The 115,034-nt window shown below is 58.2% G+C and carries 104 protein-coding genes, 2 tRNA genes and 1 rRNA gene (1 of these 107 running past the window's edge); 37 read left to right on the plus strand and 70 right to left on the minus strand.

From position 1 onward, the window contains the following. The 7 genes from HW452_RS11830 to HW452_RS11860 form a co-directional block, all read right to left on the minus strand. A 16S ribosomal RNA gene (locus HW452_RS11830) occupies positions 1–84 on the minus strand; the annotation flags it as partial. Between the two features lie 276 nt (positions 85–360). Next, on the minus strand, positions 361–1,359 hold the full coding sequence (locus HW452_RS11835) for an adenosine deaminase (RefSeq protein ID WP_224106313.1): 999 nt from the start codon (positions 1,357–1,359) through the stop codon (positions 361–363). A gap of 31 nt (positions 1,360–1,390) precedes the next feature. Then, entirely contained in the window at positions 1,391–3,112 is a 1,722-nt protein-coding gene (cydC, locus tag HW452_RS11840) for a thiol reductant ABC exporter subunit CydC (RefSeq protein ID WP_224106314.1), read from the minus strand. Then, positions 3,102–4,766: a thiol reductant ABC exporter subunit CydD gene (gene cydD / locus HW452_RS11845; protein WP_224106315.1), complete on the minus strand. Its 1,665-nt coding sequence runs from the start codon at positions 4,764–4,766 to the stop codon at positions 3,102–3,104. The genes cydC and cydD overlap by 11 nt, the downstream gene beginning before the upstream one ends. Positions 4,767–4,781: 15 nt before the next feature. After that, on the minus strand, positions 4,782–5,783 hold the full coding sequence (gene cydB / locus HW452_RS11850; protein WP_224106316.1) for a cytochrome d ubiquinol oxidase subunit II: 1,002 nt from the start codon (positions 5,781–5,783) through the stop codon (positions 4,782–4,784). Between the two features lie 3 nt (positions 5,784–5,786). Next, the gene (locus tag HW452_RS11855; RefSeq protein WP_224106317.1) at positions 5,787–7,202 is read right to left on the minus strand and encodes a cytochrome ubiquinol oxidase subunit I; all 1,416 of its coding nucleotides are present in this window, start codon (positions 7,200–7,202) and stop codon (positions 5,787–5,789) included. 201 nt (positions 7,203–7,403) lie between these two features. After that, positions 7,404–8,378 (minus strand): calcium/sodium antiporter, encoded by a 975-nt coding sequence (locus HW452_RS11860; RefSeq protein WP_224106318.1) that lies wholly within the window; start codon positions 8,376–8,378, stop codon positions 7,404–7,406. Between the two features lie 196 nt (positions 8,379–8,574). On the opposite strand from HW452_RS11860, the gene HW452_RS11865 reads away from it, so the two are divergent. From HW452_RS11865 to HW452_RS11900, 8 genes are all read left to right on the plus strand, one after another. Beyond that, positions 8,575–9,915, plus strand: a complete 1,341-nt coding sequence (locus tag HW452_RS11865) for a paraquat-inducible protein A (protein ID WP_224106319.1) — start codon at positions 8,575–8,577, stop codon at positions 9,913–9,915. Then, entirely contained in the window at positions 9,915–11,591 is a 1,677-nt protein-coding gene (gene pqiB, locus HW452_RS11870) for an intermembrane transport protein PqiB (protein ID WP_224106320.1), read from the plus strand. Before HW452_RS11865 ends, pqiB begins: the two co-directional genes overlap by 1 nt. A gap of 10 nt (positions 11,592–11,601) precedes the next feature. Further along, positions 11,602–12,201, plus strand: a complete 600-nt coding sequence (locus HW452_RS11875) for a PqiC family protein (protein WP_224106321.1) — start codon at positions 11,602–11,604, stop codon at positions 12,199–12,201. A 307-nt stretch (positions 12,202–12,508) separates the two neighbouring features. After that, the gene (locus HW452_RS11880; protein ID WP_224106322.1) at positions 12,509–13,765 is read left to right on the plus strand and encodes a DEAD/DEAH box helicase; all 1,257 of its coding nucleotides are present in this window, start codon (positions 12,509–12,511) and stop codon (positions 13,763–13,765) included. Between the two features lie 80 nt (positions 13,766–13,845). Further along, positions 13,846–14,349 carry a hypothetical protein gene (locus HW452_RS11885; protein WP_224106323.1) on the plus strand — a complete coding sequence of 168 codons (504 nt, stop codon included), beginning with the start codon at positions 13,846–13,848 and terminating at the stop codon, positions 14,347–14,349. A gap of 6 nt (positions 14,350–14,355) precedes the next feature. Continuing rightward, positions 14,356–15,552, plus strand: a complete 1,197-nt coding sequence (locus HW452_RS11890; protein ID WP_224106324.1) for an MFS transporter — start codon at positions 14,356–14,358, stop codon at positions 15,550–15,552. 35 nt (positions 15,553–15,587) lie between these two features. Then, positions 15,588–16,658: an asparaginase gene (locus tag HW452_RS11895; protein WP_224106325.1), complete on the plus strand. Its 1,071-nt coding sequence runs from the start codon at positions 15,588–15,590 to the stop codon at positions 16,656–16,658. A gap of 65 nt (positions 16,659–16,723) precedes the next feature. Beyond that, positions 16,724–16,963, plus strand: a complete 240-nt coding sequence (locus HW452_RS11900; protein WP_224106326.1) for a DUF2789 domain-containing protein — start codon at positions 16,724–16,726, stop codon at positions 16,961–16,963. A 5-nt stretch (positions 16,964–16,968) separates the two neighbouring features. On the opposite strand, the gene HW452_RS11905 is transcribed toward HW452_RS11900, so the two are convergent. Both HW452_RS11905 and HW452_RS11910 read right to left on the minus strand, forming a co-directional pair. Then, positions 16,969–17,631, minus strand: coding sequence for a VTT domain-containing protein (locus HW452_RS11905; RefSeq protein WP_224106327.1), 663 nt, complete (start codon positions 17,629–17,631; stop codon positions 16,969–16,971). Further along, complete coding sequence (locus HW452_RS11910) at positions 17,624–18,040, minus strand: SRPBCC family protein (RefSeq protein ID WP_224106328.1); 417 nt, start codon at positions 18,038–18,040, stop codon at positions 17,624–17,626. The genes HW452_RS11905 and HW452_RS11910 overlap by 8 nt, the downstream gene beginning before the upstream one ends. Before the next feature lie 195 nt (positions 18,041–18,235). Between HW452_RS11910 and queC the strand changes: the two genes are divergently transcribed. From queC to HW452_RS11930, 4 genes are read left to right on the plus strand one after another with little or no spacing between them, the layout of a single operon-like run. Continuing rightward, positions 18,236–18,943 (plus strand): 7-cyano-7-deazaguanine synthase QueC, encoded by a 708-nt coding sequence (gene queC / locus HW452_RS11915; RefSeq protein ID WP_224106329.1) that lies wholly within the window; start codon positions 18,236–18,238, stop codon positions 18,941–18,943. Then, the gene (gene queE, locus HW452_RS11920; protein WP_224106330.1) at positions 18,943–19,587 is read left to right on the plus strand and encodes a 7-carboxy-7-deazaguanine synthase; all 645 of its coding nucleotides are present in this window, start codon (positions 18,943–18,945) and stop codon (positions 19,585–19,587) included. Before queC ends, queE begins: the two co-directional genes overlap by 1 nt. Beyond that, the gene (locus HW452_RS11925; RefSeq protein ID WP_224106331.1) at positions 19,587–20,420 is read left to right on the plus strand and encodes a 6-carboxytetrahydropterin synthase; all 834 of its coding nucleotides are present in this window, start codon (positions 19,587–19,589) and stop codon (positions 20,418–20,420) included. Before queE ends, HW452_RS11925 begins: the two co-directional genes overlap by 1 nt. Then, the gene (locus tag HW452_RS11930) at positions 20,417–20,701 is read left to right on the plus strand and encodes a YkgJ family cysteine cluster protein (RefSeq protein ID WP_224106332.1); all 285 of its coding nucleotides are present in this window, start codon (positions 20,417–20,419) and stop codon (positions 20,699–20,701) included. The genes HW452_RS11925 and HW452_RS11930 overlap by 4 nt, the downstream gene beginning before the upstream one ends. 22 nt (positions 20,702–20,723) lie before the next feature. Here HW452_RS11930 and HW452_RS11935 read toward each other — a convergent pair whose 3' ends face one another. Then, complete coding sequence (locus tag HW452_RS11935) at positions 20,724–24,623, minus strand: AAA family ATPase (RefSeq protein WP_224106333.1); 3,900 nt, start codon at positions 24,621–24,623, stop codon at positions 20,724–20,726. Between the two features lie 29 nt (positions 24,624–24,652). Continuing rightward, positions 24,653–25,309 carry a tRNA-(ms[2]io[6]A)-hydroxylase gene (locus tag HW452_RS11940; RefSeq protein WP_224106334.1) on the minus strand — a complete coding sequence of 219 codons (657 nt, stop codon included), beginning with the start codon at positions 25,307–25,309 and terminating at the stop codon, positions 24,653–24,655. Between the two features lie 592 nt (positions 25,310–25,901). On the opposite strand from HW452_RS11940, the gene acnB reads away from it, so the two are divergent. Both acnB and HW452_RS11950 read left to right on the plus strand, forming a co-directional pair. Beyond that, positions 25,902–28,505, plus strand: coding sequence for a bifunctional aconitate hydratase 2/2-methylisocitrate dehydratase (gene acnB, locus HW452_RS11945; RefSeq protein ID WP_224106335.1), 2,604 nt, complete (start codon positions 25,902–25,904; stop codon positions 28,503–28,505). A 184-nt stretch (positions 28,506–28,689) separates the two neighbouring features. Continuing rightward, on the plus strand, positions 28,690–30,576 hold the full coding sequence (locus tag HW452_RS11950; protein ID WP_224106336.1) for a glycerophosphodiester phosphodiesterase family protein: 1,887 nt from the start codon (positions 28,690–28,692) through the stop codon (positions 30,574–30,576). Positions 30,577–30,654: 78 nt separating this feature from the next. On the opposite strand, the gene ggt is transcribed toward HW452_RS11950, so the two are convergent. Further along, complete coding sequence (gene ggt, locus HW452_RS11955) at positions 30,655–32,445, minus strand: gamma-glutamyltransferase (protein ID WP_224106337.1); 1,791 nt, start codon at positions 32,443–32,445, stop codon at positions 30,655–30,657. A 119-nt stretch (positions 32,446–32,564) separates the two neighbouring features. After that, entirely contained in the window at positions 32,565–34,940 is a 2,376-nt protein-coding gene (gene ppsA, locus HW452_RS11960; protein WP_224106338.1) for a phosphoenolpyruvate synthase, read from the minus strand. A gap of 255 nt (positions 34,941–35,195) precedes the next feature. Here ppsA and ppsR point away from each other — a divergent pair, with 255 nt between their 5' ends. Next, positions 35,196–36,029 carry a posphoenolpyruvate synthetase regulatory kinase/phosphorylase PpsR gene (gene ppsR / locus HW452_RS11965; protein WP_224106339.1) on the plus strand — a complete coding sequence of 278 codons (834 nt, stop codon included), beginning with the start codon at positions 35,196–35,198 and terminating at the stop codon, positions 36,027–36,029. A 9-nt stretch (positions 36,030–36,038) separates the two neighbouring features. Here the strand turns inward: ppsR and HW452_RS11970 are convergent, their stop codons facing one another. The 4 genes from HW452_RS11970 to HW452_RS11985 all read right to left on the minus strand — a co-directional run bounded on the left by HW452_RS11970 (position 36,039) and on the right by HW452_RS11985 (position 38,935). Then, the gene (locus tag HW452_RS11970) at positions 36,039–36,617 is read right to left on the minus strand and encodes a hypoxanthine-guanine phosphoribosyltransferase (RefSeq protein ID WP_224106340.1); all 579 of its coding nucleotides are present in this window, start codon (positions 36,615–36,617) and stop codon (positions 36,039–36,041) included. 49 nt (positions 36,618–36,666) lie between these two features. Further along, positions 36,667–37,680, minus strand: a complete 1,014-nt coding sequence (gene nagZ, locus HW452_RS11975; RefSeq protein ID WP_224106341.1) for a beta-N-acetylhexosaminidase — start codon at positions 37,678–37,680, stop codon at positions 36,667–36,669. Positions 37,681–37,752: 72 nt separating this feature from the next. Further along, complete coding sequence (locus tag HW452_RS11980; RefSeq protein WP_224106342.1) at positions 37,753–38,280, minus strand: L,D-transpeptidase; 528 nt, start codon at positions 38,278–38,280, stop codon at positions 37,753–37,755. Next, entirely contained in the window at positions 38,258–38,935 is a 678-nt protein-coding gene (locus HW452_RS11985) for a TetR/AcrR family transcriptional regulator (RefSeq protein ID WP_224106343.1), read from the minus strand. Before HW452_RS11985 ends, HW452_RS11980 begins: the two co-directional genes overlap by 23 nt. Positions 38,936–39,199: 264 nt before the next feature. Between HW452_RS11985 and lexA the strand changes: the two genes are divergently transcribed. Further along, positions 39,200–39,874 carry a transcriptional repressor LexA gene (gene lexA / locus HW452_RS11990; RefSeq protein ID WP_224106344.1) on the plus strand — a complete coding sequence of 225 codons (675 nt, stop codon included), beginning with the start codon at positions 39,200–39,202 and terminating at the stop codon, positions 39,872–39,874. A gap of 109 nt (positions 39,875–39,983) precedes the next feature. Here the strand turns inward: lexA and purU are convergent, their stop codons facing one another. Next, complete coding sequence (gene purU, locus HW452_RS11995) at positions 39,984–40,838, minus strand: formyltetrahydrofolate deformylase (protein WP_224106345.1); 855 nt, start codon at positions 40,836–40,838, stop codon at positions 39,984–39,986. A gap of 272 nt (positions 40,839–41,110) precedes the next feature. Between purU and HW452_RS12000 the strand changes: the two genes are divergently transcribed. Continuing rightward, positions 41,111–42,691, plus strand: coding sequence for a ribonuclease J (locus HW452_RS12000; protein WP_224106346.1), 1,581 nt, complete (start codon positions 41,111–41,113; stop codon positions 42,689–42,691). A 52-nt stretch (positions 42,692–42,743) separates the two neighbouring features. Here HW452_RS12000 and moaE read toward each other — a convergent pair whose 3' ends face one another. The 10 genes from moaE to HW452_RS12050 form a co-directional block, all read right to left on the minus strand. Then, positions 42,744–43,199: a molybdopterin synthase catalytic subunit MoaE gene (gene moaE, locus HW452_RS12005; RefSeq protein ID WP_224106347.1), complete on the minus strand. Its 456-nt coding sequence runs from the start codon at positions 43,197–43,199 to the stop codon at positions 42,744–42,746. A gap of 3 nt (positions 43,200–43,202) precedes the next feature. Further along, positions 43,203–44,003 carry a cyclic pyranopterin monophosphate synthase MoaC gene (gene moaC / locus HW452_RS12010; protein ID WP_224106348.1) on the minus strand — a complete coding sequence of 267 codons (801 nt, stop codon included), beginning with the start codon at positions 44,001–44,003 and terminating at the stop codon, positions 43,203–43,205. 4 nt (positions 44,004–44,007) lie between these two features. Next, complete coding sequence (mobB, locus tag HW452_RS12015; RefSeq protein ID WP_224106349.1) at positions 44,008–44,568, minus strand: molybdopterin-guanine dinucleotide biosynthesis protein B; 561 nt, start codon at positions 44,566–44,568, stop codon at positions 44,008–44,010. A gap of 49 nt (positions 44,569–44,617) precedes the next feature. After that, positions 44,618–45,850, minus strand: a complete 1,233-nt coding sequence (locus HW452_RS12020; protein WP_224106350.1) for a uracil-xanthine permease family protein — start codon at positions 45,848–45,850, stop codon at positions 44,618–44,620. A 91-nt stretch (positions 45,851–45,941) separates the two neighbouring features. Next, positions 45,942–46,571: a uracil phosphoribosyltransferase gene (upp, locus tag HW452_RS12025; protein ID WP_106375307.1), complete on the minus strand. Its 630-nt coding sequence runs from the start codon at positions 46,569–46,571 to the stop codon at positions 45,942–45,944. A gap of 99 nt (positions 46,572–46,670) precedes the next feature. After that, complete coding sequence (gene ung, locus HW452_RS12030) at positions 46,671–47,354, minus strand: uracil-DNA glycosylase (RefSeq protein ID WP_224106351.1); 684 nt, start codon at positions 47,352–47,354, stop codon at positions 46,671–46,673. Then, positions 47,347–47,835 (minus strand): xanthine phosphoribosyltransferase, encoded by a 489-nt coding sequence (gene gpt, locus HW452_RS12035; RefSeq protein WP_224106352.1) that lies wholly within the window; start codon positions 47,833–47,835, stop codon positions 47,347–47,349. Before gpt ends, ung begins: the two co-directional genes overlap by 8 nt. Positions 47,836–47,843: 8 nt before the next feature. Then, entirely contained in the window at positions 47,844–48,389 is a 546-nt protein-coding gene (locus tag HW452_RS12040; RefSeq protein ID WP_224106353.1) for an adenine phosphoribosyltransferase, read from the minus strand. A 51-nt stretch (positions 48,390–48,440) separates the two neighbouring features. After that, complete coding sequence (locus HW452_RS12045; RefSeq protein WP_224106354.1) at positions 48,441–49,739, minus strand: NCS2 family permease; 1,299 nt, start codon at positions 49,737–49,739, stop codon at positions 48,441–48,443. 197 nt (positions 49,740–49,936) lie between these two features. Beyond that, entirely contained in the window at positions 49,937–50,563 is a 627-nt protein-coding gene (locus HW452_RS12050; protein ID WP_224106355.1) for a riboflavin synthase subunit alpha, read from the minus strand. A gap of 457 nt (positions 50,564–51,020) precedes the next feature. Here HW452_RS12050 and HW452_RS12055 point away from each other — a divergent pair, with 457 nt between their 5' ends. The 4 genes from HW452_RS12055 to HW452_RS12070 all read left to right on the plus strand — a co-directional run bounded on the left by HW452_RS12055 (position 51,021) and on the right by HW452_RS12070 (position 54,138). Beyond that, positions 51,021–52,064, plus strand: coding sequence for a methionine ABC transporter ATP-binding protein (locus HW452_RS12055; protein ID WP_224106356.1), 1,044 nt, complete (start codon positions 51,021–51,023; stop codon positions 52,062–52,064). Then, positions 52,045–52,698, plus strand: a complete 654-nt coding sequence (locus HW452_RS12060; protein WP_224106357.1) for a methionine ABC transporter permease — start codon at positions 52,045–52,047, stop codon at positions 52,696–52,698. Before HW452_RS12055 ends, HW452_RS12060 begins: the two co-directional genes overlap by 20 nt. A gap of 103 nt (positions 52,699–52,801) precedes the next feature. Further along, the gene (locus tag HW452_RS12065) at positions 52,802–53,593 is read left to right on the plus strand and encodes a MetQ/NlpA family ABC transporter substrate-binding protein (protein WP_224106358.1); all 792 of its coding nucleotides are present in this window, start codon (positions 52,802–52,804) and stop codon (positions 53,591–53,593) included. A gap of 74 nt (positions 53,594–53,667) precedes the next feature. Continuing rightward, positions 53,668–54,138, plus strand: coding sequence for a GAF domain-containing protein (locus tag HW452_RS12070; protein ID WP_224106359.1), 471 nt, complete (start codon positions 53,668–53,670; stop codon positions 54,136–54,138). A 4-nt stretch (positions 54,139–54,142) separates the two neighbouring features. Here HW452_RS12070 and HW452_RS12075 read toward each other — a convergent pair whose 3' ends face one another. The 3 genes from HW452_RS12075 to HW452_RS12085 form a co-directional block, all read right to left on the minus strand. After that, positions 54,143–54,421 carry a hypothetical protein gene (locus HW452_RS12075; RefSeq protein WP_224106360.1) on the minus strand — a complete coding sequence of 93 codons (279 nt, stop codon included), beginning with the start codon at positions 54,419–54,421 and terminating at the stop codon, positions 54,143–54,145. A gap of 335 nt (positions 54,422–54,756) precedes the next feature. Further along, positions 54,757–54,833: transfer RNA gene (locus tag HW452_RS12080), tRNA-Val, on the minus strand. Between the two features lie 16 nt (positions 54,834–54,849). Continuing rightward, positions 54,850–54,926: transfer RNA gene (locus HW452_RS12085), tRNA-Val, on the minus strand. Positions 54,927–55,102: 176 nt separating this feature from the next. Here HW452_RS12085 and HW452_RS12090 point away from each other — a divergent pair. Further along, a complete protein-coding gene (locus HW452_RS12090) occupies positions 55,103–56,176 on the plus strand; it encodes an endonuclease/exonuclease/phosphatase family protein (RefSeq protein WP_224106361.1) in 1,074 nt (357 codons plus the stop codon). Between the two features lie 5 nt (positions 56,177–56,181). Here HW452_RS12090 and HW452_RS12095 read toward each other — a convergent pair whose 3' ends face one another. From HW452_RS12095 to HW452_RS12105, 3 genes are all read right to left on the minus strand, one after another. Next, positions 56,182–57,558, minus strand: coding sequence for a class II fumarate hydratase (locus HW452_RS12095; RefSeq protein ID WP_224106362.1), 1,377 nt, complete (start codon positions 57,556–57,558; stop codon positions 56,182–56,184). 382 nt (positions 57,559–57,940) lie between these two features. Beyond that, positions 57,941–58,645 carry a DnaA regulatory inactivator Hda gene (gene hda, locus HW452_RS12100; protein ID WP_224106363.1) on the minus strand — a complete coding sequence of 235 codons (705 nt, stop codon included), beginning with the start codon at positions 58,643–58,645 and terminating at the stop codon, positions 57,941–57,943. Beyond that, positions 58,642–59,754 carry an AI-2E family transporter gene (locus HW452_RS12105; protein WP_224106364.1) on the minus strand — a complete coding sequence of 371 codons (1,113 nt, stop codon included), beginning with the start codon at positions 59,752–59,754 and terminating at the stop codon, positions 58,642–58,644. Before HW452_RS12105 ends, hda begins: the two co-directional genes overlap by 4 nt. Positions 59,755–59,952: 198 nt before the next feature. Here HW452_RS12105 and purM point away from each other — a divergent pair, with 198 nt between their 5' ends. Together purM and purN are read left to right on the plus strand one after the other, a co-directional pair. Further along, entirely contained in the window at positions 59,953–61,020 is a 1,068-nt protein-coding gene (purM, locus tag HW452_RS12110) for a phosphoribosylformylglycinamidine cyclo-ligase (RefSeq protein WP_224106365.1), read from the plus strand. After that, positions 61,017–61,757: a phosphoribosylglycinamide formyltransferase gene (gene purN, locus HW452_RS12115; protein ID WP_224106366.1), complete on the plus strand. Its 741-nt coding sequence runs from the start codon at positions 61,017–61,019 to the stop codon at positions 61,755–61,757. Before purM ends, purN begins: the two co-directional genes overlap by 4 nt. A gap of 83 nt (positions 61,758–61,840) precedes the next feature. On the opposite strand, the gene dcd is transcribed toward purN, so the two are convergent. From dcd to cobA, 4 genes are all read right to left on the minus strand, one after another. Continuing rightward, positions 61,841–62,407: a dCTP deaminase gene (gene dcd / locus HW452_RS12120; RefSeq protein WP_224106367.1), complete on the minus strand. Its 567-nt coding sequence runs from the start codon at positions 62,405–62,407 to the stop codon at positions 61,841–61,843. Between the two features lie 9 nt (positions 62,408–62,416). Then, a complete protein-coding gene (gene apbC, locus HW452_RS12125; protein ID WP_224106368.1) occupies positions 62,417–63,217 on the minus strand; it encodes an iron-sulfur cluster carrier protein ApbC in 801 nt (266 codons plus the stop codon). A 145-nt stretch (positions 63,218–63,362) separates the two neighbouring features. After that, the gene (locus HW452_RS12130; RefSeq protein ID WP_224106369.1) at positions 63,363–64,526 is read right to left on the minus strand and encodes a kinesin; all 1,164 of its coding nucleotides are present in this window, start codon (positions 64,524–64,526) and stop codon (positions 63,363–63,365) included. A gap of 141 nt (positions 64,527–64,667) precedes the next feature. Continuing rightward, complete coding sequence (cobA, locus tag HW452_RS12135) at positions 64,668–65,447, minus strand: uroporphyrinogen-III C-methyltransferase (RefSeq protein WP_224106370.1); 780 nt, start codon at positions 65,445–65,447, stop codon at positions 64,668–64,670. A gap of 295 nt (positions 65,448–65,742) precedes the next feature. Here cobA and HW452_RS12140 point away from each other — a divergent pair, with 295 nt between their 5' ends. The 3 genes from HW452_RS12140 to HW452_RS12150 all read left to right on the plus strand — a co-directional run bounded on the left by HW452_RS12140 (position 65,743) and on the right by HW452_RS12150 (position 69,815). After that, positions 65,743–66,639, plus strand: a complete 897-nt coding sequence (locus HW452_RS12140) for a GGDEF domain-containing protein (RefSeq protein ID WP_224106371.1) — start codon at positions 65,743–65,745, stop codon at positions 66,637–66,639. A gap of 259 nt (positions 66,640–66,898) precedes the next feature. Then, positions 66,899–68,089, plus strand: coding sequence for an aromatic amino acid transaminase (locus HW452_RS12145; protein ID WP_224106372.1), 1,191 nt, complete (start codon positions 66,899–66,901; stop codon positions 68,087–68,089). A 241-nt stretch (positions 68,090–68,330) separates the two neighbouring features. After that, on the plus strand, positions 68,331–69,815 hold the full coding sequence (locus HW452_RS12150; RefSeq protein WP_224106373.1) for an NCS2 family permease: 1,485 nt from the start codon (positions 68,331–68,333) through the stop codon (positions 69,813–69,815). A gap of 10 nt (positions 69,816–69,825) precedes the next feature. On the opposite strand, the gene HW452_RS12155 is transcribed toward HW452_RS12150, so the two are convergent. The 3 genes from HW452_RS12155 to HW452_RS12165 form a co-directional block, all read right to left on the minus strand. Further along, positions 69,826–71,112, minus strand: a complete 1,287-nt coding sequence (locus HW452_RS12155) for an MATE family efflux transporter (RefSeq protein ID WP_425348110.1) — start codon at positions 71,110–71,112, stop codon at positions 69,826–69,828. Between the two features lie 144 nt (positions 71,113–71,256). Beyond that, positions 71,257–71,841, minus strand: a complete 585-nt coding sequence (locus HW452_RS12160) for a YceI family protein (RefSeq protein WP_224106375.1) — start codon at positions 71,839–71,841, stop codon at positions 71,257–71,259. Between the two features lie 127 nt (positions 71,842–71,968). Then, the gene (locus HW452_RS12165; protein WP_224106376.1) at positions 71,969–72,526 is read right to left on the minus strand and encodes a cytochrome b; all 558 of its coding nucleotides are present in this window, start codon (positions 72,524–72,526) and stop codon (positions 71,969–71,971) included. A 355-nt stretch (positions 72,527–72,881) separates the two neighbouring features. Between HW452_RS12165 and HW452_RS12170 the strand changes: the two genes are divergently transcribed. After that, positions 72,882–73,160 carry a hypothetical protein gene (locus HW452_RS12170; RefSeq protein ID WP_224106377.1) on the plus strand — a complete coding sequence of 93 codons (279 nt, stop codon included), beginning with the start codon at positions 72,882–72,884 and terminating at the stop codon, positions 73,158–73,160. Positions 73,161–73,264: 104 nt separating this feature from the next. Here the strand turns inward: HW452_RS12170 and HW452_RS12175 are convergent, their stop codons facing one another. The 15 genes from HW452_RS12175 to leuC form a co-directional block, all read right to left on the minus strand. Beyond that, entirely contained in the window at positions 73,265–74,464 is a 1,200-nt protein-coding gene (locus HW452_RS12175) for an O-succinylhomoserine sulfhydrylase (protein WP_224106378.1), read from the minus strand. Positions 74,465–74,501: 37 nt separating this feature from the next. Beyond that, positions 74,502–76,022: an amidophosphoribosyltransferase gene (gene purF / locus HW452_RS12180; protein ID WP_224106379.1), complete on the minus strand. Its 1,521-nt coding sequence runs from the start codon at positions 76,020–76,022 to the stop codon at positions 74,502–74,504. A gap of 116 nt (positions 76,023–76,138) precedes the next feature. After that, entirely contained in the window at positions 76,139–76,711 is a 573-nt protein-coding gene (locus tag HW452_RS12185) for a CvpA family protein (RefSeq protein WP_224106380.1), read from the minus strand. A 3-nt stretch (positions 76,712–76,714) separates the two neighbouring features. Continuing rightward, positions 76,715–77,392 (minus strand): SPOR domain-containing protein, encoded by a 678-nt coding sequence (locus HW452_RS12190; protein WP_224106381.1) that lies wholly within the window; start codon positions 77,390–77,392, stop codon positions 76,715–76,717. Between the two features lie 50 nt (positions 77,393–77,442). Next, positions 77,443–78,723, minus strand: coding sequence for a bifunctional tetrahydrofolate synthase/dihydrofolate synthase (gene folC / locus HW452_RS12195; protein ID WP_263433640.1), 1,281 nt, complete (start codon positions 78,721–78,723; stop codon positions 77,443–77,445). Continuing rightward, on the minus strand, positions 78,716–79,723 hold the full coding sequence (accD, locus tag HW452_RS12200; protein WP_224106383.1) for an acetyl-CoA carboxylase, carboxyltransferase subunit beta: 1,008 nt from the start codon (positions 79,721–79,723) through the stop codon (positions 78,716–78,718). The genes folC and accD overlap by 8 nt, the downstream gene beginning before the upstream one ends. Before the next feature lie 92 nt (positions 79,724–79,815). Then, on the minus strand, positions 79,816–80,619 hold the full coding sequence (gene trpA, locus HW452_RS12205) for a tryptophan synthase subunit alpha (RefSeq protein ID WP_224106384.1): 804 nt from the start codon (positions 80,617–80,619) through the stop codon (positions 79,816–79,818). A 21-nt stretch (positions 80,620–80,640) separates the two neighbouring features. After that, entirely contained in the window at positions 80,641–81,900 is a 1,260-nt protein-coding gene (gene trpB, locus HW452_RS12210; RefSeq protein ID WP_425348111.1) for a tryptophan synthase subunit beta, read from the minus strand. A 76-nt stretch (positions 81,901–81,976) separates the two neighbouring features. Beyond that, entirely contained in the window at positions 81,977–82,618 is a 642-nt protein-coding gene (locus HW452_RS12215; protein WP_224106385.1) for a phosphoribosylanthranilate isomerase, read from the minus strand. Then, the gene (truA, locus tag HW452_RS12220) at positions 82,618–83,550 is read right to left on the minus strand and encodes a tRNA pseudouridine(38-40) synthase TruA (RefSeq protein WP_224106386.1); all 933 of its coding nucleotides are present in this window, start codon (positions 83,548–83,550) and stop codon (positions 82,618–82,620) included. The genes HW452_RS12215 and truA overlap by 1 nt, the downstream gene beginning before the upstream one ends. A 28-nt stretch (positions 83,551–83,578) precedes the next feature. Beyond that, positions 83,579–85,177, minus strand: coding sequence for a type IV pilus assembly protein FimV (locus HW452_RS12225; RefSeq protein WP_224106387.1), 1,599 nt, complete (start codon positions 85,175–85,177; stop codon positions 83,579–83,581). A gap of 244 nt (positions 85,178–85,421) precedes the next feature. Next, the gene (gene asd / locus HW452_RS12230; RefSeq protein WP_224106388.1) at positions 85,422–86,534 is read right to left on the minus strand and encodes an aspartate-semialdehyde dehydrogenase; all 1,113 of its coding nucleotides are present in this window, start codon (positions 86,532–86,534) and stop codon (positions 85,422–85,424) included. A gap of 137 nt (positions 86,535–86,671) precedes the next feature. Then, positions 86,672–87,751, minus strand: a complete 1,080-nt coding sequence (leuB, locus tag HW452_RS12235; RefSeq protein ID WP_224106389.1) for a 3-isopropylmalate dehydrogenase — start codon at positions 87,749–87,751, stop codon at positions 86,672–86,674. Positions 87,752–87,785: 34 nt separating this feature from the next. Continuing rightward, positions 87,786–88,433, minus strand: a complete 648-nt coding sequence (gene leuD / locus HW452_RS12240) for a 3-isopropylmalate dehydratase small subunit (RefSeq protein WP_224106390.1) — start codon at positions 88,431–88,433, stop codon at positions 87,786–87,788. Between the two features lie 3 nt (positions 88,434–88,436). Beyond that, the gene (gene leuC / locus HW452_RS12245; protein WP_224106391.1) at positions 88,437–89,888 is read right to left on the minus strand and encodes a 3-isopropylmalate dehydratase large subunit; all 1,452 of its coding nucleotides are present in this window, start codon (positions 89,886–89,888) and stop codon (positions 88,437–88,439) included. A 163-nt stretch (positions 89,889–90,051) separates the two neighbouring features. Between leuC and HW452_RS12250 the strand changes: the two genes are divergently transcribed. Next, entirely contained in the window at positions 90,052–90,927 is an 876-nt protein-coding gene (locus tag HW452_RS12250; RefSeq protein ID WP_224106392.1) for a LysR family transcriptional regulator, read from the plus strand. A gap of 6 nt (positions 90,928–90,933) precedes the next feature. Here HW452_RS12250 and HW452_RS12255 read toward each other — a convergent pair whose 3' ends face one another. Continuing rightward, complete coding sequence (locus HW452_RS12255; protein WP_224106393.1) at positions 90,934–91,281, minus strand: DUF488 domain-containing protein; 348 nt, start codon at positions 91,279–91,281, stop codon at positions 90,934–90,936. A gap of 137 nt (positions 91,282–91,418) precedes the next feature. After that, the gene (locus HW452_RS12260; RefSeq protein WP_224106394.1) at positions 91,419–91,841 is read right to left on the minus strand and encodes an SMI1/KNR4 family protein; all 423 of its coding nucleotides are present in this window, start codon (positions 91,839–91,841) and stop codon (positions 91,419–91,421) included. A 169-nt stretch (positions 91,842–92,010) separates the two neighbouring features. Between HW452_RS12260 and HW452_RS12265 the strand changes: the two genes are divergently transcribed. Then, the gene (locus tag HW452_RS12265; protein WP_224106395.1) at positions 92,011–93,324 is read left to right on the plus strand and encodes a hypothetical protein; all 1,314 of its coding nucleotides are present in this window, start codon (positions 92,011–92,013) and stop codon (positions 93,322–93,324) included. Here the strand turns inward: HW452_RS12265 and HW452_RS12270 are convergent. After that, the gene (locus HW452_RS12270) at positions 93,321–93,842 is read right to left on the minus strand and encodes a zinc ribbon-containing protein (RefSeq protein WP_224106396.1); all 522 of its coding nucleotides are present in this window, start codon (positions 93,840–93,842) and stop codon (positions 93,321–93,323) included. The two genes, HW452_RS12265 and HW452_RS12270, sit on opposite strands and share 4 nt — an antisense overlap. A 161-nt stretch (positions 93,843–94,003) precedes the next feature. On the opposite strand from HW452_RS12270, the gene leuS reads away from it, so the two are divergent. From leuS to HW452_RS12295, 5 genes are all read left to right on the plus strand, one after another. Next, positions 94,004–96,589: a leucine--tRNA ligase gene (gene leuS / locus HW452_RS12275; RefSeq protein ID WP_224106397.1), complete on the plus strand. Its 2,586-nt coding sequence runs from the start codon at positions 94,004–94,006 to the stop codon at positions 96,587–96,589. Beyond that, on the plus strand, positions 96,586–97,080 hold the full coding sequence (locus HW452_RS12280; protein WP_224106398.1) for a twin-arginine translocation signal domain-containing protein: 495 nt from the start codon (positions 96,586–96,588) through the stop codon (positions 97,078–97,080). The genes leuS and HW452_RS12280 overlap by 4 nt, the downstream gene beginning before the upstream one ends. Then, positions 97,077–98,144 (plus strand): DNA polymerase III subunit delta, encoded by a 1,068-nt coding sequence (gene holA, locus HW452_RS12285; RefSeq protein ID WP_224106399.1) that lies wholly within the window; start codon positions 97,077–97,079, stop codon positions 98,142–98,144. The genes HW452_RS12280 and holA overlap by 4 nt, the downstream gene beginning before the upstream one ends. Before the next feature lie 103 nt (positions 98,145–98,247). Continuing rightward, positions 98,248–98,649, plus strand: coding sequence for a PA2779 family protein (locus tag HW452_RS12290; RefSeq protein WP_224106400.1), 402 nt, complete (start codon positions 98,248–98,250; stop codon positions 98,647–98,649). 27 nt (positions 98,650–98,676) lie between these two features. Continuing rightward, a complete protein-coding gene (locus HW452_RS12295; protein WP_224106401.1) occupies positions 98,677–99,606 on the plus strand; it encodes a PA2778 family cysteine peptidase in 930 nt (309 codons plus the stop codon). 152 nt (positions 99,607–99,758) lie between these two features. On the opposite strand, the gene sthA is transcribed toward HW452_RS12295, so the two are convergent. The 9 genes from sthA to HW452_RS12340 all read right to left on the minus strand — a co-directional run bounded on the left by sthA (position 99,759) and on the right by HW452_RS12340 (position 109,537). Further along, positions 99,759–101,150: a Si-specific NAD(P)(+) transhydrogenase gene (gene sthA, locus HW452_RS12300; protein ID WP_224106402.1), complete on the minus strand. Its 1,392-nt coding sequence runs from the start codon at positions 101,148–101,150 to the stop codon at positions 99,759–99,761. A 77-nt stretch (positions 101,151–101,227) separates the two neighbouring features. Continuing rightward, positions 101,228–101,482, minus strand: coding sequence for a (Na+)-NQR maturation NqrM (gene nqrM / locus HW452_RS12305; RefSeq protein ID WP_224106403.1), 255 nt, complete (start codon positions 101,480–101,482; stop codon positions 101,228–101,230). Between the two features lie 292 nt (positions 101,483–101,774). Continuing rightward, on the minus strand, positions 101,775–103,007 hold the full coding sequence (nqrF, locus tag HW452_RS12310) for an NADH:ubiquinone reductase (Na(+)-transporting) subunit F (RefSeq protein ID WP_224106404.1): 1,233 nt from the start codon (positions 103,005–103,007) through the stop codon (positions 101,775–101,777). A gap of 69 nt (positions 103,008–103,076) precedes the next feature. After that, positions 103,077–103,694 carry an NADH:ubiquinone reductase (Na(+)-transporting) subunit E gene (gene nqrE, locus HW452_RS12315; protein WP_224106405.1) on the minus strand — a complete coding sequence of 206 codons (618 nt, stop codon included), beginning with the start codon at positions 103,692–103,694 and terminating at the stop codon, positions 103,077–103,079. A gap of 1 nt (position 103,695) precedes the next feature. Then, positions 103,696–104,364: an NADH:ubiquinone reductase (Na(+)-transporting) subunit D gene (locus HW452_RS12320; RefSeq protein WP_224106406.1), complete on the minus strand. Its 669-nt coding sequence runs from the start codon at positions 104,362–104,364 to the stop codon at positions 103,696–103,698. A 2-nt stretch (positions 104,365–104,366) separates the two neighbouring features. Continuing rightward, a complete protein-coding gene (locus HW452_RS12325; protein WP_224106407.1) occupies positions 104,367–105,188 on the minus strand; it encodes a Na(+)-translocating NADH-quinone reductase subunit C in 822 nt (273 codons plus the stop codon). Continuing rightward, positions 105,188–106,414, minus strand: coding sequence for an NADH:ubiquinone reductase (Na(+)-transporting) subunit B (locus tag HW452_RS12330; RefSeq protein ID WP_224106408.1), 1,227 nt, complete (start codon positions 106,412–106,414; stop codon positions 105,188–105,190). The genes HW452_RS12325 and HW452_RS12330 overlap by 1 nt, the downstream gene beginning before the upstream one ends. After that, on the minus strand, positions 106,414–107,763 hold the full coding sequence (locus HW452_RS12335; RefSeq protein ID WP_224106409.1) for a Na(+)-translocating NADH-quinone reductase subunit A: 1,350 nt from the start codon (positions 107,761–107,763) through the stop codon (positions 106,414–106,416). The genes HW452_RS12330 and HW452_RS12335 overlap by 1 nt, the downstream gene beginning before the upstream one ends. A gap of 313 nt (positions 107,764–108,076) precedes the next feature. After that, the gene (locus HW452_RS12340; RefSeq protein WP_224106410.1) at positions 108,077–109,537 is read right to left on the minus strand and encodes a glyceraldehyde-3-phosphate dehydrogenase; all 1,461 of its coding nucleotides are present in this window, start codon (positions 109,535–109,537) and stop codon (positions 108,077–108,079) included. 223 nt (positions 109,538–109,760) lie between these two features. On the opposite strand from HW452_RS12340, the gene mfd reads away from it, so the two are divergent. Next, entirely contained in the window at positions 109,761–113,210 is a 3,450-nt protein-coding gene (mfd, locus tag HW452_RS12345) for a transcription-repair coupling factor (protein ID WP_224106411.1), read from the plus strand. Between the two features lie 84 nt (positions 113,211–113,294). After that, positions 113,295–114,422, plus strand: a complete 1,128-nt coding sequence (locus tag HW452_RS12350; RefSeq protein WP_224106412.1) for a L,D-transpeptidase family protein — start codon at positions 113,295–113,297, stop codon at positions 114,420–114,422. Between the two features lie 101 nt (positions 114,423–114,523). Here the strand turns inward: HW452_RS12350 and HW452_RS12355 are convergent, their stop codons facing one another. Together HW452_RS12355 and HW452_RS12360 are read right to left on the minus strand one after the other, a co-directional pair. Then, positions 114,524–114,787, minus strand: coding sequence for an Lpp/OprI family alanine-zipper lipoprotein (locus tag HW452_RS12355; protein WP_126949928.1), 264 nt, complete (start codon positions 114,785–114,787; stop codon positions 114,524–114,526). Between the two features lie 209 nt (positions 114,788–114,996). Further along, positions 114,997–115,034, minus strand: partial view of a L,D-transpeptidase family protein gene (locus HW452_RS12360; RefSeq protein WP_224106413.1) — the 3' end only. 592 nt of this gene lie beyond the right edge of the window; the window shows 38 of its 630 coding nt (coding positions 593–630); the start codon falls outside the window, past its right edge — the gene reads right to left on this strand; its stop codon occupies positions 114,997–114,999.

Consider the following 115,034-nt stretch of genomic DNA (forward strand, 5'->3'; position numbering starts at 1 on the left):
AAGCTTCCCCTGTTACCGCTCGACTTGCATGTGTTAAGCCTGCCGCCAGCGTTCAATCTGAGCCATGATCAAACTCTTCAGTTTAAAATCATTGTGATCCTTACGTGCTGCCCGAAGGCAACAAAAGCGGATCAAACTTGGCTCAAGGTTCAAACGAATTCACTGTGATACTTAATAAAAAGATAAAAAGTATCGATGTGTCGCTTGCCTTGATAATTGGTGACTTGTCACCCTCATCGGCAAACGCCCACATGAATTACCTGATCAAATTGTTAAAGAGCTACCGAAGGGCGCTGCCGTTCGATGTGGTGCGTATTCTACGCAATTCTTTCGATGGGTCAACCACTTTTTGTATTTCTTTTAGGTTGCCAGTGCATCAAGGCGCGCCAGCAGGTCCTTTCGCCGCGACGCTGATACGAAAGCCTCAGCAATAGCGTTACGGTTAAGCTCAATGAAGGCATCTTCATCCCAGTCGAATGCCTTCGCGCAAGCCAGATGATTCGCCAGCAGCCCACCGCCGAAATAAGCAGGATCGTCCGAGCTGATGGTGATATTCAATCCCCTATCCAGCAGCGCGGGCAGAGGATGGTTGTTGAGCTCGTCAACGACCTTCAAACTGACGTTGGAGAGAGGACATACGGTCAGTACCGTTTGCTGCTCATGCAAGCGTTCCACTACCTCATCGCTTTCCAGGCATCGGATACCATGATCGATACGACATACACCGAGTAGCTCCAGCGCTTCTAAAATATAGGCTGCGGGTCCTTCTTCTCCCGCATGGGCCACTCGCGCCAGACCTATTTCCTTCGCTCGGTTGAACACCTCGACGAATTTAGAGGGCGGATGATCGCGTTCGGCGCTATCCAGACCGATGGCATCCAACTGGTCCCAGTAAGGTGCTGCTTCCTCCAGGACTTCCAATGCCTCCTTGGCCGGTCGGTCACGCAAGAAGGCCATGATCATGCCCACGCTTAGATCCAGCGAGCCTTCGGCTTCCTGTTTGGCACGCAACAGACCAGACATGACGACATCCAGCGCAACTCCGCGCTGGATATGCGCCTGGGGGTCAAAGTGCATATCAATATGCACCACCCCTTCACTACTTGCGCGCCTGAAGTAATCCATGGCCAGATCAAAAAAGTCCTGCTCATGGCAAAGAACACTCATACCCTGAAAGTAGAGATTCAGAAAACCTTGCAGATCATCAAACTGATAAGCTGCTTTTGCTTCATCGATGGATGCGTAAGGGAGCTGGATCCCATTACGCTCGGCCAATGCAAACATGAGCTCGGGTTCGAGCGAGCCCTCGATGTGCAAATGAAGCTCAGCCTTGGGAAGACGACGTAAAAAATCCTGCATAACTTATCCTTAGCACTTAGCATCAAGCGCATTAACGTTCTGAGCCTAGCTTACCGGCGCTTAGGTGCCAGTGATGTTTTACCTGCTGCGTCAGCAAACGTGAACCATGATGCACAAAAAAGATGGCGGTTCGTCCTTCGAGCCAATCCGAAAGCGCCCTGGCTACCTGCTCCGCCGTTGCGTGGTCGATAGCCGCAAACGGCTCGTCCAGGATGACTAGCGAGGGATCCATCAGTAGCAACCTGGCCAACGCAACTCGGCGCGCCTGCCCCCCTGAAAGCTGCTGGCCGCGCTCGCCGACAGGTGTTTCCAACTGCGCAGGTAGTGTCCTTACCCAATCATCAAGGGCCACCGCTTCAAGCACCTTCCATAGCGCCTCATCGCTGGCCTCGGCATTGCCAAGGCGCAGGTTATCTTCAAGCGATGCATCAAACAAATCTACCTGCTGAGTGAGCAGTGCAATACGTTGTGAACGCTGACTATCGATAACGGCCCAAGGCTCGCAGCCCCCTATTTCCACCTTCCCCTGGGACGCTTTCAGCCGTCCGGTCAATAGCGCGGCAAGCGTGCTTTTACCGGCACCGGAATGACCGGTAATCACGGCCTGCTCGCCAGGGCCAAGCGTGAATGAGATATCGCTTAGCGTCGATTCAGCGCTTGAGGAGTAGCAGTGCGTAACCTCTCGCATCATTATGCCTAGCGGCTGATCAGGCAGTTCCAACTGCTTTTCGGGCGCTTCCGTATCCAGCGCATTCAAGCGCTCGGCGGCTGCCACGCTGCCGCCCAGGCGAGCAAAGGCGATCGGTAGCTGCACAAATACCTCGTTGATACCCAAAACGATCAGCAACATCATTACCAGCACAGGGCCGGCAAGCGTACCCTCGGCAACCAGGATGCCACCAAACCATATTGCGCCCAGCAGCAAGAGCCCGGTTACCACGCCGATAACGCTATTACCCCAGGCGGTATACCGACCCAAGCGACGTTGATTGTCCAGTGAAGCTGCTTCATGAGTGGCCACCTGCTGGCGGTGCCAGACAGCGCTCTGGTAGGCGATCAGCTCAGCGGTTGCCTGCAACTGATCGATGACAAGCCGGCGCAACCTTTCTTGATCCGCCACCTGCCGATGGCTTTGTACAAAGCAGAGGCGCGCCATACCGTAGGTAAGGCCTATCCAGAGTACGAACAGCACGCCCGCAAGCCATGATGCCAAACCGGGCCACCAGATAGCCACAAACAGACCGACGCCGACGATTACCAGCAAACTGACCAGAGGCGGCATCAGCAGTCGTAGATACAGGTTGTCGAGGGCGTCGATATCAGAGGTCAAACGACCAAGCCAATCACTCATGCGGTGACGGCGAAGCGCCGCTTCATCCAGACGAGTCAGTGTACCGAATACGCGATAGCGCAGATCAGCCAGAAGGCGAAGCACCGTATCATGATTGTAAAGGCGCTCTATATAGCGGGCTACCGTTCGCAGAAGCGCGAAAAAGCGTATCCCGCCGCCAGGTACGTAAACATCAAGACGCGAAGGCAATCCAAGGGACAGGGCAATACCAGCCAAGGCACAAGCGGTAATGAACCATCCCGAAAGCCCGAGCAGCGATAGCCCAGCGGCCAGGGTAAGCCATATAAGCAGCGCCCCCGCTAGAAAACGCCGCCGCCGCTTGGTCATCAACACTATCCAGGGAAGAAGCGCCTGGCGCGTCCTGGAAAGCAATGATGGCTGAGCGGAAGAGCTACGCTTCATGGGCCACCTCCTCCAATTGCCCCTCGCGTACGCGAAAGTGGCGCTTGGCAACTTCGATGGCTCGAGGATGGTGGGTGGCCATGATCAGTGTACGCCCCTCGCCTACCCACTTGAGCAGCGCCTGGATGACCCGCTCTTCGGTATCGTTATCCAGGCTGGCGGTAGGCTCATCCAGCAGTATCAAGTCGGCATCGCTTAAGTAGATGCGTGCCAATGCCAGACGCTGAGCCTGTCCGCCGGACAGACCCAAACCGCGCTCACCAATCAGGGTATCCAGACCGCTTGGCAGGTGCGCCAGAAGCTCTCCCAGCCCGGCCTGCTCCAGCGCAACGAGCATTGCCGCTTCATCGGCCCTTGGATCAGCCAGCCGCAGGTTGTCTGCCAGGGTACCGTGCAGCAAGGCAGGCTGTTGATCCAGCCATGCATAGCGCGGTGCAGCGAGTTCCAGCTCCCCCTGGGAAGGGGTCAAGAATCCGGCAAACAGTGCCAGCAGTGTTGACTTACCGCTACCTGAAGGCCCACTGAGTGCAATGACGTCACCTTGATCAACCGTCAAGCTCACAGGTCCCAGCACTCGCCCACGACTTGAGTACTCGACGCATATATCCTTCAGGCGCGCCAGATGACTATTCTGGGAAGCCGCCAGGACACTCCCACGCTGCGTACTCGACTCATTAAGCACCGTGATCAGGCTTTCCGCCGCTCCCAAGGCCGTTGCGCGATCATGATAGTGTTGTGAAAGGGTTCTCAAGGGCTGAAAAAACTCCGGCGCGAGAAGCAAAACTGCAAGGCCTGAAAAAAGGGTCAGCGAAGCCGAAGGGCCATAATCGATATACCCAAGCAGCCCAAAGCCGACGTACATGGCGACCACGGCAATGGCCACCGAGGCAAAGAATTCGAGTACTGCAGAAGACAGAAACGCCAAGCGTAGAGTACGCATGCTCAAGCGCCGATAGTGGTCCGTTGCCCACCACACGTCGCGATGGGCACTTTCGGTTTTACCAAACAGCTGGAGCGTGGCCATTCCGCGAACGCGGTCGATAAAATGTGCGGAAAGCCGCGCCACGGCCGCAAACTGTTCCCGGTTGACACGCTCGGCTCCCATACCCACAAGTGCCATGAACAAGGGAATGATGGGCGCCGAGATCAGCAGAAAGATCGCCACTAGATAATCAAGCTTGACCACGATGCACAAGATGGCCAGTGGCAGTAGCGACACAATACGCAACTGGGTATAAAAGCGCGCAAAATACCCATCCAGCGCTTCGATATTCTCGACCGCCTGGGTCGCCAGCGCGCCACTTTGACGGTAAGCCAGCCATACAGGCCCCAGCGCCCAGAATTTATCCAGTACCTGTCGGCGAGCATATTGACGAATACGGAGGCTCGCTTCCAGACTGACCACCTCCTGCCCCCACTGGCAGACACCGCGTCCTGCCACGCATAGCGCCAACACACCAAGAAGATCGAGAAGTTGATAAGGGGTTTGTTGATGAACGACCAGTTGATCTACCAGCCACGCCACACCTACCACAATTGCTACCGTCTGCAGCCCAGCCAAAACGCCAAGAAAAGCGGCGAGATTTAATCGTCGCCGCTCTAGAGTTGCCAACGTTTTCAACCAGGAGCGAGCGGTTAACGGCTGCTCCGTCATCTTAACGCCTCAGACTCAGTGATAACCCTCTCCCACGCGCACCTTGCCGCGGAATACCCAATAAGTCCAGGCGGTGTATACAAGAACCACAGGAATGACAAACAGTACACCGATAAGCAGGAATAGCTGAGATTCAGGTGCTGAAGCCGCATCCCACAGGGTGTAGTTCGGCGGAACGATCATTGGCCACTGACTCACGATCAAGCCAAGATAAGTGGACACATAAATACCGATGGTGGCGATAAACGGATAGCTTTCACGGCGCTGCTTCACTGACTTGAACACCAGGAAGGCAAACAGCAGGGCCAACGCCGGGAAGATCCAGATCAAGCGAAGGTTACCGAACCAGCGCTCCCAGACAACCTCATTGACGAAAGGTGTCCAGATACTGATGATGGCAAACACGACCAGTACTATCGCCAGCAGGATGGGGGTGATCTTGTACGCCCAGTCCTGCACGTGACCTTCAGACTTGAGGATAAGCCAGGTAGAACCCAACAGCGCGTAGCCTGCCATCAGCCCAAGGCCAGTTACAATGGTAAACGGGGTCAACCAGTCAAACGCACCGCCGGTATAAACAAAGTTCTCGGTCTGGAAGCCCTGGATGTAGGCACCCACTACGACGCCTTGTGCAAAGGTTGCAATGGCCGATCCCCAGCTAAACGCGCGGTTCCACCAATGACGGTTGCGGCGAGACTTGAAGCGAAACTCAAATGCAATACCGCGAAAGATCAGGCCGGCCAGCATCAGGAAAACCCCTAGATAAAGCGCCGGTAGAAAGATCGAATAGACCAGCGGGAAAGCCGCCAGCAGGCCTGCGCCCCCCAGTACCAGCCAGGTTTCGTTTCCGTCCCATACCGGCGCGATGGAGTTCATCATCACATCACGTGAATCCTCGTCCGGGGCAAAGGGAAATAGAATCCCGAGCCCCAGGTCGAAACCATCCATCAAGACATACATGATGACACCGAAACCGATAATCCCCGCCCAAATAATCGATAGATCAAACATTTCCATGATTTAGCTCCTTACCGGGTCAACGTCGTCATCAAAGGGAGTATGGGCAGCAGATAACGGACGCTTGGGACGATCTGCGTCTGGGTCAGACTTATCTTGTGCATGCTCGGGCAGCATGCCATTGCGCACCACGCGGGTCAGGTAGTAGATGCCTGCATAGAAGACGATGGCATACACCAGCACATAACCAATCAACGTCGCCAAAGCCATCCAGCCGGTCAGCGAAGGCGTAACCCCTTCTGCATGCGTCATCACACCGTATACCAGCCAGGGCGCCCTGCCGGACTCGGTCACGATCCAACCAGCGAGAACGGCAATGAAAGGCAAGGAAATCATGCCTACCAGCGTCTTCAGAAAGGCGGTGCTTTCGTAGATACGCCCTCTGCGGCGAAGCAGTAGACCCGCAAATGCGGTGGCAATCATGACCAGACCAATGCCGACCATCACCCGGAAAGACCAGAAGACGAGCATGACAGGCGGCTGCTCCTCTGGAGGTGCTTCGTTGATACCTGGGATTTCACCGTCAAGCGAGTGCGTCAGAATAAGGCTCGCCAAGTTGGGAATACCGACCGCAAAACGGTTCTGCTGGGCTTCTTGATCCGGCAAGGCAAACAGCAGCAGCGGCACGTTGTTAGCAGTCTCCCAGTGTCCTTCCATCGCGGCGACCTTGGTAGGTTGATACTCGAGCGTATTCAGGCCGTGATAGTCGCCTACTACTGCCTGAAGAGGCGTCAAGAAGAGCAGCAGCCACAGGCACATGGAAAGTGCCCGGCGATTGGCTTCCGGGTCACGTCCACGCAGCAAAAACCAGGCACTCACCCCCGCCACGACGAACCCGCCAGTGACGAATGACGCCAACGCCATATGCGCAAAGCGGTAAGGGAACGAAGGGTTGAAGATCGCCTCGCGCCAGGAAATGACGTGGAAGCGATTGTCGATGAGTTCGACACCTGCCGGTGTCTGCATCCAACTGTTGGCCGACAATATCCAGAAAGCGGAAATAAACGTACCGACCGCTACCATGATGGCGGCCAGCAGGTGGATACCCTGAGGCACCTTGCCACGCCCGAACAGCAATACGCCCAGAAAGGCAGCTTCGAGGAAGAAGGCGGTCACCACTTCGTAACTGAGCAGCGGACCAATGAAATTGGAAGCCGCCAGCGAGAAGTTGCTCCAATTGGTACCAAACTGGAACGACATCACGATACCCGAAACCACCCCCATGCCGAATACCACGGCAAACACCTTGGTCCAGAAAAGCGCCAGGCGGTCCCAGGCAGGGTTCTGCGTCTTGAAGAAAAGACCATTCAATAACGCAATATAAGAGGCCAACCCGATCGTGAACACGGGAAAGATAGTGTGAAAGCAGACAACAAATGCGAATTGAATTCGCGACAGCATTAAGGGATCGAGTTCCATTACACGCTCCTAGGCCTGAATTGATACCCCAGTCATGGTTGGTACAAGCTTAGTCGCGCCACTTGGGCACCGCATTTTAGTTATAAGTACTAAGCCTATTCTTTACTTATATTGCCATCTTACTGCTTTGCCTCTCACTATACATCGGCCTAATTTTGCCAAAGCGTGTCGTATTGACACACATCAAAAAACACTGATTTGTCAGCTCAAGACCACGATACTGACCATGTATCCGGTATAAGCGATAAACAGGGTAAAAAGGACGCCTCCTTCCAGGCGATTGATACGCCGCGGCCGACCACGCCAGGAAAAGGCAAACAGGATCATCAGCAAGGTCATGCAGGTCATGATGCTCCAGTCACGCACCAGCACTTCGCGCCCCGCTTCAATAGGCGTGATGACGCCGGCAAGCCCCACTACGGCCAGACTGTTGAACAGGTTCGATCCCACCACGTTACCCAGCACCATATCGTGCTCTCCACGGCGTAGCGCACTGATGGATGACGCAAGCTCGGGTAATGATGTTCCCACGGCCACGACGGTCAATCCGATGACCAGATCACTGACGCCAAAGCGCTGGGCGATCTCTACCGCTCCCCAGACAAGCAGACGCGAACTGGCGACCAGCAATACCAGGCCAATCAGTGTCCACATGATGGCCTTGCCGCGCGACATCGGTTTACTGCCCAGCGCATCCGCCACGTCGTCAAGCAATGGGTCGCTTGACTGCTTTTTCGAACGAACAATACTGACAACGATGAACACGGCCAGCGCAACCAGCAGGACGGCGGCTTCCCAGCGTGATACCCATCCATCCCACAGCATGACACCGGTAATCAGTGTCACCAGAACCAGCAGTGGCATTTCTTTGCGAATTACGCTCGAGTGCACGGCGAGTGGTGCCATCAAGGCCACAAAACCCAGCACCAGGCCGATATTGGCAATATTGGATCCGTAGGCGTTGCCCACTGCCAACCCTGGATTGCCCTGTAGCGCTGCCAGTACCGACACCATCATTTCCGGCGCGGAGGTACCAAAGCCGATCACCAGCATGCCGATCAGCAAGGGGGACAGGCCAAGCCAATGCGAGGTTGCCGCGGCGCCATCGATGAATTTCTCAGCGCTCCAGATCAGCATTACCAGCCCTATCACCACACCAACCAGGGGAAGCAACATTTCATTTCCTTATTGAAAGAATATTAGGCACTATCGCGGCTGCATCCTTGACCAACCGAGTGTGTCGGTCAAGCACTGGTATAGACTAGTATCAAAGTATCAAATAATTGACAGTCAAATTGTCCGCCACCTATTTATTTTATTGGTGTCACTGTACATCCAAGTGAGAGAGTCGCATTTGCCCGACTACCGTTTAATGAAACGCCGCAGACTCCCGGTCAATACCCCACTGGTGGATCGTTCTCCGCCCGAGGTTCGCGCCCAGCGCAGGCGCTTGCGTGCCTGCCATGAATGTGACTGGGTGTCGGCTCTACCGCCACTGGCCTCAGGCGAGAAAGCAAGCTGTCCACGCTGTGCCCACGTACTGGTCAAGCGCCATCGCTACCCTGCCCAGCGCAGTATGGCTCTGGCCATCTCGGCGCTGATCGCTCTGCTGGTCGCCATCTCGTTCCCATTTGTCAGTTTCAGCGTCAGCGGCGTGGGCAACCGTATAGAGCTTGCCCAGACGGCGACGACCCTGATTGCGTTTCATCAGCCGCTGGTAGGCATCATTGTCATCATGACGATTGCCGTTCTACCCGCGGTATATCTCCTCAGCGTCATCTGGCTGCAGTTTGGTCTGCTCAGCGGCAAACCACTATCGTTCAGTCGGGATATTGCCCGCTCGCTGGCGCACTTGACGCCCTGGATGATGGCCGACGTCTTCATCATCGGCGCGCTGGTCAGCCTGATCAAAATTGCCGGTATGGCAGATATCGAGCTGGGTGTATCGTTTTGGGGGTTTTGCGTCTTTGCCGTTCTGCTACTCATGACCACCCAGTCCATCGATGCCGACTGGATGTGGTTTTCACTGGAAGGCGAACCACTGGCACCGGAAGGCACGCAGACCGGAGCAACCGCCGCCAGTCAGCGCCTGACTGGCTGCCCGACCTGCGGGTTGATCAATGCGCTGCCCCCGGGTCAGAAATCGCGCTGTGTACGCTGTCATGAGAAGCTCCATCCCCGGTTGCCGCACAGCCTCCAGCGCACCTGGGCGCTGCTGGGGGCGGCCACCATCATGTACATACCGGCCAATGTCTACCCGATCATGACCACGACAAGCCTTGGCCACAGCGGCTCATCCACCATCATTGGTGGCGTGGTCGAACTCATGCAGATGGGCTCCTGGCCGGTTGCCGCCGTCATCTTCGTTGCCAGCGTCATCGTGCCGGTAGGCAAGCTTTTGGCACTTTCCTGGTTATGTATCGCCGTGCAGCGCAGCAGGCGCCCCAATACCATCAGCCGTACCAAACTGTATCGCATTACCGAATTCATCGGCCGCTGGTCGATGGTCGATGTCTTCGTGGTAGCCATCCTGGTGGCGCTGATTCGCGCCGGCGCCTTGATGTCCATCACCCCCGGCCCGGCAGCCCTCGCGTTTGGCTCAGTGGTAGTACTCACCATGCTGGCAGCCATGACCTTCGACCCGCGCCTGATATGGGATGCGCCGAAACCCTCTTCAACCCCTTCTGCTCATAGCCACCCAGGGAGTCATTAATGGGTAACGAAACCCCTACTGTCAGCGAACAGGATCCAGATCTCAACAAGGCCAGGCCATCCCGCCAGACCCGGCTTTCCCCTATCTGGATCGTGCCCATCGTGGCTATCATCATCGGGTTATGGCTGGTGTATGACAACTACACCAGCCGCGGTACGACGATCACCCTGACCATGAACAACGCCGAAGGCATCGAAGCCGGCAACACTTTGATCAGAAGCCGAAACGTGGAAATCGGTCTTGTCCAGAGCGTACAGCTCTCCGACGACCTGAGCCATGCCGTGATCACCGCGCGCATCCAGCCCCAGGCGGACTCCATGCTGCGCGAAGATAGCCGTTTCTGGGTAGTCAAGCCACGTATCGGCCGCGAAGGCATCAGCGGGCTGGGCACCGTGCTATCAGGTGCGTACATACAGCTTGAACCGGGAAGCTCCGAACAGCAGCGGCGTGAATTTCCGGTCAGCGATGTACCACCGGTAGCCACAGCGGGCATGGCAGGCTTGAACATCAGCCTGGTCAGCCAACTGGGCAATTCACTGCGCGTAGGCGACCCGGTATCGTATCAGGGCTATACCGTAGGGCGCGTTGAAGAAACCAGCTTTGATCCCGAATCACGCACCATGCACCATCAGGTATTCATTGAAGAGCCCTATGCCCAGTTGGTGACCGACAGTACCCGCTTCTGGACCGCAAGCGGCGTGGACTTTCGCCTCGACGCCAACGGATTCCGGGTCAACGTGGAATCCTTCGAGGCTCTTCTGGGTGGTGGCGTGACGTTTGGCGTGCCAGAAGACCTGCCTATGGGGCGCCCAGTGGAAACCGGGGCACTCTTCAACCTTTACGCCGATGAAGACGATGCCCGTGAAGGCACGTTCAACCGCTACCTTGAATATGTGCTGCTGGTCGACGATACGGTACGAGGTCTTTCGCGGGGCGCGCCCGTCGAGTTTCGTGGCGTGCGCATGGGAACCGTGGCCGCCGTGCCCTGGAACTTCACCGCACCGCAGCCTGATTCGCGTGCACGCTTTGCCATACCTGTGCTGATCCGCATCGAGCCACAGCGGTTGGGCATCGAAAATAGCGATATCGACCTGGACGAGTGGGATGCACGCTTCAAGCGCATGTTTGCGCTGGGTCTTCGCGCTTCACTCAAGAACGGCAACCTGCTGACCGGCGCGCTCTTCGTCGACCTAAACTTCCAGCGTGACGTCGAAGAGCAGTACGTCGCTGAAACCTTCTCAGACCGCACCGTGTTCCCCACCATGGCTGGTGGCTTTGCCCAGATACAAGCGCAGGTAACGGATCTTCTGGACAAGCTCAACGCACTCGAAGTAGAACCCCTGCTCGCTGGCCTGGACCGCAATCTTCAGGCATCCGAAAGTGTATTGAACGAGGTTCGCGAGGTCAGCACGTCGCTCAATCAACTGCTGAGCGATCCAGAAACCCAGGCCGTGGGCGGCAACCTCAACGCCACACTCGAAGAACTGCGCACGACGCTGCAGGGTGTTTCGCCCTCGTCACCGGCCTATCAGGACCTGACCTCAGCCATCGAGCGCCTGGATCGATTGATGCGCGATCTCCAGCCGCTGACTCGTACTCTGAACGAGAACCCGCGGGCGCTGCTGTTTGATAATCTAGATACCCAAGACCCCATACCGCGTGCACCGCGCCAGTAAGGATGATGACATGCGCCTATTACCCTTGAAGCTCGTTACCCTGCTCGGTTTCTGTCTGGCCCTCAGCGCCTGTGCTAGCAGCGTAACGCCGCCCGCTCGCTACATGCTGCCTGACAGCCAACTGGTCAATACGCCGAGCAACCCGCAGGGCACGCTGCAGGTACGTGCTCCGAGGATTGCCCACTACCTGGATGTCGATGGCATTATCATGCAGCTTGACGACATCACCCTCAACGAGGCACGTGAGCACCAGTGGGCCGAAAGCCTGGGCCGACAGCTGTCGCGCAGGCTTCGCAGCCAGCTCTCCCGCGAGCTGCCCACGATTCGGGTGGTACGTGAAGACGGCGGGCAACCACAGGCGCTTACGCTACGCTTGGATATCGACCAGTTCCAGGGCCGCCATGACGGCATGGCAGTAGCGAGCGGCCAGTGGCAGTTGCGCTCAGCTGACGATGAGCTTCTCGCCCTGGAAAGTTTTTCAGCCCAGACCGCACTGGATAGCGATGGCTACCCTGCCCTGGTACGCGCCCTGAGTGCCAGTTGGGACAAGGTAGCCCTGCAGATTGCCGAGCAAGTGCGCCAGGGCAATTACTTCACTGCCCGCCCCTGAACTGACTGGGCAAGCCCTGCCTGATCATTTGCTACGAGAATGCCCGCGAAGTCACATCTTCATGTTACACTGCGGGCATATCTTGAGTGCCGATATTGCGTTGTAACCACTGCCCAATGCCCGCCTCTTCCATACTGGCCATGCCAACCCATGGCCCTTGATGGCTAATCCACGATCATCGCGACCTGGCGAATTATCTGGCAAACTTCGCTGCGCGACGATCATCATCCTCGCCTTTTGTAAAAATGACGCCTAATGCAACGCTTCAGTGAAGCGGTTTGCCCTGTTAGGCGATTGCGGAGAACGCATGAGCTTTTCTGAACTTGGTTTGCACGACGATCTACTACGCGCGGTAACAGCGCAGGGCTACACCAAGCCTACCCCTATTCAATTGAAGGCCATTCCGGTCGTTCTGGAAGGCCGCGACCTGCTGGCGAGCGCTCAGACCGGCACGGGCAAGACAGCAGGCTTTACCCTTCCCATGCTGCAGCGCCTTTCCAATGGCAAGCGCCCGGCAAAGCGCCAGGTGCGCGCCTTGGTACTGACCCCGACGCGTGAACTTGCCGCCCAGGTAGGTGAAAGCGTCTCCACCTATGGCCAGCATCTGGCATTGCGCTCTCACATCATATTCGGCGGTGTCGGTCAGCAGCCGCAGGTCGATGCCTTGAAAGCGGGGCTGGATGTGCTGATTGCCACGCCAGGGCGCCTTCTGGATCTGCAACAGCAAGGTCACGTAGATCTGTCCGCCGTGGAGATTCTGGTGCTGGATGAAGCCGACCGCATGCTGGATATGGGCTTTATCCATGACATCAAGCGCGTGCTGCGCCTGGTGCCCAAACAGCGCCAGAACCTGTTGTTCTCGGCCACTTTCTCCAATGAAATCCAGGCGCTGGCACAGCAACTGTTGAACAACCCCGCGTTGATCGAAGTGGCGCCGCGCAACACCACGGCGGAAAAGATCGAACAAGCCGTCTACCGCGTTGATCGCGACAAGAAACGCGAGCTGCTGGCACATCTTATTCAGCGTCACGGTTGGTTCCAGGTGCTGGTGTTTACGCGCACCAAGCATGGTGCCAACCGGCTTGCCGAACAGCTCACCAAGCAGGACATTCCCGCCATGGCGATTCATGGCAACAAGAGCCAAGGCGCGCGTACACGGGCACTGGGCGCCTTCAAGAGCGGTGATCTGCAGGTACTGGTAGCCACCGACATCGCCGCGCGCGGGCTGGATATCAGCGAGCTCCCTCATGTAGTCAACTTCGACCTGCCCAATGTGGCAGAAGATTACGTGCATCGCATCGGGCGTACCGGCCGTGCCGGCAGCAATGGTGAAGCGGTTTCATTGGTCTGCGTCGATGAGCACGGCTTGCTTGGCAATATCGAACGACTGATCAAGCAGAGCCTGCCCAAGCGTATCGAGCCGGGCTTCGAGCCCGACCCCAATGCCAAACCCGAACCCATCGAAAATGGACGCCGTCAGCAGCGCCACCCCCAGGCGCGGCGCAAGCCCACCAGCGATGCAGCAAAACCTGGCGGTGAGCGCCGCCGCCGCGCGCGCCGCTAGCCCGTCGGCAAGGAATATGCGATGGTTACCCCCCTTCGCATATTCCGATGCGCCACAGCCTACATTTTCAGGGAGCGATCATGTCCTCGTCTCAATATATTGCCGAGTACCGTCAATGGCTTACTTTTCAGCGACAAGAGCAGCTGAGCCGTGAGCATCAAGGGGTTGCGCAACGTCTAGAAGATGCCCGAGCTTCTTCGAAACAGGTCGTTCAGGCCTATCGCAGCATGGCAGAAAAGGCCTCTACCGAGGGCGCCTGTTACCGCACGCTTTTCTTGCGTGAACGCGACAATAACCAGGTACTGCCCTGCGAAGGCTGGCTTTTCATCCGCCGAGTGCTGAGCGAGGATAACAGCACCCGCGTGCGCGCTACCTTGCTCGAAACCTTTTCGCTGGAAGATGGCATCATGGCGCCAGGCGACAAACCGGCCCAGAAAGTGACGCTGGAAATCTTCGACAAGCTGGACATCAACAAGGGCATGCGCACCAGCGTTCGCGTTGATTGCCTTGAAACACCTCAGGACTACCACTTCATCACGCTCCTTGACGCCGTGCGCGGTGATCTACGTCCTCACTTGAAGTAAACCCCCATGTTTTCCCGGCGTTCTATTACATTCATTCTATTGATGGTAGCGGTGGGGCTGAATCTACGCCCCGCTCTCTCCTCTGTTGCCCCACTACTTGTCCGCCTTCAGGAAACCGCCGGCCTTTCACCGGCCGCTGCCGGTGTGCTGACGACGCTTCCGGTCCTGTTTCTAGGACTGAGTGCGCCGCTGGCGCCACTGCTGGCTCAGCGTCTGGGCAGTGAACGAGCGCTGAGCGCAGCGCTATTGCTGCTGGCAGCCGGGCTGATTCTGCGCGGCCTGCCGCTGCCCGGTGTTCTGTTTATCGGCTCGGCCATGGCGGGTGGCGCCATCGGCATCAGCGGCACTCTGCTGCCAGCCCTGGTAAAACGCGAACTACCCGAAAGCGCTGACCTGCTGACCGGCCTTTACACCATGGCGCTTTGTCTGGGTGGCGCGCTGGGGGCCGGGCTGAGCGTTCCCCTTACCCTGTGGCTGGGAAGCTGGCAGGCCAGCCTGATGAGCTGGTCGCTGCTCGCACTTCTGGCCCTGATGCTGTGGCACTTCCAGATGCCCAATACTCGCGTACCGCATACCCAGCAGGCACCCACCGGTCTTTTTCGGCTACTGAGCAAGCCGCTTACCTGGCAGGTCATGCTGTTCATGGGCATTCAATCCTCCATGGCTTACATCGTGTTTGGCTGGCTGCCCAGCCTGCTGCTGGATCGTGGCTATGACGAGGCCAGCGCCGGCTGGATCATGGCGGTCTCGATCATGTGCCAACTCGTCTCGGCGTTAGGTGCTCCGTGGCTTGCGAGGATGGGTAAGGATCAGCGTCCAGCACTTTTACTGGTACTGCTGAGTACTGCTATCGGCCTATGGATGTTGCTGGTAGCGCCGGTGGCATGGAAATGGCCAGGGACCGCTCTTCTGGGTCTTGGCCAGGGCGGAAGCTTCAGTCTGGCGCTGAGCTTGCTGGTCCTGCGCACCTCGAACTCGCGCCTGGCAGGCCAGCTTTCGGGCCTGGTACAGGGCGGCGGCTACGTTATCGCAGCGCTGGGGCCGTTTGGCGTAGGGTTGCTGCTCCAGGTTGGCGTGCATGCCGATTATATCGCCTGGCTACTGATCGCGCTGGTGGGTGTCTGCTGCGGTCTGGCACTGATGGCCGGGCGCAATCATCGGCTGGATGATCAGAACGGATCCCTGCAAGTACACCGCTACTAGCCTTTTACTTTCAACACAAGCCAGGTAACTCTTCGATGAGTACGCTCACCTTCCTAGCTAACGCAGCTCCTGCCAATGAACGACTGCTGATCATCTACACCGGCGGCACCATCGGCATGCTGCCTGCCGACGGCGGCCTCACGCCCGGCGGAGACTTTGCTGAACGTATCGCATCGGCGCTTGAGGGGTTGCCGGTCGCGCAGCAGCAGGCTCTGCCCGCGTATGATGTGATCAGCTACTCTCGATTGATCGACTCAAGCGCCGCCACGGCGCTCGAGTGGCAGACGCTTGGCCGAGAAATCGCCTCGCGCTTGAATGACTATCGAGGCTTTGTGATCATTCACGGCACCGATACGCTCAGTTGGACAGCATCAAGTCTTGCCTATCAGTTGCAAGGGCTGGATCGCCCGGTGGTATTGACCGGCGCCATGCTGCCACTCGAGGCGCCGGGCAGCGACGCGCTGGATAACTTGCACGGTGCATTGCGCTTTGCTGCCACTGATGGGCTTCAGGAAGTGGCGATCTACTTTGCCAACCGGTTGATGCGCGGCGTGCGTTCGATCAAGCAGCACAGCGAGGCGCCTGACGCCTTTGCCACGCCCAGCTATCCACTGCTGGGCGAGCGCGTCGGTAATGATTTTGTCTACTACCCAAGCCAAGGGCTTGGCTTTCAACAGCGTGGCGCGCCGCGCTTTGAACTGCCGGACTATCAAGGCCTGCATCAGGGTGAAGTAGTGCGGATTGCACTCTGGCCCGGCATGGCCGCCTGGCAGCTGGAAGCCTGGTTGAGCGATTCACGCGTAAGAGGAGCGGTGCTCCAGCTGTGGGGAGCCGGCAACCTGCCAAGCGACCCTGCCCTGCTAAGCGTACTGGCCAGCGCCAGCGGTGAAGGCAAACTGCTGGCCGCAATCAGCCTGTGCCCGGTGGGCAGTGTGCGCATGGGCACTTACGCTGCCAGCCACGGACTTGCTGATGCGGGCGTTCTCTCGGGTAATGCCATGACACCGGAAGCCACCTATACCAAGCTGGTGCATCTGCTGGCCCTGCCAGGTACTAACGAGCATCAGCGCCAGCGCTTTCTGACACCATTGGTGGGCGAGCGCTGAAGGTGGCGCATTTTCAGGATTACGCTATGGTTAACAAGGGTAACCAATTGAAGGAGCGTATGTTTATGGAAAAGCCGGTGCATTTTTTCAGTGATCTGTTCGAGCAGCTGGGCCTGCCTTCGGATTCGGAATCTATCGAACTCTTTATCAAGCGTCATCGTCCGTTGCCTGAAGATGTCGCCCTTGCCGATGCGCCATGCTGGAATGAAGGCCAGGCTGAATTCCTTCGCGAAGCCATCGAAGAAGATGCGGACTGGGCTGAGCTGGTCGATCATCTGGACGTTGCGATGCATCAGGACAACTGATGCGTTCAGCGTTTGGGCGCCGCCTGCGTGCGGCGCTTGAACCAGGCACCCACCAACAGCAGTACCGTCAGAGCCAGAAGCGGCAACAGTACGTCGAACTGAAGCGCATTCTCCTCCTCGATCGCCTCCAGTGCCCCATATATGGCGCTACTGTACACTCCCCACTTCACTGCAAGTCCCAGCGCCGCCGCCAGCAAAAATACCGGCAGCGGTATGCGGCTCAAGCCGGCCGCAAAGTTGATCACGGCATGTGGAAAGCCAGGCAGGACACGCAGTGCACACTGAGTCAACAGATCACTTCTGGCTTGCAGTGTCTGCATGACGCGACGTGTCAATCCTGTTGGCTGCCAGCGAGCGCTGGTGCGCGCAGCCAGCTGATAGCCACCCAGTGCGCCGACCACGCTGCCCAAGGTCAACATGGCCGTTGCCATCAAAGGCGGGTAGAAAGGCGCAATCAGCCACAATCCGATACTGCCAGGCAACCCCACTGCCAGAGTCAGCGCCATGGCGACTACCAAGGCCACGATGATCGCCGGATGATGGGTAAAAGGCGCCACGCGCTGTTTCAACGCCATCACATCCGGTGAGTACCAGGCCCAGGCACCCACCAGTAATACGACCGTGAGACTTCCTGCCAACCACTTCCAGTAGCGGCTTGGTCTACCCATTGAGGCGCGCCTCGACGCGCTCCAGAATCTGTCGGCTGACTTTGCCCACCAGAGGTTTGGCCGCTTTATTGACGGCTTTCTCCATCAAGCGATTACGGATGTCATAGCTAAGCGTCAGCGATACTTCGGTACCCTCGGGAACCTCACGAAGGTGATAACGCCCTTGGTTCTTGACCCCGCTCAGTGACTCCCAGGCAAGCACGTGAGGGGGCGTTATTTCGGTCACGGCCACCTCGAAATCCCAGTCCATGCCGACGGCCCGCACATGCCACCTGTAGTGGTCATTACCCAATGCATCGATCGAGCGAATGAGATCCGAATAATCGGCAAAGTCTTCCACTCGGCGCAGCAGCTCAAACACGTCTGCAGGCGGAGCGTTGATAATTTCACTGTGTTCTATCGTGGCCATGATTCCCTCTAACCGCTCTGAAATATGAGCTTAGCATGTTGTTGACCGCTGGTAATGAAACCCGAGACAGCACCCTGTAGGACTATGACTGGTCAGATGCGTTCTGTTTGCGTAAACTCCGCCCTCCCGGACCGGACCCCGGCACTTTGTGCAGCCCGCTTGCACGAAAAATTCTCCGACTGATGAGTATCCAGCATGTCCAACACTTCTTCTACCACTCCCACTGCTCTTGCTACCGTGGTCATCTACTCCGGTGGCATGGACTCCTATACAGTGCTGCACCGCGCCCTGCGTGAAGGGCTGAACGTTCATGCCCTGTCTTTCAATTATGGGCAGCGTCATGCCCGTGAACTGGAGGTAGCGACCCAGGTTTGCCAGCAGCTGGGCGTTCCCCATCAGGTGGTCGATATTCGCGCCATCCATGGTTTGATCGACAGCTCCGCCCTGACCGATGCGACGCAAGCTATGCCCGATGGCGACTACGCCGATGATAATTTGCGCGCCACCGTGGTGCCAAACCGCAACATGATTCTGCTTTCGCTGGCAATTGCCAAGGCGGTCAACATTGGTGCAGGACGCGTGGATTATGGCGCCCATGGCGGCGACCACGTTCTTTACCCGGACTGCCGGCCTGAATTTGTCGATGCCATGAATCAGGTAGCCGGCATCGCCAACTTCGACCCCATCGTCCTGCACGCCCCGTACCTCAAGGCCACCAAGGCCGAGATTCTGCGCGATGGATTGGCCATGGGGCTTGATTATCGCCATACCTGGACCTGCTATGAAGGCCGCGCGCTCGCCTGCGGCAAGTGTGGCAGCTGCCGCGAGCGCCTGGAGGCGTTTGCGGCCAATAATGCTACCGACCCGCTGGCTTACGCTTCAACGGACCAGGTGAACGGCTGATGTATCACGTCAAAGAAGCGTTCTACACACTGCAAGGCGAAGGCGCTCAGGCCGGGCGAGCGAGCGTCTTCTGCCGCTTTACCGGTTGCAATCTATGGTCAGGCCGCGAGGTGGATCGCGCCTTGGCCAAGTGCACCTTCTGCGATACGGATTTCATTGGCACTGACGGCATCAATGGCGGGCGTTTTGCAAGCGCCGCCGAACTCGCAGCGCACCTTCAGGCGCTATGGCCGACAAGCGCCAGAAACGCCACACCCTATGTGGTGTTTACCGGTGGCGAGCCGTTGCTTCAACTGGACAAGGCACTGATCGACACGCTACACGATGCCGGATTTGAAGTAGCCGTTGAAACCAACGGCACCCTGCTGCCCCCGCCTGGAATCGACTGGCTATGTGTCAGCCCCAAGGGCCGAAACACGCTCGCGATTACCCAAGGTGATGAATTGAAACTTGTCTATCCCCAGACCGATGCACCGCCCGAGCAGTTCAGCGAGCTTGCCTTCACGCACTTCTTTCTGCAGCCCATGGATGTGGGCTTTCTGGCGCAGCAAACCGATAATGTAGCCAGTACCACCGCATATTGCATGGCCAACCCGCAGTGGCGCCTCTCTCTTCAAACGCACAAGATCGCAGGGTTTGACTAATGGCCTTATTCGTAAATCAGTTGACCCATATCGATGTGACGCTCTGGTGTGCCGAACGCGGACTGGTAGGCTGCAGCTGGCAGGTAGATGCGCTTCTGGAAGGCGCCCTGGGTGAAGACGGCATGCTGTTCGATTTCGGCGAAGTCAAACCCTGGATCAAGCGCACCCTGGATGGCGGCCTGGACCACACCTTGCTGGTACCTGCCAGGGCACCTGGCATCCACATCAGCGAGTGTGATGAAGGTGTGTGCATTCGCACGACAACCCCCTACGTGATGGAAGTACGCGGTCCTGCAGAGGCGTTCAGCCTGCTTCCCTGGGAAACCATTACCCTTGAACAGGTTGAAAGCCATCTGAGTGGCGAGCTGACCGACCAGCGCCCCGCCAACGTAGACCGGGTTACGCTCACGTTGAGCGAGGAGGCGATTGATGGCGCGGCTTACGGCTATACGCACGGATTGAAACGCCATCAAGGTAACTGCCAGCGCATCGCCCATGGCCACCGTTCACGCCTGGCGATATGGCAATCTGGCCAGCGCCAGCCAGCGCTTGAAGCGCGCTGGGCAGCCTGGCTGGATAACCGTTACCTGCTCGAACAGGCAGATATCCAAGACCAGAAGGACGAAACGCTGACCTGCTGCTACCAGGCTGCTCAGGGCAAGTTCTCGATTCGCCTTCCCTCAAGCCGCTGCGCTGTACTTCCTGGCCCGACCACGGTTGAAAACATCGCTATCTGGCTGGCCCGCAGCGTAGCACGGGATACCGGGCAGACGACCCGTGTGCAGGCATTTGAAGGTATCAACAAGGGGGCGTTTGCTGAATCTGCTCCATGAACGATTCAAACCTCATCGCCAAGCAGAGCACAGGTTGTCGCGCGGGGTGCGGCGCCTGCTGCATTGCGCCCTCCATCAGCTCCGCGATCCCCGGCATGCCAGATGGCAAACCCGCCGGGGTTCGCTGCGTGCAGCTGGACGACCACAACCTGTGCAAGCTATTCGGCACCCCGGAAAGGCCCGCCGTGTGCGGGCACTTTCAGTTCGAGCCCAGCGTGTGCGGCCAGCATCGAGACCAGGCGCTCGCCACACTGGCCTGGCTTGAGGCGGCTACCCTCTAGCGCCTCTTGCACCCTTTGCAGTTTACCCCTCGATATCTACCGGCTGAGCCAGACGGCGGTCCAGAAGACTCGCCCAGCGCACCAGCACCGGCGCATCGCTATGACTCACATCGCCCAGCAAATGACGAAAAGCCTCCTTGGCCTTTGGGTCGGCGGGTTCGATATGGGTAAGCCAGAACTCGAGCGCTGCCAGTTCATGGTGGCGATTGCCATGCTCGCGAGCCTGCATTATCGCCATCTCGCCCAGAGAGCGGACTTCCTCGTCTGGCCGGCCCAGCCGCTGACGCACCTTGGCAAGTAGCGTTGCCAGTTCAGGCAAAAACAGCGTTGTACGTTCTCGGGCAATGACCAGGCAGTGATCGATGTAACCCTCCGCGGTATCCAACTCACCAAGCGCCATGCAGGCATCGATATACCATAAGGAAGGCCGCTGGTAACGGTCACGTCCCTTCAGCTCGCTCATCTGCTCGAGGCTTTCGCGCAGGCGAACTAGTCCGCCCGGGTCGCCTGCCAACGCATTTTGCCAACCCATTACCGCTTGTGCGGATATCTGCCAAAGCTGGAGGTCCGGCGTACCACTGATGGCGGCCGCACACTCGGCCTGGCGCGCTGCCAGATGCACATGCCCCACCTGGCGATACAGGGCGGCGGCAAACATGTGGGCCATAGCGAGCGTACCGGGATGCCCGATCTGCTCCGCCAGCCGCAGTGCTGCCGATACCTGGCGCTCTGCACGCTGGTAATCACCACGCAGGCACAGCGCCCAGCCCTGAAAGCAGGCGGCAGTAACCTGAGGATGATCGGAAAACGGCAGCCACTCGATCATCATCTGGGCATTGAGCGGGTCGAGTTCATCCAGGTGGTCGTGGGCCTGCTGAATACGCCCGGCCCAGTATTCGCACTGGGCGCGAGCATAGTCGGCGAGCCTTCGATAACGCGGGTCTTCCAGACGCTCGGCGATATCGGCCAGGGTCGAGGCCAGCGCGAAAGCGTCCGCATGGGCATAGCGCTGGCTACGCCCGACCCAAAGCCCCCATTTGACCAGAAACACCTGCTCCAGCTCTTCAGGGTCATCAAGACTATCGCGACCCGATTCGCGCAGAAGCTCCCGTGCGCGCACGAAGCTTTCGTGAGCAATAGGCGACCCATGACCTTCAAGGGCGAACGCTGCCTGACCACGCACAGTCAGTAGACTGACCTCACGCTCGATCTCGTGCTCGACGTGGCGCAGGCTGGCAAGCCCCGAATCGGCCATGCGCAGCGCCGTTCGGTTGGCGCTTACCTTGAGCGCCTCCCGCGCCGAGAGTTCGAAATAGCGCGCGCCACGGGCATAGTGGCCGCTACGTCGCAGGTGAGCGGCAAAGTCGCCCGGATGACGACTGATCCACATCGGAAAGCGCTCTTCGATCAGCGTGACTACCTGCTGGTGAAGCTTCACGCGCACATCGCGTGGGCACGACAGGTAGGCCGCTTCCTGAAGCAGTTGGTGAATGAACTGGTACTCCTGCTCACCCACCTCCTTTTGTACCGGCTCGATGATCTCTAGCTGGCGCATGTGTTCGATGGCCTGCGCCAGCCGCGGCGCATCGCAGCCACTGCATTCCAGCAGAAAATCCAGCCGGAAACGTTTACCCAGCACCGCCGCCACGTGAGCGATAGGACGGTCGGCCTCCAACTGGTCGATCCGACTGGCCAGTAGACCGAGCAGGCCCTTAGGCAACTCGTCGAACTGAACGCTGCGCCCTTCTCGCCGATCCATATCCAGACGCCGGCAAATCTCCTGCATGTAAAGCGGAACGCCGTCGCAACGCTCGATGATCTGGTTGCGCAGCCGAGGACTCAAGTGAATGCGATACCGCCGCGACAGCTGGGACAGCAGTCGTGAAGATTGCAGAACATCCAGCCGCCCCAGAGTGATCTGCTGGTCCCAGTGAAGCTTGACAGGAAGACCTTCGCGGCCGTGATGACTGGCCACCAGCAGGAAGGCCGTGTTGATGGGCAAGCGTGCCTGCAGCCCGGCAAGCACCTTGCAGGAGGGTTCATCGAGCCACTGCAGGTCATCGATCATCAGCGCCAGCGTACGCTCCCGGGTCTGGTGATCGACCAGGCGATGCAGCAACTGCACGACAAGCTCCACTGCCTCACCATTCTGGGCCAGCTGGGTGATTTCATGGACATCCCGAACGCCCAGCGCCTCTTCGAGCAGGTGCTGACGCTCCTCCTCCAGTGGCATCAATCCAAGGCTTGCCTGCAAGGCGTGCAAACTTTCAAGGGTCGGCGTTGCCTCCAGGTACCAGGCCACCAGGCTGCGGGCAATACCGTAAGGCTCGAGCACGGACAGCCGCGTGACTGGCTGCCAGCAGATGGACGCATCACGGCTCAGCTCAAGCTGGCGAAAACCCACCATGAGCGCGGATTTCCCCATACCCGATGCGCCGCGCACCAGCACACTCTGGCGCAACCCGATGCCCGCCCGAGCCAGAGCATCGCGCAGCGTGCGCAATGAGGTTTCGCGGCCCACCAGGCTCGGTGGCAGTGCATCACGACCGCCTTCATTGTGGCCCAGCACCAACGCACGTAGACGCACACGGCCATCGCTGGCCACCAGTCGCGATACCAGGCGCGGCTGCAGGTCAAGTGCGGGGGGCATATGCTGGCTGGCTTCCTGAGAAATGACCAGCTCACTGCCTTCCGCCGCACTCATCAGCTCGAGTGCTACCTGGGTTACCTGGCCTAGTGGGTCTGCCAGCTGGCGTTCGGCCAGATACACCACCCGCCCGCTGTTCAAACCAGCTGCCAGCTCGAAGGTAGGCGGCTCATTCTCGCCCTCCCAATGGCGTGCCGATTCTTGAGGCAGCGCCTGCTGGCAGTGCTCGTAAAGGGCTACCAGTTCTGCCAACTGATGGGCCGGGCCATGAGTGCCGAAACAGGCAAGCCCGAGCCCGCCGGTAGCGCCGGGTAACCAGAACCCGCCCAGATGATGGCACTGCTGCTCCAGCCAGCGCAGCAATTCAAGCTGCAGCGCCAAGCAGTTGCGCGTGGCAGAACGCTCCTGCCACTCCCCCTTGAGACGTAGCCGAATCGCCATCACGGAGAGCTGGCGAAGCTCGATCTCGTCATCGCGCAGCGGCTTGCTGTCGGCAGCCAGCACGCGCGAAAACGCACCCTGCGGACTCATGGCGCGCGGATCGTGGGCGCCATCGGACCAGTAGCTTGCCAGTTGCAGAAAGCTGGGTTCCGGCTGCTGACCCGACAGTGCCAACAGCTGTAGAAAAGCGTTGTACTGTTCGTGTGCCGCTGCGATCTGGTTCTGCTCGGCAAGCTGGCGCACCAGGCGCTCATGAAACGGCGCATAGCCGGAAAAGCGGCTGACCAGCCCTTCAAGCAGAGCATCAGGCGCGTCATCCAGTGTCTCCAGCGCCTGCTCGGCAAAGCGGATCACGCGCTGGCGCCACTCGTTGCGCACCTGTACCAGCCAGCGCTGATACTCGCTGCAGCTCGCCAGTTGAAGCTCTTCGACCAGATCACCCTGATAGCAGGCCAGCACGGCCTCCAGCGTGTCCAGATCCCGAGGACCTTCGAGCAGCTGCTGGAGTTCGTGGAGATCAACCTGCCAGGTAGGCGGCAACTGAAATGCAATGGTCTGGCGCGAAACGTTGAGAACCTGATCGGCCTGACTACCCAGCGAATGGCGCAGGCAGTGCAGCGCATGGCGCAGGTTGGTCCTGCCGGACGATAGCCCCTGGTCTGGCCACAGGAGTTCAGCCAGCGTCGAGCGGTTGACCGGCTGTCGGTGCAGCAGCAAATACACCAGCAGCGCCTTGACCTTGTCATAGCTGAAGTGGGTCAGCACATCATCGCCCCTGGTAAGCGAGAAATGGCCAAAGAGGGCTAGCTGATCAGACTCACAAGCATCGCGCATGATACATATCCTGCCTGGGCGAGCGGCGCTTAAGCAGGCACACCGCTATGAAAACGAAAATCCGTATCGGGTGACGTTATCAGCTCTGCTTCGCAGGCGACAAAAAAAGCGATTCTTTCATCGATCGACTCCCTGGTCTGCTGACGGGCAAGCAGTAGATAGTCTTCGAAATGACGCCCCTCGGACTTCACCAGCGTGCGATAGAACCTGGCCAGTTCTTCATCCAGGTAGGGAATCAGCCGTGCAAAACGCTCGCAGCTGCGCGCTTCGATCAGCCCGCCGATGATCAGCACATCGACCAGGCGTTCGGGGTCGTTGCTGCGCAGATGGCGCCGCAGGCCTTCGGCATAGCGCGAGGCAGTCAGGTGACGATAGGCTACCCCACGCTTTTCCATCAGCCCCACTACCTGCTCGAAATGCAAAAGCTCCTCGCGAGCGAGCTGGGACATCTTGCTCAGCAGCAGCGGCTGGTCGACATAGCGATATAGAAGGCTCATGGCAGTGGACGCGGCCTTCTTTTCGCACTGGGCATGATCGATCAAGAGTATTTCAGGATTATCCAACGCCCACTGGAGCCAGCTATTCGGCGTTGGACAGGCAAGAAACTCACTCAGGCTCTCTGGCAGCAGGTCATCTGCTCTGAGTTCGTGTCCTGCCGTTTTCAGTTCAGCTAATGGTAGTGGCATCACAATATTCCGAGCGCTTTTATCACAATGGTACGAATCACTAACGCCTCAGGCGCTCTTTGTCGGGGCTCTGCGATCAACCCATATGGCCGCCAACGCTGATCATTATCATTTTTTATCATGCCCAACGCTAATCTGATATAGATAGCTCGAATGGCTTGCGTCGCGACGTCAAGCGGCACATACGTGGTAGTTCGAGCAGTCAGCCCTGATGCCATGGTAACGCGGAGTTACGCCAATCACATCCCATCGGCCGGTTCCCTGTCGGCTTGCCCTGACGTTTATACCAAAAAATAGTTAGCTTGATAGCCATGTCGGTCAAAAATCTGCTGAATGACTTAGTATCCTTGGTCCAGATGCTTGCCTCTAAACTCGCAGCGCCTGCCCCCGCAAAAGCGCTTGATAGAAGAGTTAGCAGAAAGTACAACAGGCCCGCCGGTGCCTTCTTCTTAACATTGTCGACAGTTTCCCGTAGAATCCCCGCCATCCAACCAGACGCTGTTTGTCAAGCGTATGTCATGTGTCCGAGCGCACGCTCAAACACCGTGTAATCGTGCGTTCGCCACCATAAAGCAGATGAGAGGGCCCCAACGTGCTTGAAGCATATCGCCAACATGTCGAGGAACGCGCCGCCGAAGGCGTACCCGCCAAGCCTTTAAACGCCGAGCAAGTTGCCGCCTTGATTGAGCTTTTGAAAAATCCTCCGGCTGGCGAAGAAGAGTTCATTCTTGAACTGATCACCAATCGCGTTCCGCCCGGTGTCGATGAAGCCGCCTACGTCAAGGCCGGCTTTCTTACCGCTATCGCCAAGGGTGAAGCATCCTCACCGCTGATCGACAAGATTCATGCAGTCAAGCTTCTGGGTACCATGCAGGGCGGCTACAACATCGTCTCCATGGTCGAGCTGCTGGATAACGAAGAGCTTGCTCGCGAAGCCGGCGAACAGCTCAAGCACACCCTGCTGATGTTCGACGCCTTTCACGATGTCGAAGAGCGTGCCAAGAATGGCAACAGCGTGGCAAAAGACGTGCTTCAATCCTGGGCCGACGCCGAATGGTTCTTGTCCAAGCCTGCGCTGGAAGAGAAGATTACCCTGACGGTCTTCAAGGTTCCGGGCGAAACCAACACTGACGATCTTTCTCCGGCGCCGGATGCCTGGTCGCGTCCGGATATTCCGCTGCATGCCAACGCCATGCTCAAGAATGAGCGTGACGGTATCACTCCCGAAGTGCCCGGCACCACTGGCCCGCTCAAGCAGATCGAAGACGTCAAGGCCAAGGGCTTCCCGGTTGCCTATGTCGGCGACGTGGTCGGTACCGGCTCTTCGCGCAAGTCCGCCACCAACTCGGTGCTGTGGTTCTTTGGTGACGATATTCCTTACGTGCCCAACAAGCGTGCCGGCGGCTTCTGCTTTGGCGGCAAGATCGCCCCGATCTTCTTCAACACCATGGAAGACTCTGGCGCACTGCCGATCGAGCTTGACGTTTCCAAGCTGGAAATGGGCGACGTCATCGACGTCTATCCCTACGCTGGCAAGGTATGCAAGCACGGCACTGACGAGGTCATCACCACCTTCGAACTCAAGACCCAGCTTATCCTGGACGAAGTGCGCGCCGGTGGCCGTATTCCCCTGATCATTGGCCGCGGCCTGACCGGCAAGGCGCGAGAGTCGCTGGGTCTCGAGCCTTCTGACGTCTTCCGCCTGCCCGATCAGCCCAAGGATACCGGCCGTGGCTTCACCCTGGCGCAGAAGATGGTCGGCAAGGCCTGTGGCATGGAAGGCGTTCGTCCCGGCATGTACTGCGAGCCCAAGATGACCACTGTCGGCTCCCAGGATACCACCGGTCCGATGACCCGTGACGAGCTGAAGGACCTGGCTTGCCTCGGTTTCCAGGCGGACCTGGTCATGCAGTCGTTCTGCCATACGGCTGCCTATCCAAAGCCGGTAGACGTGGATACGCACCATACCCTGCCCGACTTCATCATGAACCGTGGTGGCGTTTCCCTGCGCCCGGGCGACGGCATCATCCACAGCTGGCTGAACCGCATGCTGCTGCCTGATACCGTAGGTACCGGTGGCGATTCTCATACCCGTTTCCCGCTGGGCATCTCCTTCCCGGCTGGCTCTGGCCTGGTGGCCTTTGCGGCCGCCACAGGCGTCATGCCGCTGGATATGCCGGAATCGGTGCTGGTGCGCTTCAAGGGCAAGCGCCAACCGGGCGTCACCCTGCGCGACCTGGTCCACGCCATCCCGCTTTACGGCATCAAGCAGGGCCTTCTCACCGTCGACAAGGCCAACAAGAAGAATGCGTTCTCCGGCCGGGTACTGGAAATCGAAGGGCTTGAAGACCTCACCGTCGAGCAGGCGTTCGAGCTGTCCGACGCCTCTGCCGAGCGCTCCGCTGCCGGCTGCACCATTACGCTTTCCGAAGAGAGCGTTACCGAGTACCTGAAGTCCAACATCACCCTGCTGAAGTGGATGATGGCCAACGGCTACGGCGACGAGCGCACCATCAGCCGCCGTATCGAGGGCATGGAAGCATGGCTTGCCAATCCGAGCCTGATGCGTGCCGATGCCGACGCCGAGTACGCCGAAGTGATCGAGATTGACCTGGCCGAGATCAAGGAGCCGGTACTCTGCGCCCCTAATGATCCAGACGACGCACGTCTGTTGTCGGATGTGGCCGGCGAGAAGATCGATGAAGTGTTTATCGGCTCGTGCATGACCAACATTGGTCATTTCCGCGCAGCGGGCAAACTGCTTGAAAAGCAGCCTGCAGGCAGCCTCAAGACTCGCCTGTGGCTGGCACCGCCGACCAAGATGGATCAGCACCAGTTGACCGAAGAAGGCTACTACGGCATCTATGGTCGTGCCGGTGCGCGTATGGAAATGCCGGGATGTTCACTGTGCATGGGTAACCAGGCGCGCGTTGCAGCAAAAAGCACCGTGGTGTCTACGTCTACACGTAACTTCCCGAACCGCCTGGGCGATGGTGCCAATGTGTATCTGGCCTCTGCGGAGCTGGCGGCCGTCGCTGCCGTAGAAGGCCGCCTGCCGAGCGTGGAAGAGTACCAGCGCTACATGGGCGAATTTGACGCCATGGCCGGAGAGATCTATCGTTACATGAACTTCCACGAAATTGAGGAGTATCAGAAAATCGCCTCAAACGTGATCCCGGTTGCCCAAGAAGCGTAACCACCCTATCGCCGATGCTCGCACCATCGCAGAAGGGATGAACGTTCATAGCTTCTGAGTCGATGACCGAACGCCCCGCACTTCTAAAGTCGCGGGGCGTTTTTATTGCGGCGTTTTCATGCTCACTTGCGAACACCCTGGGTTGCTGCCACTCTGTTATCTCATCCTCATGATTTAAAAGACAATGCAGCCCCTGACTCACCTTGGCTCTGCCTTACTTAGAACGCTGCGCGATCATCTGCGACCCTTGATCGCCTATCACCTGTTTTTCACGCTGCTGGCATCTGCACTGATACTCCCGCTGATCGGCTGGGCAACCCAGAGCTTTCTCGCCCAGTTAAGACGCACCGTAGTGACCAACGACGAGCTGATCAGCCTGATGTTCAGTCCGCTTGGGCTAATCAGCATGCTGGTCGTGCTGGGCTTTACCTTTCTGATCCTCTACTGGCAGCAGGCAGGCATGCTGCTGGTCGCCGTGCGTCCCAAAAGCAATCACTACCGTCTCGCCTTTGAAGCACTATGGCTCAGTTTCCGGCGTCTTCCGGCGCTGGCGGGGCTGGTGGTCATGCAGGTTGGCGCGCACCTTCTGCTGCTGGCCCCCTTCATGGCGGGACTTGCCTGGCTCTACAACCTATGGCTTGGCGGGCTGGACCCTTACTACCTGCAGCGCGTCAAGCCGCCGGTACTCTGGTACTTCATTGCCTGCGCCCTACCCCTGGTGCTGGTCTGGATGGGCTTGGCGGCGAGGCTCTATCTGCGCTGGCTGCTGGCGCTTCCTCTAGTGGCACTCGAAAACACAGGCCCGCTGAGTGCCCTGAAGCGTAGTGTCAATCTGACTCGTGGCTGGCGCCGTTCGATTGGTGCGGCCGTGCTCATCGTACTGCTGATGATCATAGCGCTGCCGATTCTGACCACTCTGGCTTTCGATAGCCTGGTCACCCCGCTTCTGGGATGGCTGCCCGAGCACAATGCCATGTTGATTCCGGTCATGTTCGCCTACCTGACCGGCTACCTGCTGCTGACCCTCGCAATCACGTTTATCGGCATCGTGGCCAACGCGCTGCTTTCGGCGTGCCTGTATCTGCAACTGGCACATAAGGAAATGCGCCCCGCCCCGCCACCCACGAGCGTCACCCCCGGGCGGTTTGCCTGGGCGGTCGAGCTTGGCGTACTGCTGTTTGCCGGGCTCCAGGCCTGGTGGATACTCAACAGCTTCGAGCTGCGCGATGACGTCGAGGTGATTGCTCACCGAGGAAGCTCCATGGTGGCGCCGGAAAATACGCTCTCGGCCGTCAAACAGGCCCTACTGGACAGGGCTGACTACGTCGAGCTGGACGTGCGGCTTACTGCCGACCAAGAGGTGATGATCTATCATGACCGCAGCCTGACTCGATTGACCGGCGATAACCGCGAGTTCAATGAGCTGACGCGCGAAGAACTGGCTGGATATGACATCGGCAGCTGGTTTGGCGATGCCTTTCAGGGAGAACCCATTGCAGGGCTGGATGAAGTGCTCGAGCGGGTGCGTGGTCACGCAGGCTTGATGATTGACATGAAGGCTTCGTCAGATTCAGAGCAAGCGCTGGCCGATGCAGTGATCCGTCAGTTGCGCCGCGAGACCGATGCTCGCTACGCCTGCTGGGCTGCAAGCCGCCGTACGGCAACGGCTTACACACAGTGCGGCTTTCCAGATGCGCTGGCCGAGATGCGCGTGGCCACCATGTCACCGAGGCTGGTCAACTATATCAAGATTCACGCGCCCGAGCTTCGCGTCACGCTTCTCGCCCAGCTCATCTTGCCCGGCACGCTGGACCGCAGCAGCTTTGATGCGCTGGGATTGCGCCATAACCGTATCACCGAGAAGGAGGTTCGCCTGGCTGCGGCTTACGGCTACGAGATACACGCCTGGACGGTCAATGATCGTGCGCGCATGTCTACCCTGATCGACCTTGGCGTACACGCCATCATTACCGACTATCCCGATCGTTTGCGCGAGCTGATCGAGGAGCGCCATGAACTCAGTGATGGCGCCTTGCTGCTGGTCAAGCTGCGTAACTGGCTACGCCAATGAATGTAAAACAAGGCGCCGTATCACAAGATGATACGGCGCCTGCCTCGCCGTCGAGGCCAATTGAATGGCAACGACAGCCTATTCGCCCATGACGACGCCTTCACGGCGCGGGTCGGCGCCTCCAAACAGCGTACCATCCTCGAGTACGCGTATGGCCTGCAGGCCGCTGGTCAGTTCGCGCTCGCTGACCGTATGGCCATAGGCTTCGAGAGCCTCCTTGATGGCTTCCGGGAAGCGCCCCTCTTCAAGATAGACATCGCCTCCGGTGGTAATTGCATGCGGCAGGTTCAATGCCTCCTGAGCACTCATTCCCCAATCGCGCATCGCTACCAAAGTGCGCGCGGTGTAGTGAATGATCGCCGCGCCACCCGGCGAACCCAGGCTCGCGATCAGCTCACCCGTATCCTGATCGAACACCAGTGTCGGACTCATGCTCGAACGCGGGCGTTTACCCGGCTCGACACGGTTGGCCACGGGCACGCCGTCGATCTCAGGGGTGAACGAGAAATCAGTCAGCTCGTTGTTGAGCATATAGCCGCCGGGAAGCCCGGTGCCGCCATCAGCCATGATGCGTGAACCAAACGCCTGTTCGATGGAAGTGGTCATGGCCACGGCATTGCCTTCAGCATCAATGATACTGATATGGCTGGTGCCATACTCAGGCTGATCCGGCTGCGATGCCCAGGTAACGTCAAGCTCGCCCGGGTTACCGGGCTGGGCGTTGTCGCCCATGCTGGCATCGCCGATCAGCTCACTGCGCCGGGCCAGGTAAGCCGGTGCCAGCATCGAGGTCCAGTCACCACCGGGGGCGTCCACGAAATCGGGGTCAGCAATATAGCGGCCGCGATCGGCAAAGGCCAAGCGCGAGGCTTCCAGGAACTGATGCAGCCAGCCACTGCTTGATACGCCGTTGTCCAGGGGCGCTTCCAGCAGAGGCTGCTGATCCAGAATACCGAGTATCTGCATTACCGTGATATGCCCCGATGAAGGCGGCGGGAAACCACATACGTCCCACTGCTGCCAGGGCGTGCAGATCGGCTCGCGTTCGACGGCTTGGTAACCACTGATATCGTCGACGGTCATGCTGCCCGGACGCGTTGCATGCCCCTGCACACGGCTGGCGATATCGTCGGCCAGCTCACCTTCATAAAAGGCCTGGCTGCCTTGCGACGCAATGCGGCGCAGCACTTCTGCCAATGCCGGATTCTTGAGCGTCTCGCCCACTGCCAGCGGCTCGCCCTCGGCATCGAAGTAGAATTTTCCTGCCAGCGGATCACTGGCGAGCGCTTGGTCACTTGCGAGACTGGTATGCAGGCGCTGGCTGATCTCGAACCCCTCTTCGGCCAGCGTAATCGCCGGTACGAAAAGCTCCGACCAATCCAGCTTGCCGTGTTCGCGATGAGCCTGCTCCAGCATGCGCACCGTGCCGGGCACGCCCACGGAAAGCCCGCTTGCTACCGCCTCCATGAACGTCAGCGGCTCGCCGTCTTCCATGAACAGCTCGCCGGTGGCGCCGGCGGGTGCGGTTTCACGCCCATCGTAGGCTTGTACATCAGCGCCATCGTAGTGCAGCAAGAAAGCCCCGCCGCCAATGCCGCTTGATTGTGGTTCCACCAGAGTGAGCACCATCTGCACGGCAATGGCTGCGTCAACGGCGTTGCCGCCGGCCTTGAGCACCTGATACCCCGCGTCGGTAGCCAGCGGGTTCGCCGCCGCGACGGCAAACGACTCCGTGGCCCAACCCGGCTTCTCTTCGTAGCCTGAGCCAACTTCCGGGGTAACAGAGGGCGCTTCATAGCTGAAACCAAAGCTGTAAAGCGGCACCAGTAATAGTCCAGATAGCGTCAAACTCGCTCTTGCTGGGGACATCACAACATCCTCTTGGGTGATCAAAACATCAAGGCCGCAGCCAAAACCACAGCGTAGCCTATAAAACACAAGTGCCCGGCACAATGGCCGGGCACAATTAACCAACTTGTCGATAGCGATCAGCTGATGGTTTCACCCGCCAGCATGAACCAGGTTTCAAGCACCGCATCGGGATTCAGCGATACCGAGTCGATTCCCTGCTCCATCAACCACTTGGCAAGATCCGGGTGATCCGAAGGTCCCTGCCCGCAGATGCCGACATACTTGCCCTGGGCCTTGCAAGCCTGGATGGCCATGGCCAGCAGTTTCTTCACCGCCCCATTACGTTCATCGAACAGGTGCGCCACGATTCCCGAGTCGCGATCGAGTCCCAAAGTGAGCTGGGTCAAATCGTTCGACCCGATAGAGAAACCGTCGAAGTACTCGAGAAACTCCTCGGCCAGCAGGGCATTGGCCGGCAGCTCGCACATCATGATGATTTTCAATCCACTCTCGCCGCCACGGGCAAGGCCGTTGTCAGCCAGCAGGTCGACGACCTGGCTTGCCTCTTCGGTGGTGCGCACGAATGGCACCATGATCTCGACGTTATCCAGGCCCATTTCGTCGCGCACGTACTTGAGCGCTCGGCACTCGAGCTCGAAACATGGCCGGAAGGCATCAGAGATGTAGCGCGACGCACCGCGAAAGCCCAGCATGGGGTTCTCTTCACCCGGCTCGTAGAGCTTGCCGCCGATCAGGTTTTCATACTCGTTGGACTTGAAGTCGGATAGCCGCACGATGACCCGCTGGGGGTAAAACGCCGCCGCAAGCGTCGAGATACCTTCTACCAGCTTGTCGACATAGAAACTGACCGGGTCGGTGTAACCCGCCGTACGCAGATCGATCACCTGCTGCAGATCCGTCGGCAGCGTGGCGTAATCCAGAAGCGCCTTGGGATGCACACCGATCATGCGGTTGATGATGAACTCGAGACGGGCAAGCCCCACCCCGGCGTTGGGAAGACCTGCAAACCCGAAGGCGCGATCCGGATTGCCCACGTTCATCATGATCTTGAAGGGAATGTCAGGCATGGCATCGACGCTTGATACCTTGCAGTCGAAATCCAGCAGGCCTTCGTAGACATGGCCGGTATCACCTTCGGCACAGGATACGGTCACGTCGATACCGTCTCGAAGTTGCTGGGTGGCATCACCACAGCCGACCACTGCCGGAATGCCCAGCTCGCGGGCGATGATCGCCGCATGGCAGGTGCGTCCGCCGCGATTGGTCACGATCGCCGAGGCGCGCTTCATGATCGGCTCCCAGTCCGGGTCGGTCATGTCGGTAACCAGAATGTCACCGTCATGAATCTTGTCCATATCGTCTGGACTCATGACCACTTTTACCGCACCGCGTCCGATGCGCTGACCAATCGCCCGCCCGGTAATCAAGGTGCGCCCCTTTTCGCGCAGCTGGAAACGCTCCAGCTTGCCGCCCTCCTGCTGGGAAACCACCGTTTCCGGACGAGCCTGAACGATGTAGAGCTTGCCATCGTCACCATCCAGCGCCCACTCGATATCCATGGGGCGCTCATAATGCTGCTCGATGATCACCGCCTGGCGGGCAAGATCCATCACCTGCTGGTCGTTGATACAGAAGCGGCTGCGCTCGGCAAGGGGCACATCAACGGTTTCCACGGACCTGCCCGCGCTGGCGTCCTGGCCGTAGACCATCTTGATCAGCTTGGACCCAAGGTTGCGCCGCAGCACCGCCGGGCGCCCTGCCGCCAGGGTGGATTTATGCACGTAGAACTCGTCGGGGTTGACCGCGCCCTGCACCACCGTTTCACCAAGCCCCCAGGAGGCGGTCACGAATACCGCATCACGATAGCCCGATTCGGTGTCGAGCGTGAACATGACGCCCGAGGCGCCGGTTTCCGAGCGCACCATCTTCTGCACGCCGGCCGAGAGTGCCACGTTCTCGTGAGCGTAGCCGCGGTGAACGCGGTAGGAAATGGCACGATCATTGAACAGCGAGGCAAATACTTCGTGGACCGCGTGCTTGATATTTTCGAAACCTTCGATATTGAGAAAGGTTTCCTGCTGGCCGGCAAAGGAGGCATCCGGAAGGTCTTCCGCAGTCGCTGAGCTGCGTACCGCCACTTTCAGCTGCGGGTGTTGTTGCTGAAGCTGCTCGTAGGCATTTCGCAGCGCCTGTTCAAATTTGGGCGGCAGCGGCGTATCGATGACCCATTGGCGGATATTGCGACCGGCTTCGGCAAGCGCCTTGACGTCATCGACATCCAGACGCGCCAGGGTATCGTTGATCCGCTCGTTGAGCCCTTCATGGGAGAGAAATTCACGATAGGCATGCGCCGTGGTCGCAAACCCGCCAGGAACGGTGACACCCGCATCGGCCAGGTTGGAGATCATTTCGCCCAGCGAGGCGTTCTTGCCACCTACGCGCTCGACGTCTGCCATGCCCAGCTGATCGAACCACAGAATGTACTCTTCCACGCAACCCCCTCGCGTAACACGTTGATGCAGTCGGTTAAACCGCCAACCATTGATCGTGTCACCCTATCACTGCCGTGCCTTATTCGCCATTGGTCTAATAGCGAAGGGAGTGGAGGATTTTTACAACATTCGAGGATTATGGGCTGATCTTGTAGTCTTGGCGGCATGAAGGCCTGAGGCGGGCCATGGCGAGACGTTGTGCTTGATCAACGCGCCGCTCACAATAGATCACCACTCTTACCTGCGGATCTGGTTATGAAACGGACAGCTTTTTTTATTTCAGATGGCACCGGCATTACCGCCGAGAGCCTGGGGCGCAGCCTGCTGGCCCAGTTCAGCGGCGTCGAGATCGACATGCTGACCAAGCCTTACATCGACACGCTCGAGAAAGCCCAGGCGCTTGCCAGGATCATCGAATCCACCGCCGTTCGCGATGGGCAGCAGCCCATCATCATCGACACGATCGTCGATCAACAGATTCGCGATGAGATACGCAAGGCGCCGGGCTTCAAGGTGGATATCTTTTCCACTTTCCTCGAACCGCTCGAGCAGGAGCTGGCCACGCGCTCCTCCTACAGCGTAGGCAGAACCCACTCGATCGGCAGCGATGACGTGTACATGGACCGTATCCATTCGGTGCATTTTGCCCTCGACAACGATGACGGCGCACGTACTCACCAGTACGACAAGGCCGACATCATTCTGGTAGGCGTTTCACGCTGCGGCAAGACCCCGACGTCGCTGTATCTGGCGCTTCAGTTTGGCATTCGCGCCGCCAACTACCCCTTGACCGAAGACGACCTGGACGAAGATGGCACGCTGAAGCTCCCCAAGGCACTCGCCCCCCACCGTCGCAAACTGTTTGGACTGACCATCGATGCGCGCAGGCTATCCGCCATTCGCAACGAACGCCGCCCCAACAGCCGCTACAGCTCGATGGATCAATGCCTGCAGGAAGTGGAACAGGCCGAGGCGCTTTACCGCATCATGCACATACCGTTTATCGATACGACACGCTTCTCTGTCGAGGAAATCTCGACGCGCATGATTGCTGAAACGGGCCTGGCGAGGCGCTTCTCGCCCCGCTAGGTGGCGAGGTTACATGCCTTTGGGGGCAAAGATCCCCGGCGCATTGCGCCAATAGCCCTTGTAGTCCATGCCAAATCCGAACACGTAGCGGTCGACAACTTCCAGACTGCAGTAGTCGGCCTTGAGTCCCGGCACCGCCTTGCGGTCGTGCTGCTTGTCCACCAGCACGGCCGTGGTCACGCTGGCCGCCTTGGCTTCTTCGCAGTACGCCAGGATAGCGGCCAGGGTCGAACCTTCATCCAGAATGTCATCGACGATGACCACATGGCGCCCGGCCATGGGAATTTCCGGCGATACCCGCCAGAACAGCTCACCACCGCGCAGTTCGTTGCGATAGCGCGTGGCGTGCAGGTAATCGACTTCCAGCGGAAAACCCAGGCGCGTCAGCAGATGGCCGGTAGTGATCAACCCGCCATTCATGACGCAATAAAACACCGGCAGCTTGTCGCCGAGATCCTGGGTAATGGCTTCAGCCATGCGGTCCAAGGCCCGCTCGACCTGCTCCTGGGAAATCAGGCAGTCAGCGTTATCCATCAACTGGCGCATGGAATCCAACGACTCGAGGGCCTCTTTATCCATCTTGGACATGGGGTTACTCCGAAAAACGTAGCGGTATAAAAAAGAAAGGTCGGCAGGATCAGCTTTCGGCCAGGGCTTCAAGTCTTGCGTGGGTACGACGCCAGCGGCCCAGCGCACCAAGCGCATCGAGATCCGGCCGGGCGCGCCCGTAGCGCAGCCTGGTGGCGCGCTTGTTGCTGATTCCCTGGCAGGCCTTGAGTACTTCAAGCGCCGCAGGGCGGTCGTTGCATACCAACAGCATATCGCAGCCAGCGGCGAGCGCGGCTTGGGCCCGGGCGGCGGGGTCGCCCGCTTCGTGCGCCCCTGCCATGCTCAAGTCGTCTGAAAAGATGCATCCCTTGAAGCCCAAGGATTCGCGCAGCATGCCAAGCCAGCTGCGGGAAAAGCCAGCAGGTCGGGCATCGAAGGCGGGATAGATCACATGCGCCGGCATGACACCGTCTAGCTGGGGGGCAAGTTCAGTGAAGGGAACGAGATCGCGCAGCTTGATCTCCTCCATGGAGCGCTCGTCGACCGGCAGCGCTACATGGGAGTCAGCGGCAACGCCACCATGACCTGGGAAGTGCTTGCCGATAGCGGCCATGCCCGCCTGGTGCAAGCCGTCGATAAACGCCGCCCCAAGCGTTGCGACGTGCTGCGGTTCGCTGCCGAAGCTGCGGTCACCAATGACGCTTGAAATACCGCTTTCCACATCAAGCACCGGCGCAAAGCTGATATCCAGTCCGCACGCCGCCATCTCCATGCCCAGCAGCCAGCCCGCGTCGGTGGCAAGCGCAATCCCCGCCTCGGGGTCCTGTACAAAACGCTCACCGATACGCGCCATTGCCGGCAGGCGGGTCAGGCCTTTTCTGATGCGCTGGACGCGACCGCCCTCCTGGTCAACCGCCAGTAGAAGATCTCCGCGTACACGCCGGATGTCGCTGCACAGCTTGCGTACTTGGCTGGCGTCTTCGACATTGCGCCCAAACAAGATGACGCCCCCGACAGCAGGCTCGAGCAGCAGACGCTTTTCAGCGTCAGTCAATTGCGGTCCTTCCAGGTCGAGCATGACCGGGCCAATAGGTTGCGTCATTATCAAGAATCCAACAAAAGGGGGGCCGATTTTAGACGATCACCGCAGAGAGTCAAAAAACCTGGCGCAACGTTAACAGCCACTGCCATGGAGCCACACCGGCGTACCGGGTACGGCGCGCTGGAAAAGGTACAGCAGGTCAGAATTACGCAGGCGAATACAGCCGTGGGAGGCTGGCGTACCCATGGGTTGATCCGGCGGCGTACCGTGGAGATAGATATAACGACGCTGGGAGTCCACCTGACCGCCGCGATTGATGCCCTTTTCCAGCCCGCAGAGCCACAGAATGCGTGTTAATATCCAGTCACGCTCGGGGTTTGCCTCACCCAGCGCTTCAGTGAACACTTCCCCGGTCCAGCGGCGGCCGCGAAACACGGCATCAACCGGATGACCATCGCCAATGGCAGCCCGAATGTAATGCCAACCATGCGGGGTCTGCCCACTTCCCTCCTGCTGGCCGACGCCGGCTTTACCCGTGGACACCGCGCACTCGAAAAGCATGTCGCGCCCCTGCCACCAGCGCAGTTGCTGACAGTCGGTATCGATCTCGATCCAGCCTTCATCAGCAGGCGGCAGCTCAGCCAGCACGGGTGTTGGCATGCAACTCCCCTTCAATTTCAGGTGGCAACGGAGCATTCATTGCGGCCACGACCACCGGACGCAGGCGGCGCACCAGATCACGAACGGTGACCTGCTCGTGGTAATCCTTGGCCGCAATGTCACGCAAGGCGTCGAGTCCTGAGAGGGTAAAGATGACCGTTCCCAGCACAAAGTGCAGCCGCCAGAAGCGCTCGGCATCCGGAAGCTCAGGGGTTGCCCGGCGCACCAGTTCGGTAAAGCGGGCGAAGACATCACCATATTGCGCCTGGATGTGGCGACGCAAATGCCCCTGGGCCTGACTGTAGGCCAGTCCAAGCAGACGCATGAACACTTTCAGGCTATTACGCTCGGCCGGCACCGCCAGCACCGTGGTCGCCATGGTTTCCAAAAGCTCTTCCAGAGGAATGACACCATCGGCGTAGCGCGCCTCGAGTTCATCCAACGCGCTATGAAAACGCTGGGTAAAAGGATCCAGGTAACGGGAGAAAACCGCCTGGATCAGCGCCTTCTTGGAGCCGAAGTGGTAGTTCACGGCCGCCAGGTTCACTCGCGCCTTGCTGGTGATGTTGCGCAGCGACGTTTCAGCAAAACCACGCTCTGCAAACAGCACTTCGGCAGTATCCAGAATGCGTGACACCGTATCAGATTGTGCCATTGAGGCCTCCGGAGAAACGAGTGTTTAAAACAAGGCAAAATAGTATGCCATAACCCCCGCCGGCTCAATGCTGCTTGAAGCAGCGTTCCAGAAATGTCACGACGCATCCTTCAGATGATTCAAACGCGCTCTAACCCACTGGTATTACCCCAGAAACAGGGCGCGTTATCCATGTACTGGACAGAGGAACATACTGTATACTTAAACACATACTGATCTAGCAGGCAGATACCGACTGTCTTTTCATCATTTTTGGAGTTTGGTATGTCGCGGCCACTCACAGCACGTCAACAGAATGTCTTTGATTTCATCGTTAAAACCATGGGTGAGTTCGGCTATCCGCCTACCCGTGCCGAAATTGCCAAGGCTCTTGGCTTCCGCTCGCCCAATGCCGCAGAAGAGCACCTGCGGGCGCTTGAGCGCAAAGGCGTGATTCGCATCATTCGCAATACTTCTCGCGGAATACGCCTGCCCAATCAGGAGATGACAGAACCAGCCGATTCATTGGCCTCTGCGCCTGCCAACAATGAGTTGCCGTCCGTTGGCCTACCGGTCATTGGTGAAGTCGCCGCGGGAAGCCCTATTCTTGCCGCCGAGCACATCGACCGCTACTGTCCGTTACCGGCAGAGTACTTCACGCCCAAGGCTGACTACCTGCTGCGTGTACGTGGGCTCTCCATGAAGGATGTGGGAATTCTGGAGGGCGACCTGCTTGCCGTGCACCGCACCGAGCGCGTGCGTGATGGGCAGATCGTGGTGGCCCGCCTGGAAGACGAAGTCACCGTCAAACGCTTCAAGCGTCAGGGCCACCAGGTGACGCTGCTGGCAGAAAACGCTGATTTTGCACCTATCGAGATCGACCTGCGCACCCAGGCGCTGGATATCGAAGGCGTGGGCGTGGGGGTCATTCGCGGGGGCAATGGCCAGGCGCTTGGCTGACCAGACGCCCCATCGACGTCTGGCAACTGCGGATAAAAAAGCGGGTGACCACTCATTGGCCAACCGCTTTTTTTATATCCCCAGAACGCCGTCGAGGCGCCTTTGGTACCTAGCTGAACACGACCGTCTTGTTGCCATAGATCAGTACGCGATCTTCCAGGTGCCAGCGCAACCCGCGTGCCAGCACCGCCTTCTCTACATCGCGCCCGAAACGCACCAGATCAGTGGGGGTGTGGCAGTGGCTTACCCGATGAATGTCCTGCTCGATGATCGGACCGGCATCCAGCTCTTCGGTCACGTAGTGGCAGGTGGCGCCAATCAGCTTTACGCCTCGCTCATAGGCCTGATGATAGGGCTTGGCGCCGGCAAACGAAGGCAGGAAGCTGTGGTGGATATTGATCACCTGACCGGCATAGCGCTGGCAAAGCGATGGCGGCAGGATCTGCATATAGCGAGCCAGCACCACACAATCCGCGCGAGCCATGTCGATATGCTCCTGCACGGCGTCAAACGATGCCTGCTTGTTGTCCGGGTCAACCGGCACGTGGTGGTAAGGAATGCCGTACCATTCGGCAATCGAGCGCATGTCTTCATGATTGGAGATGACGCTGACGATATCGCAATCAAGCTCCCCTGACTGCCAACGGTAGAGTAGATCCACCAGGCAGTGCGATTCCCGCGATACCATCAGTACCACGCGGCGGCGCTGCTGGGTATCCACCAGCGACCACTCCATGCTGAACTCCGCGGCAATGGGCTCGAATGCGTGGCGCAGCGTTTCTGCAGACATGCCAAGCGAATCGGCCTGGATTTCATAGCGCATGAAAAAACGCCCGGTCTGCAGGTCCGAGTGCTGGCTGGCCTCGGTAATGGAGCCACCCTGCTGGGCGATGAAGCTGGATACACGGGCAACAATACCTACCTGATCGGGGCAGGAAACGACTAAACGATAATAGTGAGACATGACAGATGCTCTTGACTTATTGCAACGGTGCTGCAGGCAGCGAACGCCTGATCACACCGTCGTAGAATAGAGCGCCTAGTGTACCGGAACCGCTTACGCGAAGCACCGTTATCCAACGTTAGGGTCATTGTTAGCGGCTCCTGCCTTCCGTATAGTTGAGGAACTACTTTTTAGGCTTTTCATGACTGATGCATCCACCACGCGTTCAACTTCGTCCCCGCCGTCGCCCACCTCTGCGCATACTGCCGCTGGGCGGGTGCGGTGAAATTGGTATGAATCTAACGCTGTATGGATATGACGATCACTGGATCGCTGTCGATTGCGGCATGATGATTCGCCAGGATCTACCCGACTCTCCCATTCAAGTGCCTAACCCGGATACGCCCGAAACGCTGGGCATCAAACCACAGGCACTATTCATTACCCATGGCCACGAAGACCATATCGGTGCGGTCGCCTGGCTATGGCCGAAATGGAACTGCTCCGTTTACGCCACCCCGCTGGCCGCGGGTTTACTGCGCATGAAATTTGCAGAACACCAGTTGAGCAGTGCCGCAATACAGGTCATCGAGCCGGGTGAGGCCATGGAGAGTGCGCCTTTTTCGCTGCGCTTTCTGCCGTTGACGCATTCGATCCCGGAAAGCTGTGCGCTGATGATGCTGATTGGCGACTACCGCGTTCTGCATACCGGTGACTGGAAGCTCGACCCCGAGCCCATGATTGGTGCACCGTTCGATGCCACACACTTTCAGGCGCTTGCCCCGATCGATCTGGTGGTGGGTGATTCAACCAATGCACCGGTTCCCGGGCATTCGGGCAGTGAAGGCGATGTAGCGCGTGCGCTTGCCAGAACGCTCGGCCAGTGCAAGGGCCGCGTGGTGGTTTCATGCTTTGCCAGCAATCTGGCGCGGGTGCTGGCAATTGGCCAGGCCGCTCAGCAAAACGGTCGAAGAATCAGCCTCATGGGGCGCTCCATGGAGCGCATGGTGGCCATCGCTCGCGGGCTTGGTTACATGGACGAGCTGCCGCCGCTGGTCCCGCCCCACGACCTGGGTTACTTGCCACCGGATGAAGTGGTGATCATCGCAACCGGCAGCCAAGGAGAGCCGCGCGCTGCCCTTCAGCGTCTCGCCCAGGGCCGGCATCCGTTTATCGACCTGGAAGCGGGTGATAACGTCATCTTCTCGGCCAAGACCATTCCCGGCAATGAGCGGCCCATCGAGCAGCTCAAGCGGCGCTTTGAGCAGCTGGGCGTGAATGTGTTTGACGAGGTCAACCATCCAGAACTCCACGCCACCGGCCACCCCGCCCAGGAAGAACTCATCAAGTTCTATCAGTGGGTAAGGCCCAGGCACCTGCTTCCGGTGCATGGCGAAGCCCGCCATCAGCAGTCGCATCAGGAGATCGCCGAAGGGCTCGGTATCAATGCGCCGCTGACACCGGTCAACGGCGACATGCTGGCACTGGACAACGAGGGTCTGCGCTGGGAAGCGCGTCATCCCCAGCCCCCCTTCATCGTCGATCAGAATAGCGTGGTGCCCCATCCGGGTCTGGAAGACACAAGGAGCAAGGCCCGGCGCGGCAGCCTGTACCTCGCCCTCCCCGTTGCCGCCAGCGAAACCGGCTGGTGGCGCATCGGGCGCCTGATGCTGGATAGCAGCAGTGCAAGCCCGGTGGATGAAGACAGCTTCAGTGAATGGCTGGATGATCAGCTAGACACTATCGAAGCCGAGACCCTGGCTGATCTTCGCTTTGCACTGCAGCCACGCCTGGTGCACTGGCTCGCCGAGCATATGCAGCATATGCCCGACGTTCATTTGCAGATCATGGCAGCCGAGGCGCCGAGCCCCTGAACAGGGGCAAGAAAGCATCTTGTCGCGGCTGGGACATAAGCGAGGTGACTGGCTAGGCCCAGCGTGCCGCATCGTCAAGATCCGTTGCACGCTCTTTTACCCAGTACTCGCCCTGCGCTGAATGCTCCTTTTTCCAGAAAGGGGCCTTTGTCTTCAGGAAATCCATGATGAAGTCACACGCTTCAAACGCCTCACGCCGATGAGCACTGGCGACCAGCACCCGGACGATGGGATCACCAGGCGCGAGATACCCCACTCGGTGCACGATATATATGGCCTGAAGCGACCAGCGCTGCCAGGCCTGCTCTCCGATATCTTCAAGCGTCCGCTCGGTCATGCCAGGATAGTGTTCGAGAGTCAGCCCCGTGACGTCGGGTGTCTCGTTGAAATCGCGAACCAGTCCCGTAAAGCATACCAGCGCGCCGATATCGGTACGTTGTGCCAGCGTCTGCTCATAGCCATCCGCCAGGGAAAACGCGTCCTCTTGGATACTCACCTGAATATTCATGGCTCAGCCCCCGGTTACGGGTGGAAAAAAGGCCACTTCGTCTTCATCGGTGATACGCGCCGTATCGTTGGCCATTACCTGATTGATCGCGCATAGCGTGCGTTGATCGGAGAGTACGTTAAAGCGCTTGTCCTGCTGACTCAGCGCTGCTTTCAGGCCAGCGACATCCCGGCTCGGCAACGTCTCGAGATCCAGCACAGTGTCACTTGCTCCAACGCGTTCGCGAAGCTCGGCGAGGAACTTGACGCGCACACAGGGCGAGGGGCAGCGTTCACCCAGGGTCACTTTACCCGCACTGCCTTCGCCGGTCACGATAGGCGCTGCCGGCACAGGCTCACGCTGATAATCCCCACGCATGCCGCCCTGCTTGCTCTCCAGCTGCACCGCTTCGATACGCATCTCCTTGTCGACGGCCTTGCACATATCGTAAAGCGTCAGGCAAGCCACCGACACGGCCGTCAGCGCCTCCATCTCGACACCGGTGCGGCCATTCAGGCGGCACAGTGCAGACACCCTGACGCAACCACCTGCATGGTCGATGTCGAACTCGACGGCCACCTTGGAAAGCGCCAGTGCGTGACAGAGCGGAATCAACTCATGGGTTCGCTTGGCCGCCTGAATTCCTGCAATGCGCGCCGTGGCGATTACATCGCCCTTGGGAAGCTTGCCATCGCTCAACAGTTTGAGCGTTTCGGGCTGCATCATGATGCGCCCGGAGGCCACGGCTTCACGGCGAGTTTCGCGCTTGTCGCCAACATCGACCATATTAGCCTCGCCACGCGTATTGAGGTGGGTTAGCTGCATGTTGTCACCTTTCATTTAAAACCACTCGGTCGGGCTGAGCCCCAACCCATGAAATTACCCAGCGGGCAATTGCTTCGATGTCATTGAGATCGAGCCGCTTCACATGAGAAGCAAGCTCGATCAAAGAGTCCTGTTCAAGCGCCACCGCCTGGAGCTGGGCGTCATCAAGCAGCGAGGCGTCTCCCACACCCTCTCGATAGAGGGCAAGCTTGGGGATAGGCCAGGCCTTGAAGCCTTCGACGATCACCAGGTCCGGCTGGTGATGCGCCATCATGGAGAGCAGCGCGTCCAGATCCGGTTCGTTCTGACCGGGCGTCTCCTGCATCAAGGCAAACCGCTCGCTTGAAGCGATCAGCATCGGAGAGGCCCCTGCACTACGTAGTTTGTAGCTGTCCTTGCCGGGCGTGTCCACGTCGAAGCTGTGGTGGGCGTGCTTGATAACCCCTACGTCAAGCCCGGCATTTCGCAGGCACGGCAGCAGCTGGGTCAACAACGTGGTTTTCCCGGTACCGCTCCACGCCGCGATGCCCAGCACGGGAAACGCGGTAGCTGGCTGACTCATCATATAGCGCTCCTGGCGATGTCAGTCGTGTTGGCGGTGGTCACTGCGCGGGCTATTCGCCCTCTTTTTCGCGCGGCAGTACCCAGTTTAAAACAATACCGACCAGCGCGGCCAAACTAACGCCCTGAAGGGTGAACTGCCCGCCCCCGAACTGCATGCCACCGATCCCGAAGACCAGAATCAACGAGACCACCACCAGGTTGCGCGGAGCGGTAAGCGACTGCCCGGCTCTGACCAGCGTATTCATGCCCACTACCGCAATGGAGCCGAACAGCAGGGTCATGATTCCGCCCATCACGGGCCCGGGAATGGTCTGTAACAGCGCCCCCAGTTTGGCGACAAAGGCCAGCACAATGGCGAGGAGCGCGGCTGTAATCATGTAATTGGGGTTGAACGCGCGGGTCAAGGTGACAGCGCCTGTCACCTCCGAATAGGTAGTATTGGGCGGGCCACCGAACAGAGCGGCGGTAGTCGTTGCCAGTCCATCACCCAGCAGCGTACGGTGCAGCCCTGGCTTTTCAAGATAATTGCGCCGCGTGACCGAACCGATCGCCACCATATCACCAATGTGCTCGACGGCTGGCGCAATCGCCACCGGAATCATGAACAAGATGGCGGCCCAGTGAAAGCTGGGTGCGGTAAAGCTTGGAAGCGCCAGCCACGCGGCTTCATGTACAGGGGTAAAATCCACAACCCCCATGATCAGTGACAGCGCGTAACCGGTCACGATGCCCCCCATGATCGGAATCAGGCGCAGCAGGCCTCGGCCGAACACGGCCAGCACCAAGGTCACCAGAAGGCTTGCCATGGAGAGAAAGATCGCCTGCCCATAGCCAATAGTGTCACTGGTTTCACCGGTGGCCATGCTGACCGCTACCGGTGCCAGCGCCAGACCAATCACCATGATGACCGGCCCCACCACAACGGCCGGCAACAGGCGATTGAGCCAGCCGGTGCCACGCAGACGCACCGCCTGGGAAATGAGCACGTAGACCAGCCCCGAAGCCATCAACCCTCCCATGGTGGCCGGGATACCAAAGTTTGCAATGGACCCTTGAATCGGTGCGATAAAGGCAAACGAGGAGGCCAGAAATACCGGCACCGTCTTGCGGGTGACGGCATGAAATACCAGTGTTCCCACCCCGGCGGTAAACAGTGCAACGCTTGGGTCCAGCCCGGTCAGCAATGGCACCAGTACGAGCGCGCCAAAAGCGACAAACAGCATTTGCGCACCGGTCAGCAGCACTTTCGGCCATGAACCGGGCTGGCTGGCAGCATCATTCATCACACAACTCCTGAAGATTTGTTGTTCATATGGAAGGGGCAAAAAAATGCCCCTGACGCCGGGGCGTAAGGGGCATTTTCAACCAGTGCGCTTAGCGGGTACCGAAGATCTTGTCGCCGGCATCGCCAAGGCCCGGCACGATATAACCGTTCTCGTCGAGACGGTCATCGATCGAGGCGGTATAGATCTCGACGTCGGGATAGGCATCCTGCACCCGCTTGATGCCTTCAGGCGCTGCCACCAGAACGATCACTTTCATGGACTCGCAGCCGCGCTCGCGCAGCATATCGAGCGTTGCCACCATGGAACCGCCGGTCGCCAGCATCGGGTCGATCACGATGGCCATGCGCTCTTCGATATCGTTGGCAAACTTGGAAAAGTAAGGTACCGGCTGAAACGTTTCTTCGTCGCGATAGAGGCCGACAACGCTGACCCGTGCACTGGGGATAAGATCGGTAACACCTTCGAGCATCCCAAGGCCCGCGCGCAGGATGGGCACGACCGTCACTTTCTTGCCTTTCAGGCGGCGCGTGGCGATAGGCTCACCGTTCCAACCCTGAATTTCGTGGTCCTCAAGCTCCAGACCTTTGGTTGCTTCATAGGTGAGAAGCTTGGCTACTTCGCCTGCCAGTTCACGAAAGCTCTTGGTGCTCAAATCCACTTCGCGCATCAGTCCCAGCTTATGCTGAACAAGGGGATGATTAATGGCGTAGACACTCATGGGGCTTCCTCACTGCAGGGGATATCAGGATGACAGCATGCGCTGCCATCAACAGGCATACAAAATTGCGCGCCATTCTACCCGCATCTGACCAGCAGGTTAAGCGCTTTCCGGCAGTTGCCACTCAATTGGCGTACGCCCCTGCTCCTTCAGAAACTGATTTGCCCGGGAAAACTGATGATTGCCGAAAAATCCCCGGTGAGCCGAGAGGGGTGAGGGGTGCGGAGATTCCAGCACCAGGTGGCGCGTTTGATCGATCAGCGCCTTTTTCTGACGCGCATGGCTGCCCCACAGCAGAAAGACGCTGGGCGCCGCGTGCCGACTGACCGTTTCGATGGCCCGGTCGGTAAACGTCTCCCACCCCTTGCCCCGGTGAGAGGCCGCGTTCCCCTGCTCCACGGTCAACGCGGTATTCAAGAGCAGCACGCCCTGTTCGGCCCAGCTTGTCAGGCTGCCGTGAGCCACTGGCTGGAAACCGACATCCTCTTCGAGTTCCTTGTAGATATTGGCAAGCGACGGGGGCACTCGCACCCCCGCCTGAACGGAAAAACTCAATCCATGCGCCTGATGCGGGCCGTGGTAAGGGTCCTGGCCCAGGATAACGACTTTCACTTCACTCAGCGGTGTCAGCTCGAAGGCGCGAAACCAGTTGGAGGAGTGAGGATAGATGACTTTTCTGGCCGCTTTTTCCTCGGCCAAAAACTGCTTGAGCGCCTTCATGTAATCGGCGTCAAACTCATTCCCGAGCCATTGGCTCCAGTCGTTGGTCAGCGGATTAGTCATAATTCCTTTTAACTTGGTCGACGAGTGGCTCAACGTAGGCAATTCCCATATCCCAGGGAAACTGGATCCAGCACTGCTGAGCCACTTCAGTGAGATACTGATCTACCAGAGGACGACCCTCCGGTTTAGCATAGATCGTCACGAAATGCGCTTTAGGCAACATTTCACGCACCGCACGCGCGGTCTTGCCAGTATCGACCAGGTCATCCACCAGCAGCCAGCCTTCGCCATCATGCTCGACGCCCTTCATGACATCGAGGCCACCCTGCTCCATGTGATCGTAGCTCTTGATGCATACGGTATCAATCAGGCGGATGTTGAGTTCGCGAGCGATCAGGGCAGCGGGAATCAGCCCGCCACGGGTAATCGCCACAATGCCCTTGAAGTCACGCTCGATCATCTGATGACAAAGCTGGCGCACGTCACGGTGCAGCTGATCCCAGGAAATCGTGAAATGTTGATGATAGCGTTCGCTGCTCATGAGTGGCGTTACTCGTCTTCGTTGAAAGAACATACCGCGAATACGCTAAACCCTGCATCGCGAATTTTTTGAGAGCCGCCCAGTTCAGGCAGATCAATGATGGTTGCGGTTTCCACAACCTGCCCACCGCAACGCTGAATCAGGTTGGCCGCGGCCAGCATGGTGCCGCCGGTGGCGATCAGGTCATCCATCAGAAGAATACGGTCATCCTTCTGAAAGGCGTCCGCATGAAGCTCGACTTCAGAGTGGCCGTACTCCAGCGTATAGGTTTCACTGACGGTCTTGAAGGGCAGTTTGCCTTTCTTGCGTACGGGCACGAAGCTGCAACCCAGTTCATAAGCCAGCGGCGCACCGATAATGAAGCCGCGGGCATCGATCGCCGCGATGGCATCCAGATTCATTTCCTGATAGCGGTGCACGAAGCTGTCAATCAGCTTGCGAAACGCCGCGCTGTTTTGCAACAGCGGGGTAATATCGCGAAAGTTGACGCCCTGTTCGGGCCAGTCAGGAACGGTGCGAATAACCGACTTGATGTAGTCGCCGTAGATGCTCATCGCGTCTCTCATAGATTGGTAAGAATAGCTTGGTAAAAATAGCCCGGGCGTTTAGCCCAGGAACAGGAACTTCACAGCAAACAACAGCGCCAGGATCACGACCGCCGGGTTCAGGTCGCCAAAGCGGCCCGATAGCGTCTTGATACCCACAAAGCTGATGAACCCAAGGGCGATACCGTCGGCAATCGAGAAGGTAAGCGGCATGGCAAGCGCTGCAATCAACACCGGGGCGGCATCGGTCGGGTCATCCCAATTGGCGTGGGCAAGGCTGCCGGCCATCAGTACCGCGACATATAAAAGTGCCCCCGCCGTGGCATAGGCAGGAATCGAGCCGGCCAGCGGCGCAAAGAACAGGCTGACCAAGAACAGAACGCCGACCACCACCGCCGTGAGCCCCGTGCGGCCGCCGGAAGCAATTCCCGCCGTTGATTCAATGTAGCTCGTGGTCGTCGATGTACCCAGCGCGGCACCCGCCATGGAAGCGGTGCTGTCTGCCATCATGGCGCGCCCGATACGCGGGAGCTTGCCATCCTTGTCCAGCAGCTTGCCGCGGTGGGCAACGCCTACCAAGGTGCCCGAGGTGTCAAACAGATCCACGAACAAAAAGGCAAAGATGACGCTGAGCATGGCGACGTCCAGCGCGCCCATCAAGTCCATTGCCATGAAGGTAGGCGCGATCGACGGCGGCATCGACATGATGCCGGCATACTGGTTATGACCCAGCAGCATGGCCACGATGGTGATGCCTAGAATGCCGATCAGGACCGCGCCCTTGACTCGCAGATAGGCAAGCGCGGTAATCACGAAAAAGCCCAGCAGCGCATAGAGCGGCGCGGGCTCGGAAAGGTCGCCCATGGCGACGAGCGTGGCCGGATTGGCGACCACGATACCCGCGTTCTTGAGCGCGATCATGGCAAGAAACAGGCCGATACCTGCCGCAATACCGAGACGCAACGACATCGGGATCGAGTTGATGATCCACTCGCGGATCTTGAAGATACTCAGCAGGAAAAACGTCAGGCCCGAGAAGAAGACGGCCCCCAGCGCCGCCTCCCAGCTATACCCCATGCCGAGCACCACGCCATAGGTAAAGAAGGCATTCAGCCCCATGCCCGGCGCCTGGGCAATGGGATAATTGGCCCATATCCCCATCACGAAACAGCCAATGGCCGCGGCCACGCAGGTCGCAACAAACACCGCGCCATAATCCATGCCCGCTTCCGAAAGGATGCTCGGATTCACGAAAATGATGTAGGCCATGGTCAAGAAGGTAGTGATTCCGGCCACCACCTCGGTCTTCACATTCGTGTTCAGCTCGGTCAGCTTGAAATAGTTGTCCAGAAATTTCATGTAGGTTTTTATCCTTCGCGCAAACGCAGAATGCGTTCCCTTGGAGCGAGAAAAGCCGCACATATTACCGAAAGGCACTGCGGGATGCGAGCGCCGGACGCGCAGCCGGTTACGGCGAAACGTCTTTCGCCAATCACTAGGCTAGCAATCTTCAGGCCAGACACTGCCGGATCTGCTGGCTAGCCGTCATCAACCGTTTATAACCGCTTGGCAAGTACCCGCTCGACGGTCTCGACGATGACTTGGGTCTGAGGATCGATTTCAATATTGACCTCGTCGCCAGGTACGCGCTCGCTCAGGACGGTGCGGCTCAGCGTCTCGGGAATCAGGTTGACGCTAAACTCGATCCCGCTGTCATCGGTACTGCGGCGCACATCCCCCACCGTCAGGCTGATACCATCCACCCCGATGTACCCCTTTTCGAAGACAAACCGACCAATGGTATCGGGCAGAGAAAACCAGAGCCGGCGATTGTTGGGCGCCTCTTCGATGGCCACCACTGGCGCCATGCAGATGATGTGGCCGGACATGGAGTGCCCGCCGATTTCATCACCGAAACGCGCGGCACGCTCTATGTTGACACGATCACCTTTTACAACTGCACCAAGGTTGGTCAGCCGAAGCGTCTCGCGCATCAAGTCAAAGCTGACGTTATCTCCCTCGATTGCGGTGACGGTCAGACAGACCCCGTTATGCGCCACCGAGGCGCCAATTTCCAGTCCCTCGCGCATGTCAGGCGACAAAGCCACCACGTGGGTTCGAAATTCTTCAAGCTCATGCACCTCGATGACGACGGCGGTGCCCTGCACGATCCCGGTAAACATAATCCCCCCTTGCTGCGCTAGCCTAAAGGCGCTTATTCAAACATGAATCCATAAAGGTGCAAGTGTACGCCGATAGCTTTACCGTTGCGCCCACGACGCAACGGCAATATCTGCCCCGTTCGGCCACGCCGCCCTGGCAGCCGTATCGAACTCAAGAGCAAAATGAACCGCAGCACGGCGCATGATCACGCTTTTCACCTGAGCATAGGCATTCCTGCATGAAAAAATCCGGTTTCAATTGACAACCCAGAACGTGCTCTTTAGACTTTCGGCCCATGTAATGACGCCGATTTGTACCCAGATTGCGGGCGTCCACCAGGCCTCTGGCCTGGTGAAGTGCAGCTAAAAGGGTGTGTCCAGCGTTGATGGCCACCCGTAAGGGTGGCCTTTTTTTATTCCCCGCCCCCGCACCTGCTTCCCCGTACTCCGTCTAAGGCCTCCCATTAAGGCAGACGCCATGATTGAACTCAGCAACGTTAGTAAAACCTACGGCAGCGGCGATAGCGCCGTACATGCTCTCAAAGATGTCGATTTACGCGTGCCCAAGGGCACTATCCACGGCGTTATCGGCCTTTCCGGTGCCGGCAAATCCACCCTGATTCGCTGCGTCAACCTCCTGGAACGCCCGACCCAGGGCAGCGTGATGGTCGATGGCCAGGAGATGACGCGCCTAAACGGCAGCGCCCTGAACCAGGCACGTCACCGCATCGGCATGATCTTTCAGCATTTCAACCTGCTGACCACGCGTAATGTCTTCGATAACGTCGCCCTCCCCCTTGAGCTGATGGGAGAAAAACGCAGCGTCATCAAAGACCGCGTACTGCCCTTGCTCAAGATGGTAGGTCTGGCGGACAAGGCACAACAGTACCCCGCGCAACTGTCCGGCGGCCAGAAACAGCGCGTAGCCATTGCTCGCGCCCTGGCCAGCAAACCCGGCGTTTTGCTCTGCGATGAGGCAACGTCTGCCCTTGACCCGCAAACGACCGGCGCGATTCTCGAGCTTCTACGCGACATCAACCAGCAGCTCGGCATTACCATCTTGCTGATCACCCACGAAATGGAGGTGGTCAAGTCGATCTGTCACCGGGTCAGCCTGATCTCCAACGGCGAACTGGTCGAAGATGCCGAGGTGGGAGAGTTCTTCACCGCCCCAACCACCCAGCTGGGCCGAGAATTTCTCAACGACTTCCTGCAGCTCACGCCGCCCAAGGAGCTGCTGGAGCGGCTTGAAGGCGCACCAGGGCCCAGCACTCACCCAGTCGTGCGGCTCACGTTTTCAGGCGATGCCGTTTCTACCCCGCTCATTTCGCGTCTGGCACGCGACTGCAACGTCGACGTCAGCATTCTGCAAGCCAAGGTGGAATCCATCCAGGACCGTACGCTGGGGCTCATGATTGCCGAATTACTGGGGTCAGAGACACAAACCCGGGAGGCCATGGACTATCTTCAATCCCACCAACTACACGTAGAGGTACTGGGTCATGTCCAGCGCACTAGTTAACCTTATTCTTCAGGCCACGCTGGATACGCTGTATATGGTGGCGATTTCCGGCGTGATCTCGACACTGGTCGGGCTTCCTTTGGGCATTCTGCTTTATACCACGCGACCACGCCAAATCCTGGCGCAGCCGGTGCTTAACCAGGTGCTGGGCATCATTACCAACGTGGGCCGCTCGATTCCCTTCATCATCTTGATGGTGGCGATCATTCCTTTCACACGAATGCTGGTCGGCACGTCGATCGGCATTAACGCAGCATCAGTCCCTCTAACCATTGCCGCCATTCCTTTCGTGGCAAGACTGATCGAAGGAGCCCTCAACGAAGTATCGCCAGGGCTGATCGAATCGGCGCAATCAATGGGCGCCACTCCTTGGCAGATCATTTGCAAGGTGCTCGTGCCCGAGGCACGCGGGGGCATCATCACCGGTTTGACCATTACACTGGTCACCCTCGTGAGCTATTCTGCCATGGCAGGCGCAGTAGGCGGCGGAGGCCTTGGGGACCTGGGAATTCGCTACGGCTACAACCGCTTCAACCCGACCATCATGCTGATAACCGTTGTGATTCTGGTTGTCATGGTGCAGGGCTTTCAAAGCCTGGGCGACTATCTGGTGCGCAAGAGCGATCGCAAGTGATGATAGTACGCGGCTACACAGATCTATAATAAAAATGCATTAGAATTATATTTTTTATTCCACTACTATCGATGCAAGTGATACAAACCAACAGGAGACGTCCATGCAAAAACTCGTAATCGGCACACTTACCGCCCTGGCCCTGGCAGTCAACGTTGCCAATGCAGAAACCCGTACCATCAAGATGGGCACCGTTGCCGGCCCCGAAACCGAAGTGATGGAAGTCGCTGCGCGCATTGCCAAGGAAGAGTTCGATTTGAATGTCGAAATTATCGAATTCACTGACTATGTAACGCCCAATGCCGCACTTGCCGATGGCAGCCTGGATGCCAATGCCTATCAGCACGCCCCTTACCTGAACTCGATGGTCAATGATCGCGGGTATGATCTGGCGATTGCGGGCTACACCTTCGTGTACCCGATTGGCGCCTACTCCGAGAAGTTCGACAGCATTGACGACCTGCCCGATGGCGCCCAGATCGCCCTGCCCAACGACCCCTCCAATGAAGGTCGTGCACTGATTCTGATGCATAACGAAGGCCTGATCACTCTGAACGATCCGGAGAATCTGGAAGCCACGCCGATCGATATCGCAGAAAACCCGCGCAAGTTCCGCTTCCGTGAAATCGAAGCGGCGCAGCTTCCGCGCGTACTGCCGGATGTGGACATGGCCTTTATCAATAACACCTTTGCCCAGCCAGCGGGCCTGAGCCTGGATGATGCGCTTATCAAGGAAGGCCCCGAATCGCCTTACGTGAACCTGATCGCCGTACGCGGTGGCGATGAAGAGCGTGAAGACATTCGCCAACTGGTAGATGCTTATCAGCGCGACGAAGTTGCGGCGAAAGCTGAAGAGCTGTTCAAGGGCGCAGCGGTTCCCGGTTGGACCGAATAACGTTCCAGCCACTTACTTGCACTGGTTAACAGGTCGGCCTTGGCGCCGACCTGTTGCGTTAGGAAGAGATTACGATGTCATCGACTGATTACACGCTGCTGAATCGTCAATTGGAAGCACTTCTCGATACACGGGACTGGCTCACCAACAGCGCCCAGACCTGCGCCTTCATTCACCAGGAAGTTGCTGACTTGAACTGGGCCGGCTTTTACCTTCAGCGCGAGCCCGAGGTACTGGGCCTTGGCCCGTTTCAGGGCAAGCCCGCCTGCCACCCCATTCCTTTCAGCAAAGGCGTCTGCGGTGCAGCTGCTCGCCATCAGCGCACGCAACGAGTGGATGATGTGCATCAGGTGGCCGATCATATCGCTTGTGATGCCAACTCGCGCTCGGAGCTTGTAATACCCATCGTGGTCGATGGGTATCTGTGGGGCGTTCTAGACCTGGACAGCCCGTTACCGGCGCGTTTCACGGCGGAAGATCAGGCCGGTATAGAAGCACTGGTCGCCACGTTTCAGCGCCGAACCGACCTGTCGAGAGATACCTGACTGCCTAGTGGTAGGTATGCAGATGGATGGTGCAAAAGGCACGAAAGATGACATCGCTCATGGAAAGCTCGCCACTACGCCGAGCTTTGCGCAAGGTCTGATCAAGTATTTCTTCTGCCTTGTGATGACTCAGGCCCAGCTCTTGAGCGGTTTGATAATAGTCATCCAGCTCGGCGCTTTCGATATCACTGCTGACCGGGCGCACGCTTGCCTGCGGCTTCAAGCCTGCGCCAATATTGCTTAACGCCGTGAACCAGCTGGGCAGTATTACGTTGAGGTACATAGTTTCATCCTTGAAGTATGCTCACGAGCAGAGTAGCCCATGTGGCTAAGAAAACCAGTACAACTTTTCTTTCAAAAAAGCTTGTGCAGATATTATACATGAGATAGTCTGAAGTTGTCAGCGGCAGGGAGCTGCTTAAAGGAACTATCGCTCAGGATGAGCGGCCACATGCCAGGATGGCAGGAAGCCCCATAAAAAAACGCCCCTTCGCCGGGGCGTTTTTTTATGGGTGTTTGTTTCATGAGCGTGTGTCGGCCACTGCATTGGAGACTTTGCCTGTGACCGAGTAACGACACAGAAACGAAAAAGCCCCATGCATTGCATGGGGCTTGATCTGGTAGGACCAGGCGGATTTGAACCGCCGACCTCCACGATGTCAACGTGGCGCTCTAACCAACTGAGCTATGGTCCTGAAACTGGATTGCCGATGGTAGGACCAGGCGGATTTGAACCGCCGACCTCCACGATGTCAACGTGGCGCTCTAACCAACTGAGCTATGGTCCTGCTGGGCAACGGATGCGTATTCTACTGATATATCCCCATATTGCAAGTAACTTTTTTCTCGCTGACTACCAGATTTACACGCTATACATCGATAAAATCACGACTCATGTAATGTGCTTAACTTTTGCAAATTCCGATGATCCACTCTTGCCACCCTACTCTCGGGGAGATAGACCATGCTTGCCCTTCTGATCACGTGTCTGGCATCGCTATTGCTGGTCGCCACGCTGGTTGCGCGGCTTCCCCTGCGCTGGTGGTGGATTCGATGCTTCGAATTTCCTCGCGTGCAGATGGCATTTCTCTCTCTTGCGTGCGGTGTAATCGGCTTTTGTTTGCTTGACCCCGGCGTGTGGCGCTCTGCAACGTGGCTCATGGTACTGATCACTCTGGCAATACAGTGTCGCTACATCCTTCCCTGGACTCGCCTGTGGCGCGTCCAGGTATGCAAGGCGGCTGCCGATGCGCCCGAAGATCAGCGGGTAACTCTTTTGATCGCCAACGTGCTGACGCCTAACCGGCACCATGAAGGCCTGATTGCCATGATCCACCAGCACCAGCCGGATATCATTCTGACGCTGGAATCCGATCAGTGGTGGCAGGATCAGCTGGATCCCGAACTCGAGGAAAGCTGGCATTACAGCGTGAAAGTGCCGCTGGACAACCTGTACGGCATGCACCTGTATTCCCGATTGCCGCTAGAGGATACAGCGGTCAAATGGCTGATTCAGGATGATATTCCATCCATCCATACCCGAGTAAGGCTTGAGAGCGGCGACACCATCAGGCTTTATGCAGTACACCCTAGACCCCCCGCCCCATCCGAAAGCGAAAAATCGCTATGGCGAGACGCAGAACTTCTATGGGTGGGTCAGGAAGTTCACGAAAACCCCGGCCCAACCCTGGTGGCCGGCGACCTGAACGATGTGGCGTGGTCGATCACCACACGGCTTTTTTGTCGCATCAGCGGGATGCTGGACCCACGGCGCGGCAGGGGCATGTTCAGCACCTTCCACGCCAAGAATCCCCTGCTACGCTGGCCGCTCGATCATATTTTCGTCACTCGCCACTTTACGCTGGTCGACATAAAGCGACTCGATGCCTTTGGCTCGGATCATTTCCCTATTCTGGCTTCCTTCTGCTACCGCCCTGATCGTGAGCATGAGCAAGCAACGCCCACCGCTACCAATGAAGAGCGTGAGGAAGCCCGACAGACCATTCATGAAGGCAAGACCGAAAAGCAGCAAACCTGACCGGCTTATTCCGGCACCCCGCCCTGAGTCAGCACCTTGGGGTCCAGCAGGCGTTCGAGAGTCTGCCGGTCCAGGTCGGTTTCCTCTTCGGCAACATCGATGATCGGACGTCCGGCCTGATAAGCCTTTTTAGCCACCGCCGCGGCTGCGTTATAGCCAATCACGCTGTTGAGGGCGGTTACCAGTATCGGGTTGCGCGCCAATGGCTCCTGCAGGTTGTTTTCGCGCACCTTGAAGGTGGCGATCGCCCTGTCTGCCAGCAACCTCGCGGTATTGCTCATCAACGTGATGGATGTCAGAAGATTGGTGGCGACCAGCGGCAGCATGACGTTGAGCTGAAAATTGCCACTTTGTCCCGCCACGGTGATGGCGGCATCCAGGCCAATGACCTGAGCCGACGCCTGTGCGGCTGATTCGGGTATGACCGGATTGACCTTGCCCGGCATGATCGAACTACCTGGCTGAAGCGCTTCGAGCTCGATTTCGCCAAGCCCTGCCAATGGTCCTGAGTTCATCCAGCGCAAGTCATTGGCAATTTTCATGATGACGCAGGCGAGGCCTTTCAATTGGCCGGAAAGCTCGACCGCAGCATCCTGGGAGGACAGGCTGGCAAAGAAGCTGTCGTTAGGCGCAAAGTTCAGCCCGGTCTGGTCACTCAGCTCTTTGGCCATCTGCTCTGCAAAACCTTCGGGTGCGTTGATGCCGGTGCCGACAGCCGTTCCCCCTTGTGCCAGGCGACACAGCCTTTGCATGGCACTGTCGAAGCGCTCGATGGCCTGACCCAGCTGGCTTGACCAGGCGCCCAGCTCCTGATCCATACGCAATGGCATGGCGTCCATCAGGTGAGTGCGTCCGGTTTTTACCACGTCCTTGAGCTCATCGGCTCGCCGGTCGATGCAGTCCTGCAGATGCACAAGCGCCGGACGCAGCGACCCGCTAACCGCGATAGCTGCCGAGACATGAATGGCGGTTGGAATGACGTCGTTGCTCGACTGCCCCATGTTGACATGGTCGTTGGGCGTCACCTCCACACCTTCTCGGCTGGCAAGCGTGGCCACTACCTCATTGACGTTCATGTTGGTCGAGGTGCCAGACCCTGTCTGAAAAACGTCAATGGGAAACTGCTCGTCATGCTCGCCATCGATGACCGCTTGAGCAGCCTTTTGAATCGCATTGGCGCGAGCTTCATCGAGCAACCCAAGCTGCTGGTTGGCGCGTGCAGCGGCCAGCTTGATGCGCGCCACCGCCTGGACGAAGGCAGTGGGCATTGGCGTATGCGATACGGGAAAATTATTGATGGCGCGCTGGGTCTGCGCGCCATAAAGCGCTGATGCCGGCACCTCAAGCTCGCCCATGCTGTCGCGTTCAATGCGAGTATCCATGTGTTTCGCTCCTCATATAGCCGTCTGATTGATCGAAAAAAGCAGTCGCCAAGAGATTCTTGCAGGGGTTGGCAACTATTCAAGCTAGCCGTTCTCCTGGCTCTGGTAAAACGGTGTTCAATCATAATCTTCAGACACTGCCTGATAGACGTGCCATCAACAGCATGGAAGATCAACAGAAGGTAGCCAAAGACCGGACTGAGCGTGTGGAAGGCGACGTGGGCAAAGTCGCAGCGCTGCAGCAGTATTTTCAAAAGAGGCAAAAACTCACCGAAGAAAGCATCAAAAGACGCAGCCGGCAGTCCGCCAGATGCGTAAAGACGCCTGATCCGCAACATCTGCTGCACCCCCTTCATACCTCTTCGAAGGTACTCGCGGGCTTTTACCAGCTCAACGCTGCCTTGACGAAAGGAATGGTGAGTTTTCGCTTGGCTGAAAGAGATGCCTGGTCGAGCGTTTCGATCGCCCGGCAAAGCTCGCCAAGCTCACGCGGGCCGCGATGCAGTATATAGCGCCCCACGTCATCCGGCAGTTGCAGCCCTCTCACGTGGGCACGCAGCTTAAGCGCGGCCAGACGTGCCTCATCATCCAGGGGGTTCAGGTGAAAGGTTACCCCCCAGCTCAATCGTGACGCGAGGTCCGGCAAGGCGATATCGAGCTGGCGAGGTGGCGCATTCGAGGCAATCACCAGTTGCTTGCCGGCATCACGCAGCCGATTGAAGGCGTGAAACAGCGCTTCCTCCCAGCGCTTGCGGCCCACTACATACTCCAGGTCATCAATGGCGACCAGATCGAGTCGCTCGATATCTTCAAGCATCAGCGGCGGGAAATGACCAAGGTCGGCAAGCGGCAGATAGAGCGCCCGCCTGTCGGCATCGGAAGCGGCGTGACATGCCGCTTGAAGCAAGTGGCTACGGCCGCTTCCCGGCGCGCCCCACAAGTAGATGAACGGTTCTGAATGAGGCTTGAGCTGATGGGTCAGGTGTTCGACCAGTGATGCATTAGCCCCTGAAGCGTAATAGTTATCGAAGGTTGCATCATCGCGCAACCCTACTCCTAACGGCAGCTGTGCCGGCATTCGGCTCATGATGATTCCCTTTCGTCGTGACGACCTAGCCCATCATGGTGGTTTAAAGACGGTAATGAGCGCGGCTCGGCTCTGTAGAGCGTGCTCTGCTTGTAACGATCGTTCAACTCCCGAAGAAGTACCATGAAAACAGCCGCGGCGGGTAGCGCTAACAGCACCCCGGTAAACCCGAAGACGTTACCCCCTGCCAGCACGGCAAAGATAACCGCTACCGGATGCAGGCCGATCTTATCACCCAGAAGTTTGGGCTGCAGTATGACACTTTCTGCGACCTGGCCGATACTAAATACCACGACCACCCCGAGCACTGCCCACCACGTACCGAATTGAAATAGCGCAACAATCAGGGCAACGGCAATCCCCACGATGAAACCCAGGAAGGGAACGAAGCTGACGACACCTGAAACGAATCCAATCAAGAGCCCGAAGTTGAGCCCCATCAGCGTCAGCCCCGTGGCGTAGATTCCCCCCAGGCACAGCATGACCAGCAACTGCCCGCGCAGAAACGATGCCAGCACTTCATCACAGCGCCGGGCCAGGCGAAATACATCGCTCGCCCACTGGCGTGGCACCAGACTTGCGATGTTGCTCAACATCCGATTCCAGTCGAGCAACAGATAGAACGTCACTACGGGAATCAGCGCGATATAGGTAATCCAGGTCATGAATGCCATTCCCGAGCGCCCAATATGACCAAGCGCCTGAGCCAGGTAGCTGCCTGCATCGCGCCAGTTTTCCACCAGCACTTCACGCACATTGGAAATCTCGGCACGTAGATCGTAGCCGGTCCACTCCTGGATCTGGGGTGCCAGAACAGTTTCTACCCAGGCGAAGATACCGGGTACGGCGTCACCCAACTGCTTGATCTGTTGTACCACCAGCGGTATGAAGATCAGCAGACTGGCACTCAGCACAATCAGCAACACAAGAAACACAAGGCTTACGGCAAGTGGCCGTTTCATGCCCAGACGCTGAAAATAGTTAGTCAGCGGGTCAGCCAGATAGGCCAGCACCATACTTGCCACAAACGGCATGAGCACCGAGTTGAGCAGATAGATCAATCCAGCCACTACCAACAGCAGCACCAACCCCAACCATGTGTTTCGCATTGTCTGACTCTCCTTCCTGGATCCATCAATCGCGGCTTACGTGCTGAATAGTAACAAAAATCGCGCCCATGAAGACCTCAACTGCATACCAGCGATGCGGCTTGCGCTACTGGGTGGTACAATTCGCTGCAGTTATTGCCCGGCACTGGCCAACGCGCCAGCACTACCCGTACTGCTATAGGCTTCACAGGAACCGTCATGACCGAGACTTCCACTTCTCCGGCTACTCCTTCACTCAGCTACAAGGATGCCGGTGTCGATATTGATGCTGGGAATGCCCTGGTTGACCGCATCAAACACGTTGCCAAGCGCACCACGCGCCCTGAGGTAATGGGCGGCCTGGGCGGCTTTGGCGCACTGTGCGAACTACCGGCAGGCTACAAGCAACCTGTACTGGTATCGGGCACCGATGGCGTGGGTACCAAGCTGCGCCTGGCCATGAATCTTGGCAGGCACGACACCATTGGTATCGACCTGGTGGCCATGTGTGTCAACGACTTGATCGTTGCCGGCGCCGAGCCGCTTCTGTTCCTAGACTACTATGCCACGGGCAAGCTGGATGTGGATATTGCCGCTGACGTGGTCACCGGTATCGGTGCAGGCTGCGAGCTTGCCGGTTGCGCGCTGGTAGGTGGCGAAACAGCGGAAATGCCGGGCATGTATGAAGGCAGCGATTATGACCTGGCAGGCTTTTGTGTCGGTGTCGTGGAAAAGTCCGACATCCTCGATGGCAGCAAGGTTGGCAAGGGTGATGTGCTGCTCGGGCTCGCCTCCTCTGGCCCGCACTCCAACGGCTATTCGCTGATTCGCAAGATTCTCGAGGTAAGCAATGCCTCTCTGGATACCCAGGTAGGCGATGCATCGCTTGGCGATGCGCTGATGGCGCCGACGCGAATCTATGTCAAATCGCTGCTCTCGCTGATGCGGGATACCTCGCTTTCGGTCCATGCGCTTTCCCATATTACCGGCGGCGGTCTGCTTGAAAACATCCCCCGCGTCTTGCCGGACCATCTCGCAGCGCATATCGACATCGGCACCTGGCAGCGCCCTGGCGTATTTGATTGGCTCAAAACGCAAGGTAATGTCAACGAAACCGAAATGCATCGTGTACTGAACTGCGGCATTGGCATGGTCGTGGTGGTTCCAGCGGCAGAAGCCGAGCAGAGCATGGCCCATCTTCAGGCACAGGGTGAAACAGTCTACCGCATCGGCCATGTCATCGAGCGCCAGGATGAAGCGGTAGTGCTGGAGAATCTGCCGGCATGAGCAGTACCGATTACCCAAGCGATACGATGACCGACATGACGCCGGAACCCGTTGGCGCCCGTCGCGTGGTGGTGCTGATTTCAGGTAGCGGCAGCAACCTGCAAGCGCTGATCGATGCCCAGACCCATGATCGGCTCGGCGGCGAGATTGTAGCGGTCATCTCCAATGAACATGACGCCTACGGCTTGAAACGCGCCCACGAAGCAGGCATCGAGGCCGTTGCCCTGCCGCACCGAGAATACGACAGCCGCGATGCCTATGATGGTGCGCTGATCAAGGTCATCGAGCGTCATGAACCCGACCTGATCGTCCTGGCGGGTTTCATGCGCATTCTGACGCCGCGTTTTGTACAGCGTTTTCTAGGGCGCATGCTCAATATCCACCCATCACTTCTTCCCGCGTACCAGGGCTTGAATACGCATACCCGCGCACTGGCAGACGGTGTCGCAAGCCATGGCTGTAGCGTGCACTTCGTTACCGAAGAGCTGGATGGCGGCCCGGTAGTGCTTCAGGCAGAGCTGGCCGTGACGGAAGAGGACACCGCCGAAACACTGAAAGAGAAGGTACACGCCCGCGAGCACCTGATCTATCCGATCGCGGTTCAGTGGTTCCTGCAAGGCCGCCTGCAGTTCAGTCCCGAAGGCGCCAAGATGGATGGACATCTACTGCCCCCCCACGGCATGCGCCTTTCTCATGAAGACGCTGCCGAAGAGCTCGACGAAGAAACCGACACATAGTCTGCTCCTTAGCGTTCGAGTAGCTCTGTACCAAAAAGCCTTGCGGAAAACCGCAAGGCTTTTTTGCAACATGAAGCGCGGTATCAGGTACGCGGCAAGGTGACGCCGCGCTGCCCCATGTATTTGCCGCCTCGATCCTTGTAGGACGTTTCGCACACTTCGTCGGATTCCAGAAACAGCATCTGTGCCACACCCTCATGGGCGTAAATCTTGGCGGGCAGATTGGTGGTATTGGAAAACTCGAGCGTCACGTGGCCTTCCCACTCGGGCTCAAGCGGCGTCACATTGACGATGATACCGCAGCGCGCGTAGGTGGATTTACCCAGACAGATAGTCAGTACATTGCGCGGAATACGAAAGTACTCGACGGTTCGCGCCAGGGCAAAGGAGTTGGGCGGAATGATGCACACATCACCTTTCACATCCACGAAACTCTTGGCGTCAAACGCCTTGGGGTCGACGATGGCCGAGTGGATATTGGTGAATACCTTGAACTCGTCGGCGCAGCGCACATCGTAGCCATAGCTCGAGGTGCCGTAGGAAATGACTCGCTGATCATTGACATAGCGAACCTGTTCCGCCTCGAACGGCTCGATCATGGCGTCGCCTTGCGCCATGCGACGAATCCACTTATCAGATTTGATGCTCATGCGTTACTTCTACTCGCTGAAAGAAATGGTGGGGCCATCATTTGCACTGGCACTCACTGATTGGGCAACCTGACGGGCAATCTCGGCAAAGGTCTGACTGATGTTACTATCGGGTTCTGACACAACGCTCGGCTTGCCCGAATCCGCAAGTTCACGAATCGAAAGCGTCAGTGGCAGGCGGCCAAGCACGGCTGTCTGATACTCCTGAGCAATCCGGTCGCCTCCGCCGGTACCGAAAATGGCGGCTTCATGGCCGCACTTTTCACAGTGATAAAGGCTCATGTTCTCGACCACGCCCAGCACCGGCACATTGACCTTGCGGAACATTTCGATCCCCTTGCGCGCATCCAGCAGCGCAATATCCTGGGGAGTGGTAACGATGACCGCGCCGGATACCGGCACTTTCTGCGCCAGCGTCAGTTGGATATCTCCGGTGCCGGGCGGCATGTCGATCAGCAGGAAATCAAGGTTATCCCACTGCGTCTGGGTGAGCATCTGCTGAAAGGCTCCCACGACCATCGGCCCGCGCCAGACCATTGCTTCACGGGTATTGACCATGAACGCCATGGACATGGCTTGAAGACCGTGAGCCTTCAGTGGCAAGAACTTGTTGTCACCCGTTGCTTGCGGGCGCACACCTTCTTCGACCCCAAGCATCTGAGCTTGACTAGGGCCGTAAATATCAGCATCGAGCACACCGACCCGGTAACCCAGCGCCGATAGCGCCAGCGCCAGATTTACCGTGACTGTCGATTTGCCCACCCCACCTTTGCCCGATGCCACTGCGACAATATGCTTGACGCCGTCCATTTAGTCGCACTCCTCTTGTAGGTAGATCGTTCGATTGAGCCAAATGATACTCGCTGAGCGCGTTTTCATAAACTAACAAACCAAAAAGCGGATGCTGGTCACCCAGCATCCGCTTGAACGATTGCCCAAGGCGGTAAAGAACGCCTTACTGAGCGCTACCCTGTTGCTGGCTTGCGTCAGCATCATTGGCCGCTTCCTGATTCCGCTGATTCTGCGCGGAACCGCTATCATCAGAGGCTTCACCTTCAGGCGTCGCATCCTCCTGCTCGCCGGCAAGGGTCGGCACGTCGCCGCTTTCTACATCATCGACACTACCCAGGCGCTGATCAAGTGAAGAGAGCTCTTCACGCCATTCGCGCAGCTGTGTCTCCAGCCGCGACAGCTGCACCTGGCGCGCCTCGATATCGCTTTCGACACTAGCCACTTCATCACGGCCAATATCCAGCGCCGTCATCAGGTCATCCATTTCGCTTCGCACCTGACTCAAGCTTTCGTCCTCCTGCTCACGAAGCTCGACCAAGGAATCGACTTCGGTCTGCAGTTCATCACGCTCACTGGTGATCGACTCGCGCTGGCTTTGCATATCATCGAGCTCGTCCTGCGCTGTCGAAATTTGCTCCTGCAGACGGCTGAGCTGATCATTGGCCTGGCTGATCTGGTCCTCGAGCTCGGATAACTCTTCTTCGGCGTTTCCTAGCGCGTCGATAGCTTCCTGGCGCTGCTCTTCAGCCTGTTGACGCGCCGTCTCGGCTTCCTGACGGGCCTCGTCGGCACTTTCGCGTGAATCTTCGATCTGCTGAAGCGTGGCTTGCGCTTCGTCGCGAGTGGTGACGATCTGATCGCGCTCGTCACGCAGGGACTGCATGCCACTTTCAGCGCTTTCGAGTTCCTGGGTGAGCGAATCGACTTCCTGCTGGAGCGTACTACGCTCGCTCTCCAATGCGTCCAGGCGCTCCTGAGTAGAGACGGCATCGCTCTGCGCGCTTTCAAGCGCGCTGGCTGCTTCGTTACGCTGTTCTTCCAGGGACGCTATTTCAGCCTGCAGATCAGCTACGCTGGTTTCGGCTTGATCGATCTCCTGAATGCGGCGGCTATAGCGTCGATTATCCTGTTCGACACTTGCCAGCTGGGCTTCCAGCGTCTCGATACGATCTTTATGGGTATTGGCGTTGGATTGCGCCATGATGGCCCAGATAACCGCAATAGCCGTAATACCCGCCATTGCCCTGACACGGTTATCCTTGAACAAGCTTTTAGTGCCCAACCGACTGGTCGGTGTGGGGTGGTCCGGGCGGTTTGCTTCTGACATTCTGCGTCCCTCTTTTATAGGCTACCGATACCAGCAGCGATGATCGTGCGCTTACCCTGTGCGTTCCTTACTAGCATATACAGCAACTGGCATCTAGCCAGTCCATTAGCGAATTCAACGTATTAACGCCAAACCCACTTATCAATGTAGATCATTTTCTCGATCAGGCTCGCTTGGCTGTCTGCCTTCAAACCAGGATAGCCGCGAGTGCAGCGATACCACGCCCCCCACGATCACAAGCGCAGGTGACTGAACCTGCCCGGCCGTCAAGGCATCGGGCAAGCAGGCCAGGGTTCCAAGGTGAGTTTGCTGAGCGGTAGTGGTTCCCTGCTCGATGACGGCAAGCGGCGTATCGCAAGCCAAGCCATGCGCTTTCAGCTTGTCGCTGATCACCTCGACGCTGTTCAGACCCATGTAGAACACCAACGTTTGCCCGCCCCGGGCCAATGACACCCAGTCAAGCGCCTGTTCGTCGGCTGCTACATGGCCGGTAACAAAATGCACTTCCTGCGCGTGATCACGATGGGTCAGGGGAATACCGGCATAGGCGGCGCACCCTGAGGCAGCGGTAATTCCCGGCACCACCTCGACCGCGATGCCATCCGCCATCAGCGCTTCGAGCTCTTCACCCCCACGTCCAAAGATAAAAGGGTCGCCGCCCTTGAGCCTGACAACCTGCTTGCCTTGCTTGGCCCATTTCACCAAGGAGTGATTGATCTCAGCCTGAGGAACGCTATGAATCGAGCGAGCCTTGCCGACATAGAATCGCCGCACGCTCTTGGGCACCAGCGCAAGGATTTCCTTGCTGACCAAGCGGTCATACAGCACGATATCGGCCTGCTGTAACCGTTTATAGGCCTTCAATGTCAATAACTCCGCATCACCAGGCCCGGCTCCTATCAGGCTGACTAAACCGTACATTCCATTCCCCTGAATAATCGTACATGCATTCATCTGTAAACAGATGTTAATTCGAGTATCTTATTAATTGAACAAATTGGCTTAAAAAGCTACACAAAAAAACATAGTGTCTAAACTTGATATAATTAAATAGGCTTAGCAATTTCATTCTCTGCTTTTTATAATTTAATAAAATATTTAAATGCCAATTTATTATTAAAAATATGTTCATTTGTCAGCAAAAGCTTACAAGCCAATTACGTAAATAGGGCTAGTCTTCACAGTTATCTTTTGGCATTCGTTTGGAGCTTCACGCATGTCCGTGAAAGACAGCCCCCTACCCTTGAGCGCAGACGGTTTGATACCGCGATTACCTGGCGTCGTTTTCCAGTTCTTTCGTTCGCTCGACGGTCATATGCACTTCCCCTATCTGGAAGGAGGAGGAAGCGCACTTGCCCATATCGATCGCGAACAGCTGGCGCTCGATGCAGGTGGACTGCTTGAACATATAACAGGCAGTGAATATCCCAAGGTGATGTCATCCATCGAGCGCTCGGCACGCTGGATGCTGCCGCTGACCACACGTTTCAAGCTGCCGATGACCGACGCCCGCTCACACTGGATAGCCGTTTCCGCCAATCCCGAACCCATGCCGGATGGCGTGCTGTGGACAGGCTTGATGATGGATATCACCGAGCAGGTCATCGAAGAGCAACGACTGCGCAAGCTATGCGATACCGATGCGCTTACCGGCCTGCCCAACCGTCGCAAGCTGATGCTGCATCTGACCCACCTGGCTTCCTTGAGCACCCGTCATGGCACACCGCTTTCCATCATGATGGTCGATATCGACCACTTCAAGCTGCTGAATGACCGCTGGGGGCATTTACAAGGTGATGAGGTACTCAAGCAGTTAGCAAGAGAAATGGAAAAGCTTCTGCGTCGTGAAGACATGGTAGCCCGCCTCGGCGGTGAAGAGTTTATGGTCGTGTTGCCGCTGACGTCGCTGCAGCAATGCCATAAACTTGCCGACCGACTACGGCTGCTTGTTTCCCAGCACGATTTTGGCGTCGGGGCCGGCGAAGTAACACTCAGTATTGGTGTGGCCGAGTACCGATGCGGCGAACCCTTGATGCACTTCATGGAACGTACGGACCAGGCGCTTTATAGCGCCAAGGATGTCGGTCGGGACTGCGTCTGCTTGCTTCCCTGACTATATATTGCTTGAAGCGGCCAGAGTGGCGGATTGTCGAGCACGATGGCATCATGAAGCAGTCATGAAGTCTTTCGCGTCATGGCACTGCCAACGCGCTGCTATCACCTCAGCGTATTGGCACGATCAATGCAGCCAGGATAGCACCCAACTGCTTTGCCGGTGAGGTAGAGCGACCCTGCATGGTCGTCTCTTACGAGGCCTGCTGCATCCAAACGATTCCATTCTTGACGCCAGAACCAACGAGGTAGCCGAGTACATGTTTGAGCATATAGAGCGAGTCCCTGGAGATGCCATTCTCGGGCTGATCGAAGCTTTCAAGAAAGATACCAACCCACAGAAAGTGGATCTAGGCGTGGGTGTTTACCGCGACGCCAAGGGTAATACGCCGATCATGCGCGCCGTCAAAGAAGCCGAAGCTCGCCTGCTCAAGAATGAAAGCACCAAGACCTACATTGGCTCGCATGGCGCCCCGGCCTATGGGCATGTCGTGCTTCCCATGGTACTGGGTGCCGACTCTCCCGTTCTTGCGGCTAACCGCGCAAGCGCCACACAGTCACCCGGCGGTACTGGCGCACTGCGTCTGGCAGCAGATTTCATTGCAACGCAACTGCCAGGCAAGGGTATCTGGGTAAGCGATCCTACCTGGCCAAACCACCACGGGATCTTTACCTCGGCGGGTATCAAGCTTCACAAGTACCCGTATGTGGACGCCGATAACCGTCTGGATTTCTCAGGCATGCTCAATGCATTGAAGCAGATCCCCGAAGGCGACGTGGTCGTGCTTCACGCCTGCTGCCATAATCCGACAGGCTTCGATCTTTCCCAGGCGCAGTGGCAAGAGGTGCTCGAGGTATTGCGCGACCGTCAGCTGCTGCCGCTGGTCGATTTTGCTTATCAGGGGTTTGGTGAAGGCCTCGATGAAGACGCTTACGGCGTACGTCTTCTGGCTGAAAAGCTGGATGAGGTCATCATCACCAGCTCCTGCTCCAAGAACTTCGGTATCTACTGTGAGCGTACGGGCTGTTTGATCACCGTTGCCAAGGACGCCGAGCAGATGGAGAACGTACGCTCACAAGTGGCCATCGTGGCTCGTGAAAACTACTCCAACCCGCCAGCTCACGGTGGTGCCATCGTCAGCGAAATCCTTGGTGATGCTGAACTTACCGCCATGTGGCGCGAAGAGCTGACCGAGATGCGTGACCGAATCAATACCCTACGCCGCGATTTCGTTGAAGCCTTGAAGCCTTATGGACTCGATCAGAAATACGCCTGCGTGGCCGAACAGCGTGGCATGTTCTCCTATACAGGCCTGACACCTGAACAGGTTGACCGCCTGCGTGATGAGTTTGGCATTTATATGGTGCGCTCGGGCCGTGCCAACGTGGCGGGCTTCTCGCATGAAAACCTGCCCTACCTGGCCAAGGCGATTGCCGCGGTCAACGCATAAGCAATACCCCGCATGACGACTTGACGCCCAGGCCTTGCCTGGGCGTTTTGCCTGGCAAGAAGCCATCTTGGGAACAGGGTCAATGTTGTGTACAATTGCGCGCTTGCCGCCAGAGCCTGGGGCGCCCGTGCGGCGTTCCTTTCAGCCAGGAACCTGACCGATCAGTCAACCTCATTGACCTCGGCTCAGCTGCAACATCAACTTACCTGGCTGACGACATTTCCAGCAAACGAGGCCTTCCATGGCGGCTGCCAGCACACACTATCCCTGGTACAAGAAAGAAGATACCGACGCGTTCTTCGCCCTCTTTCAGAACAATATTGCCAATTTCATCGTGATTGCGATCACCATGCTGGGCATGGATTTTCCTGCATCGATCGTCTTCGGGCAGGTGCTGCCCGGCGCGGCCGTGGCCGTCATGGCTGGCAATTTCTACTATGCCTGGAGTGCAGCGCGCCTTGCCCGCAGGGAGAACCGCACCGATGTCACCGCCCTCTCCTACGGTATTTCCACACCGGTCATGTTCGTCTTCCTGTTCGGCGTACTGCTACCCGCCAAGCAGCTGACCGGCGATACCGAGCTCGCCTGGAAGATCGCAGTAGCTGCCTGCTTTATCAGCGGTGCCATTGAAGTCGCCATCAGTGTGATTGGTCGCTGGGTGCAGTACCACCTCCCCCGTGCTGCCATGCTGGGGGCGGTGGCCGGCGTTGCACTGACCTTTATCGCCGGTGAAATGCTGTTCAAGACCCTGGAAGTGCCGGTAATCGGCCTGCTGGTACTGGGAATCATCATCGTCGGACTGGTTGCTCGCGTCAGCATGCCATTCAAGCTGCCGACTTCGCTGTTCGCCATCGTGATCGGCACGGCCATGGCGTACCTGATTGATGATGCAGGCAGCGAACGCTTCAGCGATGCCTTTACTCATCTGGGCTTCTATCCGCTGTTGCCAAACCTGGCCTGGCTTGAAGGGCTCGGACTGCTGTTTACCGGCATGCTGGCGGTACTGACGGTCGTTCTTCCCATCACGCTCTACAATGCGATCGAGACGATGAACAACGTGGAAGCCATGGAAGCCGCTGGCGACAAGTACGATGTGCGCGAGTGTCAGGCCGTAGACGGCGTGGGCACCATGGTGGGTTCCCTGTTTGGTGGCGTCTTCCCCACTACCGTCTACATCGCTACGGTAGGTGCCAAATGGATGGGAGCCGGGCGCGGTTACAGCCTCTTGAACGGCGCAGTCTACGCCCTGGCCACCATGACTGGCTTGATTGCTGCGCTGGCCGCGATCATTCCGGTATCGGTGGTGGCCCCCATTCTGGTATTTGTCGGTATGTCGATGATTGCAACCGCCTTTCAGGCCAACGACACGCGCTACTACCCCGCCGTGGCGCTCGCCATGCTGCCTTACTTCGCCAACTACCTGATGACGCGTTTCAACCGGGGCGCCGGTGAGGTGGTCAGCGATATCTCGAGTGCCATTGTAGTGATGGGCCAGGGTGCGATGTTCATGGCCATCCTGCTGGGCGCCATGACGGTGTCAGTGATCGACCATCAATTCAAGCGTGCCGCCGTGTTTGCAGGCATAGCCGCCGGCTTTTCCTTTATCGGGTTGATGCATGCGCCCAAGCTCGCTTTCAATGCCGCCCCCGAATTCGTCATGGGCTATCTGGCCATGGCACTGCTGTTCGTTTACTTTTCCTTTCAGGAAACGCCTCGCCCTCGCTGATCGCGTTGACTCAAGCGCTATATCCCGCCTGACGTTCAGGGCGGGATAATATGCGCCTCAAGACGATCCAGGCAAATAGCCCCGCCAGCAGATTGCCCAGCGCCGCTCCGGCGGCCAATCCAAGCCAGCCGGCAAGTTGCGCGCCTGCCCACAGGCAGGGCAAATAGAAGACGAACAGCCGCGCGCTGGAAAGCAGCATGGCGCGCAGCGGCCAGCCAAGTGCATTGCCGGCAGACACCACCAGCATGCACACGCCAAGGGCTGCATAGCTTGGCAGCAGAAAGCGGACAAGCAGGGTCAGTTCGCTCTGAACGTTCGGCGTTCCCGCCAACGCCATGGCAAGCCAGGGCGCGCATAGCGCAAGCAACACGCCAAGCGTCAGTTGCCATGCAAGGGCCACCTTGAGCGCCAGGCGCATGAGTTGCTGGATCTGCCCCCAATCACCGGCGCCATAGCAGCGACCCAGCCAGGGCGGAAGTGACATGGTCATGGCCAGTATCACCATCAGCGAAAGCGTTTCCAGTCGGCTGGCCAGCCCCCAGGCTGCCACTTGGGTATCCCCAAGACCCGCCACTACCGAAATGGTCAGCATACTGGCCAGCGGTGGCATCAGCTGGCTGACCATGGCCGGGGCGGCGATCCCCATGTAAGGCCTCCAGGACCGCCGAGCCTCTTCCCAGATCCCGGCTCGTGCAACCCACTGCTTGCGAATCAACTTCTGAGTAGTGATCACAAGCCCGAGCGTAAACGCAATACAGCTGGCCCACGCCGCACCGGGCAAGCCCCAGCCCTCCCATGAGCCCACCCCAAAGATCAGTAACGGATCGAGCACCAAATTCGCAACGCTGCTGAGCACCATCATCTTGCCGGGCAGTCGCGTATTACCGTAGGCGCGAAATACGCTATACATGAAATAAAGCAGTGCACCCAGCCATGCAGATAGAAGCTGTGGCCCCCAGTAGATACGGATATAGGCAAGTGCCGTAGTGTCAGCGCCCAGCTGGCGAAAAACAGGCGCATGAAATAGCCACAACCCTATGCAGATAACGCCGATGATCCCCCCCCCGGCAAGCAGCACCAGGCAGCTCAACCGTTTGGCCCGATCATGCTCATTACCACCCAGGGCACGTGAAATAAGCGCAGCGATGGCAATGCCCATGCCTACCTGAATGCCGATGATGAGAAACGAAAGCGGAAAGGTAAACGACTGTGCGGCTAGAGGGGCCGTGCCCAAACGAGCGATGAACGCACTATCGACAAGCTGAAAACCCAATAGCGCCAATACGCCAATGGCCATCGGCCACGTCTGGCGCCATAGGGTTATGGCCAACTCGCGCTGCTGCAGGGTGCTGCTCAAACTAGTCACTCCTTTCAAAAGGTAGGGCTATAAACGAAAAACGCCACCACCCGGCAAGGGCGGTGGCGTTTCAAGCATACACGCTTACTGACGAATGCCTTCAAACGTCACGTAGAGCTCCAACTCATGCATTGGCTCGGGGAAATCGCTCATGTCGATGCCGAAATCGCTCAGCGTCAACATGGTCTTGCCTTCAAACCCGGCGCGGTAGCTACCCCAGGGGTCATCGCCTTCACCCAGCAGAGTGACCGGCATTTCGATTTCACGGGTTTCACCGTGCAGCGTCAGATCACCGGTGAGAACACCTTCGTTATCGCCGGTCGACTCGAAACCAGTAGAGGAAAAGGTAGCGGTGGGATACTCGCTGGCATTCAGGAAATCGTCACTCAGAATATGGCGATCACGCTCGGCATGGTTGGAATCCAGGCTGTCGACCTGTACTTCGAACTCGACCGAAGAAGCGTCAAGATCATTTTCATCGTAGGTGAACTGGCCGTCAAACTCCTTGAAGCTACCCAGCAGGTAGGACATACCAAGGTGGCTGATCTTGAACTGAACGAACGCATGCTGGCCTTCGGTATCTACCTGATAGTCGGCTGCCTGCGCTTGGCTCAAAGGTACCAGTAGCGCAGCGGCAACAGCAGATGCACATGCAGTCTTTTTCAACATTTTTCAATATCTCCTTACTTTCCGTAGTAGGCACTGCGAGTATAGCGTGCTCGCAGCGTTCGAAAACCCGTTTCATTCCACGCTCATGTTGCAAGCGCAAGATTGCCTTTCCGCGGCAGGCTGACTTTTACCTCTGTTTGAGGCGATACCAGGGATTGATCATGCGGATCAGCGTATCGTGCTTATCGACCCAGTGGTGCTTGAAAGCCGCCAGCGCATGCCCTGCGGCCAGAATGACCAGAGCCAGGGCGCTGTACCAGTGAATGTCACCGGCAATGCTGGCCTGGTTGGGCAGGCCATGCACCAGGGCTGGCACGTCAAACCAGCCAAATACACTGATACCGCGCCCGTTTGCCGTGGAAATCAGATAGCCGCTGCCCAAGACCAGCAGCAATATCATGTAAAGCGCAATATGCCCAAGGTGTGCGGCCAGCTTTTCCAGACGGCTTCCTTCACCGACCGGCGTCGGCTGGAGCAGTCGCCAGAGCACTCTTGCGGCGGTGGCCATCAGCAGCAGGATACCAATCGAACGGTGAATCCAGGGGCCGAAGTTATACCAGCTATCGTAATAGCCAAGCCCTGTCATCCACCAACCCAATGCAAACAGGCCGATCACGGTGAAAGCACTCAACCAATGAAAAACGATACTGACCGCTCCCCAGCGCCTGTGCGTGTTACGCCACATCTTTCTTGTTCCTTATTGATCGAGCTGCCTGAAGGGGCAAGGCTGAAGTACAGCATACGCCTTTAACATAAGCTAACCCCTTGACTTATCAGCAGAGCATACTGGCAAATTCGGTGCGTGACTGCTGAAAAAAGCTAAACACTCCATTCGTAAAAACCACTGGATAACGGGCTAACGAGTTACATTGCCATTTTAAGCCTGGATTGTAGTTCGCCTATATAATTCAAAAAAACGAACGAAAAATGCAATTTTAATCAATTTTATTATTCATTTTGCGCGCTTAATATTAGCGCATGCCTCAACGGCACGTCGTAATGACATCATCTGAATTCAAGCATTGACGAGAAACTTAACCATGAAAAAAGCTGCTTTTATCGCCACTATCGCCCTGACGCTGACCTCTACTGCCGCGCTGGCTGAGCAAGGCTCAGGTGAGCTGAACGAAATCGTCCACGCCAGCTCCGCTGCAGGTTACAGCACCGATGATCTGTACATGACCCCGGCTGACCTGCCACTGGTCAATGGCGATGCCGCCAAGAACCAGATTGCCATCCCGAATTCTGAGGCGCATCACGCAACTGACAGCAACGACGAGATTGCCCAGTCAGACCTGCCCCATCGCAACGCTTCCTGAAACAGGAGGCCGATGGCTGACAATGGCGCAAGCGTGAGCCCTGGATGCAAAAAAACCCACCGTAAGGTGGGTTTTTTCGTTATGGATAGCGATGTATTGCGACGTCAATCGGTAACCAGCGCATCCAGTCCGCGCGCCAGGTCCTGCTGTATGTCCTGCAGGCTTTCCAGCCCCACGGCTACGCGAATCAGCCCCGGGGCGATGCCAGCCGCCTCTTTTTGCGCGTCCGAGAGACGGCCATGGGTCGTGGTCGCCGGATGAGTAATCGTGGTCTTCACATCGCCCAGGTTACCGGTAATGGACAGCAGCCGCGTGGCGTCGATCACTCGCCAGGCACCTTCCTGGCCGTTGATCACTTCAAACCCCAGTACGGCACCAAAGCCCTTCTGCTGGCGGTTAGCAAGCGCATGCTGAGGATGCGTTTCAAGGCCGCTGTAGTGCACCTTGCTTACCGCTGGATGCTGTTCAAGCCAGCGCGCCAGCGCCAGTGCGTTCTCACAGTGGGCCTTCATGCGCAGTGAAAGAGTCTCGAGACCCTTGGTGAATATCCAGGCGTTGAACGGGCTCATGCAGGGCCCACAGGTGCGTACTACACCAAAGATCTCTTCCAGCAGCTCGTGCTTGCCAACCACCGCTCCACCAATGGCCCGGCCCTGACCATCCAGATACTTGGTAGCCGAATGGATCACCAGATCGGCACCCAGCGCCAGCGGCTGTTGAAGCGCAGGTGTCAGAAAGCAGTTATCGATCACCAGCAGCGCATCGTGCTTTTGGGCAAGTGCGGCAAGCGCACCGATATCGGCAACTTCGGAAAGCGGGTTGGACGGCGTCTCGGCAAACAGCAAGCGCGTACGGGGCGTCATCGCCGCTTCCCAGGCGTTTAGATCCGAGAGCTCGACATAGCGCGTGGTAATACCGAACTTGCCCAGATACTTGTCGAACAGACTGACCGTCGACCCAAACAGCGAGCGCGACGCCACGATTTCATCGCCGGCCGACAACAGCGCAAGCGCAGTGGAAAGAATGGCCGACATGCCCGAGCTTGTGGCTACGCATCGCTCGCCGCCTTCAAGCGCGGCAAGTCGGCGCTCGAAGGTATGCACCGTGGGATTGGTAAAGCGTGAGTAGACGTTGCCCGGCTCCTTGCCGCCAAACTTGCGCGCCGCCTCGGCGGCGCTTTCATACACAAAGCTTGAAGTGGGAAAGATTGGCTCTGAATGCTCCTGCTCGAAGGTACGCTGGTGGCCCGCCCGAATTGCCAGCGTCTCAAGCGACCACTCATTGTGTTGGCTGTCGTCCTGCATGGGCGTTACCCTTTAGTCAATTAACGTCAAGACCGGCTCAATCGTCGAGGTCATCGTCCTGGTTATGCATGTCCACCAGCGCATGATCACCTGCACTGTGATCCTTGGCTGAGTCACTGCGGCTGGCCTCCAGTACCGCCAGATAAGCCTCGTCGATATCACCGGTCACATAGTCGCCGTCAAACACGGAACAGTCGAAGGCTTCCATTTCCGGATTGACCTCACGGCAGGCGCTCTTGAGGTCTTCAAGATCCTGGTAGAAGATGCGATCTGCACCAATCAGCTCACCCACCTCCTCTTCCGTACGTCCATGAGCGATCAGCTCCACCGCGGCAGGCATATCGATGCCGTATACATTCGGGTAACGCACCGGCGGCGCGGCTGAAGCAAAATAGACCTTGCGGGCGCCGGCATCGCGCGCCATCTGAATGATCTGCTTGCAGGTCGTTCCACGCACGATGGAGTCATCGACCAGCAGCACGTTCTTGCCCTTGAATTCCACATCGATGGCATTGAGCTTCTGGCGCACCGATTTTTTCCGCTGGGTCTGGCCCGGCATGATGAAGGTTCGGCCGATATAGCGGTTTTTCATGAACCCTTCGCGGTAGGTCACGCCAAGGTGCTGAGCCATTTCGAGTGCCGAGGTGCGCGAAGTATCGGGAATGGGAATCACCACATCGATATCGTGATCCGGCCATTCGCTGAGAATACGGTCACCGAGTTTGCGACCCATCTGCATCCGCGTGCCGTATACATAGGCGCCATCCAGAATGGAGTCAGGGCGCGCCAGATACACGTGCTCGAAAATGCACGAACGCAGCTGCGGACGATCGGCACATACCTGAGTGTGGAACTGGCCCTGCATGTCGACAAAAATCGCCTCGCCAGGGCCGAGGTCCCGCTCGAGCTCAAAACCGCCCACGTCGAGCGCCACCGACTCGGATGCGATCATCACTTCCTGGCCGCTATCGGTCTGGCGCGTACCGAACACCACCGGACGAATGCCGTGAGGATCGCGAAAGGCCACCATGCCAAAACCGTTGATGATCGCGACCGCCGCGTAGCCGCCTTTGCAGCGCCGGTGCACTCTACGAACGGCATCGAAGATGTCTTCCGCTTCCAGGTGCAGCCCTTGCTTGCCAAGCTCATGGGCAAACACGTTGAGCAGCACTTCGGAATCGGAGCTGGTATTGATATGGCGAAGGTCGGTCGAGAACAGCTCCTGCTTCAACTGCTCGGAGTTGGTCAGGTTGCCGTTATGCGCCAGCGCAATACCGTAGGGGGAGTTGACGTAAAACGGCTGTGATTCCGCTTCGCTGGAGGAGCCAGCCGTCGGGTAACGTACGTGACCAATGCCCAGGTTGCCCTTGAGACGAGCCATGTGACGGGTATGGAAGACATCGCGCACCAGTCCGTTGCTCTTGCGCAGTAGGAAGCGTCCTTCGCTCCAGGTCATCATGCCGGCAGCGTCCTGGCCCCGATGCTGAAGTACGGTCAGGGCATCGTAGATTCCCTGATTTACCGCCTGCTTGGCCAGAAGGCCTACTATACCGCACATTCAAGTTACCTCGCTTTAGTGCCATGGCTTGTCAAGGCAAGCCCGTACGTTCCTGAAACTCGTTTCTAAACTATCCATACGCGCCCGCCTCTTGGCATGGCAGCGCCGGACGAACACTACTGGCCATTCACAGGCTCGGGCGTGAAACCTTCTCGCGTTCGAAGTTCCGGCAGGGGAATATCGCGCAGCGATGCAGGCGCCTCAGGCAACTCACGCTCCCACTGATCGAGCTGACTGACGGCCCAGTCGCGCAATTCAATGAAGGTGGGACGAAGCGCAGCCTGCTGCCAGGCCTGAAGCTCGGCAAGCGGGGTCAACGTGATCAACACCGTTGCTACCAACAGGATCACCGCCCCCCGCGCAAGCCCGAATGCCGCCCCTGCGAAGCGGTTCAAAAGCCCCATGCCAACCCATACCACGGCAGCGTGTACCAAGCGAATGACGATGCCGCAGAGCAGAATCACGGCAAAGATCACCAGTGCAAAGGCGAGCACCAGGCGAGCATCGAAGCTCTCGATGAAGCCACTCATCATCTCGGCCACCGGTTCGGCCAGTACCCGGGCCACCATCAGCGCTACTACCCATGCCCCCAGGCCTAGCGCTTCTCTGACAAATCCACGCACGAAACCTGACAGCATCGAAAGCGCCAGTACGGCCAGAAAGACCGCATCTATCCACGTCAAGGCCATCGTTTAATCTCTTACCCGCACTAACAGGCCCTGCACGTTGGCTCGCTGCTTGATGAGCGCCATGGCAGCTTCGCCATCTTCAGATGAGGCGTAAGGTCCGACCAATACCGTGGTCAGGTTGTTATCACGCTGACGCGTGAAGATGCTGAACCCTTCATCGGTGAGCTGGTTGCCCAGGCGTTCGGCATTGGCGGCATCCCCAAAACTGCCTACCTGAACCGCCCACTCGCCCTGCTTTGTCGATGACGGGCCCGACGCGTTCGAGGAAGAAGCGCTCCCTTGGCTGCTGCCTTGGGCGTTGTCACTGGAAGCTACCAGCTCCGCAATGGGATCATCTCGAGTCGGCGTGTTGCTTGGCGGTGCATTGGGCTCCTGGGAAGGCGTGGTATCACTTGGCGGGTCGATCTGATTCGTCTGCGGCAATGACGGCGAGGCATCGATGGGCGTATTGACCGCCTCGTTGGTGCTTACGCCATTCGATGAAGGCGTGCCGATCGTCGAAGGCATTTCCGGTATCGCCACGTCACGGCGTGCCGTGTCGATAGGCTGCTCGATGATGAACGTCGGCTGAGGCCGCTCCTCGCGAGGCGCCGGATCACTCATTAGCCAAGGTACAAAAATCGCCAGTAGGGCAAGCAGGATTACGATACCGCTGATGCGCTCTGTTCTACCGTATTTCATGATCATCTCCCTCTAGCGAGCTTATGCCCTAAGCGCGATACCTGATAAAACTACTGGGCCTGTGGCAAGGGCCGGGTCAAAAGGGCAGCAACGGTCACGAAGGACCCGAACGCCAGAACACGATCCTGAGGGGCCAACTGGGATGCCAGGATATCCGCCCCCGCCTGTGGCGAGTCTGCACAGCCATAGACGCGCCCGCCATGGGACTCGATGCGCTTGGCAAGCTCGCTCGCCTTGCGCCCCCGCTCGCCTTCCAGTGTCACGCACACCCAGTCCGTAACACGCGGAGCAAGCGCTGCAATAACGCCATCGGCGTCCTTGTCATCGAGCATGCCCATCAGCGCCCACTGCCGGCCGCCCTCAGGTGGCGCCAAAAGCCGTTGCGCCAGGTAAGCGGCGGCATGCGGGTTATGACCAACATCCAGGCACCACTGCCCGATCCACTGCATCCTGCCTGGCAGCGTCACCTGCTTTAGCGCGCTCTGGGTAATACCGGGCTTCAGCGCAAGGCCCGTCAGTGCCAGCGCTTGCAGCGCCGTTGCCGCATTATCCACAGGTAGCCCGGGATCAGGAAGCGCATCGAGCGAAACGGTATCGCCCTCTACAGTCAACCCGTGCCAGCACCAGGGCTGCCCTGGAACGCCGTCAGAACTGTGACTGAATGCTAGCCCCAGGCGGTATACAGGGGCCGCCATGCCAATGGCCGTTTCGGCCACGCTGCTGGGCATGGTTTGGCTCCCCAGTATCGCGGGACGCAAAGGACGGAAGATGCCGGCCTTTTCAAGCCCGATCTTGGCAATATCGGTGCCCAGAAAGCTGGCATGGTCCTGGGCAATCGTGGTGACCACGGCAACATCGGCATCGATGATATTGACCGCGTCAAGACGCCCGCCCAGGCCAACCTCCAGCACGGCAAGATCAAGGTCTGCCTGTGCCAGACACCAGAGGGCACAGAGAGTGCCAGCCTCAAAGTAGGTCAGGCTGACTTCCGGCGCCTGCAGCCGCGCCCGCTCGACCCGCTCGAAACCGTCAACGAGCGGCTCATCGTCGATCTCCCGACCGCCAATCCTGACCCGTTCGTTATACCGCAGAAGGTGCGGCGATGAATAAGCCCCTACGCGCACCTCGTGGGCAAGGGCGATTGCCTCTGCCATGGCAACGGTCGACCCCTTGCCGTTGGTACCCGCCACGATCACGACATGCTTGGCGATGGGGCTCTCAAGAAGCCCCATGCGCTCAGCGACTGTCGAGACACGCTCTAGCCCCATATCGATCCCGACCGGGTGCAGGGTTTCCAGATGCTGAAGCCATTCGGCAAGGGATTTAGACATTGCGCTGGGTATCATCGCTCTTGTCGATCGACTCCTGCCCAGTATCATCGCGAAGGCCATCGGCATCGGCGGCAATAGAGGCTTCATCGACCATCGATTCGGTCACTTCGCCGGTTTCAGCCAGCTCTTCAACGCCTGCCAGCGCATCGTGATGCGTAAGCTTGCGCAGTACGCCGCCTATGCGGGTACGCATTTCATGACGATGCACGATCATGTCCACCGTGCCATGCTCCAGTAGAAACTCGCTGCGTTGAAAGCCTTCAGGCAGCGTTTCACGCACGGTCTGTTCGATGACCCGTGGCCCCGCGAAGCCGATCAGCGCATTGGGTTCGGCAATGTTCAGATCGCCCAGCATGGCAAGCGAGGCGGATACGCCTCCAAACACCGGATCGGTCAGCACGGAGATATAGGGCACGCCCGCCTGCTTGAGTTTCTCAAGCGCAGCCGAGGTCTTGGCCATCTGCATCAACGAGAACAGCGCTTCCTGCATGCGGGCGCCACCAGACGCGGCAAAGCACACCAACGGAATGCCTTCGTCAAGCGCAATGGTCGCTGCGCGAACGAATTTTTCGCCGACCACCGCCCCCATGGACCCTCCCATGAAGGTGAACTCGAAGGCCACGGCGACCACCGGCAGGCCATCCAGTTCGCCACGCATGGCGAGCAGCGCGTCGTTTTCACCGGTATCCTTCTGGGCCGCTGCCAGGCGATCCTTGTACTTCTTGGAATCACGGAACTTGAGACGATCAACGGGCTCAAGGTCCGCGGCAATCTCTTCACGCCCGTTTTTATCCAGGAACCAGTCCAAGCGTTTACGTGCGGTCAGGCGCAAGTGGTGGTCACATTTAGGACACACGCTGTTGTGCTTCTCTAGCTCCGGAAGATAGAGAACGGCTTCACACTTGGGACATTTACGCCAGAGGCCGTCGGGAACGCTTGCGCGACGGTCTTTACGCTGGATACGCCCCATGGAGGGCACTATCTTGTCTAACCAGCTCATATCAAAAAGGCTTCCGTTTACGTCAATGCCAGCTAACGCCTGGCTTGATGAGTGTCGTCAAATCAATGCAATCGAGACGATGTGGGCCAGCGTCAGGCGTCCATTGCAGTACGCATTTCTGCAAGCACGCTTTTAAGCTGCCCCGCGATAATTTCGGGTGTTTCGGTATTCTCGGCAATACGGTTAACCAGCGCGCTGCCTACAATCACCCCATCGGCCACTTTAGCCACTTCAGCCGCGCTCACGCCATCACGAATACCGAAACCGACACACAGCGGCAAGTCGGTCATCTCGCGAAGCGGCTCCAGGCGCTGAGCGACTTCTGCGGCATTCAGCGTGGCCGCGCCGGTGACCCCTTTAAGCGATACATAATAAAGGTAGCCTTCACCGTGGGCGCATATTGTAGCGGCTCGCGCAGGAGAAGTGGTAGGCGCGACAAGGAAAATCGCCGCCAAATTGCGCACTTTTAGCAGCGGGCCAAACTCATCGGCCTCTTCTGGCGGCATATCCACCACCAATACGCCATCCACACCGGCCGTGGCTGCCTTGTCGGCAAAGACCTCGTAGCCGATTCGCTCGATCGGGTTCAAGTAACCCATCAACACCACCGGGGTCTTGGTGTCGGCTTGGCGAAACTCGGCAACCATGTCCAGCAGATCCACCAGTCGCGTGCCCTGCTTGAGCGCGCGCTCGCAGGCTTTCTGAATCACCGGGCCATCCGCCATGGGGTCGGAAAAGGGTACGCCAAGCTCGATGATGTCTGCACCCGCCTCGACAAGCGCATGCATGAAGCCGACGGTATAGTGAGGCGCCGGGTCACCTGCGGTTATGTAAGGGATCAAGGCCTTGCGACCTTGCTGCTTAAGTTCACTGAAACGCTGATCAATACGGTTCATGTCGATCCTTGGAAGCTGCCCTTAAAATTCGATACCGTCAATCTTGGCGACCGTCATGATGTCCTTGTCACCACGTCCGGAAAGATTGACCACGATGTGCTGGTCTGGCTGCATGGTGGTTGCCAGCACCTTGGCATGCGCCAGGGCATGAGCAGATTCCAACGCGGGCATGATGCCCTCCATCTGGGTCAGCTCGCGAAACGCTTCCAGCACTTCCTTATCGTTTGCAGCCACGTACTTGACCCGGCCAACATCTTTCCAGAGCGAATGCTCGGGGCCGACACCGGGGTAATCAAGACCGGCGGAAATAGAATGGGTATCGGACACCTGCCCCGCTTCGTCGGACATCAGGTAGGTGCGGTTGCCATGCAGTACGCCGCGCGGCGCATTCGATGCAAGCGGGGCAGCATGCCGGCCGGTCTCGATGCCGTCACCCCCCGCCTCGACACCGTACATGGCGACCGCGTCGTCCTCGATAAACGGGTAGAACAGGCCAATGGCGTTGGAACCACCGCCCACGCAGGCCACGAGCGCATCGGGCAGGCGACCGATCTGCTCGAGAGACTGCTGGCGCGCTTCGCGACCGACCACCGCATTGAAGTCTCGCACCAGCTGCGGATAGGGATGCGGCCCTGCTACCGTACCGATGATATAGAAGGTGTTATCGACGTTGGTTACCCAGTCACGCAGCGCTTCGTTCATGGCATCTTTCAAGGTGCGCGTTCCCGACTCGACCGGGATGACCCGCGCACCGAGCAAACGCATGCGGTAGACGTTGAGCTTTTGACGCTGCACGTCCTCTGCGCCCATGTAGACATCGCACTCGAGCCCCAGACGCGCGGCGACGGTGGCCGTGGCAACCCCGTGCTGGCCGGCGCCAGTTTCAGCAATCACGCGTGGCTTGCCGGTCTTCTTGGCGAGAAGCGCCTGGCCAATCGTGTTGTTGACCTTGTGCGCGCCGGTATGATTCAAGTCTTCGCGCTTTAACCAGATCTGCGCACCACCCAGCGTTCTGGACCAGCGCTCGGCGTGGTACAAAGGCGATGGACGGCCAACATAGTGGGCCAGATCCCGATCAAACTCCGCCTGGAAGGCTGGATCGTCTCGCAGGCTCAAGTAGGTCTGTTCAAGATCTTCAAGCGCGTAGCTCAGGGTTTCCGACACGAACCGACCGCCATAGGGCCCGTAGTGCCCCCGGGCATCGGGCATGCGGGTCAGCTCGCCAAACCGCGTGTCGGGTGCAGAATCATGCGTACCAGTTGCCGAGACAGTCACAGAGATACCTCACAGATTGCCAGCGCAGGCAAATATTGAAAAACCGGAGTGCACAGTCGCAAAGAGCAACTGCGCGGCGTGCTTAGCGAGCGTCGACTAACGCTACTTGATTGACGAACATGGCCATTTTCTCGATGTCCTTGCCCTCGGCCGTGGACTCGATCCCTCCTGAAACATCAACCGCAAAGGGCGCTACCTGGGCAACGGCAGCGGCTATATTGTCTGGCGTGAGCCCTCCGGCGAGAATAACAGGTTTTGCCAGATCCGCGGGGATTCTCGACCAGTCAAAGACCTCCCCTGTGCCGCCCGGCGTTCCTGGCCGGTAGGCGTCCAACAGCAATGCCTTGGCACTGCTGTACTGAGCGGCCAAGCGGTGCAGGTCGATACCATCACGCATGCGCAGCGCCTTTATCCAGGGGCGATCAAACTGCTCACAAAATGCCGCCGACTCTTCGCCGTGAAACTGGATCAGATCGAGATACGGCAAGCATGCCCTTATCAGCTCCGCTGGCTGGTCAACGAACAGCCCCACTCGAGTAACAAAAGAAGGCACACGCTCAGAGAGCGACGCCAGCTGGTCAAGAGTAATGGCGCGCCTGCTTTTGGGCCACATGACAAACCCCAGGGCATCGACTCCCAGCGAAACCGCCTGCGTAATATCATCGGCCCGCGTAAAACCACAAAACTTGATCCGGGTCCGCTGGGGCTTGGCGTTGAGTATCATCAATCCTCCTGGGCGGTGCCGGGGGTTTTCTTGACAAAGGTCAGGTTGCGGCGCGCCGTCACCCTGGGGGTCTCGGGGAGCACCCGTTCGCCTGTCCATTCGCCGGTAAATGCGAGCAGGTTCGGCCCCAGCGGCTCCTTGGGCAGCTCGAAACGCTCGTCATAAAGCGAATCGACAAAATGCAGGCCACAGGCTGGCGCCGTCACATCTCCTTTCTTACGATTCTTGAGAGCCAGTAATCGTTCAATATAACCTTCATCCTGGGCGCCACGTCCAACGCTGACCAGAGCACCGGCGATATTGCGGATCATGTGGTGCAAGAACGCGTTGCCCTGTATGTCGATCACGACCAGTGGCCCAAACCGCTTGACCTCGACAAAGTGCATCTGACGCCAGGGCGTTTTCGATTGGCAACCGGCAGCGCGGAAACTCGAAAAATCGTGCTCCCCTACCAGTGCCTGAGCCGCACGGTGCATGGCTTCGGCATCCAGCGGGTCGCGGCACCATGTCACGTTGGTGCGTTCGAGTACCGGGCGGCTAATCTGGTTGAGCAGCAGATAGCGGTAGCGGCGCCCGAGCGCACTCAGGCGCGAGTGGAAGTCGTCAGAAACCGGCTTGACCCAGCGCACCGCGATATCGCGAGGCAGATTGGTATTGGCTCCAAAAATCCATGCTTTTTCGGTTCGCTCGGCGGGTGGGTCAAAGTGAATGACCTGGCGTGTGGCATGAACTCCCGAGTCGGTACGTCCACTGGCATGAATTTGAACCGGCGCGCCTGCTACCTTGGCCAAGGCATCTTCAACTGCCCCCTGTACAGAAGCAGCATGCTTTAAGCGCTGAAAGCCACAAAAGCGGGAGCCATCGTATTCGATGCCCATCGCCAGACGGCCTTTCAACGGTATTTTTTCATCAAAGTGGTAGAACAGGGTCATCAAGCCACGTCATCAAGAGTTTGAAAGGTTAGCTATTATCCCGACCCTGAGGCGCGAATGCCACCTCTTCGATCTCCCAGCCCGGCGATGCGAGTGGATGGCCCGACGCCAGCGAAGACGTCAATACAACGGGTGCTGTTTGCTCTTCCACTGGTTTGAGTTCGCGATAACGCGGCCCTGCCAGCCCCGCAGCCTGGCTCTTTGAATAATCATCGCTCTGCCCCGCCGCCTGCACCATCGGTGAAAATGGTGGTGCCATGGAAAGGCGTGTATCGCCAATAGCTTGATCATCCTGCGTCTGCCTTTGCGAGCTATTCGAAGCAGGTTCCATCTTCGTGCCATCTGCACAAGATAACGGTATATTGGTGAGAGGTGGTTGCATCGCCTTGTGCCGGGTCGCCTCTCCAGCATCAAAAGGCTTCACTCCGGGGGAAGTGGCGTTCTGCCACTCATCGTCACCTTCGCGCCGCTTGCGAAGCCATAGCAGCCCAAGCAGCAACAGCCCAAGCGCCAGACTTATCAGCGGCCACTGATAGCGCTCCAACCCAGTCAAGAGTTCGTGACCAGGTGCGGCGTGCTGAGTGTGCAGGCGGGTATCGGCGAGCCCGGCACTGGCAGTCGCTGCGGCGCCGGGTAACGCAGGCTGGGACTCGTCGATACGCTGTCTCAACGAATCGATACTTTCATGCAGCTCCTCAAGGGACAGACGTAGCTGCTCACGCTCCGCTTCGGCGTACTGCAGCCTGGCTTGGCTCTCTTCCAGACGTGCAGCAAGCTCGGCAATGGCGCCAGGTGGCTCTGGCGCATCACTCAAGCCAGAGGCAGTTGACGGCGCATTTTCATCCGATGCGTCAGTGGCTCGATTTGCACCACCCTCATCTGGCTGGACTGGCGGCGGCGCGGCTGTCGGAACGTCTGGATAGTGCCCTGTTCTCACCATGACCTGCACCGCATCAGCGGCTTGCGCGCGCGAGCGCGCTTGCGCCTGCTCGATGCCGGGAACATTCAAGACTTGGCCGGCCTGCAGGCGATTGATATCGCCACTGGGGAAAACGACTGGATTGGCCTGTACCAGCGCGAGCATCATTTGCTGTACGCTGGCCTCGGCGGGCCTGGTACGCTCAGCAATGCTCCAGAGAGTATCGCCCGCCTGAACGAGCGTCATGCCTGAAGCAGCTTCGGGTTCTTCTGCGTTACCCTGCAAAGCGCCGTGGTGTTCTGGCACTTCATGCCGGGGGCTGTTGCCTTGTCCGTACCCGGGCGGGTCCAGCAATAGCGTCACCGGATGCATCAAGTGCCCTTCTGGATACTCGATATCCAGCAGCAGATCCATCCAGGAGGATGTAACAGGCTGGGCGGAGTGGATCGCGATATACCGCCTGCCCTGCGCCTCTTTCAGCTCCACCCGCACGCTGTCAGTGGCAGGTATCCATTCGAGTCCTTGCCTCTCGAACGCGCCTTGATCCGCCAGCGATACGTGAATCTCATCTAGTGGGTAAGCGCTCGCGTCATTGAGCGTTATCGTCGCGCTAAGCGGTGCCTGCATGGCAGAGGTAACCGAAGCACTGCCCGGCTCGAGTCCGTGGGCTGAAAAGCTGGCAGCAGCCAGTGCAAACGCGCCTGACATGTTAAGCGCCACCGACGGCGGCAATGGTTGTTTAAACACGGTTGGGTAAGCTCCCTGCTTTTCGGCGCATCTCACGGCCCTGACTCAAGCCAACTATAATTAACACACCTGCAGGACAAATTCATGCAGCTACTCAGAAGGTCACTTGCCACTGATACCCTCTGAGCGGGCACTCGAACGACAAACGGGGAGCTTCTAAGCTCCCCGTTGCCTGGCCTGCGGGTCTAGGATACCCGAAAGTGCCTTACTGCTCGCGCAGGATCTTCAGCATGCGCTTGAGCGGTTCTGCCGCCCCCCACAACAGCTGGTCACCCACGCTGAAGGCCGAAAGATACTCACCGCCCATGTTGAGCTTGCGCAGGCGGCCCACCGGAATGTTCAAGGTGCCGGTAGCAGCGGCAGGCGTCAAACCGGCAACAGTGGCCTCCTTGTCGTTGGGGATCAGCTTGACCCACTCGTTGTGGCTGGCAATACGCTCCTCGATCTCATCAAGCGGCACATCCTGCTTCAGCTTGATGGTAAAGGCTTGACTGTGCGAGCGCATGGCGCCAATGCGAACACAAAGACCGTCGATAGGCACCGGCTTGTCGCCACGACCCAGGATCTTGTTGGTTTCCACGAAACCTTTCCACTCTTCCCGGCTCTGGCCGTTGTCGAGCTTGGTATCGATCCAGGGCAGCAGGCTGCCGGCCAGCGGTGCAGTAAAGTTCTCGATCGAAAAGTCGTCGCCGCGCATGGCAGCAGTCACCTTGCGGTCAATCTCCAGAATGGCGCTGGAAGGATCCGCCAGCTCGCCGCTTACGCTGTCGCGCAGCTGACCCATCTGATTGAGCAGTTCGCGCATGTGCTTGGCACCCGAGCCGGACGCCGCCTGGTAGGTCATGGAGGTCATCCATTCGACCATGTCGGCCTCGAACAGCCCCCCCAGACCCATCAGCATCAGGCTGACGGTGCAGTTGCCGCCCACAAAGGTTCTTGCGCCCTTGGCCAGCTGTGCGTCGATCACCTTGCGGTTGACCGGGTCAAGCACGATGGTGGCATCGTCTTCCATGCGCAGCGTACTGGCAGCATCGATCCAGTAGCCCTGCCAGCCGTTCTTGCGTAGATCGGCATACACCTGCTTGGTGTAATCACCGCCCTGGCAGGTCACGATGACATCCAGCGCCTTGAGCTCCTCGAGGGCGAACGCATCCTTTAATGGAGGCACATCGACGCCGATGTCGGGACCAGGCTGGCCCACCTGAGAGGTGGTGAAGAACACAGGTTCGATGCCGTTGAAATCACCATCTTCCTGCATGCGCTGCATCAGCACGGAGCCAACCATGCCACGCCATCCCACGAAACCGACTTTCAACATGTGAAGTCCTCCTGAAAAGAGTGAGGTCATTATTATACACAACCGCTATATAAAGAGCAGACACGACACCGGCCACCTTTCAGGTGGCCGTGTCAAGACGCCTGGAGCGTCAACGCGCTTGCTGATCTTGATGTACGTTACTGGCGTGCAAACGCCGCCAGCACGGCATCGCCCATTTCCACGGTAGATACGCGGCGCGTCCCCTCAGAGGCAATGTCGGCGGTGCGCAGGCCATCATCAAGCACGCAGCCCACGGCGGCCTCGATACGCTCGGCCATGGCTGTCTCGTTGAGCGAGTAACGCAGCATCATGGCCACCGAGAGCATCATCGCCAGCGGGTTGGCGATATTCTGCCCGGCAATGTCCGGCGCACTGCCGTGGCAGGGCTCGTACATGCCCTGGCCGGACTCATTCAGCGAGGCTGAAGGCAGCATGCCGATGGAGCCGGTCAGCATGGCGGCAGCATCCGAAAGAATATCGCCGAACATGTTGCCGGTCACCACGACATCGAACTGCTTCGGTGCACGCACCAGCTGCATGGCGGCGTTATCCACGTACATGTGCGAAAGCTCGACATCCGGGTACTCCGGCGCCAGCCGCTCCATGACTTCGCGCCACAGGATGGTCACTTCCAGCACGTTGGCCTTGTCCACCGAGCAGAGCCTGCCGCCGCGCTTTTGAGCCATTTCAAACGCCACGCGGCCGATACGCTCAATCTCGCTTTCCGAATAGATATAGGTATTGAAGCCGACGCGTTCGCCGTTGCGCTCTTCAATTCCCCGCGGCTGGCCAAAATAGATGCCACCGGTCAGCTCGCGCACGATCATGATATCCAGGCCAGCCACCAGCTCGGGCTTGAGACTCGAGGCACTCGCCAGCTGCGGGTAAAGCATGGCCGGACGCAGGTTGCCGAACAGGCCGAGGTTCTTGCGCAGGCCCAGAAGGCCCTTTTCAGGGCGCTTGGAAAGATCGTCGATCTTGTCCCACTTCGGCCCGCCTACCGCCCCCAGCAAGATAGCGCTGGCGGCCTTGGCCTTTTCAAGCGTTTCAGCGGGCAGCGGTTCGCCGTGAACGTCGTAAGCAGAGCCGCCGACCAGCGCTTCCTCGATGTCGATATCCAGGCCCGCTTCCTGGCAGGCTTTCAGCAGGCGTGCCGCCTGGGCGGCGATTTCAGGGCCGATACCATCGCCCGGCAGCAGTAATACCTTGTGCGTCATGCTTTTTCCTTAACGTTGAACGGGGCTGCAAGCGTCATGCGGGCTGGCGAAACAGCCAGGGGCGGGCTTGCTTGTGCTTCTGCTCGAAGGCGCGAATGGCGTCTTCATCCTGTAGCGTGATGCCGATATCGTCCAGGCCATTGAGCAGGCAGTGCTTGCGAAAGGCGTCTACCTCGAATGCCAGCGCCTTGCCGTCAGGCGTTATCACGCGCTGGTTTTCAAGGTCGATCTCGAGCCGGTAGCCTTCGCTGGCTTCAACGCCGGCAAACAGCTGGTCTACTTCCTCTTCGCTCAAGGTGATCAGCAAGATGCCGTTCTTGAACGCATTATTGTAGAAGATATCCGCAAAGCTCGGAGCGATCACCACCCTGAAGCCGAAGTCTTCAAGCGCCCAGGGGGCATGCTCACGGGAGCTTCCGCAGCCGAAGTTGCGCCGCGCCAGCAATACCTCAGCGCCTTTATAGCGCGGCTGATTCAAGACAAAATCCGGGTTCAGCGGACGGTTGGAGCAGTCCTGCCCCGGCTGCCCTTCATCCAGGTAGCGCAGCTCGTCAAACAGGTTGACGCCAAAGCCGGTGCGCTTGATCGATTTCAGAAACTGCTTCGGGATGATCAAATCGGTATCGACGTTGGCGCGGTCAAGCGGCGCCACCACGCCGTCAAAACGGGTAAACTTTTTCATGGTTCAGGCCTCCTGGGCATGGGTAGCGTCGTTGGCGGGCAGGCTGCGAACGTCGACGAAGTGACCGGCAATCGCCGCCGCTGCGGCCATGGCCGGGCTGACCAGGTGCGTGCGCCCGCCATAACCCTGGCGGCCTTCGAAATTGCGGTTGGACGTAGACGCGCAGTGCTCACCGGCGCCCAGCTTGTCGGCGTTCATGGCCAGGCACATGGAACAGCCCGGCTCGCGCCACTCGAAACCGGCGTCGATAAAGATCTTGTCCAGCCCTTCGGCTTCCGCCTGACGCTTCACCAGGCCAGACCCCGGCACCACCATGGCAAGCTTGATGGAGTCCGCTACCTTGTTGCCCCGGGCCACCTTGGCTGCTTCACGCAGGTCTTCAATGCGAGAATTGGTGCAGGAGCCGATAAAGACCTTATCGAGCTTGATATCGGTAATCTTCTGGTTGGGCTGCAGCCCCATGTACTCAAGCGCCCGGGTATGGCTGCGCTGTACGGTTTCATCCTGCGCGGCCTTGGGGTCCGGCACCTGCCCTGAAATACCGGTGACCATCTCGGGGCTCGTTCCCCAGCTTACCTGGGGCTCGATCTCTTCGGCTTTCAGCGTAACCACTTTATCGAACGCGGCATCAGGATCGGATACCAGCTCACGCCAGTCGGCAACGGCGGCTTCCCACTGCTCGGCGGTGGGTGCAAAGGGGCGCTTGGCAAGATACTCGATGGTGGTATCGTCCACGGCAATCAGGCCTACCCGGGCGCCGGCTTCAATGGCCATGTTGCACACCGTCATGCGGCCTTCCATGGAGAGCGAGGCGATGGCACTGCCGGCAAACTCGATGGCATACCCCGTACCGCCGGCGGTGCCGATCTCGCCAATGATCGCCAGCACCACATCCTTGGCGGTTACCCCAAGGCCAAGCTCGCCTTCTACACGCACCTGCATGTTCTTCATCTTCTGGGCCAGCAGGCACTGGGTGGCCAGTACGTGCTCCACTTCGGACGTGCCGATGCCGTGAGCCAGGGCGCCAAAGGCGCCGTGAGTGGCCGTATGCGAGTCGCCACAGACCACGGTCATGCCAGGCAGGGTCGCGCCCTGCTCCGGCCCGACCACGTGTACGATGCCCTGGCGCGGGTCGTTGATCCTGAACTCCTCGATACCGTACTCGACGCAGTTGTCATCCAGAGTCTGCACCTGGATCAGTGACACCGGGTCCTTGATACCGCTGTTGCCTTCGGCGCGCTCTTTCAGCGTGGTCGGCACGTTGTGGTCCGGCGTCGCCAGGTTGGCATCCAGACGCCACGGCTTGCGCTTGGCCAGGCGAAGCCCTTCAAAGGCCTGGGGTGAGGTCACTTCATGCAGCAATTGGCGGTCGATATAGATCAGCGCGGTACCATCATCGCGCTGCTTCACCAAGTGCTGGTTCCAGAGTTTGTCGTAGAGGGTTTGACCTGACATATGGCTCTCCCGGGCAGCGCCCTGCTAGTTTTTTGCGCCGACGTCTTCGCGTCAGTGATGGTGCGAGTGTTGCGCGAGTCCTGCATAAAAGCAATTCATGTTATTTATAGATACAATTCCATACAGGAATAACAGCTATCTCATCACTCACTGTGGAAACCTCATGGATACACAGAGCCTGCAAGCCTTCCTGGCCGTTGCCGAAACCCAAAGCTTCTCCCGCGCCGCCGAGCAGCTCTACCTGACCCAGCCTGCGGTCAGCAAACGTATTGCCACGCTTGAATCCCAGGTGAACACACGCCTGTTTGATCGAATTGGCCGGCGCATATCGCTTACCGAAGCAGGGCGCCTGCTGCTGCCTCAGGCCAAGCGCATACTCATGGCGATGGAAGACAGCCGTCGGGCGCTGGCCAATCTTTCCGGGCAGGTGGGTGGGCGGCTGACCCTGGCCACCAGCCACCATATCGGCCTGCACCGACTGCCGCCGATTCTAAAGCACTACACCCAGCGCCACCCGGAAGTCGAGCTGGATCTTCACTTTCTGGACTCGGAGTTTGCCTATCAGGGCGTGCAGGACGGTACGCTGGAAATGGCGCTGGTGACGCTGGCACCCCACCCCATCGAGCAGTTGCACGTGGTGAAGCTGTGGCATGACCGGCTATGTTTCGTATGTGCCCCAGACCATCCCTTGGCCCATGCGCCAGCATTGACGCTTGACGCCTTGTGCCAGTACAAGTGTGTACTACCCGGCGCCATGACATTTACCCGTACGCTGATCGAGGCACGCTTTACCCAGGCGGGCCTTGCGCTGCCGGTCAGCATGGCCACCAACTATCTGGAGACGCTGAAAATGATGTGCAGCGTCGGACTCGGCTGGAGCCTGCTGCCCGACGGCATGGTGGATGACGAACTAGTGGAACTCAGCGTCGATACCGCGCCGATTCATCGCCCCCTGGGTTATCTGGTACATACCAACCGAACGCTTTCCAATGCGGCCCGAACCATGATCGAGGCGCTGGAAAGCACCAGGGAAACATGAAAAGAATCAACCCAGCTTTTCCAGGTACTCCTTCAAGACGTGCGCGTGGGTGTACTGCTTGTCCTTTGCGCCGTATAGCAGAACCAGGTTCTTTTGGCTGACCTCTTTCAGGTGCTCTCTTGCCTTTTCCTTGTGGTCGCTCAGCTCGCTCAGGTACTTCTTGCGAAAATCGCTCCACTTGTCCGGGTCGTGGCCGAACCACTCGCGCAGTTCGTCACTTGGCGCCAGGTCTTTCCAGTGGCCATTCAGATCAGCCTCCTCTTTTGACACACCCCTCGGCCATAGCCTGTCCACGAGGGCGTGGTAACCCTGAGGGGCATTCTCTTCGTAAATACGGTGCAGCTTGATATTCACAGCGCTTCTCCTTTAGCGTTATTGATGGCTTGCAGCCGCTGGTTTCCAGCTGGCAACGGGCGCGGGAGACTGGCCACCATGATACTTGAACGACCAACGTCATCCTGCAGGTGTACCTGCGAGGCCTGCCTTCACTTTCACTCCCTGCGCTTTACGCTCTTGAATAGACCCTCGACACTCGACGCCACGAACATGGCCTCTTCAAGGGCCAGCGATGAAAACAGGAACGCTTGAAGCGTAAAGGCGCCTTCTGCTCGCAGGTCGATGGCGACCACGTCGCTGCCACCACTATCTCCAATTCCGATGAAGCCCGGCAGATAGGTCTGTATCTGATAACCTTCATTGGCGCTCAATACGGTATCGATGGGCCATAGCCGCAGGTACTCGGGATAGACGTCGAACTCACCTTCGCCGCCGTTGCTTGTGCGTAAAAAGTCCAGATAGTCTGTGGGCAGCTCGACGCCCGCCCACTCGAGGAGCCGGGCGATAGCGGCATCATCGGCGCCCGGTTCGCCTTGCCAATCGGCATCAGGGTTATCCGTATAGTGATGTATATTCATGGTGACTCAGCCTGCTGAATGGGCGCTTTTCATGACGAGACACCAAGGTATCAACTCCCACTTCTCGTGCAAAGCCTGGGCTCTTTACCTCTCCTGCTGGCCTTTCATCCCTGCTGGCCTTTCATCACCAATCCTATTAGCCTGCTAATTCCAGGTGAAAGGATCCGGCATGGAAAAGAGCACTTCCCGGCAGCGTGCGGCCGGCGTATCAGCACTACTTGGACTGGCCACTCAAATCGTCGGATTCACGGGCTGGGCGCAGACGACCCAGCTCGTCAGCTATCTGCTGTGGGGAGCAGTGGCATTGCTCTGGCCAGATATACCCAGGCGCTCACGGGTACAGGCGGGCGTATTGGTGGCGGTCGGCGTGCTGATGCTTCTGGTGGCGCGGTGGGTGTATGGCGCTACTATCGATTGGCCACGAGTGCTGGAAGGTAACGTATTCGTCGTGGCGATGCTGATCGGCGTGAGTTTTATCTCGCTGATCGGCAGGCAGGGCAATTCGTCTGGCGGGGGCAAGCGACAGACCGGCAGTGGCGGTAGCCTGCGCACTTGGCTTGGCGTACATTTTCTTGGCGCCATCTTGAATCTCTCCACCATTTTCATGGTGGGCGACCGTATCGCCCGGCGCGCTCCCTTGACCACGCCACACTATCTGGCGCTCAACCGCGGTCTTTCCAGCGCTGCCCTATGGTCGCCGTTTTTCGCCTCGATGGGCCTGGTCATCGCCCTCGCCCCGGAAGTCCGCTACCTGAATATCGCGCTAGTCGGGTTTCCCATCGCCATGCTGTCAGGCGTCATTACCACGCTGGAGCTTCGTCGCCGGTTCGATCTCACCGAGGTGGATGGTTTTTCGCTCTCGCCCAGGAGCCTACTGATGCCCTTGGGCATGGCCGCAGGCGTCATGCTGTTTCACTTCTGGCTCACGCCGTCGCTTTCCATCATCAGTATCATCACCTTTCTATTACCCGGTGTAGCGGTCATGGCCAACCTTCGTCACGGACCTGTGTTCACGATAAAACGCCTTCGACAGCACACCGTCAACCGACTGCCCGCCATGCGCGGCGAATTTTCGCTGTTTCTGGCAGCGGGGCTTTTGACCATCGGGCTCTCGACGCTGGTCAGCGCGGCGGCAGGAAAGGAGTGGACGCTTTTCGAGGATTTCGGTATCGGGCAGGGGCTTTTAAGCTTCGCGGGCATCGTGACGAGCGCCTTGCTGGGGCTTCATCCGATCATCGGCATTTCGGTCCTGGCCTCCATGCTTGATCTGGCGGCCAGCGAACAGACACTCTTTGCCTTCGTGGCCTTGAGTGCCTGGTCGGTGGGTACAAGCGTTGGCCCGTTGTCGGGTATCAACCTGTCACTTCAAGGGCGCTACGGGGTGAGCAGCTACCAGATGATGCGTGATAACCTACTCTATGCAGGCATCATGAGCCTGCTTTCGCTGGGCGCGATTGCAGGCATCGGATTCATCCAGCCCTAGTTTTCAATGACCCTGTTGACCACTCGGTAGAAGTAACGGTGCCCACACTGGTGGCAAGGCTCCAGACGTGCCACATTCGACAAGCTCACCTGGGCGTCGCAGTGTACGCAGGCCATCAAGCCGGGGGCAGCCATTTCGCCTTCACAGTAGTCTGCCCGGGCCGCTTCGAGGTCTTCATCAAAACGTTCGCGCTCGACCACGCTGCGGTCGGCGATGGATAGAAGTGATTCCACTACGCGACGCGAAAGGCCGGATACATCGATTCCGAGCCAGGTAGCTACCTGCATGCCGGTATCGGCGAGGTAGTGGCGCATGTCCTTCAGGTCGCGTTCTACCCAGGCGCGCAGCAGGGCCAGCTCGTCCTTGGTGTACTCTTCAAGCTCAGCTTCAAAAGCAACTGCGTCGTCTAGATCCTTTTGCAGATTGTCCCAGGTCAACTCGTTTGCACCATCCTGCATGCGTTCCAGCAGGCGTTCGTAGCCCTCGCGCAAGCGGTGGTCGTTATGCTGTTCACTCATCAAGCCTCTCCTTTTGTCGACGCAGGTATTTCCTATCATCAGCTTGCCGTTCAAGGATACTCCTTCATAGGATACAATCGGCACTACTTATCTGACAGCCGTCATCTACCATTCACCCTGCGCCCGCATTGGGCGAATACGCCAAGGCATTAAAAAAACCGATGGACGCACATTACAGCCCTCGTGAAATTGAACGTGACGCACAGCAGTACTGGGATAAACATCAGTGCTTCAAGGCAGTGGAAGACGCAAATCGCGAGAAGTTTTACTGCCTATCCATGTTCCCCTACCCCAGCGGCAAGCTGCATATGGGCCATGTGCGTAACTATACTATCGGTGACGTTGTCTCCCGTTTCCAGCGCATGCAGGGTAAAAATGTCATGCAGCCCATGGGATGGGACGCCTTTGGCATGCCGGCGGAGAACGCCGCCATCCAGAATCAGGTACCGCCTGCCGAGTGGACCTACCAGAACATCGATTACATGCGCAACCAGTTGAAGGCCCTGGGCTTTGCCTACGACTGGAGCCGTGAATTCGCCACCTGCGATACCAGCTACTACCGCTGGGAGCAGTGGTTCTTCACCAAGCTCATCGAAAAAGGCATGGTCTACAAGAAGATGTCCACGGTGAACTGGGACCCGGTAGATCAGACCGTCCTTGCCAACGAACAGGTCATCGACGGCCGCGGCTGGCGCTCCGGCGCGCTGGTCGAGCGCAAGGAAATCCCGCTGTGGTTCCTGAAGATTACCGACTATGCCGAAGAGCTGCTGGCGGACCTCGACAAGGTGGAGTGGCCCGAGCAGGTCAAGACCATGCAGCGCAACTGGATCGGCAAATCCCGCGGCGTGGAACTCACCTTCGATATCGAAGCCGCCGATGGCAGCGAAGCCGAGCCGCTTTCGGTCTACACCACGCGTCCGGACACCCTGCTGGGCGTGACGTATGTGGCGGTGGCCGCAGGCCATCCACTTGCCAGGCAGGCCGCCGAGCAGAACAGCGAGCTTGCCGCGTTCTGTGAAGAGTGCGCCAAGGGCGGCACCTCGGAAGCGGAAATGGCCACCAAGGAAAAACTGGGCATGGCCACCGGGCACATGGCGGTTCACCCGCTGACCGGCGATAAAGTACCGGTTTATGTAGCCAACTTCGTCTTGATGGAGTTCGGTACCGGCGCCGTCATGGCCGTGCCTGCCCACGATCAGCGCGACTGGGAGTTCGCGACCAAGTACGGCGTGAGCATCAAGCCCGTGATTGCCGATGAAAACGGCCAGACGCCTGATCTATCCGAGGCCGCCTATACCGAGCACGGCACGCTGATCAACTCCGGGGAGTTCGACGGCCTGGATTTCGAGGCGGCCTTTGATGCCATCGCCGCCAAGCTTGCCGCCATGGGCCGTGGCGAGGTCAAGACCAACTTCCGCCTGCGCGACTGGGGCGTGGCCCGCCAGCGCTACTGGGGCGCCCCGATTCCGGTCAAGTACGGCCCTGAAGGCCAGACCGTACCGTTGAGTGACGAGGAGTTGCCGGTCGCGCTTCCCATGGAAGTCACCGTGGACGCCTCGGGCTCACCGCTCAAGAAGATGCCTGAGTTTTCCGAGCTGGGCGATGGCTGGGTACGCGAAACCGACACCTTCGATACCTTCATGGAGTCGTCCTGGTACTTCGCCCGCTTCTGCTGTGCCGATAATGCTGACGCCATGCTCGATGAGCGCGCCAATTACTGGCTGCCGGTAGACCTGTACATCGGCGGTATCGAGCACGCCATTTTGCACCTGCTCTATGCGCGCTTCTTCCACAAGCTGATGCGCGATTTCGGCCTGGTCGACTCGGACGAGCCCTTCCAGCAGTTGCTGACCCAGGGCATGGTGATCGCAGAAACCTTCTACCGTACCCTGGATAATGGCGGCAAGGAGTGGTTCAACCCGGCGGATGTGGACGTCCAGCGTGACGAGAAAGGTCGTCCGATCAGCGCCATTCTGATCAGCGATGGCAAGCCGGTCGAGATGGGCGGCATCGAGAAGATGTCCAAGTCGAAGAACAACGGCGTCGATCCGCAGTCGATGATCGACAAGTTCGGCGCCGACACGGTTCGCCTGTTCATGATGTTCGCCGCCCCGCCTGAGCAGTCGCTCGAGTGGTCGGATTCGGGCGTTGAAGGTGCCCATCGATTCCTAAAGCGCATCTGGCGTCAGGTCAGCGAGCATCTCGAGGCAGGCACGCCGGGCGAGCTGAGCGTCAATGCACTTGACGACGACCAGAAAGCGCTGCGCCGTAAAACCCACGAAACGATCAAGAAAGCCAGCGATGACATCGGTCGCCGTACTACCTTCAATACCGCGATCGCTGCCGTCATGGAACTCTCCAATGCGATCGGCAAGTTCGAGGATACCTCCGAACTGGGCCTGGCGGTCAGCCGTGAAGCACTGGAAGCCTGCGTACTGCTGCTGTCACCCATTACCCCCCACTTGTGCCACCAGCTGTGGCAAAACCTGGGCCATGATCAGCCGGCCATTGAAGCTCGCTGGCCGACCGTTGACGAGACGGCGCTGACCCGTGACAGCATCGAACTGGTAGTTCAGGTAAACGGTAAATTGCGCGCGCGCCTGGAAGCTCCGGCGAGTGCGGATAAAGCGGCCATCGAGAAGCTGGCGATGGAAAACGAGAACGTCCAGCGCCACCTGGAAGGTAAAACGGTGCGTAAAGTCATCGTTGTGCCCGGCAAGCTGGTAAACATCGTGGTAAGCGGATGAACCGACGCACATTCTTGGCCACCAGCATCGCCGCCTCGGCGGCGATGCTATTGAGCGGCTGCGGCTTTCGATTGCGGGGCAGCGAATCCATGCCGGATTTGCCCGCACTGGCACTGGAAGGCGATAACACCAGCACCACGGCGTTGCAGTTGCGTGCGCGCCTGGAGCAAATGGGTACTCAGGTGACGTCAGGTGCTCAGTGGCGCGTCACGCTGGGCACGCCGGTTCTGCAGCAGCGGCGTATCGGCAGTGATAGTCGTGCCAGCAGGGAACATGAACTGACCCTCGGCACGACGCTGTCCGTACAGCAGCGAGATAGCAACGCCTATGCGCTCAACAATGCACGCGTTGCTGTCAGCACGCGCATACGGGTCAATGACGACGATTTGCTCAATCGCGAAACGCTCTTCCAGGAAGCCGAGCAATCGCTGGCCCGTCAGCTGGCACAGCGTATCCTTGAGCGCCTGGCCAACACGAAGGGGCTCGAGTGAAGGTCTTTGCCGACCAGCTGCCATCCGCCCTTGCCAAGAAACTGCCCAAGGCCGTGATAGTGGCGGGCGATGAGCCGCTTCAACATCGGGATGCCTGTGACGCGGTACGCGCAGCCGCGCGGCAAGCAGGCATCGAAGAGCGCGAAGTGCTGGATGTCGATGCCAACTTTGCCTGGGGGCGCCTGCTCGAAGCCGCCAGCAATCTCTCGCTCTTTGCTACCAGCAAGCTGATGGAAGTGCGTCTTGGTACCCACAAGCTTGGCCAGGAAGGCAGCAAGGCACTGGCCCAGTATGCGGACATGCTGGACACAAGCGATGATATTCTGCTGATCAGCATGGGCAAGCTGGATGGCAAGCAGCAAAAAAGCGCCTGGTTCAAGGCGCTGGATAAGCATGGCCTGTTTGTGCCGGTGTGGCCGGTGGACAATTCCCGCCTGGGTTACTGGCTGCGCGATAGGGCTGCTCTGCATGGCCTGCAGATAGACCTTGAAGCGGCACGCCTTCTGGGTGAGCGCACCGAAGGCAACCTGCTTTCCGCCGACCAGGAGCTGCAAAAGCTCTCCCTGATTCACCCTCAGGGCACGCGCTTGAACGTTGAAAGTATCGCGCAAGGTGTCGAAGACAGCTCGCGGTTTGATGTCTTCAACCTCGCGGATGCGTGCCTGAAGGGCGAACCTGGGCGCGTGTCGCGCATCATTCACGGGCTACGGAGCGAAGGCGTCGAAGCCCCTATCGTGCTCTGGGCATTAAGTCGCGAACTGCGTACCCTGCTGTCGCTGCACCAGCACCTTGACCAGGGCCAAAGCTTCGAGCACGCCTGCAAGACACAAAAGCCGATGATCTTCGATAAGCGCCGTCCGGCCTATCAGAAAGCCATCAAGCGACTTCCCATGAAACGCCTGCATAAGCTCCTGCTGATGTCACAACGACTCGACCTCGCCATCAAGGGCGCCAGTGCCGTTCCCCTGTGGCCCGGCCTGCATGACCTGGCGATGACCATGGCAGGTGGCAAGGGAATTCTTGCAGAAACGCCCTGGACCTACCGTATTAGTGCAAATAATTAGCATCTTGCACAATTGACTTAAAACCCGGACGTTTTATTTCTATACTCCTGAGTCGAGCAATATAATGCTTGGCTACCCCGACTAGTCTATAAGGAAGAAGACGATGAAGACATTGCGCGCCTACCTCTCTACGCTGTTGATTGCCGCCCTGGTGATTACCAGCCTGCCGGTGGCGGCAGCCCCTGCGGCTCCTCAGTCGATGGACCTCGTATCCACCCAGTCCGCGCTGGCCAATGACCGCGCTGGCGCCGACCGTGAGCGCATCAACGAGATTCTGGCCCGTGCCGATGTACAGGAGCAACTGCTCAAGCAAGGGGTGGATCTGGACGAGGTAGATGCCCGCGTCGCTGCCCTCAGCGACGCCGAAGCGCAGCAGATGGCCCAGCAGCTGGAGCAACTGCCTGCGGGCGCCGGCGGTGTGGTCGGTGCACTGTTTGCCGTATTCATTATCCTGCTGATCACCGATATTCTCGGCCTGACCGATGTCTATCCGTTTACCCGCTAAACCAGGTCATGAAAACTAAGGCAGGTCATGAAAAAACTGCTTTCTAACGCCCGCTTTGCGGGCGTTTTCGCGCTTGCCCTGCTGCTTTCGGCCTGCGCCCGCAATCCGGTACTGCTGGGTAGCACCTACGAAACCCTTGCACCCCTGGTAGAAAACCGTGACGTGCCGTTTTTCGCCCAGAGCGAGTATCAGTGCGGTCCAGCGACACTTGCCATGGTGCTCAACTATCAGGGTGTCGATACCAGCGTCGATGAACTGATCCCCCAGGTCTTCCTGCCAGGCCGTGAGGGCAGCGTCCAGCCGGAAATGCTCGCCACGGTGCGCCGACATCACAAGCTGGCCTACCCGATTCGCGGCACCATGGACGCACTGCTGAAACACCTGGCGGCTGGCGACCCGGTGGTCGTCATGCAGAATCTTTCCCTGCCTGTCTACCCCATGTGGCACTATGCAGTAGCCATTGGGTTTGATTTGCCGAACGAGACCCTCGTCTTGCGCAGCGGCGAGCGTAGGCGCCATACGCTCGCTTTCAGCCGTTTTGACGCCACCTGGGCACGCAGCGACCGCTGGGGGTTCATCGTCGCTGACCCAGGAACGCTGCCGGAAGGTATCAGCGTGCGCAACGCACTCGAGGCCATCAGCGCCTACGAAGAGGTTCACGGCCCACAAGCCGCATTGAGCAGTTGGCAGGCCCTGGTGCAGCGCTACCCCGATAGCGCCATGGGCCAGTTTGCGCTAGGCAATGCGCTGTATGCCGATCAGCAGCCAAGCGAAGCCATCGCGGCCTTTCGCGCCGCCACGCAGCAAGACAGCCAAATGGGGGCCGCCTGGCTGAACCTGGGCATGGTATTGCTGCAAGAGGACAGGCTTGATGAAGCGCGCAATGCGTTGATCGAGGCCGCCGCCATTGAAGGGAGCTGGCAAGCGCGGGCTCAAGGGGTACTGGAAGAGATGTAATGCCGAGGCAAGCGCGTCAAACCATCCGCGCCTGCTCTCTCAATACCAAGGGATCTATCAATTACCAAGGGATCTATCAATTACCAAGGGCTCTATCAATACCAAAGGGGCCATCTGGCCCCTTTGCGCTTTACACAGACCATGAAGCCAGCCTAGAAGACTCGATTCAAGCCATTCTGAGCCGCTACTCGGTAAGCTTCGGCCATGGTCGGGTAGTTGAACGTGGTATTCACGAAGTACTTGAGCGTATTCGCCTCCCCCGGCTGCTGCATGATCGCCTGGCCGATGTGCAAAATCTCGGAGGCCTGATCGCCAAAGCAGTGAATACCCAGTATTTCCAGCGTATCCTGATGAAACAGAATCTTGAGCATTCCGACGACATCGCCGGTGATCTGCGCCCGGGCGGTATCCTTGAAGAATGCCTTGCCCACTTCGTAAGGCACCTTGGCTTCGGTCAGCTCACGTTCATTGGGGCCAAACGAGCTGATTTCGGGAATGGTATAGATGCCGGTAGGCACATCACTGACAAATCGGTACTCCTTGTCGAGCAGCTCATTGCAGGAGTTGAGGCCCTGGTCATAAGCCGCACTGGCAAGACTGGGCCAGCCGATGACATCGCCTGCGGCGTAGATATGCGGAATCGATGTACGGTAATGTTCGTCCACACTCAGCTGGCCGCGGCCGTTGGCTTCGAGTCCGATATTCTCAAGGCCCAGGCTATCGGTATTACCGGTGCGCCCATTGGCCCACAGGAAAGCATCGGCGCGGATCTTCTTGCCCGACTTGAGATGTACCACCACGCCTGACTCATCGCCTTCAACGCTTGCATAATCTTCGTTATGACGAATCAGCACGCCATGCTTGCGCAGATGGTAGGAGAGCGCGTCGCTGATTTCATCGTCCAGAAACGAGAGCAGGCTGTCGCGGTTGTTGATCAGATCGACCTTGAGGCCCAGCCCCGAGAATATCGAGGCATACTCGCACCCGATTACCCCAGCACCGAAGATCACCAGTGTTCTTGGCGTATGCGCAAGGCTCAAGATGGTATCCGAGCAGTAGATACGCGGATGACGAAAATTGATATCGGCCGGGCGGTAGGGTCGCGAACCGGTCGCAATGACGATTTTCTTGGCGACCAACTCCTCCATGCCCTCGTGATGGTCTCGTACCAGCACCGTATGCTCATCCTTGAAACGAGCGATACCGTGAAACAGGTCGATTCGATTACGCGCGTAGAAAGTGGTACGCATCTCTACCTGTTTATCGATGGTGCCGCGGGAGCGCTCCATGACCTTGGGAAAAGAAAACCAGCGGGGTTCACCAATGTCGCGGAACATGCGGTTGGTGTTGAACGCCATGATCTGTTTGACCTGGTGACGCAAGGCCTTGGAAGGAATCGTCCCCCAGTGCGTGCAGTTACCGCCAACCTGCGCCTGCTTTTCAATGATCGCCACACGCATACCGTGCTTGGCTGCATTAATGGCCGCACTTTCACCGGCAGGGCCGGTACCAATAACCACCACATCGTAATTGTGAACCGCCATACTCGCTGCGTCTCCCCTGTTCCCAAAAAATAGGCGCAGCGGATCTCTCGGCTGCGCCTCGTTATTTCCAGTACCGGCTAGCGGCGAGTAGCTTCGTAGCCCAGATCAGCGCCGCGGCTCTCGTCGCTACGCCGACGTACACCGCCGCGTTTACGATTCTCTTCTTCGCAGACGTCATCTTTACCGCCACAGATATCGCAGCCATCTTTCATGCCGATCTGATTCAAGCCGCCACAGGAGCCGGCGATGGGCTTGCGCCCCATCAACACACCCACTGCCATTGCGCACATGATCAACGCCATGAATCCTAGAACCAGTAGCCAGATTGCCATATGAACCTCCCAGCATTGCCATTGAAGCCTTATCTGCGGACAACCGTTCGGCCAAATAGTGCCCGGCGAGTGTCTGCCATGTATGCATTATACCTTACCCGCGGCTCACTTATCATCGCTGCCCGCTTTTTGAGACGCCATAGCGGCTGCCTATTGGCCGCACCTATGGAACCACTTCTGGCAATCTCCGCACTGCGTTTTAAACAGGATTCTTCAAACAGGGTTTAAATAAAAAGGGCCAGCCCTGCGGCCAGCCCCCTTTGCACTCGAGAGTACGCTGCTGTTTGAATCATCAACCGCCGAAATCATCCAGCATGATGTTTTCGGGCTCGACACCCAGATCAAGCAGCAGTTTGATGACCGAGGCGTTCATCATGGGCGGCCCGCACATGTAGTACTCACAATCTTCAGGCGCCGGATGGTCCTTCAGGTAGTTTTCATACAGCACGTTATGGATGAACCCGGTCGGGCCTTCCCAGTTATCTTCCGGCTGCGGATCGGAAAGAGCCAGATGCCATTCGAAGTTCGGGAACTCTTCAGCAAGCTTGTCGTACTCTTCGTTGTAGAACGTTTCACGCCAGGAGCGTGCACCGTACCAGAAGGACATCTTGCGGTCAGACTTCAGGCGCTTGAGCTGGTCGAAGATATGACTGCGCATCGGCGCCATGCCGGCACCACCGCCGATAAAGACCATTTCCGCGTCGGTGTCCTTGGCAAAGAATTCACCAAACGGCCCCATCACGGTTACCTTGTCACCCGGCTTCAGGCTGAAGACGTAGGTAGACATCAGGCCAGGCGGGTGGCTGCTGCCCGGAGGCGGCGTGGCGATACGGATGTTGAACTTGAGAAGCCCCTTTTCCTCAGGGTAGTTCGCCATGGAGTACGCGCGAATCACTTCCTCGTTGTTCTTGTGGGAAACATCGAACAGCCCGAATTTTTCCCAATCGCCACGATACTCTTCCTCGATATCGAAGTCGGAGAACTTGATATCGTAAGGCGGCGCGACCAGCTGAACGTAACCACCGGCACGGAAGGCCACTTCCTCGCCTTCAGGCAGCTTGAGGTTCAGCTCCTTGATAAAGGTGGCCACGTTGGGGTTGGCCGTGACTTCGGTTTCCCACTTCTTGACGCCAAACACTTCTTCAGGCACTTCGATCTTCATGTCCTGCTTGACCGGTACCTGACAGGAAAGACGCCAGCCCTCTTTCTTTTCACGCATGGTGAAGTGTGACTCTTCGGTCGGCAGAATGGAGCCGCCGCCCTCTTCCACACGGCATTTGCACTGGGCGCATGAACCGCCGCCGCCGCACGCCGAGGAGAGGAAAATACCGTTTGCCGCCAGCGTATTCAAAAGCTTGCCGCCGGCCTGAGTCTTCAGGGTGTGTTCAGGGTCGTGATTGACTTCAATGGTCACGTCCCCGCTGCTCACTAGTTTGCTACGCGCTGCCAGGATAATCGCCGTCAAGCTGATGACGATGATCGTGAACATGACAACACCGAGCAAGATGATAGTTGTATCAACCATATCGGCTTCCTATTGCTAAGGTTTCCTGTAACCCGGCGGCACTCTGCCGCCAGGTAAAACCGGCCCCGATTAGAGCTGAATGCCCGAGAAAGACATGAAGCCCAGCGACATCAGACCTACGGTGATGAACGTGATACCCAGACCCTGCAGGCCGCCTGGTACATCGCTGTATTTCAGCTTTTCACGAATGCCTGCCAGTGCCGTGATGGCCAGCGCCCAGCCAACGCCGGAGCCGAAGCCGTAGATGGCCGCTTCACCGAAGTTGTAGTTACGCTCGACCATGAACAGCACACCACCCAGGATGGCGCAGTTTACCGTGATAAGCGGCAGGAATACGCCCAACGCGTTATACAGCGCGGGTACGTACTTATCCAGGAACATTTCAAGGATCTGTACCAGGGCCGCGATGACGCCGATATAGCTCAGAAGCCCCAGAAAGGAGAGGTCGATGTTTTCAGCACCGCTGATACCGGTCCAGGAGAGCGCCCCTTCCGCGAGCAGAAACTTGAATACCAGGTTATTGACGGGGACCGAAATGGTCAGTACGACGATAACCGCGATACCCAGGCCAAAGGCAGAAGACACCTTTTTTGATACCGCAAGAAAGGTACACATGCCAAGGAAGAAGGCCAGTGCCAGGTTCTCGACAAAGACCGAAGCAACGAAAAGGCTTAAATAGTGTTCCATGTTACACGGCCTCCTGTGGCTTGGAATTTTCCTTCATCTTGAACTCGGTTTCTTCTACCTGCTCGGGGTTGACTGAGCGCAGCACCCAGATCAGCAGCCCGATAATGAAGAACGCAGAAGGCGGCAGCAGCAGCAGACCATTAGGTACATACCAGCCACCGTTTTGAACCGTCGGCAGAATGGTGAAGCCAAACACGCTACCCGCGCCCAGCAGCTCGCGGAAGAAGCCGACTACCATCAGTACGAAACCGTAGCCCAGTCCGTTACCGATACCGTCCAGAAACGACATGCCCGGCGTGTTGGACATGGCAAAGCCTTCAGCGCGGCCCATGACGATACAGTTGGTAATGATCAGACCAACGAAGACCGAGAGCTGCTTGGACATTTCGTAAGCATAGGCCTTGAGAATCTGATCCACCACGATAACCAGCGATGCAATGATGGTCATCTGCACGATGATACGGATCGCGGAAGGGATGTGGTTACGAATCAGCGATACGAAGAAGCTAGAGAGCGACGTTACAAAGATAACGGCCAGCGCCATTACCAACGACACGCTCATGCTGGTGGTTACTGCCAGCGCCGAACAAATCCCCAGAATCTGAAGTGCAATCGGGTTGTTCTGGAAGATTGGCGCTGTTAAAACGCTTTTTGCATTGACGTCCGCCATGATTAAGCCCCCTCACCGTCTTCGAAGTCAGTATCGGTGTTTTCGGCATCCTCAGGCTCGGTACCCTCGCGGAATTTCGCAAGGTAAGGACCAAAGCCTTCTTCGCTCAGCCAGAACTGCAGCATATTGGTCACACCATTACTGGTGAGCGTTGCACCGGATAACGCGTCCACTTCATATTCGTTGCTCGCGCCGCCCTTGGTCAGGTGGATCGCCGGTGAGAGGTCGCCCTCTTCATCGTAGATCTCCTTGCCTTCCCACTGTGCCTGCCAGCGCGGGTTGTTGACCTCGGCGCCCAGGCCCGGCGTCTCGCTGTGATCGTAGTATGTGATACTCACGATCGTGTTGCCGTCACCTTCGATCGATAGAAAGCCCATCATGCGGCCCCACAGGCCTTGACCACGAATCGGCAGAACGATCTGGTCCGGGTTTTCTTCATCGCCTACCAGATAGACGGTGGCGTAGTTCTCCACACGCGAAAGGCCTGCGATATCACGATCACCCGAAAGGGTACGGCCCGTTGCCGGGTCACGTGCCGCTTCGAAACCATCGAAGGTCTCCGGGTCGAACTCATCGGTGTAATCACCGGTTTCAAGCTCGACCACGCGCGCGGTGATCTGCTCACGGAACGCTTCTTCCACATCCATGCCCGGCTCATACAGACGCGCCACGTTGAGGATGTTGGTCTTGCGATCCAGTTCCTGATTGAGCTGCTGCGTGGGACGCAGTGCGACAGCGGCCGTCGAAACGATCACCGAACACACGATACACAGCGCAAACGCCACAATCAGTATCTTCTTGATGGAGTTATTACCTTGTGCCATTAGGCAGTCTCCTCGGCCGGTACGCCAGTACGCTTGATGCGGCGCTTGATATTGGCCTGGACGAAGAAATGGTCAATCAGCGGTGCAAACAGGTTGGCGAACAGGATGGCCAGCATGATGCCTTCCGGGAAAGCCGGATTGACCACGCGAATCAGTACCGTCAATACACCGATCAATGCGCCAAAGATCAAGCGGCCCTGGTTGGTCATGGAAGCAGATACCGGGTCGGTCGCCATGAAGACCATACCGAACGCAAAACCACCGATCACGAAGTGCCAGTACCACGGCATGTCGAACATGGGGTTGGTGTCAGAGCCAATCAGGTTGAAAAGCGTACTGGTCAGCACCATACCCAAAAAGACGCCCAGCATGATTCTAAACGAGGCGATTCGGGTATAGAGCAGCACTAGCGCACCCGCCAGGATGGCAAGCGTTGACACCTCGCCTACCGACCCCGGTACGTAGCCAAGGAAAGCGTCCCACCAGCTGTAGGTATTGGTGAGCGTATCCATGCCGTCCTGGAAGGCCATGGACAGCGCGGTCGCGCCGGTATAACCATCAGCTGCCACCCAGATTGCGTCGCCGGAGATCTGCGCCGGATAGGCAAAGTAGAGGAAGGCACGGCCGGTCAGCGCCGGGTTGAGGAAGTTCTTGCCGGTACCGCCAAAGATTTCCTTGCCGATCACCACGCCGAAAGTAATACCAAGCGCTACCTGCCAAAGCGGAATGGTCGCCGGAAGAATCAGCGCGTAGAGCACCGACGTGACGAAGAAGCCTTCGTTGACTTCATGACCGCGCTTGATGGCGAACAGAACTTCCCAGAAGCCGCCGACCGCAAAGGTCACCAGGTAGATAGGCAGGAAGTAGACAGCGCCCAACGCGAAGTTGGCCCACAGGCTGCCCGGATCATGGCCTGCGGCAATCGCCAGGAAAAGCGTTTCGCGCCAGCCACCCAAGGCCGCATAGCCGGCATCGATGGCAACGTTGGCCTGCCAGCCTGCATTCCACATGCCAAAGAACATGGCCGGGAAGGTGCAGAGCCAGACAGTGATCATGATGCGCTTGAGGTCGATACCATCACGCACGTGCGCCGTGGTCTTGGCAACGCTGGGCGGCGAGTAGAAGATGGTGTCTACCGCTTCGTAGAGCGGATAGAACTTTTCGTACTTGCCACCTTTATGAAAGTGCGGCTCGAGACTATCGAGTGTTTGTCGAATACCCATCATCAGGCCTCTTTCTCGATCATGGTGAGATTGTCACGCAGGATGGGGCCATACTCGTACTTGCCGGGACAAACGTACGTGCAAAGCGCCAGGTCCTCTTCGTCTAACTCAAGACACCCAAGTTGCATGGCAACTTCAATGTCGCCCACGATCAGCGAACGCAGCAGCTGCGTTGGCATGATATCCAGTGGCATGACCGTCTCGTACGAACCAACCGGTACCATGGCACGCTCGGAGCCATTGGTCGACGTGGTGGGTGCGTAGTTGCGCAGTCCCTTGATGCGGGAAAGATAGATCCCTAGAACCGAATGACGATCGGCGCCGAGAGACAGCCAACCCAGCAAGGCACGCTTGTTGCCTTCCTCGAGCAGGCTGATCTGGTTGCTGAAACGGCCGAGGTACGACAGCTGACCTTCTGCGGTAAAGCCCGAGAAGACGGAACCGGAAATAACGCGAGTGTCTTCTGGTTTGATGACTTCGCCGGCCAGGAGTTCCTCGGTGCTAGCACCCAGGCGGGTACGCACAAGACGAGGCTTCTCGGCACGCGGGCCGCCGATGGCGACGATGCGTTCGGTTTTCAGCTGGCCTTCTGCAAACATCTTGCCAAAGGCCATCACATCCTGATAACCGATGTGCCAGACTTTTCTGTGCAACGCCACCGGCGAGAGGTAGTGAATATGCGTACCCACAAGGCCCGCCGGGTGTGGACCTGCAAAGCTTTCGGCCCTTACGCCGTCGATATCCGCGCCAGGAATCTTCGCATCAGCCCCCGTGCACAGAAAAACGTTGCCCTCGGTCAGGCGTGTTAGCACCTTGAGGCCGTCTTCAAACGCTTGGGTATCTTCATTGATGATAACGGCGGGGTCGGCACTCAGCGGGTGCGTATCCATCGCCGTCACGAAAATATCGGCAGGCTTGCTGTCAATGGCAGGCGTTCGTGAGAAAGGACGCGTGCGCAGTGCCGTCCAGAGTCCTGTTTCAACCAGTTGGTCGACTACCAGCTGACGATCAAGTTGCGCTAAAGAAGAGCGATCATGGGAAGCGAATGTCATCGCCTCTTCATTTTCATCGACTTTAATGACAACAGACAGCAGACGACGCTTTTCGCCACGGTTTATTGCGACTACTTCACCGCTGGCAGGCGCGGTAAAACGCACCCCTTCCACTTTCTTGTCGGTAAAAAGTAGCTGGCCCAGTTTGACCTTATCCCCTTCCTGAACTTCCATGGTTGGCTTCATGCCAACGTAGTCAGTGCCCAGGATTGCCACGTAACGCACAGGCTGCGCATCTTCAATACGCTGCTCGGGCGCTCCCGTGATGGGGAGATCCAGGCCTTTTTTGACTTCGATCATAGTCTCGCCCAGTTGATGGATCGGATATACGAAGGTAAGGGGTTCGAATGCTTATTTTCTGCCCAGTGAATTCTTATTTTCTGTCAGATTGTTACCAGTCAGGCCCAAGCACCGCTTGAACCACCCCGAAAAATCTTCCGCATTATAAAGATAAGCGCGGCCAATGACCACATCCCTGATACCCTCAAAAAGTGTTATGCGGCCAACAATTGCAGTTGATTTTCCAATTAAAAACGCCACCCGAAGGTGGCGTTGAGAAAATGCGAAGCGTTGGCGAAAGCCGTTTGACCGGCGATTCACCCACTTATAGGCATCAACCGCGGTGTGGCAGCTTGAGAAACTCCACGTTCGACATCTGCTGCAGGATACGAATTACCTGACAGCTGTAGCCAAATTCATTGTCGTACCATACGTACACGACTACATGATTGTCATTGGCCAGCGTTGCCTTGGCATCGACGATACCTGCGTGACGATTGCCGACGAAATCCGATGACACGACTTCGGCAGAATCCACGAAGTCGATCTGCTTCTGGTATGCCGAGTCGATGGACATGCGACGCAGATAGTCGTTGAGCGACGCGGCATCGGCAGGCTTGTCCAGCGTCAGGTTCAAGATGGCCATGGAGACATTGGGGGTAGGCACACGGATGGCGTTGCCGGTCAGCTTGCCTTCAAGCTCGGGCAAGGCCTTGGCCGCCGCTTTCGCCGCGCCGGTTTCGGTCAATACCATGTTGAGCGCCGCGCTGCGGCCACGACGATCACCCTTGTGATAGTTATCGATCAGATTCTGGTCGTTGGTGTAGGCGTGAACGGTTTCCACGTGGCCATTGGCAACGCCGTACTCGTCGTTGAGCACCTTGAGCACCGGCACGATGGCATTGGTGGTGCAGGAGGCCGCCGAGACGATGCGGTCGTTTTCATCGAGCGTGGCGTGATTTATGCCATATACGATATTCTTGATATCGCCCTTGCCGGGAGCGGTCAGCAGGGCCTTGGCAGCTCCCTTGCACTCCAGGTGCTGACCCAGCCCCGCTTCGTCGCGCCAGATACCGGTATTATCGACGATCACGGCGTTGTCGATACCGTAGGCGGTGTAATCGATCTCGCTGGGCGAATCGGCGTAGATCACCTGAACCACGTTACCGTTGACGGTCAGCGTGCGCGCCTCGGCATCGACCGAAATCGTGCCTTCGAACGGGCCGTGCACGGAGTCACGGCGCAGCAAGCTGGCACGCTTTTCCAGATCCTTGGCCACATCGCCCCGGCCACGCACCACAATGGCACGCAGGCGCAACAGGTTGCCGCCACCGGCCTTCTCGACCAGCACGCGCGCCAGCAGGCGGCCGATACGGCCAAAGCCGTACAGCACCACATCCTGAGGCTCGCCCTTGCTCGCGCCGGGCTGATAACCCTCGATGATATCCTTGAGCTCGCGGCGCAAAAACGCATCAAGGTCGCCAGCCCCCTGCTTTTTGAACGTGACCGCAAGCTTGCCGACATCCACGTGAGCAGGCCCCAGGTTGAGCGTGCTCATGGCCTCGACGATGGGAAAGGTATCCTCGACCGACAGCTCGGTGCCTTCGATCTTGCGCACGAAGCGATGGTCCTTGATGATACGAATGACCGATTGATTGATCAGCGAGCGCCCAAACATGGTGGCCACAACGTTGTTCTGACGATACAGGCGCCCGACCAGCGGGATCATCTGCTCTGCCAGGGCTTGATTGTTCTGCCATTCCTGAAAAACGGTCTCGGAAGCTTGCTGACTCACGTGCGGCCTCATGGGGTTGGTAAAATCCAATGTATTATCCCGGCCTTACCAATAAGCCGCAATGAATGGATGGTCGCACGCCATGTAGGGGTATTACAGAAAATGGCGTTTGACTACAAACTCAAAATGGGCTCTGGTGGAAACCGCAGCGGGCAGGTCTCTAACTGAAACGGGTCATCGTGTATGATCATTACTCCGTTTCAGCGCAAAACGATACCTGACTATGCCATCATTCTCTCTGCTCGAACCGCCCCAGCCGCAAGGGACACGCGACACGCTCTATTGGACAGCGCCACCGGGCAGTGCGTCTGCACTGGCGCTTTCCCAGGTAGCCTCGAGCGCCCCTTTGCTGGTGATCACCCCAAGCACCGCCAGCGCCCAGCGCCTGGAACAGGACCTGGCGTTTTACAGCGATGTTCCGGTGCTGCCCTTTCCTGACTGGGAAACCCTGCCCTACGACAGCTTTTCGCCACACCAGGACATCGTCTCGGCGCGTCTGCGCACGTTGCGCCTGCTTCAGGACGGTGTGCGCGGCATCGTTCTGGTACCGATCAATACGTTGATGCAGCGCCTGCCGCCCGTCTCGTATATTGCCGGACGCGTGATGTCGCTCAAGGCTGGCGCCAAGCTCGACCGGGAAACGTTCAGGGAATCATTGAGCCGCGCCGGGTATCGCGCGGTTGAAACCGTTTATGAGCCCGGCGAGTACGCCATGCGCGGCGCCTTGATCGACCTGTTTGCCATGGGCATGGACGAGCCGATCCGCATCGATCTATTCGACGACGAGATCGACACGCTTCGACACTTCGACCCCGGCAGCCAGCGCTCAACCGACAAGGTAGGAACCGTCGAGCTGCTGCCTGCTCATGAGTACTCGCTGAGCCGCAGCGCCATTGCCTGCTTTCGCGAGCAGTTTGAAACCCTGTTCGACGTCGACCCACGCCAATGCCCGCTGTACAACGATGCGCTCAAGGCTATCCCCTCGCCCGGACTCGAACACTATCTGCCGCTGTTTTTCGATGAAACCGCTTCGCTTTTCGATCACCTGACCGATGACACCCGTGTCGCCCTGCTGCCCGGCGTCTTCGACGCCGCCGAACAGCACTGGCGCTCCATCGAGTCGCGTTATGCCAACCTGGGGGTCGACCCGACCCGCCCGCTTCTGCCCCCGCATCGAGCGTTCTTTCCGGTAAGCGATGTGTTCTCGGCCATCAAGGCACGCCCTCGTATCGAGCTGACCAACCATTCCGAGCAGCGACACGCCCTGACGCCCAATGCCCAGGCGCTGCCGCCACTGGCGATCAATGCCCGGGCGAAGGAGCCCCTGGCGGAGCTTGCTGGCTTTCTTGAGAAGCAGCCTGAGCTTCGCGTGCTGTTTGTGGCCGAGTCCCGCGGACGGCGTGAAGCGCTCGAGGAAATACTCGCGCCACTGACCCGCGCCCTGCCCCACGTGGAGAGCTTCCAGGCCTTTCTGGCGGGCCCGCATGCCCATGCGATTACCGAAAGCCTGGTGGATAGCGGCCTGTGGCTGACCGACCCCAACATTGCGGTCATCAGCGAAACCGAACTGTTTGGCGAAGTGGTGCGCCAGAGCCGGCGGCGCGAAAAGGCCACCGACGACAACGAACTGGCGGTGCGCCACCTCTCGGAGCTTCGAGAAGGCGCGCCTGTCGTTCATCAGGCCCATGGCGTCGGCCGCTATCTGGGGCTCGAGACACTGTCGGCAGGCGGCCAGGCCAACGAGTTTCTTGCGCTCTCCTACGCCGATGGCGCCAAGCTTTATGTACCGGTAGACAGCCTGCATCTGATCTCTCGCTACAGCGGGGCGGACGATGAACTGGCGCCGCTGCACAAGCTGGGCTCGGACCAGTGGGAAAAAGCCAGACGCAAGGCGGCCGAGAAGATTCGCGACACGGCGGCGGAGCTGCTGGATGTTTACGCTCGACGCGAAGCCCAGCAAGGCGTGGTCTACGACGCTCCAGGGGATGAATACGTGCGTTTTGCCGCCAGCTTTCCCTTTGAAGAAACCCCCGACCAGCAGGCTGCTATCGAAGCCGTGATCGAGGACATGGTTTCTCCACAGCCGATGGACCGTGTCGTGTGCGGCGATGTCGGGTTCGGCAAGACAGAAGTGGCCATGCGCGCCGCCTTCCTGGCCGTTCAGTCGGGCCGACAGGTAGTCGTGCTGGTGCCTACCACGCTGCTTGCCCGCCAGCATTTCGAGAACTTCCGCGACCGCTTCGCTGACACGGCGGTCAATATTCGGCTTATCTCACGCTTTACCGCAGGCAAGGAGATGACGCAGACCCTGGAAAGCATCAAGAGCGGCCAGACCGATATCGTGATCGGTACGCACAAGCTGCTGTCCAAAAGCGTCGAGCTGCCCAAGATGGGGCTTCTGATCATCGATGAAGAGCACCGCTTCGGTGTTGCCCAGAAAGAGAAGCTCAAGACGCTTCGTGCCGAAGTAGATATCCTGACGCTGACGGCGACCCCCATCCCGCGCACGCTCAACATGGCGATGAGCGGCATTCGAGATCTGTCGATCATTGCAACGCCGCCGGCCAGACGCCTGTCGGTGAAGACCTTCGTCCAGCAGCGCGACAACAGCATCATCAAGGAAGCCCTGCTGCGCGAGATACTTCGCGGTGGTCAGGTCTACTTTCTGCACAACGAAGTCAAGAGCATCGAGAATGCCGCCGAGCAGATCCGCGAACTGGTACCCGAAGCCAGAGTGGCGGTCGCCCATGGCCAGTTGCCCGAGCGAAGCCTTGAGCGAATCATGTCCGATTTCTATCACCGGCGCTTCAACGTGCTGGTATGCTCGACCATCATTGAAACCGGCATCGATGTGCCCAGCGCCAACACCATCTTGATCGAGCGCGCCGACAAGTTCGGCCTGGCCCAGCTTCATCAGTTGCGCGGGCGCGTCGGGCGCAGCCACCATCAGGCCTATGCCTATCTGCTGACACCGCCGCCCAAGGCCATGACGCGTGATGCGGTCAAGCGCCTGGAGGCCATCAGCGCGTCCGACGATCTGGGCGCCGGCTTTACCCTGGCAAGCCACGACATGGAGATTCGCGGGGCAGGTGAACTCTTGGGCGATGAACAAAGCGGCCAGATGGAAACCATTGGCTACACGCTCTATATGGAAATGCTCGACCGCGCCGTGAAGGCCATTCGTGCCGGCAAGACGCCTAACATCGACGCCCCCTTCAACACCGGCGTGGAAATCAGCCTAAACCTACCGGCATTGATACCTGACGACTATATTCATGATGTGCAACAGCGTCTGGTGATGTATAAGCGCATTGCCAATACGCAAAGCGAAGGTGAGCTCAAGGAGCTGCAGGTCGAGCTGATCGACCGTTTTGGCCTGCTGCCCCAGCCGCTGAAGAATCTGGTGCGCCAGACCCGCCTGCGCCAACGCGCCGAGCAGTTGGGCATCAGTCGGATCGAAGCAGGCGAAAGCCGTGGCAGGGTGCTGTTCGGGAGTTCGACTCAGGTCGATCCACTTACTCTGGTGACCCTGATCCAGACCTCGCCACAGCACTATCGCCTGGATGGCTCGGATACCCTTCGCCTTGAATTTGCAATGGAAACCGTTGAACAGCGTTTTGAACGCATAGAGTCGCTTTTAAGTACCCTTAATCAAAAAGTAGCGGCGGCGTGAACCTTGGGGCAAACTGGCATCAGGCAACCTCCCCGTTTGCTCGTTTACGCGTACTAGCAGTGCATCAACTCATTAGGAATGATCATGAACACTCGTCAAAAATTCACCCTTTGGGGTCCGACCAGCCTGGCAGTCTTGCTGGCTGCCTCCCTCACCGGCCCGGTTTACGCGCAGCAAGAGCCCGAACAGGCAGAGAGCGCGCCGATCGTGTCCGACGAAGCGCTGGCGGGTGCTGAGCAGGCAGTGGCACAGGAGCAGCGTGAGCTTCCCCGCGGGCATTTTCGGCTACCTGAGCAGGGCGATATCATCGGTGAGTACTACACCGTCATCGTCGAGGATCCTGAAGAAACCCTGATCGATATCGCTCGTCGCCATAATATTGGCTACGAGGAAATGCGCATGGCCAATCCCGATATCAGCATGTGGGTTCCGGGTGAAGGCACGGAAGTCGTGATTCCGGCTCGCTACATCCTGCCGCCCGCCCCGCGCGAAGGTATCGTGGTCAACCTGTCCGAACTGCGCATGTACTACTACCCCGCTGACAAGCCCGGCATCGTCGAGACCTACCCGGTAAGCGTTGGCCGTGAAGAGTTCGCAACACCGGTTGGCATCACCCGCACCACCGTCAAGGTCAAGGATCCTGCCTGGGCACCGCCCGCCTCCATGCGCCGTGAAGCGGCCGAGCGTGGCGAACCGGCGCCTGCCGTCGTTCCCCCTGGCCCGGATAACCCCCTGGGCGAGCATGCCATTCTGCTGGCCATGCCGAGCTATCTGATTCATGGCACCAACCGCCCTGACGGCGTAGGCATGCGTGCCAGCCGTGGCTGTATTCGCATGTACCCCGAAGACATCAAGTCGCTGTACGAGCGCCTGCCCAGCGGCACGAAGGTCAACTTGATGGACGCCCCGTTCAAGGCTGGCTGGGCCGCAGACGGCACTCTGTTCGTGCAGTCATACCCGCAGCTTGAAGAGAACCAGGGAGACTTCGAGCCGCTGATCAATGCCATCGAGCGCGTAGACGAGCTGACGGAAGACCAGGTAGAAGTGGACTACGAACAGGTGAAACGCGCGCTGGAAGCGTCTGACGGCCATTTCGTGGCCTTGTACGGCCCTCAGGCACAAGCGCCGGTGGAAGAGACGCCTGCTGAATTCAGAGGCTTATTCGAGGAAGTTGAGCTTAGCCAGACACAGGCTACAGAAGAAGACGCCTGAAGGCGCTCTCTTCACCCATAAAAAAACCCCGCCAGATGGCGGGGTTTTTTACATCTTCAGCGAACCGCGAAGCTAGATAGCTTACAGCGGCCCAGGCAGAATTACTTCTGCATGGAACGCTGGAACTGACGGTTCATTTCTTCACGGCCTTGCTCAGACATCTGCAGGGCAGCTTGCGCGTCGCGCTGAGCTTGGTTAGCAGTGTTCAGAGCTTGTGAAGCCATGCTGCGTGCTTCTGCGGCGTCAGCCTGTGCAGATTCAGCAGTCATGCGAACTTCTTCCAGAGCGCTGGTAGAAGCACAGCCAGCCAGGATTGCCAGAGAAGCGGCAGCGGCGGTCATTTTCAGAGTAGTCTTCAGAGTCATAATGTTCTCCTTGAGTCTTCCTTGGGTACAACGTTAATGGTAAGACAAAGTCAGGCTAAGTGCTTAATGCTACTTTGTCTACCTGCGGTGCAGGTTCCTTACAATGACCTGTGCATCAGCACGTAAGTCAAACGCTGTTTTATAATAGACCACAACGCTTGTCTATAGCCACTTGTACAAAACCTCGTACTTCCTTCAACAACATAAGACTAGCGGATCACGACGCGAGTGCCAACATCTACAAGCT

It is taken from the genome of Vreelandella aquamarina (genome assembly GCF_020075495.1).
Classification (GTDB): Bacteria; Pseudomonadota; Gammaproteobacteria; order Pseudomonadales; family Halomonadaceae; genus Vreelandella; species Vreelandella aquamarina_A.

Bases quoted from the DNA above. Each gene is read 5' to 3' on its own strand.
- HW452_RS11835 (WP_224106313.1), bottom strand. From the start codon at position 1,359: ATGCAGGATTTTTTACGTCGTCTTCCCAAGGCTGAGCTTCATTTGCAC.
- cydC (WP_224106314.1), bottom strand. From the start codon at position 3,112: ATGAAGCGTAGCTCTTCCGCTCAGCCATCATTGCTTTCCAGGACGCGC.
- cydD (WP_224106315.1), bottom strand. From the start codon at position 4,766: ATGACGGAGCAGCCGTTAACCGCTCGCTCCTGGTTGAAAACGTTGGCA.
- cydB (WP_224106316.1), bottom strand. From the start codon at position 5,783: ATGGAAATGTTTGATCTATCGATTATTTGGGCGGGGATTATCGGTTTC.
- HW452_RS11855 (WP_224106317.1), bottom strand. From the start codon at position 7,202: ATGGAACTCGATCCCTTAATGCTGTCGCGAATTCAATTCGCATTTGTT.
- HW452_RS11860 (WP_224106318.1), bottom strand. From the start codon at position 8,378: ATGTTGCTTCCCCTGGTTGGTGTGGTGATAGGGCTGGTAATGCTGATC.
- HW452_RS11865 (WP_224106319.1), top strand. From the start codon at position 8,575: ATGAAACGCCGCAGACTCCCGGTCAATACCCCACTGGTGGATCGTTCT.
- pqiB (WP_224106320.1), top strand. From the start codon at position 9,915: ATGGGTAACGAAACCCCTACTGTCAGCGAACAGGATCCAGATCTCAAC.
- HW452_RS11875 (WP_224106321.1), top strand. From the start codon at position 11,602: ATGCGCCTATTACCCTTGAAGCTCGTTACCCTGCTCGGTTTCTGTCTG.
- HW452_RS11880 (WP_224106322.1), top strand. From the start codon at position 12,509: ATGAGCTTTTCTGAACTTGGTTTGCACGACGATCTACTACGCGCGGTA.
- HW452_RS11885 (WP_224106323.1), top strand. From the start codon at position 13,846: ATGTCCTCGTCTCAATATATTGCCGAGTACCGTCAATGGCTTACTTTT.
- HW452_RS11890 (WP_224106324.1), top strand. From the start codon at position 14,356: ATGTTTTCCCGGCGTTCTATTACATTCATTCTATTGATGGTAGCGGTG.
- HW452_RS11895 (WP_224106325.1), top strand. From the start codon at position 15,588: ATGAGTACGCTCACCTTCCTAGCTAACGCAGCTCCTGCCAATGAACGA.
- HW452_RS11900 (WP_224106326.1), top strand. From the start codon at position 16,724: ATGGAAAAGCCGGTGCATTTTTTCAGTGATCTGTTCGAGCAGCTGGGC.
- HW452_RS11905 (WP_224106327.1), bottom strand. From the start codon at position 17,631: ATGGGTAGACCAAGCCGCTACTGGAAGTGGTTGGCAGGAAGTCTCACG.
- HW452_RS11910 (WP_224106328.1), bottom strand. From the start codon at position 18,040: ATGGCCACGATAGAACACAGTGAAATTATCAACGCTCCGCCTGCAGAC.
- queC (WP_224106329.1), top strand. From the start codon at position 18,236: ATGTCCAACACTTCTTCTACCACTCCCACTGCTCTTGCTACCGTGGTC.
- queE (WP_224106330.1), top strand. From the start codon at position 18,943: ATGTATCACGTCAAAGAAGCGTTCTACACACTGCAAGGCGAAGGCGCT.
- HW452_RS11925 (WP_224106331.1), top strand. From the start codon at position 19,587: ATGGCCTTATTCGTAAATCAGTTGACCCATATCGATGTGACGCTCTGG.
- HW452_RS11930 (WP_224106332.1), top strand. From the start codon at position 20,417: ATGAACGATTCAAACCTCATCGCCAAGCAGAGCACAGGTTGTCGCGCG.
- HW452_RS11935 (WP_224106333.1), bottom strand. From the start codon at position 24,623: ATGCGCGATGCTTGTGAGTCTGATCAGCTAGCCCTCTTTGGCCATTTC.
- HW452_RS11940 (WP_224106334.1), bottom strand. From the start codon at position 25,309: ATGCCACTACCATTAGCTGAACTGAAAACGGCAGGACACGAACTCAGA.
- HW452_RS11950 (WP_224106336.1), top strand. From the start codon at position 28,690: ATGCAGCCCCTGACTCACCTTGGCTCTGCCTTACTTAGAACGCTGCGC.
- ggt (WP_224106337.1), bottom strand. From the start codon at position 32,445: ATGTCCCCAGCAAGAGCGAGTTTGACGCTATCTGGACTATTACTGGTG.
- ppsR (WP_224106339.1), top strand. From the start codon at position 35,196: ATGAAACGGACAGCTTTTTTTATTTCAGATGGCACCGGCATTACCGCC.
- HW452_RS11970 (WP_224106340.1), bottom strand. From the start codon at position 36,617: ATGTCCAAGATGGATAAAGAGGCCCTCGAGTCGTTGGATTCCATGCGC.
- nagZ (WP_224106341.1), bottom strand. From the start codon at position 37,680: ATGACGCAACCTATTGGCCCGGTCATGCTCGACCTGGAAGGACCGCAA.
- HW452_RS11980 (WP_224106342.1), bottom strand. From the start codon at position 38,280: ATGCCAACACCCGTGCTGGCTGAGCTGCCGCCTGCTGATGAAGGCTGG.
- HW452_RS11985 (WP_224106343.1), bottom strand. From the start codon at position 38,935: ATGGCACAATCTGATACGGTGTCACGCATTCTGGATACTGCCGAAGTG.
- lexA (WP_224106344.1), top strand. From the start codon at position 39,200: ATGTCGCGGCCACTCACAGCACGTCAACAGAATGTCTTTGATTTCATC.
- purU (WP_224106345.1), bottom strand. From the start codon at position 40,838: ATGTCTCACTATTATCGTTTAGTCGTTTCCTGCCCCGATCAGGTAGGT.
- HW452_RS12000 (WP_224106346.1), top strand. From the start codon at position 41,111: ATGAATCTAACGCTGTATGGATATGACGATCACTGGATCGCTGTCGAT.
- moaE (WP_224106347.1), bottom strand. From the start codon at position 43,199: ATGAATATTCAGGTGAGTATCCAAGAGGACGCGTTTTCCCTGGCGGAT.
- moaC (WP_224106348.1), bottom strand. From the start codon at position 44,003: ATGCAGCTAACCCACCTCAATACGCGTGGCGAGGCTAATATGGTCGAT.
- mobB (WP_224106349.1), bottom strand. From the start codon at position 44,568: ATGATGAGTCAGCCAGCTACCGCGTTTCCCGTGCTGGGCATCGCGGCG.
- HW452_RS12020 (WP_224106350.1), bottom strand. From the start codon at position 45,850: ATGAATGATGCTGCCAGCCAGCCCGGTTCATGGCCGAAAGTGCTGCTG.
- upp (WP_106375307.1), bottom strand. From the start codon at position 46,571: ATGAGTGTCTACGCCATTAATCATCCCCTTGTTCAGCATAAGCTGGGA.
- ung (WP_224106351.1), bottom strand. From the start codon at position 47,354: ATGACTAATCCGCTGACCAACGACTGGAGCCAATGGCTCGGGAATGAG.
- gpt (WP_224106352.1), bottom strand. From the start codon at position 47,835: ATGAGCAGCGAACGCTATCATCAACATTTCACGATTTCCTGGGATCAG.
- HW452_RS12040 (WP_224106353.1), bottom strand. From the start codon at position 48,389: ATGAGCATCTACGGCGACTACATCAAGTCGGTTATTCGCACCGTTCCT.
- HW452_RS12045 (WP_224106354.1), bottom strand. From the start codon at position 49,739: ATGAAATTTCTGGACAACTATTTCAAGCTGACCGAGCTGAACACGAAT.
- HW452_RS12050 (WP_224106355.1), bottom strand. From the start codon at position 50,563: ATGTTTACCGGGATCGTGCAGGGCACCGCCGTCGTCATCGAGGTGCAT.
- HW452_RS12055 (WP_224106356.1), top strand. From the start codon at position 51,021: ATGATTGAACTCAGCAACGTTAGTAAAACCTACGGCAGCGGCGATAGC.
- HW452_RS12060 (WP_224106357.1), top strand. From the start codon at position 52,045: ATGTCCAGCGCACTAGTTAACCTTATTCTTCAGGCCACGCTGGATACG.
- HW452_RS12065 (WP_224106358.1), top strand. From the start codon at position 52,802: ATGCAAAAACTCGTAATCGGCACACTTACCGCCCTGGCCCTGGCAGTC.
- HW452_RS12070 (WP_224106359.1), top strand. From the start codon at position 53,668: ATGTCATCGACTGATTACACGCTGCTGAATCGTCAATTGGAAGCACTT.
- HW452_RS12075 (WP_224106360.1), bottom strand. From the start codon at position 54,421: ATGTACCTCAACGTAATACTGCCCAGCTGGTTCACGGCGTTAAGCAAT.
- HW452_RS12090 (WP_224106361.1), top strand. From the start codon at position 55,103: ATGCTTGCCCTTCTGATCACGTGTCTGGCATCGCTATTGCTGGTCGCC.
- HW452_RS12095 (WP_224106362.1), bottom strand. From the start codon at position 57,558: ATGGATACTCGCATTGAACGCGACAGCATGGGCGAGCTTGAGGTGCCG.
- hda (WP_224106363.1), bottom strand. From the start codon at position 58,645: ATGAGCCGAATGCCGGCACAGCTGCCGTTAGGAGTAGGGTTGCGCGAT.
- HW452_RS12105 (WP_224106364.1), bottom strand. From the start codon at position 59,754: ATGCGAAACACATGGTTGGGGTTGGTGCTGCTGTTGGTAGTGGCTGGA.
- purM (WP_224106365.1), top strand. From the start codon at position 59,953: ATGACCGAGACTTCCACTTCTCCGGCTACTCCTTCACTCAGCTACAAG.
- purN (WP_224106366.1), top strand. From the start codon at position 61,017: ATGAGCAGTACCGATTACCCAAGCGATACGATGACCGACATGACGCCG.
- dcd (WP_224106367.1), bottom strand. From the start codon at position 62,407: ATGAGCATCAAATCTGATAAGTGGATTCGTCGCATGGCGCAAGGCGAC.
- apbC (WP_224106368.1), bottom strand. From the start codon at position 63,217: ATGGACGGCGTCAAGCATATTGTCGCAGTGGCATCGGGCAAAGGTGGG.
- HW452_RS12130 (WP_224106369.1), bottom strand. From the start codon at position 64,526: ATGTCAGAAGCAAACCGCCCGGACCACCCCACACCGACCAGTCGGTTG.
- cobA (WP_224106370.1), bottom strand. From the start codon at position 65,447: ATGTACGGTTTAGTCAGCCTGATAGGAGCCGGGCCTGGTGATGCGGAG.
- HW452_RS12140 (WP_224106371.1), top strand. From the start codon at position 65,743: ATGTCCGTGAAAGACAGCCCCCTACCCTTGAGCGCAGACGGTTTGATA.
- HW452_RS12145 (WP_224106372.1), top strand. From the start codon at position 66,899: ATGTTTGAGCATATAGAGCGAGTCCCTGGAGATGCCATTCTCGGGCTG.
- HW452_RS12150 (WP_224106373.1), top strand. From the start codon at position 68,331: ATGGCGGCTGCCAGCACACACTATCCCTGGTACAAGAAAGAAGATACC.
- HW452_RS12155 (WP_425348110.1), bottom strand. From the start codon at position 71,112: ATGGCCATTGGCGTATTGGCGCTATTGGGTTTTCAGCTTGTCGATAGT.
- HW452_RS12160 (WP_224106375.1), bottom strand. From the start codon at position 71,841: ATGTTGAAAAAGACTGCATGTGCATCTGCTGTTGCCGCTGCGCTACTG.
- HW452_RS12165 (WP_224106376.1), bottom strand. From the start codon at position 72,526: ATGTGGCGTAACACGCACAGGCGCTGGGGAGCGGTCAGTATCGTTTTT.
- HW452_RS12170 (WP_224106377.1), top strand. From the start codon at position 72,882: ATGAAAAAAGCTGCTTTTATCGCCACTATCGCCCTGACGCTGACCTCT.
- HW452_RS12175 (WP_224106378.1), bottom strand. From the start codon at position 74,464: ATGCAGGACGACAGCCAACACAATGAGTGGTCGCTTGAGACGCTGGCA.
- purF (WP_224106379.1), bottom strand. From the start codon at position 76,022: ATGTGCGGTATAGTAGGCCTTCTGGCCAAGCAGGCGGTAAATCAGGGA.
- HW452_RS12185 (WP_224106380.1), bottom strand. From the start codon at position 76,711: ATGGCCTTGACGTGGATAGATGCGGTCTTTCTGGCCGTACTGGCGCTT.
- HW452_RS12190 (WP_224106381.1), bottom strand. From the start codon at position 77,392: ATGAAATACGGTAGAACAGAGCGCATCAGCGGTATCGTAATCCTGCTT.
- folC (WP_263433640.1), bottom strand. From the start codon at position 78,723: ATGTCTAAATCCCTTGCCGAATGGCTTCAGCATCTGGAAACCCTGCAC.
- accD (WP_224106383.1), bottom strand. From the start codon at position 79,723: ATGAGCTGGTTAGACAAGATAGTGCCCTCCATGGGGCGTATCCAGCGT.
- trpA (WP_224106384.1), bottom strand. From the start codon at position 80,619: ATGAACCGTATTGATCAGCGTTTCAGTGAACTTAAGCAGCAAGGTCGC.
- HW452_RS12215 (WP_224106385.1), bottom strand. From the start codon at position 82,618: ATGATACTCAACGCCAAGCCCCAGCGGACCCGGATCAAGTTTTGTGGT.
- truA (WP_224106386.1), bottom strand. From the start codon at position 83,550: ATGACCCTGTTCTACCACTTTGATGAAAAAATACCGTTGAAAGGCCGT.
- HW452_RS12225 (WP_224106387.1), bottom strand. From the start codon at position 85,177: ATGTCAGGCGCGTTTGCACTGGCTGCTGCCAGCTTTTCAGCCCACGGA.
- asd (WP_224106388.1), bottom strand. From the start codon at position 86,534: ATGTTGAAAGTCGGTTTCGTGGGATGGCGTGGCATGGTTGGCTCCGTG.
- leuB (WP_224106389.1), bottom strand. From the start codon at position 87,751: ATGACGCACAAGGTATTACTGCTGCCGGGCGATGGTATCGGCCCTGAA.
- leuD (WP_224106390.1), bottom strand. From the start codon at position 88,433: ATGAAAAAGTTTACCCGTTTTGACGGCGTGGTGGCGCCGCTTGACCGC.
- leuC (WP_224106391.1), bottom strand. From the start codon at position 89,888: ATGTCAGGTCAAACCCTCTACGACAAACTCTGGAACCAGCACTTGGTG.
- HW452_RS12250 (WP_224106392.1), top strand. From the start codon at position 90,052: ATGGATACACAGAGCCTGCAAGCCTTCCTGGCCGTTGCCGAAACCCAA.
- HW452_RS12260 (WP_224106394.1), bottom strand. From the start codon at position 91,841: ATGAATATACATCACTATACGGATAACCCTGATGCCGATTGGCAAGGC.
- HW452_RS12265 (WP_224106395.1), top strand. From the start codon at position 92,011: ATGGAAAAGAGCACTTCCCGGCAGCGTGCGGCCGGCGTATCAGCACTA.
- HW452_RS12270 (WP_224106396.1), bottom strand. From the start codon at position 93,842: ATGAGTGAACAGCATAACGACCACCGCTTGCGCGAGGGCTACGAACGC.
- leuS (WP_224106397.1), top strand. From the start codon at position 94,004: ATGGACGCACATTACAGCCCTCGTGAAATTGAACGTGACGCACAGCAG.
- HW452_RS12280 (WP_224106398.1), top strand. From the start codon at position 96,586: ATGAACCGACGCACATTCTTGGCCACCAGCATCGCCGCCTCGGCGGCG.
- HW452_RS12290 (WP_224106400.1), top strand. From the start codon at position 98,248: ATGAAGACATTGCGCGCCTACCTCTCTACGCTGTTGATTGCCGCCCTG.
- HW452_RS12295 (WP_224106401.1), top strand. From the start codon at position 98,677: ATGAAAAAACTGCTTTCTAACGCCCGCTTTGCGGGCGTTTTCGCGCTT.
- sthA (WP_224106402.1), bottom strand. From the start codon at position 101,150: ATGGCGGTTCACAATTACGATGTGGTGGTTATTGGTACCGGCCCTGCC.
- nqrM (WP_224106403.1), bottom strand. From the start codon at position 101,482: ATGGCAATCTGGCTACTGGTTCTAGGATTCATGGCGTTGATCATGTGC.
- nqrF (WP_224106404.1), bottom strand. From the start codon at position 103,007: ATGGTTGATACAACTATCATCTTGCTCGGTGTTGTCATGTTCACGATC.
- nqrE (WP_224106405.1), bottom strand. From the start codon at position 103,694: ATGGAACACTATTTAAGCCTTTTCGTTGCTTCGGTCTTTGTCGAGAAC.
- HW452_RS12320 (WP_224106406.1), bottom strand. From the start codon at position 104,364: ATGGCGGACGTCAATGCAAAAAGCGTTTTAACAGCGCCAATCTTCCAG.
- HW452_RS12325 (WP_224106407.1), bottom strand. From the start codon at position 105,188: ATGGCACAAGGTAATAACTCCATCAAGAAGATACTGATTGTGGCGTTT.
- HW452_RS12330 (WP_224106408.1), bottom strand. From the start codon at position 106,414: ATGATGGGTATTCGACAAACACTCGATAGTCTCGAGCCGCACTTTCAT.
- HW452_RS12335 (WP_224106409.1), bottom strand. From the start codon at position 107,763: ATGATCGAAGTCAAAAAAGGCCTGGATCTCCCCATCACGGGAGCGCCC.
- mfd (WP_224106411.1), top strand. From the start codon at position 109,761: ATGCCATCATTCTCTCTGCTCGAACCGCCCCAGCCGCAAGGGACACGC.
- HW452_RS12350 (WP_224106412.1), top strand. From the start codon at position 113,295: ATGAACACTCGTCAAAAATTCACCCTTTGGGGTCCGACCAGCCTGGCA.
- HW452_RS12355 (WP_126949928.1), bottom strand. From the start codon at position 114,787: ATGACTCTGAAGACTACTCTGAAAATGACCGCCGCTGCCGCTTCTCTG.